This is a genomic window from Stenotrophomonas sp. PI_27 (assembly GCF_027854495.1).
GTDB classification, from domain to species: Bacteria; Pseudomonadota; Gammaproteobacteria; order Xanthomonadales; family Xanthomonadaceae; genus Stenotrophomonas; species Stenotrophomonas pavanii.
The window spans coordinates 56,307-149,662 of sequence record NZ_JAJNOF010000012.1; the positions used below are offsets into that span (position 1 = coordinate 56,307).

Here is a 93,356-nt window from a genome sequence, read left to right on the forward strand (position 1 = left end):
CTGGCCACCGGCCGCAGCGATGCCGCACCGGTGGCACGGCTGATCCGCGCCCATCACGAAGCCTTCGATGGCAGCGGCTACCCCGACGGATTGCGCGGCGAGTCCATCCCGCTGGGCGCGCGCATCGTCACCATCGTCGATGCCTACGATGCGCTGACCAGCGTACGCCCCTATCGCGACGCGATGGAGCACGAAACCGCGTTGCGGATCATCGAAGCGCAGTCCGGCGGGCTGGTGGACCCCTACGTGCTGCAGCGCTTCCATCGCATGCTGGCGCGCGCGCCGGCGCTGGCCTGAGATCTTCCCGACGGTGAAACAACCCGCCGGTAGAGTCGACTGTTAGTCGACTGCTCTTCGTCCAGATCGCGAAAATCCCGCGCTGCGCGCGATAGTCGACTAACAGTCGACTCTACCAGTCGGCGCTGTGCTGCCGGCCTGGAAGACAAAAGGCCCGGCATTCGCCGGGCCTTTCGCATCACGCGTTCACGGGTGATCGATTACCAGATCACCACGCGCTTGTCGTCGGCACGCACCATTGCATCGCCGGCCTTGCACTGGAAGGCGGCCGCGAACGAAGGCATGTTCGACGGTGCACCGTTGGCACGGAAGTTGGCCGGCGCATGCGGATCGGTGTTGAGGCGGACGCGCAGCTCACCATCGGTGAAATTGCGGCGCCACACCGTGGCCCAGTTCATGAAGAAGCGCTGGTCCTGGCTGTGGCCATCGACCTCGACATTCGCCTTGGGGTCTTCCTTCAGCGCCATCTGCAGCGCGTCATAGGCCACGGTCAGCCCGCCCAGGTCGCCGATGTTCTCGCCCAGGGTCAGCTTGCCCTTCACGTTCACCCCCGGCACCGCTTCATAGCCGTCGAACTGCGCGACCAGCTGGTCGGTACGCTCGGTGAAGGCCTTGCGGTCGGCGTCGGTCCACCAGTTGTCGAAGTTGCCGTTGGCGGCGAACTGGCTGCCCGAGTCGTCGTAGCCATGCATCATCTCGTGGCCGATGACCGCACCGATGCCGCCGTAGTTCAGCGCCGGATCGGCCTTGGCGTCGAAGAACGGCGCCTGCAGGATCGCCGCCGGGAACACGATCTCGTTCTTGGTGGCGTTGTAGTACGCGTTGACGGTCTGCGGGGTCATGCCCCACTCGGTCTTGTCCACCGGCTTGCCGATCTTGTCCAGCATGTAGCGGTAGTTGAACGCACGCGCCGCCTGCATGTTGCCCAGGTAGCTGTCGCCGTTGGTCTGCAGGCCCGCCCAGTCACGCCACTTGTCCGGGTAACCGATCTTCGGGGTGAAGCTGGCCCACTTTTCCAGCGCCTTCTTCTTGGTTTCTTCGCCCATCCACGGCAGCTGCTCCAGGCGCGCCTTCAGCGCCTGCGACAGGTTCTCCACCAGGTGCTGCATGGCGACCTTCGACTCGGCCGGGAACACGGCGTCCACGTACAGCTGGCCCAGCGCTTCACCCATGCCACCGTTGACCGACTCCAGCACGCGCTTCCAGCGCGGCTGCATTTCCTTCTGGCCGCGCAGGGTGGTGCCGTAGAAATCGAAGTTGGCCTTCTCGAACTGGCTGCTCAGGTACGGCGAGGCGTCGTCGATGGTGTGGAAGCGCAGATAGGCCTGCCAGGTGCTGGCCGGCACGTCGGCGAGCATCTTGTCCATTTCACTGAAGAAGCCGGGCTGGGCCAGCGAGAACTTCTGCGCGGCCGGCACCTTCAGGGTGTCGAACAGCGCGGTCCAGCTGAAGTTCGGGGTCAGCCTGTCGGCGTCGGCGGCGCTGAGCGGGTTGTAGCGCTTGGCCGGATCACGCATTTCGATGCGCGACATCGAGGCCTTCGCCAGGCGGGTTTCGAAGGCCATCACGGCCTTGGCCTGCTCGGCGGCCTGCGCCGCGTCCACGCCGGACAGGGTCAGCACCTGTGCGATGTAGGTCACGTAGGCATCGCGGATCTTGGCCTGCGCATCGTCGAAGTAGTAGCCCTTCTCCGGCAGGCCCAGGCCACCCTGGCCGACGTAGGCGATGACGTTGGCCGAATCCTTGTAGTCGGCATTGGCGAACAGCGAGAACAGCACGCCCTTGCCCTCGGCCTGGCTGTCGCGCAGGTACCGGGTGATGGCGGCGGTGTCGTTCAGCGCGGCGATCTTGTCCAGCTGCGGCTGCAGCGGCGCCAGGCCGGCAGCTTCGATCTTCGCTTCGTCGTTGCCGGTCTTCCAGATGTCACCGATCTTGGCTTCCACCGAGCCGGCCTTGGCCTGGCTGGCGGCGGCCTGCTGCACCAGCGCGTGCTGCACTTCCAGCGAGCGCTCGCGCAGGATCTCGAAGCTGCCCCAGGTGGTCTGGTCGCCCGGCACCGGGTTGGCCTTCAGCCACTTGCTGTTGACGAAGCCATTGAGGTCGGTACAGGCCGAAATGGCCGGATTGAGGTCGGCGCTGTTGAGCGAGATCAGCGGCGTCTTGATCTGCGACAGGTCGAAGGCCGGCTTGGCGTCGGCACTGGCCGCCGGGGCGGTTTCGTTCTTGCCACACGCCGCCAGTGAGGCAGCGATGGCGATGGTCAGGCCCAGCGGGACCAGGTTGCGGACGTTCATGAGGCTCTCCTGCGGGTAATTTCACAGGGTAGCCGGGGGAGCGGCGCTGGGGACCGGCCAAAGGTCACAGCACGCGGCTTCTGTAGAGTCGAGCCATGCTCGACTGCTCTCCGTTCCGGGTTCATGCTTCCTGCGGCAAAAGCCCAAAGCGGCCGAGCGTGGGCTCGGCTCTACAAAAAGAAAGGCCGGCTTGCGCCGGCCTTCTGCTTCTTACTTCGCCTTGCCCTGGTTGGCCACGGCTTCGGCAGCCTTGCGTGCTGCTTCCGGGTCGCCCAGGTAGCGGAACGACTGCACGGTCAGGTCGTCGTTCAGTTCGAACAGCAGCGGGATGCCGGTCGGGATGTTCAGCTCGAGGATCTCCTCGCGCGAGACATTGTTGAGGTACTTGTACAGCGCGCGCAGCGAGTTGCCGTGCGCGGTGACCAGTACGGTCTTGCCGTCCTTCAGCTGCGGTGCGATGGCGTCGTGCCAGTACGGCAGCACGCGGTCCAGGGTGGTGGCCAGCGACTCGGTGCCCGGCAGCGCGTTGCGGTCCAGGCCGGCGTAGCGGCGGTCATGGATCGGGTGGCCCGGATCTTCCAGGTCCATCGGCGGCGGCGGGATGTCGTACGAACGACGCCAGACCTTGACCTGCTCTTCGCCGTGCTTGGCCGCGGTCTCGGCCTTGTCCAGCCCCTGCAGGCCGCCGTAGTGCCGCTCGTTGAGGCGCCAGGACTTGTTCACCGGCAGCCAGTCCTGCTCCAGCTCGGCCAGCGCACCCTGCAGGGTATGGATGGCGCGCTTGAGCACGGAGGTGTGGGCAACGTCGAACTGCAGGCCTTCCTCGCGCATCAGGCGGCCGGCGGCGGCCGCTTCGCGACGCCCCTGCTCGGTCAGGTCGACATCGACCCAGCCGGTGAAGCGGTTGTCCAGGTTCCACTGGCTCTGGCCATGGCGCAACAGTACGAGTCTACGGGTCACTGCAGGGTCTCCAACGCGAGGAAAGGCAGGCCGCCATTGTAGCCCGGCCGCCGCTCACCGGGCCGTGGCGCCGCCCGTGCGATGCTGTGACCCATGAATACGGTGATCGACCCTGGACGCTGGGAAGGCAGCGTCGCTGCCGCCCGTGCGCAGCAGCTGCAACTGGCAGGCCGCGTGGAGCGCCAGGACCGCCTGCCACGCAACGTGCGCTGGCTGGCCGGGATGGATGTCGGCTTCGAGGACAACGGCGCCATCACCCGCGCCGCGGCGGTACTGCTGGACGCGGAGACGCTGAAGCCCGTGGCACAGGAGATCGCGCGCATCCCCACGGTGATGCCCTACATCCCCGGCCTGCTCAGCTTCCGCGAGCTGCCGGCACTGCTGGCCGCACTGGCGCTGCTGCCACGCGTGCCGGACCTGGTGTTCGTCGATGGCCACGGCATCAGCCATCCGCGCAGGCTGGGCGTGGCTGCGCATCTGGGCGTGGTCACCGACCTGCCGAGCATCGGGGTAGCGAAGTCGAAGCTGGTGGGGCGATTCGTCGAACCGGGCGCCGAGGCCGGTGCACATGCGCCGCTGCAGGATGGCGACGAACAACTGGGCTGGGTGCTGCGCAGCAAGGTGCACTGCAAGCCGCTGTTCGTGGCCGGCGGCCATCGGGTCAGTGCGGATACCGCGCTGGACTGGGTGCAGCGCACGCTGCGCGGCTACCGGCTGCCGGAGCCGACCCGGCTGGCGGATCGGCTGGCCTCGCGACGCGACGCATGACCGCACCGGGCATTCCCCGGTGCGGCCTTCATTTTCATTCAACGATGCACGTGGCCGCGATGGCCCTGCGCATCCTCGCCGTGGTCGTGGCCTTCATGGCCCTGCTGCGCGCCGCCCTTGGCCGACGCCGGTCCAGCGCAGGCTTCACCACAGTGGTCCGCTTCGATCTGCAGCGTCACGTGTTCGATGCCGAAGTCATCGTGCAGGCGCCCGCCCAGCTCGCGGCGCAGCACATCGGCATCGGTGCCGTCGCGCATCACGATGTGCGCGGTCAGCGCCGGCGTGCTCGAGGCCAGCGCCCACACATGCAGGTCATGCACGTCCATCACCGCGGCATGACCGGACAGGCTGTCGCGCACCTTGGCCACGTCCATGCCCTTGGGCACGCCTTCCAGCAGCACGTTGATCGCCTCGCGCATCAGCACGTAGGTGCGCGGCAGTACCCATAGCCCGATCAGTACCGCCAGGATCGGATCGATCGGCTTCCAGCCCGTCCACTTGATCAACAATGCGCCGGCAATCACCGCCACCGAACCGAGCATGTCCGCCCACACTTCCAGGTAGGCGCCCTTCACGTTGAGGCTCTCGCCACTGCCGGCCTGCAGCAGGCGCATCGAGATCAGGTTGATGACCAGACCGACGGCCGCGATCACCAGCATGCCGGAGGACGCGATCTCCTGCGGCTGGCGGAAACGGCCGACCGCCTCCCACAGGATGTAGGCGGCGACCACGAACAGCATGGCACCGTTGATCATCGCGCCCAGCGCCTCCAGCCGTGCATAGCCGTAGGTGCGGCGCGCATCGGGTGGGCGCCGGCTCAGCCGCACCGCAACCAGCGCGATCATCAGCGCCAGGGCGTCGGTGGCCATGTGTGCCGCGTCGGACAGCAGCGCCAGGCTGTTGGTCCAGAACGCGCCCACCACCTCGACGACGAGGAAGGTGGAGGTCAGGCCGAGCGCCCACCACAAGGGCTTCTCGTGGCGGATCTGGGACGGCAGGTGATCGTGGTCGTGGCCCATGGCAACAGCTCCTTTGCGGTGCGGTGCAGGCTACGCCGTGCTGGCGGGGGAGACTATTACGGTGTTTATAACATTGCAGGCGTGCAGCACCGGTGCCGCCGGGCAGGACCCGGCGGCCACGGCGGATCTGCACTTGCGTATGCTCAGAACCCGAAGCGCAGGCTGGCCCAGTACGCGCGGCCGGGCTCGTTGTAGGTCGCCGCGCCAGCATCGCTGCTGTTGGCCTCGCGGAACAGGCGCTTGTCGGCCAGGTTGTTGACGCCGAAGCCGAAGCTGACGGTCTCGGTCACCCTGTAGCGGGCGCTCACGCCCCAGATGTTGTAGGCACCCCGGTCCTGCAGCGCGATCGAGGGATCGCAGCTGCCGGTGCAGCGCGGATCATTGTTGATGTTGGCGGTGGCCGGTTCCTGCTTGCCGTAGAACGTGCCGGTCAGCAGCAGCGACAGCCTGTCGGTGGCCTGCCAGTCCAGCATGGTGTTGATCGTGTACTTCGGAATCACCGACAGCGGCTGGCGCGTGGTCTTGTTCTCGTTCTCCACCATGTAGGTGAAGTTGTTGCTCCACTTCAGGCGGCTGCCCTGCTCGCCCAGCAACGGGATCACCAGGTTGCCTTCCAGGCCCTGCACGATCGCCTTCGGCGCATTCTCCCAGCGGAAGATGCGGCCCTTGGTGTCGGCGGTCAGCCCGATCTGGGTGTAACCGGCCTGGATCTTGTCCTTGTAGTCGTTGTGGAAGTAGGTCAACGACGCCTGCCAGCCGCTCTGCGGTGCCCACTCGACGCCCAGTTCCTTGTTCAGGCTGGTTTCCGCCTTCAGGTCCGCATTGCCGCGCATGTAGCAGCCGGCGCCCAGGCTCGGCAGTGCATTCGGGCAGCCATTGCCACGGGTGTAGTACAGATAGTCCGGATTGGACTGGTACAGGTTCGGCGCCTTGAATGCCCGGGCGATACCGCCCTTCACCACCCAGTCGCCGCTGATGCGGAACTGCGCATTGAGGCTGGGGCTGGTGTTGTTGCCGAACTGGCTGTGGTGGTCGAAGCGCAGGCCCGGGGTGACGATCCAGCGCTCGCCCAGGTAGATGTTGTCTTCCACGAATACCGCAGTGGTCTGCGCGTCGGCCTTGCCACGCGCACGATCGGCCGACAGCCCCGGGATGCCGCCGCCGCTGCTGCTGGACTGGCTCATCGAATAGGGATCGGTCAAGCGGCTGTCCAGGTACTCGAAGCCGAGCGTCCAGACGTTCTCGGCGCCGCCCAGCGTGGTCGGGAAACTCACTTCGCCATCCAGCTGGTAGTTGCGCAGGCGCGAGGTCGACCAGTCGGTGCCGTTGAAGCTGCCCTCCGGGCCACCGGCCAGGCCTTCGTTGATGCGCGAGTTGTTGACCGCCTCCACCGCAGCCGTCACTCGCGAGGTCACGTCGCCCCAGCGCCCACGATGGGTGATCGCGCCGGTGGTGCGGTACATGCGGTTGGTCTCCGCTTCGCCTTCGGCCAGCGCCGCCAGGTCAACGCCGGTCGAGGTACCGGTGGTGCTGACCGCGCGGTCACCGGCATAGATGTTGCCCTGGCGGCTGGTGCCGGCTTCGAACTCCACCACCTGGTCGGCGGTCACGTCCCAGCGCAGCAACGCGTTGACGTCGCGGTTCTTGACGCCCTCGCGGCCAGCCGGCGGCACCGCGTTCGGGTTGGTCGCGTACTGGCGGTTGAGGTCCAGTGAGTCGGCGTCGGTCCTGTTGAGGTTGCCGTACAGGCGGAACGACAGGGTGTCGGTCATCGGCCCGCTCAGCTGCAGGCCGACGCGCTCGCTGCCGCCTTCGGTGCTGTGCTCGGGCACCAGGCCATACAGGTCGACCGCGCCGGTCAGGTCGCCGGTCGGGCGCTTGGTGATGATGTTGACCACGCCGCCGGACGCGCCGGAACCATAGCGTGCCGCCGCCGGGCCGCGCAGCACTTCGATGCGCTCGATCATTTCCGCCGGCACCCAGTTGGTATCGCCGCGCGTATTGCGTTCGCCACTGCGGCCCATGCGCACAGCATCGCGCGCGCCGATGCGCTTGCCATCGACTAGGATCAGGGTGTTTTCCGGACCCATGCCGCGCAGGTCGATCTGGCGGTTGTTGCCGTACTGGCCCGAGGCGCTGTTGCCGGTGAGGTTGACGCCCGGCATGGTCCGCAGCAGTTCGGCGATGTCGTTGGCCGGCGGGCGCCGGGCGATGTCCTCGGCGGTAATGGTCGAGGTGCCCAACGCCTGGCGGGCAATCTGCGAAGCGGTGACATGCACGGTATCGATATCGGTAGCGTCGGTTTCAGCCTGGGCGGTCAGGGCGCTGCCCGCCAGCAGGGCGGCAACGGCAAGCGCCAGCGGGCGCGGCGAAAGGGCAACGGCAGGGGACATGATCTGGACCTTCTGGCAGGGCAACGGGGCCTCTGGCAAAGGGCTTGAGGCAACGACGAGGAGGGAGGCGGAGCGTCGCTGCAGTCGCCTGCGGCCCGATCCGTGCGCGCATTCTCCCACCAATGCGAGTGATTCTCAAATGCGTTCACTCATTGCAGCGGTGATGCCGATGTGCTGCGCGCACGGCACGCGCCTGCATCACGCTTAAACTGGCGGGCCAACCCGCCATCAACCGCACGCCAGCCCGGCCGATATCGGTGGTTTGCCGTACGCAGTCAGAGAACGACGTGGAAACACCCCAACTGGACGACGCCAGCCAGCCGCTGGCCGACGCCTGGCAGCAGTGCCTGCTGCAGGCCGGCCCCACCGCCACCGCGCTGCTGCACGCCGCCGCTGCCGATGCGCCACCTGCGCTGGCCCAGCGCTTCTATGACGTCCTGTTGCAGGACCCGCGCGCGCGCCGCTTCCTGTCCCACGACCAGGTCAAGCAGCGCCTGCAGCCGGCCATGCAGCGCTGGCTGGTGCAGCTGCTGACCACGGGTGCCGACGGCATTGCCAGCGCGGTTGCCTCGCAACGGGTGATCGGCGATGTGCATGCCCGGGTCGGCATTCCGGTCGACCTGGTCACCCGCGGCGCGCGCGTGCTCAAGCACGACCTGTTCGTGCGCCTGCGCGACGACGCGCCCGACAGTGCCACCGCGTTCGCCGCCATCGACTGCCTCAGCGCGATCATGGACATCGCCATGGAAGGCATGACCCTGGCCTACACCCATGCACGCGAGCGCTCGACCCGTGCCGATGCGGCATACCGCCTGTTCTCTCTGGTGCAGAACGTCGGCGCCGAACGCGAGCGCCAGCGTGCATTGCTGCTGGACTGGGAGAACGCCCTGCTCTACGCGCTGGCCGGCCATGTGCAGGCCAGTGACAGCGCCCGCCTCGCCACCTCGGAATTCGGCCTGTGGTTCACCCACAAGGGGATTCCCAGTTTCGGTGAGAGCAGCGAGACCCAGCAGGTCGGCCAGTTGATGTCCCGCATCGACAGCCATCTCCAGCGCGCACGCAGCGATGAGCCGGCGCAGCGCCTGGCGGTGCTGCCTGCCATCCGCGAGGACCTGGCGGCCATCCGCACCCTGATGACGCTGCTGTTCGAGCGCATCGGCGAACTGGACGCCGGCAGCGACGCACTGACCAACCTGCTCAACCGCCGCTTCCTGCCCACGGTCCTGCGCAGGGAGATCGAGCTGGCCACGCGCAATCGCACGCCGTTCTCGCTGCTGCTGCTCGACCTGGATCATTTCAAGGCGATCAACGATGGCCACGGCCACGATGCCGGCGACCGCGCATTGCAGCACGTGGCTGGTCTGCTCGGCCAGCTGACACGCGGCAGCGACTACCTGTTCCGCTATGGCGGCGAGGAGTTCGTGGTGGTGCTGGTGGCGGCGAGCGAATCGCAGGCGACCGTGATCGCCGAGAGCCTGCGCCGGCAGATCGCACAATCGCCCGTTGCGCTGGCCAATGGCCAGGTGCTGGCACTGACCGCCAGTATCGGCGTGGCTGGCCATGACGGCCATCCGGACTACGAGCGGCTGATGGCACGGGCCGATGCAGCGATGTACGAGGCCAAGCGCAGCGGCCGCAACCGCGTGGTGGTGGCCAGCGAGGCACTGCAGGAAGAACCGGGACGGCGGGCATTGCAGCGGTAGCCCGACGCGGACGGCAACCCAGGTGTAGAGTCGACTGCCAGTCGACTATCGCGCGCAGCGCGGAGCTTTTCGCCGTCGGAACGAAGAGCAGTCGACTAACAGTCGACTCTACCGGTTCGCGCGCCAGCCGCTGCTTTCACCGCCCCCACCCGCCACGCTGCCCACCACAGCAGGGCGAGCGCCGCGATGCCGGCACCCAGCAGGCACACCGCAGGCCAGCCATGCCGGGCCTGCATCCAGGGCCCGGCCGCCGCACCGGCGCCGCTGCCCACTGCGTAGAACAGCATGTACAGCGCCACCAGGCGTCCATGCTGCTCACCCGGTGCACGCAGCAGCAGCGCCTGGTTCGATACATGCAACGCCTGGCCGCCGAGGTCGAGCACGATCACGCCCAGCAGCAGCCACGGCAGCGACTGCGGCAACCCCAGCAGCGGCCACCAGGCGACCAGCATCAACAGCAACGCGCCAACGCTGACCCGATGCACGAAGCCGCGGTCCATCCAGTGCCCGACCCGCGCCGCCATCAACGCACCGGCCACCCCGGCCAAACCGAGCGCACCGATGGCCGCCGTCGACCAGTGCAGCGGCGGTGCCGACAGCGGCAAGGGCGCCGCCGCCCAGAACACATTGAGCCCGGCAAACAGCAGCAGGGCCAGCGGACCGCGCTCGCGCAAGGTTGGGTCCCGGCGCAGCATGCCCAGCATCGAGCCCAGCAGCTCGCCCCAACGCGGCGGCACCGCCGGTACCGGCACGGCCGGCAGGCGCCGCCACAGCAGCACGGCCAGCGCCGCCATCACCGTTGCCGACAGCAGATAGACCGCTTGCCAGCCGGCAATGGCCGCCACGCTGCCGGACAGCACCCGCGCAAGCAGCAGCCCGATGAACACGCCACCCTGCACCGTGCCCACCACGCGCCCGCGCTGCGCGGGCGCTGCCATCGCCGCCGTGCAGGCGATCAAGCCCTGGGTCAGCGCGGTCCCCAACAACCCGACCAGCAGCATGCCCGACAACAGCCAACTGGCCGTGCGTGCCGCCGCCAGCCACAGCAGCGCGGCCACCAGTGCCGCCAGCTGCACGCGCAACAGGCGCCGCCGGTCCCCTCGATCAGCCAGCGGCAACACGCCCAGCAGTGCCAGCACACTGCCGGCCTGGGTAGCCGCCAGCACGGCACCGGCTGCCGCCCGCTCCAGCGCGAACGCCTGTGCCAGCCGATCCAGCAAGGGCTGCGCGTAATAGACATTGGCGACGCTGGCCCCGGCGGCCACCGCGAGCAGGACCAGCAGGGAGCGTGGAATCGGCATGGCATTCATGGACTGGTTGCATATTGAAACCAGATGCAGGCTAGCCCCATTGGTTTTAAACTGCAACCACATAGAACGGAGACCGCCATGCACGCCGACAGCCCCTGCCCCGTCGCCCGCAGTGCCGACCTGCTTGGTGACCGCTGGGCATTGCTGGTGATCCGCGACGCGTTCGACGGCATCACCCGCTTCGGCGATTTCCAGCGGAGCGTCGGCGCGGCACGCAACATCCTCAGTGATCGCCTGCGCAAACTGGTCGAGGCCGGCATCCTGCAACTGCAACCGGCCTCCGATGGCTCGGCCTACCAGGAATACGTGCTCACCCACGCCGGCCAGGAACTGTTCCCGCTGCTGGTGGCGCTGCGCCAATGGGGCGAGCGCCATCGCTTCGGGGCGGGCGAAGCCCACTCGCAGCTGATCGAATCGGCGACGCGGCGGCCGCTGCCGTACATGCAGCCGCGCGGGCGCGACGGTCAGGCCCTGCAGGCCGCCGCCACGCGTGTGCGCAAACTCAAGGGCGACGGGCGCGGCGCCTGACCCGCCCATTCGCGCACACCGCGATGCGGCGGCGCCGGTTAGCATCGGGTCTTTCCGCCGCTGGATGCCGCCGATGCCGCGCTTTCGCCCTTCCCTGCTGACCGCCCTGCTGCTGCCGCTGCTGGCCTGCGCGACAGCCACGCAGGCGCGCGAGGTCGCCGCGCCCGCCGACCACGTGCGGGCCGATGGCCCGTATGTGTTCCGCCAGGGCGACCAGCTGCAGGCCCAATGGATCTGCGCCGACAAGGTCGAATCGCGCACGCTGGCCACGCAGACCGCAGGCACCGACATCGCCCCACGCTGCGGCTACGAGCACACCGTGCATGTGGCCGCGCCGAATGCGCCTTCGATTTCCGTACTGCCGGCCGCGCCGCGCATCGTCGCGCTGTCCGACATCCATGGCCAGTACGGGCTGCTGGTGCGCCTGCTGCGCGCCCACCAGGTCATCGACGCCCAGGACCGCTGGGCACTGGGCAAGGACACGCTGGTCGTCGCCGGCGATGTGTTCGACCGCGGCCCGCAGGTCACCGAAGCCTTCTGGCTGCTGTATGGCCTGCAGCAGCAGGCCGTTGCCGCCGGCGGTGCGGTGCACTTCGTGCTCGGCAACCACGAGACCATGGTGCTGTACGACGACCTGCGCTACGTCAACCCGAAGTACCTGCGCAGCGCCCAGCTGCTGGGCCGCAGCTACCCGCAGCTGTACGGCAAGGACTCGGTGATCGGCCAGTGGCTGCGCACCCGCCCGGTGCTGCTGAAGATCGGCGACACCCTGTTCCTGCACGGCGGCATCTCGCCCGAGGCGGTGCAGCTGGCGCTGGACCCGGCGCGCACCAACGCGGCCTACCAGGCCTCGCTGGGGCTGCCCAAGGCCGAAGTGAAGGCCGACCCGGCCACCGCACCGCTGTACGACGGCAAGACCAGCCCGATCTGGTACCGCGGTTACTTCGACGGCCGCCTCGACACCGCGGGGGTGCAGGCCGTGCTCGACCGGCTGCAGCTCAAGCGGATCGTGGTCGGCCATACCTCGATGCCACACGTCAGCAGCTTCCACGGTGACCGCGTGATCGCCATCGACAGCAGCATCAAGAACGGCGAGAACGGCGAGCTGCTGTTCATCGACAACGGTGTGCTCAGTCGTGGGCTGCTGGATGGCTCGCGGGTGCCGCTGGCGCTCGGTGAACCGGGCCTGCAGGACTGAATGGCAGGACAGCGTGACGGCGCCGGCAGGTGCCGGCCCGCTCCACCTTCCCCCGGTTTGCGGCTACCCTCGGCAGCCGAGAGGCCTGCCCCGTCCAGCCGGTGGGCCTGACCGTTACAGGAGCCTCCGCGCATGCGCGTACTGATTGCTGAAGACGACCCGGACATCGCCTCCGGCCTGTGCGCCTCGCTGCGCCGGCAGGGGCACGTGGTCGACCACGTCGACAATGGCGCGCACGCCGACGCCGCGCTGGGCTCGACCCAGTACGCACTGCTGGTGCTGGACCTGGGCCTGCCGCAACTGGATGGCCGCGACGTGCTGCAACGCCTGCGCCAGCGCGGCGATGGCGTGGCAGTGCTGGTGGTGACCGCCCGCGACGGCCTGGCCGAGCGCGTGCGCGTGCTCGACCTCGGCGCCGACGACTACCTGGTCAAGCCGTTTGCACTGGACGAATTCGAAGCACGCGTGCGCGCACAGCTGCGCCGGGTCACCAGCAACGGCACCCCGGACCTGCGCATCGGCCGCCTGCGCCTGGACCTGGCCGGGCACCGGGTGTGGATCGACGACCAGTCACTGGAACTGACCGCACGCGAGTTCGGGCTGCTGTCGGCGCTGGCGGTACGCGCCGAGCGCATTGTGTCGCGCGCGCAGCTGGTGGAAGCCCTGTGCGACTGGGGACAGGACCTGACCGACAACGGCCTGGACATCGCCCTGCACCGCCTGCGCCGCAAGCTGCAGCCCGGCGGCATGGGCATCCGCACCGTGCGTGGGCTGGGCTACATGCTGGAAGACGCACAGGACGACAGCGCCCCGTGATCAGCGGCCCCCCGAGCCTGCGCCGGCGCCTGCTCGCCTTCCTGGCGTTGCCGATGCTGGGCCTGCTCATCTTCAACACGATCCTGGCCTATTACGTTGCGCTGGACTATTCCAACCGCATCCACGACCGCAACCTGATCGACGACACGCACTCGTTCGCGCAGATGCTGAGCACCATGCCGGTGACCAGCGATCTGTCACCGCAGGCGCGCTTCCTGATCGAGTACGACCCCGACGGCCACCGCTATTTCAACGTCGACAGCAGCCGCAAGGGCACGCTCAGCGGCAATGCGGACTTCAGCCCGTATGCGCCTTCGCAGGACTGCACCGGCGTGCATCCGGCGCTGTACGACGGCACGCTCAACGGCCAGCAGGTACGCATGGCCACTGTCTGCACGCGGGCGATGAACGACCCGCAGGACGAGCTGGCGGTGACGGTGGCCGAAAGCATGGCCGACCGCCGCCAGCGTGCGCGCGAGATCCTGATGATCATCATCCCGCTGATGACCATGCTGGCGCTGGGCACCGCCGCGCTGGTCTGGTTCGGCGTGACCTACGGCCTGCGCATCCTGACCCCGTTGAGGACCCGCCTGGCGCAGCGCCGGGGCGAACTGGCACCGATCTCCGACGCCGATGTACCCGAGGAGATCCAGCCGCTGATCAGCACCATCGACGACCTGTTTGCCCGCCAGGCGGAAATGATCACGCTCCAGAACCGCTTCATCGCCGACGCCGCGCACCAGCTGCGCTCGCCGCTGGCCGGCATGGCCCTGCACGTGGACCAAGCGCTGGCCCATGGTGACCCGGACACGGTACGCGAGGCCCTGCAGCATATCCGCCGCCTCAACCAGCGTACCGCGCGGGTCAGCACCCAGCTGCTGGCGCTGAGCCGGGCGCAGACCGTTCCGGAAACCGTGGAAGCGCTGGACCTGAGCGAACGGGTGCCGCACTGGGTCGGGATGCGCGTGCCCGAAGCCATCCGCGATGGCATTGATCTGGGGTACCGCGGCAGTCCCCAGCCGCTGCGCATCCTGGGCAACGGTGCCCAGCTGCAGGAGGCACTGGACAACCTGATCGACAACGCACTGCGCTATGCCGGCCGCGATGCGACCGTCACCGTCGGCGTGCACGCGCTGGACGACAATGACGTCGAACTGTACGTGGAGGACAATGGGCCAGGGGTGCCCGAGGATGTGATGCCGCGGCTGGGTGAGCGCTTCTTCCGCGCCCCCGGCACCACCGCCAGCGGCACCGGCCTGGGCCTGGCCATCGCCCATGAAGCGGTGGAGCACCTCGGCGGCCGCCTGACCTTCCTCAACCGTGCCGGTGGTGGCCTGAAAGTTGCCATCACGCTGCCGCTGCTGAAGGCCCCCTGACCCGGACCTGGGGCTGAAAGGCTGGTGAAAATCGCGCTTGCGATCCTGACCTTCCCCACTGCCGCCCCCGGAGCCGCCAGGTGACCCAATCGCATGACTTCTTCCTCCCTGGCGGCCCGCAGGGCGTGCTGCTGGTCCACGGCCTGACCGGCACCCCGGCGGAAATGCGCATGCTGGGCAAGGGCCTGAACAACGCGGGCTTCACCGTACACGGCGTGCAGCTGCCCGGTCATTGCGGCAGCGTGGACGACCTGCTGGCGACCACCTGGGAACAGTGGTACCAGGGCGTGGAAGACGCGGCGGCAAGCCTGCGTGGCAAGGTCGACCAGTTGTTCGTCGGGGGCCTGTCGATGGGTGCGGTGCTGTCGCTGGCGCTGGCCGCGCGCCGCCCCGAGTGGGTGTCCGGGGTCGGGGTGTATGGCGCCACGTTCCGCTACGACGGCTGGAACATTCCCGCCGTGGCCCGCCTGTCGTTCCTGCTGCCGTGGTTCAAGCGCTTCAACATCGGCCGCGACCGCATGTTCATGGAAGAACCACCCTACGGCCTGCGTGACGAGCGCCTGCGCGCGCAGGTCAGCGCCGCCATGCTGTCCGGCGACAGCGCGGCCGCCGGCCTCCCGGGCAACCCCTGGCATGCACTGGCCGAGATGCGCGCCCTGAGCATCTGGACCCGCCGCCACCTGCACCAGGTCACCGCCCCCTGCCTGGTGATGCACGCCCGCGAAGACGACGTGGCCAGCATGGGCAATGCCGAACTGGTGATGTCGCGGGTCAGTGGCCCGGCGGAACTGGTAGTACTGGAAGACAGTTACCACATGATCACGATCGACCGCGAGCGCCGGGAGGTGATCCGCCGCAGCGCGCGCTTCTTCACCGGGATCGGTGAACGCAGCGGCGTGCTCAAGGCGGTGGCCTGAGATGGGGGCACTCGCCACGCTGCTGTGGCTGGCCAATGTCGTGCTCGATACCGGTGGCCAGCTCGCCTTCAAGGCCGCCGCCAGCGACCCGCAGGACGGCGAAGGACTGCAACGCTGGAAACACATGCTCAGCCGACCCTGGCTGTGGATCGGCATCGCCTGCTACGTGCTGGAGTTCGTCGCCTGGATCGCGTTCCTGTCGCTGGTGCCGCTGTCCAAGGGCGTGCTGCTGGGCTCGATCAACATCGTTGCGCTGATGATCGCTGGCCGCATCCTGTTCCGCGAGAAGCTCACGCCATTGCGGGTGACCGGCATGCTGCTGGTCACGGCAGGCGTGGCGGTGGTGGGGGCCGGCTCATGAGGCGCCTGTATGTGATCGGCTTCCCGCTGCTGATGGCCTTCGACACGCTGGCCCAGCTGTGCTTCAAGTACGCCGGTGAGGCGGCCCTGCCGGTCGAGGCCAACACCGCCTGGCTGCTGCGCGTGCTGTCGCAGCCCTGGGTGTACGGCGCCATCCTCGGCTACGTCGGCGCGTTCTTCACCTGGATGAGCCTGCTGCGGCATGCGCCGATCGGCCCCGCATTCGCTGCCTCGCACCTGGAAGTGATCAGCGTGCTGCTGCTGTCGGCGTGGCTGTTGAACGAGCCACTGACCCTGCACCACCTGGTCGGTGCGGTCCTGATCGTGGCCGGCATCGTCTGCCTCGGTCGCGCCGAAGCGGACGACCCGCACAGCCCCGCCGCAAGCACGCCATGAGCGCGCGGCGATGAGCCTGTTCGCGCGCGAACTGCCGCCGACGGCCGGCCTGCCGATGCAGGCCAGCGACTTCCTGCCCGGTGGCGGCGACCTGCGCGAGATCCTGGCCAACCAGCTCGGCACGCCTCCCCTGCAGCTGACCTGTTCCGGTACCCACGCGCTGCTGATCGCGCTGCGCACCCTGCGCAAGCGTGCGCCCAAGCGCGATACCGTGATCCTGCCGGCCTACACCTGCCCGCTGGTGCCGATCGCGGTGCACAGCCTCGGCCTGCGCGTGCAGCTGTGCGATACCCGCCGCGGCCATTTCGACTTTGATCCGGCACAGCTCTCGCGCCTGGCCGATGCGCGCACCTTGGCCATCCTGCCGACCCACCTCGGCGGTCGCATCGCCGATGTCGAACGGGCCTGCGACATCGCCCGCCGCGCCGGGGCCTGGGTCATCGAAGATGCCGCGCAGGCGCTGGGCGCCCGGATCGGCAACAGCAGCGTCGGCCTGCGGGGCGACATCGGATTCTTCAGTCTGGCCGCTGGCAAGGGGCTGAGCCTGCACGAAGGCGGCCTGCTGGTCAGCCGCGATGACGAGCTGCGGGCCGCGCTGGCCGAGCATGCCGCCGAACAGGTGCGTTCCAGCCTGCGCTGGGAGCTGCTTCGCAGCGTGCAGCTGCTCGGCCTTGCCGCCTGCTACCGGCCCTCGCTGCTGTCGCTGGTGTACGGCAATCCCCTGCGCAACGCGTTGCAGCGCGGCGACCTGGAAGAAGCGGTCGGTGACATTTTCCCGCTGGACATACCGCAGCACCGGGTCAGCCACTGGCGGCAGAACATCGGTGCCAACGCGGCGCGGCGGCTGCCTGCGTTCCTGCAGGCTGGGCGACTGCGCGCATTGCAGCTGCGCGTGCAGTTGGCACAGCTGCCGGCGGTGGAGGTGGTCGACGGCCTGGCCGGTACCGGCGGCACCTGGCCGATGCTGATGCTGTTGATGCCCAGCCAACGCGCGCGTGATGCCGCACTGGACGCATTGTGGCCGCGCGGCCTTGGCGCCAGCCGCATGTTCATCCATGCCCTGCCCGACTACGCCTACCTGCGCGGCATCGTGCCGCAGGACGACATGCCCAACGCACGTGACTTCGCCGCACGCATGCTGACCCTCGGCAACAGCGCCTGGCAGACCCGTGAGGAAACCGCGGAGATCCTGCGGGCGCTGGCCGCTGCGCAGCTCTGAAACCGCGGTTTTGAGGGCATTACACCCATTCAGCAAGCGCGATTCCTGAACACTTTCCCCAGCCTGCGGTGCAGGCTTTCAACAGGAAAGGAACACGAAAGGCGGCCTGCCTACATTGAGCCTGCCCCGGCATCGTGCCGGACGTTTCTCTCATCGACGGACCTGCCCATGCGCTGGAGCATCCTGTGTGACTTCGACGGCACCATCAGCCTGGAAGATGTCATCGACTCGCTGCTGGAAAAGTACGGTCAGCCCGGCTGGCAGGCGCTGGAAGAGCAGTGGAAATCGGGCGTGATCGGCTCGCGTGAATGCATGCAGGGCCAGGTGCGGCTGCTGAAGCTGGACCCGGCCACGCTCGACGCACACCTGGACCAGGTGCAGATCGATCCGGGCTTCGCCGACTTTGTCAGCCGCGCCGAACAACTGGGCCTGCCGCTGCGCATCGTCAGTGATGGTCTGGACTATGCGATCCACCGCATCCTCGCCAACCACGGCCTGTCGCGACTGCCGGTGGTGGCCAACCACCTGCGCTGGTGCGAAGACCATTGGGAACTGGAGTCGCCCTACCAGGCCGAAGGGTGCCGCAGCGGGACCTGCAAGTGCACCTGCGCTGCGCAGGCGCGCGCCAACGAAGCCCCCCGCGTGCTGATGATCGGCGACGGCAGCTCGGACTTCTGCGTCTCTGAAGACGCCGACTTCGTGTTCGCCAAGCGCCGCCTGATCACCCATTGCACGAATGCCGGCATCGCGCATGCCGCCATCGATACCTTCCACGATGCAATCGCGCTGTTGCCGCGCCTGCTCGATGGCAGCCTGCTGCAGCCACGTCGCCTCGACGCCAGCCCGCAGCCCGCCGCACTGCCCCTGCTGCTGGCCACCGCCTGAGCCCTCTCCTCCACGCACGCTCCCCTGTTGCGCCCTTCCGAACGTCCTCCACGGAACCGAACTGCATGAACATTTTTGACAAGAACGCCGACGCGGCTGCCTCCGATGCGCAGCTGCTGGCCGACGAAGCCCGCTACAGCTCCTTCGGCGATACCGTCCACTACGTCGACCCGCCGAAGATCTTCCAGCGCGGCGAAGGCAGCTACATGTTCGACGGTGCGGGCGTGCCCTACCTCGACCTGCAGATGTGGTACTCGGCCTGCAACTTCGGCTACAGCAACAAGCGCCTGAACGACGCCCTGAAGGACCAGATCGACACCCTGCCGCAGGTCGCCAGCCAGTACCTGCACCCGACCCGCGTGCAGCTGGCCAAGACCATTGCCGTGGACATGCACGAGAAGTTCGGCCTCGACGGCCGCGTGCACTTCAACGTCGGCGGCGCGCAGGCCATTGAGGACTCGCTGAAGATCGTGCGCAACGCGCGCGGCGGCAAGAGCCTGATGTTCGCCTTCGAGGGCGGCTACCACGGGCGCACCCTGGGTGCATCGTCGATCACCTCCAGCTACCGCTACCGCCGCCGCTACGGCCACTTCGGCGAGCGTGCGATGTTCATCCCGTTCCCGTACCCGTTCCGTCGCCCGAAGGGCATGACTCCGGACGAGTACTCCGACCACTGCGTGTGGCAGTTCGAGCGCCTGTTCGAAAGCGAGTACAACGGCGTGTGGGATCCCAAGGTCGGCCAGGCCGAGTACGCCGCGTTCTACGTCGAGCCGATCCAGGGCACCGGCGGCTACGTCATCCCGCCGCGCAACTTCTTCACCGGCCTCAAGCGCGTGCTGGACAAGTACGGCATCCTGATGGTGGTCGATGAGATCCAGATGGGCTTCTGGCGCACCGGCAAGCTGTGGTCGATCGAGCATTTCGGCGTGACCCCGGACGTGCTGGTGTTCGGCAAGGCGCTGACCAACGGCCTGAACCCGCTGTCGGGCCTGTGGGCGCGCGAGGAGCTGATCAACCCGACCGTGTTCCCGCCGGGCTCCACCCACTCCACCTTCAACTCCAACCCGCTGGGCACCCGCCTGGGCCTGGAAGTGCTGAAGCTGGGCAAGGAAATGGATTACGAGCGCACCGTGCCGGAAAAGGGCGCCTACTTCCTCGACGGCCTGCGTGGCCTGCAGAAGCGCCACCCGGAAATCGGCGACGTCGACGGCCTGGGCCTGGCCCTGCGCGCCGAGATCTGCCAGGCCGACGGCTACACCCCGAACAAGGAACTGCTGGACCGCATGGTCGACATCGGCCTGGCCGGTGACCTGCTGCACGACGGCAAGCGCATGGGCCTCGTGCTCGACGTGGGTGGCTGGTACAAGAACGTGATCACCTTCGCGCCGTCGCTGGACATCAGCTACGAAGAGATCGACCTGGCCATCACCCTGCTCGACCAGGCGCTGACCAAGGCCAAGGGCTGAGGCCGGTGCGCCGCCGGTTCCCGTGCCGATGGAGATGACGTCACGCGCATCCAGCACCGCGCTGGAACCGGCCGCGCTGCTGGAGGGCTTCCTGGCCCATCCGCCGCTCGGATTCGAGGCAGGCCGCCTTCCCAGCGGCCTGCCGACCTTTTGTGCGCCGCTGGACCTGACCACCACGATGGACGACGGGCTGCGCGGCAGGCTGCTCGGCCTGCCGCTGTCGCGCCTGTGGCGGCCATGGATCACCTGGAAGACCCGTTTCGTCGGTGCCACCAGCACCGAGTACACCCCGTTGCCGGCGCACGTGGCGCCGGAGGCATTGGCCGAAGACGTGACGCGTCACGCGATCGGCGATGCGCGCCTGCTGGTGGTCAAGGACCTGGCGGTCGATTCGCCGCTGCTGGACGACGCCGCCAACGCCCACAGCAGCGCCTTCCTGCAGGCGCTGCTGGCACGCGGCTTCGTCGAGCTGGAAGGCATGCCACTGGCCTGGGTGGCGATCGATTTCGATTCGCTCGATGGCTATCTTGGCCGCCTGTCGTCCTCGCGCCGCAAGAACATCCGCCGCAAGCTGCGTTCGCGTGACGACCTGCAGGTCGACTGCATCGCCACCGGTGATCCGGCGCTGGCCGACCCGCGGCTGCAGGTTGAGCTGTACGCGCTGTACCTGGGCGTATACGCGCAGAGCGCGGTGCATTTCGACCAGCTCGACCTGCCCTATTTCCAGTACCTGCTGGCCGACAGCCAGGGCCAGGGACGGATGTTCCTGTACCGCCACCAGGGCCAGCTGATCGGCTGGAACCTGTGCTACGTGCATGCCGGCAAACTGGTGGACAAGTACATCGGCCTGGCCTATCCGCAGTCGCGCGAGCACAACCTGTACGCAGTCAGCTGGATGCACAACCTGGAGTACGCGCTGCAGCACGGCCTGAGCCACTACGTGGCCGGCTGGACCGACTCGCGGATCAAGGCCGAGCTGGGCGCCCGCTTCACCTCTACCCGGCACGCGATCCACGCACGCTCCCCGCTGCTGCGCGTCGCGCTGCGCAGGCTGGCGCCCTATCTGCAGGGCGAACCCGATGGAGGCGGCTGAACGATGCCGTTGCGTTCCCCGCTGATCCTGGACCTGGACGGTGGCGTGCTGCCGCTGCCCCAAGCGCAGACCCTGGCGCTGCCGCAATGGCACGATCCACTGCGCTTCGCGTGCAGCAACGCCACCCTCGATCGTTTCGCCGCTGAAGTGCTGGCACCGCTGCCGGCCCAGCTCGGCACGGTGATGCTCGGCAGTGGTGATTTCCATCATCTCAGCCTGCCGCTGCTGCGCCGCAGGCGCGCGCAGGCGCCGTTCCAGCTGGTGGTGCTGGACAACCATCCGGACAACATGCGTTTCCCGTTCGGCATGCACTGCGGTTCCTGGGTGAATGCCGCCAGCAAGCTGCCGCAGATCTCGCACGTCCATGTGCTGGGCATCACCTCCAGTGACATCGGCCTCGGCCACGCCTGGGAGAACCACTGGCGCCCGCTGATGGGCGGGCGCCTGACCTACTGGTGCATGGATGTGGACGTGGGCTGGGGCCATCGCCTCGGCATGGGCCACGCCTTCCGTCGTTTCGAGCATCCCGAGGCCCTGGTCGCCGCGTTCGCCGCCGAGCAGGCCAAGTCACCGCAGCCGACCTACCTGTCGATCGACAAGGATGTGTTTGCCGAGGACGTTGCCCGCAGCAACTGGGACCAGGGCCGCTTCCAGCTGGAACACGCGCTGGTGGTGATCGAAGCACTGCGCGCCGGTGGCCTGGTCGGCAGTGACATCACCGGCGAAGTGTCGCTTGCCCACTACCGCAGCCGCTTCAAGCGCTGGCTGTCCTCGCTGGATGGCCAGCCCGACATCCGTGCCGATGACCTGCCCGCGTGGCAGGCGCGGCACCAGCAGGTAAACCGCGAGCTGCTGGCGGCGATGGCTTCGGTGCCAACCGCCTGCTGACCGCGTCCGGTCGTGCCGGCCGCTGGCCGGCGTAGCTCCGGTAGTGCCGGCCACTGGCCGTCAACCTCGTTGTTCCCGGGCGCATGCGGGTGCCGGCCAGCGGCCGGCACTACACTGGACTCCCGCCCCGGAGCCGCCGCGATGCCCCAGACCGTCATCCCGCAACTGCGCATGCGCCACGCCGATACCACCCTGCCTTTCTACGTGCAGGGACTGGGTTTCGTGGTCGACTGGGAACACCGCTTCGAACCAGGCTTCCCACTGTTCGCCCAGCTCACCCGCGACGGCCAGACGATCTTCCTCACCGAGCACAGCGGCGATTGTGAAGTCGGCGGCGCGGTGTACTTCATCGTCGAGGACGTAGACGCCCTGCACCGCGCCTTCAGCGCTGCCAACGTGCCGATCGAACAGCCACCGCATGACACCGAATGGGGCAGCCGCGAGATGCGGCTGCGCGACCCCGACGGCAACCGCCTGCGCTTTGCCACCGACGTGGACTGAACGATGCGGCCTTGAGCTGGATATACGAAACATATACGCTTCGTATATCCACCCCTCCAGGACCGCCCATGGGCATCGTCAACATCGATGACACCCTGCACGACCAGCTGCGGCGTGCCTGCACCGTTTCCAGCCGCTCGATCAACGCCCAGGCCAACTTCTGGATCCGGGTCGGCATGCTGTGCGAAATGAACCCGACGCTGAGTTTCCAGGACATCGTCGCCAGTGAACTGCGCGCGGCCGGGGTGCAGCCGCCGCTGCTGGCGCCAGGTCAGGCCTGAGTCCATGGGCATCATCAAACGGCCGGAAGAAGTTGAGCTGATGGCCGAATCCGGGCGCCTGCTGGCGCAGGTGTTCGCCGCGCTCGACCGGTTGCCGCTGCAAGGACGCAGCACGATGGAGATCAACGACTTCGTCGAGCGCATGATCGTTGACGAGCTGCAGGCGCGGCCGGCCAGCAAGGGCCAGTACGGCTTCCCGTATGTGCTCAACACCTCGATCGACAACGTGATCTGCCACGGCGTGCCCAGCACCACCGACGTGCTGCGCAACGGCCAGATCGTCAACCTCGACATCACCCTGGAGAAGAACGGCTACATCGCCGACTCCAGCACCACCTACCTGGTGGGCGAGGTCGACTACGCCGCGCGCAGGCTGGTGCAGGCTACCTACCAGGCGATGTGGAAAGGCATCGCCGCAGTGCGCCCCGGCGCGCGCCTGGGCGACATCGGCCACGCCATTGCCCGCCACGCGCGCAGCCACGGCTACAGCGTGGTGAAAGAGTACTGCGGCCATGGCATTGGCCAGGAGATGCACGAGGAACCGCAGGTCCTGCACTACGGCCATCCCAACACCGGCCTGGTGCTGGAAGAAGGCATGGTGTTCACCATCGAGCCGATGCTCAACCAGGGCAAGCCGGCCATCCGCCAGCAGCCGGACCAATGGCCGGTCTACACCCGCGACGGCAAGCTGTCGGCGCAGTTCGAGCACACGGTGGCGGTAACCCGCAACGGCGTGCGCGTGCTGACCCTGCGCCCCGGCGAAGCGCCACTGTGCGCGGTGGACGCGGCCTAGAGCGGGCGCACCAGCAACAGTGTCGCCAGGCAGAACATGAAGACCGCGACGGCGGCATCCAGCACCAGCCAGGCACCTGGCCTGCGGAACACCGGCTGCAACAGTCGCGCGCCATAGCCCAGCGCGCAGAACCAGGCCACGCTGGCCAGGCACGCCCCGGCGCCGAAGGCCCAGCGCAGGTCACCCGGATAGCGCGTGGACAGGCTGCCCAGCAGCACCACGGTATCCAGGTAGACGTGCGGATTGAGCAGGGTGAAGGCCAGGCAGGTCAGCAGCACCTGGCGCGCACTGCCGGCCTGCGCCTCGGCGGCGGCCAGTACGCTGCCACCGCGCCACGCGCGCAGCCCGGCCTGCACGCCATACCAGAGCAGGAACGCCGCGCCACCGAAGCGCAGCACCTGCAGCAGCAGCGGCCACTGCAGCACCAGTGCGCCCATGCCGCCCACGCCGGCCAGGATCAACGCGATATCCGCGCCGGCGCAGGCCAGCACCACCCTGCCCACATGCCGCTGCTGCAGGCCCTGGCGCAGCACGAAGGCATTCTGCGCACCGATGGCGATGATGAGGCCGGCGCCTGCGAACAGGCCGGCAGCGAAAGCGGTGATCCACATCAGGAACGGGCCAGGCAGCAGGAGGACGCGCAGGGTGCGGCCGATGGCCACCTTCAGGCAATCTTGTTTTTCTTTATCCTGTACAGAAAAACTGAAGAGGCGCCGGCGTGGACCTGGTACATCCGCAACTGTCCGCATTCGCTGCCGTGCTGGAAGAAGGCAGCTTCGAGGCTGCGGCACGCCGCCTGTCGATCAGCCCCTCGGCACTGTCGCAACGGATCAGGGCACTGGAAGACCGGCTCGGCCAAGTGCTGCTGGTGCGCCAGGCCCCGTGCCGGCCTACCGCCGCCGGTGAAGCGCTGCTGCGCCGCGTGCGACCGATGCAGGCACTGGAAGCCGAGGCCCTGGCCGAGCTGCTGCCCGAACGCGGCAGCGACGCCGGACGCAGGCCAATCCCTCTGGCGGTCAACGATGACTCGCTCGATACATGGTTCGTGCCGGCCGTCGCCGACCTCCACCAGCGCCATGGCTACCTGTTCGACCTGCGCATGGACGACCAGGACCACACCCTGCAACTGCTGCGCGATGGCAGCGTGCTGGGTGCGGTCACTGCCGAAGGCCGGCCGGTGAAGGGCTGCAACGTGCACCCGCTGGGCGCCATGCGCTACCAGGCAATTGCTTCGCCCGCCTTCGCCCGCCGGTACTTCAGCGATGGCATGCAGGCCGCAACCCTGGCGCACGCACCGATGCTGGTGTTCAACCGCAAAGATGAACTGCAATGGCGCTTCGTGCGACGGCTGACCCGCGCCCGCCTGCAGCCGCCGCTACACTACCTGCCCTCCTCCACCGGCTTCGTCGAAGCCGCTGCGTGCGGACTCGGCTGGGGCATGGCCCCGGAAACCCTGGTCGCGCCCGCCGTGCGCGCCGGCCGCGTGGTGGTACTGGAACCCCGCCGCTGGCTCGATGTGCCACTGTACTGGCAGCATGCCGCCGTGCGCTCAAGCACGCTGCAGCACATCACCCAGGCGCTGCGCACTGCGGCCAGCGGCACCCTTCGTTGAGGACGAAACGATGACCGCAGACCCCGGCTTCACACCAGGCGCACTACCTTTTGCGCACTTCTTTACCACTGGGACGGCATGGGCGTGATCGGCCGACGTACAGGGACGCACCGCGCGAAGGCCGTGCTGGCGCTGGCAGCCTGCCTGCCATTCGCCGCACCCGCGCAGACCACCAGCGACGCACCGGCATTGGACTGGGAACAGGCACGGCAACGCCTGGAGCAGGTCTCCGATGCGTTGGCCGCTGCCGATGCCGCCGTGCGCAACAAGCAGGACCTGCAGGACGCCACCCGGCTGCTGCGCCTGCCGGAGATCACCGGCGAAGTGCGCCGCCTGCAGTTCCAGAAGACGCTCACCCTGCCGCTGGGCTCACTGGCGCCGGTGGCTGAAGCCTTCGGCATCGATTCGCCGCTGTCGTTCACCGAGCGCGACTGGCGCACCCGTCCAGTGGTCACCGCAGTGTTGCCGCTGTACACCGGCGGCGTGATCCCGGCCGCGCAGCGTGCGGCCAGTGCCGCCCACGAGCAGGCCAGCGCCGAGCGCGAAGCACAACGCCAATCGCTGACCGTGCAGCTGGCCCAGGCCTACTTCGGGCAGCGCCTGGCCGAGCAGGCGGTGGACGTGCGCCGCGATGTGCGCGATGGCCTCAACCGCCACCTGTCCGACGCAGAGAAGCTGGAACGCGAGGGTTTCGCCACCCGCGCCCAGCGCCTGCAGGCCACCGTGGCCCGCGACAAGGCCGAGCGTGAGTACCAGAAGACAGTGAACGACCTGGCCACGCTCAAGGCCGCACTGGCCACGCTGCTGCGCAGTGGCGGCGAGGTGCAGCCGGTATCGCCGCTGTTCGTGCAGCGTGCGCCGCTGGAACCGGTTGCCAGCTTCGAGCGCACCGCGCAGGCACGGCAGCCACAGATCGCGCGCCTGCGGGCGATGGTGGCGCAGGCCGAACAGGGCGTGCGCGTGCAGCAGGCCAAGCTGAAGCCACAGATCTTCGCCTTCGGCCAGTACGACTTCCGCCGCCGCGACGAGATGCTGACCGATCCGGACTGGGCATTCGGCATCGGCCTGAAGTACACCTTCCTGTCGCCGAACTCGCGGCCGGCGCAGATCAGCGCCGCGCGTGCGCAGCAGGACCAAGCCGAAGCAGGCCTGCGCGAGGCCGAGAACCAGGTCGCGCTGGGCGTGCGCAAGGCCTGGAACGAGCTGGAAACCGCGCGCCAGCAGTTCGTGCTGCTCGACAGCAGCATCGCCCAGGCGCAGGAAAACCTGCGCCTGCAGGAGCTGGCGTTCCGCGAAGGCCAGGCCACCTCGCTGGATGTGATCGACGCGCGGCTCGGCCTGGGCGGCGCCCGTGTCGAGCGCGCACAGGCCGCCTACCAATACGATATTGCGCTGGCACAGTTGCTGGAGGTCAGTGGACAGATGGACCGTTTCGAAGAGTTCCGGCGGCGTGCGGACGAGGTGATCGACCATGAGTGATGTGCTGCACGACGATGCGACGACGCCCCCGGGCAAGCGCCGGTTGGGACCGATCCTGGTGGTGGTGCTGCTGGTCGTGGTGGTGCTCGGCCTGTGGCTGGCCTGGCGCAGCCCTGGCGACCAGATCCAGGGCATGGCCGATGCGGACACGATCAACGTGGCCGCCAAGATCACCGCGCGCGTGGCCGAACTGAAGGTGCGCGAGGGCGACCGCGTGCAGGCCGGGCAGGTGCTGTTCCTGCTCGACAGCCCCGAAGTGGCCGCCAAGGAACAGCAGGCGCATGGCGCATTGGCCGCTGCGCAGGCAGTGGCCGACAAGGCCGACGAAGGCGCGCGCAGCGAAGACGTCCGCGCCGCCGAAGCGAACTGGAGGCGCGCCGAAGCAGGCGCGACGCTGGCCGAAGCGACCTACCAGCGCGTGCAGAACCTGTTCAACGAAGGGGTGATGACCCGGCAGAAGCGTGATGAAGCGCAGGCCCAGGCCACCAGTTCGCGTGAGCTGGCCCGTGCCGCACGCGCGCAGTACGACATGGCCCTGGCCGGCGCGCGTGAGCAGGACAAGCGCGCCGCGCAGGGCCAGGTGCAGCAGGCCCAGGGCGCGGTGGCCGAAGTCAACGCCGCGCGTGTCGAAGTGGAAGGACGCGCGCCGGTGGCGGGCGAGATCAACAAGCGCATGGCCGACCCGGGCGAACTGGTGCCGGCCGGCTACCCGGTGTTCACCCTGGTGGACATCGACCGCATGTGGGTGGCGATGAACCTGCGCGAATCGCAGATGCAGGGCCTGAAGGTCGGCAGCAAGCTGAAAGGCAGCGTGCCGGCGCTCGGCCAGGACGGCGAGTTCGAGGTCTATTTCATCAACCCGGCTGGCGACTATGCGACCTGGCGTACCACCCGCCAGTCGTCCGGCTACGATGTCCGCAGCTTCGAGGTGCGGGTGCGCCCGGTACGCCGCATCGAGGGCTTACGCCCTGGCATGAGCGTGCTGTTCGCATGGCCCCAGCACTGAGCCCCGGCCAGGCTGGCTTCTCCGCTTCCTGGCGGCGCGAGCTGCGGTCGCTGCGCAGCAACCGCGCCGACCTGATGCTGGTCACCCTGCTGCCGCTGCTGATGCTGGCGGTGATGGCATGGATGTTCACGCCCTCGGTGATGCGCGATATCCCGATCGCCGTGGTCGACCTCGACCACAGCAGTGACAGCCGCCTGCTGCTGCGCATGCTCGACGCCAGTCCCGGCGTGCGCGTCGCCAGCCAGCCGATCGATCTGGAAGAAGCACGTTCGCAGCTGCGCAGGCTGGACGTGTTCGCGATCGTGCTGGTGCCGCGCGATGTCACCCGGCAGGCGCTGCGTGGGCGCCAGGGCACGGTGTTTGCCTATTACAACGCCACCTACATGACCACCGGCCAGTCGGCGTCGCGCGACATCGGCGACGCGGTTTCCGCATGGAACGCACGCCTGCTGCGCGAGCGCATCGGCCTGCAGGTCGGCCCGGGCAAGCTACGCGCGGCACCCATCGCGGTGCAGTCGGACATTCTGTACAACCCGGCACGCAGCTACGAGCTGTTCCTGCTGCCGTTGATCTTCCCGGCGGTATTGTCGCTGGTACTGGCACTTGCGGTGGCCGGCAGCCTTGGACGCGAGATCCGCGACGGCACCCTACCCGCCTGGCTGGGCCGCGCGCCGTGGGCGGCGATTGCCGGCAAGGTCGCGCCGTACATCCTGCTGTTCTCGGTGTATGGCGCGCTCGGCCTCGGCTACCTGGCCTGGCTGCGTGGCGATGGCGTGGCGGGCAGCGTACTCCTGCTGCTGCTCGCACAGCCGCTGTTCTACCTGGCCACGGCCGCCTACGCATTGTTCTTCGTCGGCGTCACCCGCGACATGGGTACCGCGCTGTCGGCGGTCGGCCTCAGCATCGGCACCGCGCTGGCATTCTCCAGCGCCACTTTCCCGGTGCTCGACGGTCCCTTGTTCACCCGCATCTGGCATCAGCTGCTGCCCCTCAGCGCCTACATCAAGCTGCAGACCCAGCAGCAGTTCATCGGTTCGCCGCTGCAGGTTTCGCTGGGGCCGTTGGCCATATTGCTGCTGATGGCGGGGGTCGCAGGTGGCATTGGCGGCCTGCGCCTGATCGCCTTTGCGCGCACACCCGCCGCCGCACGACCCGCAGGAGCCGACGCATGAGCGCACTCTGGCGCAGCCTGCGGCAGACCCTGATAGCGGTGCTCTGCGACCGCTACGCGATCGTGGTGATGGTCGGTGCGGTGATCCTGTACTCGTTCTTCTATCCAGCCGCCTACCGGCACCAGGTGGCCGGCAACCTGCCGGTGCTGGTGGTGGACGAAGACCACAGCGCGACCAGCCGCGAGCTGCTGCGCAAGCTCGACGCACTGCGCGTCGCGCGCGTGGTCGGGCAACCGGCGGACGTCGACAGCGCACGCCGGCAGCTCGAAGCCGGCCATGCCGAAGGCATCGTCGTGATCCCGGCCAACCTGGAACGCGACATCCTGCGCGGCCATCCGGCCAAGCTGGTATTGCTTGGCAACGGTGCCTACCTGGGCCGCGCCAGCTGGGTGCTGGGCAGCGTGGCTGATGCGCTGGGTGCGTTCGGGCGTGATGCCGTGGTCGGCCAGGCCGCCTTCATGGGTGCACCGCAGGCACCGCCGGTCACGCTTGTGCAGCGCCCGCTGTACAACACGCAGGAAGGCTATGGCAGCGCCATCGTACCCGGCGTGGCCGAACTGATCGTGCACCAGACGCTGCTGATGGGCATCGGCGTCCTGCTCGGCGGCCGCCGCCTTGCACTCGGCCGGCGCCTGCGCTTCGACCTGCCGACGCTGGCCGGCATGGCACTGGGCTTCGGCCTGATCGGCCTGTTTGGCCTGTTCTGGTATGCCGGTTTCACTGCCTGGGTGCAGGACTATCCACGCGGTGGCAACCCGCCGGGCCAGCTGCTGGGGGGCACGCTGTTCATCGCTGCCACCGTGGCCTTCGGCCTGTTCGTGGGCAGCTTCTTCCGCACCCGCGAGCGCGCCTTCCAGTACATCATCGCCACCTCGATCCCGCTGTTCTTCTTGGCCAACCTGTCGTGGCCGGCGGTGATGACGCCGCAACCACTGGTCTGGCTGGCACAGCTGCTGCCGACCACCTCGGGCATCAACCTGATGGTGCGCCTGAACCAGATGGACGCCCGCCTGGCCGACGTCAGCCACGAACTGATCACCCTCACCGTCCTGCTGCTGCTCTACGGCAGCCTCGCCACCTGGCGCCTCCTCGCAAAAAAAGGGACGGAGGGGATTAAGTCGTAAGCGGCCTGTTCAAGCGGCGCGGCATGGCCGCTTCGAGCCAACGTTCAGGGGTCCGGGGCGTACCAGAACGGGATGCGGAACGTGCGACGCCGTCCGCCCCCGCGCTCGCCGCCTGTGGCATTCCACACCAGTTCCAGGTCATGGCGCCCGGGCGCGAGCCCCCGGGTAGGCAGATAGCCCACCAGGCCGCGCATATCCAGGTCACGCCGCTCCATGGGCACGAAGCCCTGCACGTCGACCGGGGTGCCGTCCAGCTTGACCTGCCAGAGCCGGGAAAGGCACTCCACTGCGGCATTGGCGGCCTGTTGCCCCGCCGCCTCATTGCGCGCGTCCGGAAGTGCGGTGCAATGCTGGCGCGCCAGCGGATTGTCGCGTTGCGGGCGATGCGGAATGAATACGCGAAGCTGCGCGCCGCTGATCGTGTCCGACGGGATCATCGGATACGGCAGCAGCTGGTCATGTGCCGAACGCATCGATTCGTAATGCGCACTCAGCATGCCGTGCTCAACCGCCGCTTCCGTGACGATCTGATAGCGGTTGAACAGCGAGAACTTCAACGACGCCATCACCTGCACGGCCGCCAGCAGCATCGCTACCAGCACCGCAAACAGGTAGGCCGCCATGAACGAACGCGAGCGCAGGTTGCTCTGCATGGTCAGCTGCATGGCCTGCATCAGGCGCAACAGCGGAACCCGTTGCAGTGCCGCCAGCATGCCCTCCAGCAGTCGTTGCGGTCGTTCATGGGGCTGCCCGCGCGCGCGCCGCCGCGCCACGATCTTTTCCAGGATACCGGGGGCCACGGCCAGTGCCAGCATTGCGGCCAGCACGCTGCACAGGGCAAGCATGGCGACATGATCGGCGCCACCGGACAGCGCGCCGATCACCATCGACACACCGAGCGTCAGAACGGCCAACACCAGCGTGCCCGCCAATGTCTGCACCGCAAGCAGGGTGGTCGAGAACAGCATCGTCGCCAGCCGATCGGCACGTTCGATGCTGCCATCGAGGCCTCCGTCCCGGGCCTGCAGGAAGGCGCGCGTGACCGCCCCCATTCTTGGCAGGCGCGCCCAGTCAATGCCATCGGGGAAGTGCGACCTGAGGCCGATCAGCCCGATCCAGTAGCCGCGCACCGTCAGGTGGATGATCAACGCCACTGCCAGCACATAGCACATGCCAACACTGATGCTGAAACCGAACCAGAGCATCTGGAAGTACATGCCTTCGGTGTGCAGGCTGCTGCGCGCCCAGGCGTCGAACAGATAACCGGGCACGGCCAGCAGCGCGAACGCCAGCAGGCCCGAAATGAAGAGCTCCAGTTCATCGGTGCGATCACGCACGCGATGGGGATGGGCAGTCGCTTCCGGTATCGGGTCATGCCCGTCTAGCGGTGCCGGTTGGGGAGCTGGAGCCGATTCGTTCACTGGACGTTCATCCGTTGAGTCGGCGCAGTATAGGCACGACACTGGAGCCAGCGATACCGGTCCGAAACGACGAACGCCGGCACAGGGCCGGCGTTCGAGTACTGCAATGTGGAAGGGCTGAATGGAGTGACGGCAACCGATCAGCGATAGACGCGTTCGCAGCGGCGTTCGACCACGCGATCGCCGTTCTTCTGCTGCTGGTTGCCCTGGATCTGCCGGCCCGCCGCACCACCGGCCACGGCGCCTGCCACGGTGGCGAGCTTCTTGCCATTGCCGCCGCCCACCTGGTTGCCCAGCAGGCCGCCGATCACCGCGCCGGTGGCCGTACCGGCGATACGGTTGGGATCGCGTGAGTTGCGCTGCACTTCCACGTTCTTGCAGACCACGCGGCTGCCGTCGTTGAAGCGGCGTCCTTCGTCGCGCGGCCCATAGGTCTGTGCGCCGGCCACCGACGATGCCGCCAGCAGGGTGCCCAGCACAAGCAATCGGGTCGAGGTCTTCATCGCCATCTCCTGAGTTCCGGTATGGCGCAAGTGTCCTCCCCGGCCTGGCAACCGGAGGTGAAATGCGCGTGCCGGGCAGCTCACCGGCCATCGCGCGTTCAGGAAAAAATCCGCGCCCATCACGATCAGCCATCGTGATGGGCGCCGTCTCCCTGATGGCAGGCTCCCCTGCTAGAACTCTTCCCAACCCCCTGCGTTGGCCGCCAGCGTCGGCTCGATGCGTGGCGCCAGCACCGCCGGCCTACGTACCGGCGTCACCTTCGCGGTGACCGCGGCCAGAACCGGGCGCGCCGCAGCGGCCGCCGTCGCCGCACCGGTGCGGAACACCGAAACCGCCTCGGCCAGCAGGTTGGCCTGCTCCTCCATGGAACGTGCCGCCGCGCTGGCTTCTTCCACCAGCGCCGCGTTCTGCTGCGTGGTCTCGTCCATCTGCACCACCGCCTGGTTGACCTGTTCGATGCCCGAGCTCTGCTCCTGCGATGCGGCAGAGATCTCGGCCATGATGTCGGTCACGCGCTGCACCGAGGCCACGATCTCGCCCATGGTGGTGCCGGCCTGGCGGACCAGCGCCGATCCATCGGCGACCTTGCCGACCGACTCCTCGATCAAGCCCTTGATCTCCTTGGCCGCGCCGGCCGAGCGCTGTGCCAGCGTGCGCACCTCACTGGCCACCACCGCAAAGCCCCTGCCCTGCTCGCCAGCACGCGCAGCCTCCACCGCCGCATTCAAGGCCAGGATGTTGGTCTGGAATGCAATGCCATCGATGACCGAGATGATCTCAGCGATCTTCTTCGACGAAGCTTCGATGGCCGACATCGTGGTGACCACCTGCCCGACCACCTCGCCGCCCTGCGAGGCGACACCGTGCGCGCCGATCGCGAGCTGGTTGGCCTGGCGTGCGTGCTCGGCGTTCTGCTTCACGGTGGAGGTCAGTTCTTCCATCGACGCGGCCGTCTCTTCCAGGTTCGCCGCCTGCTGCTCGGTGCGCCGCGACAGATCGGTGTTGCCCGAGGCAATCTCGCCTGCTGCCAGGTTGATGCTGGATGCGCTGGCCTGGATGCGGCCTACAATCTGCGTGAGCTGATCGACGGTGGCGTTGCAGTCATCGCGCATGCGGGCAAACACACCGTGGAAGTCGCCCTGCATGCGCACGGTCAGGTCACCGCGCGAGATCGCCTGCAGCAGGGTCGACACCTGCAGCAGGTTCTCGTCGGTGGTCTGCATCAGTCGATTGAGCCCGGCCACCATGTCGCGGAAATCATGGGCGAAGCGATCTTCATCGCCGCGCAGGCTGAAGTCACCCGCCGCCGCTGCCGTCGCCAGCCGGCGGATCTCACCGTTGATCGCCGACAGGCTGGTCTTGGTCTCGTCCATGGCCTGTGTGATCGCCGCCTTCTCGCCCGGCAGCGCATCCATGTCCACCGACAGGTCGCCACGGGCGTAGTGCTTCATCACCTCGATCAGCCGGTTCTGCACCTGCACGTGCGAACCGACCAGCGCATTGGTCTCATGCACCATGCGCCCGTAGTCGCCGGGGAAGGCACTCTCGTCCATGCGATAGCTGACGCTGCCCGCATCGTGCTGGCGGGCCAGCTCGCCCTGCGCCGCCATCACCGACTGCAACTGCGCCTGCATGCGCTGCATGGACCTGAGCAGCTGCGTCACCTCATCGTTGCCGGACGCGTCGATGCTGTTGTCGAGCCGCCCATTGGCGATGCCGTCGGCCAGCTTCACCGCACCCTCCAGCGGGCGGGTCAGGCTGCGGGTGATGGCCCATGCGGCCAGCGAACCCAGTATCAGGCTCAGCACACCGAACACGATCGACAACGTGCCGGTCCAGGATTCGGTTGAACGGTATTCCTCGCGGCTGCGCTCGGTGAGTGCCTCCTGATGCCGCAGCAGGGCCGAGATGGCCTCGTTCCACCCGGTTGCCAGCCCTTGCTCGGCCAGCAGTTCCTTGGCCGCACCGTCGAAATCACCGGCCTTCATGCGCTCATGCAGATGCTGGGTGGAGGCGTCTGTGGCCTTGCGTGCCGCGTCGATTTTCGCCACCAGGGTATCGCCGGTGGCATCGCGCGGGATCTTGATGTACCGGGCCCAGATACCGTCGTAGGTCTGCGACAGCTCCTGCGCCTTCTGATAATCCCTGTCGAAATCCTCGCCGCGCTTGATCACCATCAGCCGGCGGTGCATCAACACCGCGTTGTTGGTATCCAGCATGTCGTTCAACAGCCGCATCTTCACCATGTTGACGTCCACTACTTTCTCGAACTGGGCGGACTTCAGGTGATTTCCGTACAGCGTCAGGCCAACGATGGCCACGATGAACAGCAGCAGCAAACCAAACCCGGCACCCAGCCGGGATCCTACTCGGAGGTTGCGTAAGGCGAGCATCTCAATTCCCTTGATCATGGCCGTACGATCGATGGCGGCGCAGGCAGGGGAAACTTTACGGGCCGATATTTTTATTTCGATCCAATAATATGAAACTGTGCAGACCGTTGTGAAGGTAGCGCACAAATAGACCCTACAGCCCGTCCTTTATGAGGCCCCTTTTCCAGCAGAGGGTCACGCCAGCCTGAGATTTACTTTTGCGGGCCGGAGACGGCGCACGGCAACCGGGTATCCAGCAGGAACTTCCGCAACGAAGAAGCCACCAGAGGCACGCGCCGCCCCATCCTACGCCTCATGTATGAAAATGGATTCTTCGCCACTTCGGAAGGTAGCCCCTTGCACTGCAATTCCGAATCGGTGTTACTCGGGAGTGTTCCTCTGATATCCATAGGGCTGATGCAGATGATTTACGGCGAAGCCGGGCATCCACGGACGTGTATCGCGATGGCGGTGTGACGTCCGGCCGCCGATATCGCCCACCGCCACACGGCGCTGGGCATGGAGACCACCCGCCAATGGCTGCAGGCAAAGCTGGACACACCGGGCAGCTTCAATACCCAGGCCATTGCCCACCAGCTGCAGGCCCTGCAACAGGGGCGAAGGCCCCACCTGTTTCGAGATCGTCATGCAGATCATCGCCAGCCACCGGCAGATCACCCTGGTTCCCGCCTGACTGCGTGCCTCCTCACGGGCAATGGCCGCCAATCGCAGCGGCGCCCGCCGGCCCCAGCAGTTACCATGGACAGCCCTGTACCCGCTCCGCTGCCGCTGCCGCCCGGCGCGGCCGGATGCCCTGATCCACGAGTCCCATGTCCAAAGACAAGTCCGCCGAACATACCCCGCTGATGAAGCAGTTCTTCGCAGCCAAGTCCGAGTATCCGGACCTGCTGCTGTTCTTCCGCATGGGCGACTTCTACGAGCTGTTCTACGACGACGCGCGCAAGGCCGCGCGGCTGCTCGACATCACCCTGACCCAGCGTGGCAGCTCCGGCGGCGCGCCGATCCCGATGGCCGGCGTCCCGGTGCATGCCTACGAAGGCTACCTGGCACGGCTGGTGGCGCTGGGCGAGTCGGTGGCGATCTGCGAGCAGATCGGCGACCCGGCGCTGGCCAAGGGTCTGGTCGAACGCAAGGTGGTGCGCATCGTCACCCCCGGCACCGTGACCGACGAGGCGCTGCTGGACGAGCGCCGTGACACCCTGCTGATGGCGCTGTCACGCACCAAGCAGGGCTACGGCCTGGCCTGGGCCGACCTCGCTGGTGGCCGCTTCCTGGTCAACGAAGTGGAGACCGACGACGCCCTGGAAGCCGAACTGGCCCGACTGGAGCCGGCCGAGCTGCTGGTGCCGGACGAGGAGAACTGGCCGGAGTTCCTGCGCCAGCGCACCGGCGTGCGTCGCCGTGCGCCCTGGCTGTTCGACGCCGACAGTGGCCGCCGCCAGCTGCTGGCCTTCTTCAAGCTGCATGACCTGAGCGGCTTCGGCATCGACGACAAGCCGCGCGCGACCGCCGCCGCAGGCGCCCTGCTCGGCTATGTCGAGGAAACCCAGAAGCAGCGCCTGCCGCACCTGACCTCGATCGCGATGGAAACCGCCGGCGAGGCGATTGCGATGAACGCCGCCACCCGCCGCCACCTGGAACTGGATACGCGCGTCGACGGCGATACCCGCAATACCCTGCTGGGCGTGCTCGACAGCACGGTGACACCGATGGGCGGGCGCCTGCTGCGCCGGTGGCTGCACCGCCCGCTGCGCCTGCGCGAGGTGCTGGTGCAGCGCCACCATGCGGTGGATACCCTGATTGATCGCGGTGCGGACGCCGACATCCGCGAACAGTTCCGTCGCCTCGGCGACCTGGAACGCATCCTCACCCGCGTCGCACTGCGTTCGGCGCGCCCGCGCGATTTTTCCACCCTGCGCGATGGCCTGGGCCTGCTGCCGGCGGTGCGCGAAGTGCTGGCGCCGCTGGATTCACCGCGCCTGCAGGCCCTGCATGCCGCGCTGGGTGAACATGACGGATGCGCACAGCTGCTGGCCAGTGCCATCGCCGAGATGCCACCGCTGAAACTGAGCGACGGCGGCGTGCTGGCCGATGGCTTCGATGAAGAGCTGGACGAGCTGCGCCGCCTGTCCACCCATGCCGACCAGTTCCTGGTCGATCTGGAACTGCGCGAGCGCGAGAGCAGCGGCATTCCCACCCTGAAGGTGGGCTACAACCGCGTGCACGGCTACTACATCGAAATCAGCAAGGGCCAGTCCGATCGTGCGCCGGTGCACTACACCCGCCGGCAGACGCTGACCAATGCCGAGCGCTACATCACCGAAGAACTGAAGGCGTTCGAAGACAAGGTGCTGTCGGCGCGCGACCGTTCGCTGTCGCGCGAGAAGTACCTGTACGAGCAGCTGCTGGATACCCTCGGCGAACAGCTGGAACCGTTGAAGCAGTGCGCCGCTGCGCTGAGCGAACTGGACGTGCTGGCCGCCTTCGCCGAGCGCGCGCAGGCACTGGACTGGTCGCGGCCGGAACTGGAAACGGCACCGTGCCTGAAGATCGAGCGTGGCCGCCATCCGGTGGTCGAAGCGGTGCGTGAGCAGCCGTTCGAACCGAACGACCTGGACCTGCATCCCGACCGTCGCATGCTGGTCATCACCGGCCCGAACATGGGCGGTAAATCGACCTACATGCGGCAGAACGCGCTGATCGTGCTGCTGGCCCACATCGGCAGCTTCGTGCCGGCCAGCCGTGCGGTGATCGGTCCGATCGACCGCATCCTGACCCGCATCGGCGCGGGTGATGACCTGGCCCGCGGGCAGTCGACCTTCATGGTCGAGATGGCCGAGACCAGCTACATCCTGCACCACGCCACCGCCCATTCGCTGGTGCTGATGGACGAGATCGGCCGCGGCACCTCCACCTACGATGGCCTGGCGCTGGCCGACGCGGTGGCTCGCCACCTCGCCTACCAGAACCGCTGCTACACACTGTTCGCCACCCACTACTTCGAACTGACCGCGCTGGCCGACGAGCAGCACGAAGGCGGCCGCAGCGGCATCGCCAACGTGCACCTGGATGCCGTCGAGCACGGCGAGGCGCTGGTGTTCATGCACGCGGTGAAAGATGGCCCGGCCAACCGCAGCTTCGGCCTGCAGGTGGCCGCACTGGCCGGCCTGCCGCGCGCCACCGTGGCACAGGCACGGCGTCGCCTGGCCGAGCTGGAGCAGCGCGGTGGTGAAAGCCATGCCGCCGAACTGGCGCCACAGGCACTGGATGCGCCGCAGCAGTTCGGCCTGTTCGCCGCGCCGTCGAACAAGGCCCAGGAAGCGCTGGCCGCCATCGACCCGGACGAGCTGACCCCGAAGCAGGCACTGGAAGCGCTTTACCGGCTGAAGGCACTGCTCTAGCCCTGCCGCGCATGGCCTCGGCCCCCCGCCACGGCGCGGGCGGCCGTCCGAAAGGCTCTGCAAATCCGATTCTTCGTTTCAATTGACAGAAACTATCAGACTGAACGGATCATTCGATTATTCATTTCATCTGGCGCTAGCTAAAGTCGAGTGAAGATGTTTCCCCTACGTCTTCACCCGCAGGAGCCAGCCATGAGCCAGTCCGATAACAACAGTCCCAAGTGCCCGTATCACACCGCGCCGTCGCCTGCAGACGCCGCCCAGCAGCAGCGTGAGCTCAGCACCACGCCGAAACAGAAGCAGGGCGACGATCCCGTCACGCCGATGACTACGGCCTTCGGCGCGCCGGTGGTGGACAACCAGAACAGCAGGACCGCCGGCCCGCGCGGGCCGCTGCTGATGGAAGACGTCTGGCTGCTGGAAAAGCTGGCCAACCTCAACCGCGAGATCATTCCCGAGCGCCGCATGCACGCCAAGGGCTCGGGCGCGTTCGGCACCTTCACCGTCACCCACGACATCACCCGGTACACGCGCGCCAAGCTGTTCGAGAAGGTCGGCAAGCAGACCGAGATGTTCGCCCGCTTCACCACGGTGGCCGGCGAGCGTGGCGCCGCCGACGCCGAGCGTGACATCCGTGGCTTCGCACTGAAGTTCTACACCGAGGAAGGCAACTGGGACCTGGTCGGCAACAACACACCGGTGTTCTTCCTGCGCGACCCGCGCAAGTTCGCCGACCTCAACAAGGCGGTCAAGCGCGACCCGCACACCAACCTGCGCAGCGCGCGCAACAACTGGGATTTCTGGACGCTGCTGCCCGAAGCCCTGCTGCAGGTGACCGTGGTAATGAGCGACCGCGGCATTCCGCGCAGCTTCCGCCACATGCACGGTTTCGGCTCGCACACCTACAGCTTCACCAACGCCGACAGCGAACGCTTCTGGGTGAAGTTCCACTTCGTCAGCCAACAGGGCATCGAATCGCTGACCGACGCGCAGGCGCAGATCCTGGTCGGCCATGACCGCGAAAGCCACGGCCGCGACCTGTTCGCCGCGATCGAGAAGGGCGACTTCCCGAAGTGGAAGCTGTTCATCCAGGTCATGCCGGAGCTGGAGGCGGAAACCTACCGCATCCATCCGTTCGACCTGACCAAGGTGTGGCCGAAGAGCGACTACCCGCTGATCGAAGTCGGCCAGTTCGAACTGAACCGCAACCCGGTCAACTGGTACCAGGACGTGGAGCAGTCGGCGTTCGCCCCGAGCAACCTGGTGCCGGGCATCGGCCCGTCGCCGGACAAGATGCTGCAGGCACGCCTGTTCGCCTATTCCGATGCGCAGCGCTACCGGCTGGGCGTCAACCACCACCAGATTCCGGTGAACGCCGCGCGCTGCCCGGTGCACAGCAACCACCGCGACGGTGCGATGCGCGTGGATGGCAACTACGGCGGCCTGCCGCATTACGAACCGAACAGCTACGGCCAGTGGCAGGAACAGCCGCAGTACCGCGAACCGCCGATGAAGATCCGCGGCGACGCCGACTTCTGGAACTTCCGTGAGGACGACGCCGACTACTTCAGCCAGCCCGGCGCCCTGTTCCGCAGCTACAACCAGGCACAGAAGGACCGCCTGTTCGCCAACACCGCCCGCGCCCTGGGCGATGCGCCGGACTTCATCAAGCAGCGCCACATCGACAACTGCAGCAAGGCCGACCCGGCCTACGGTGCCGGCGTCGCTGCGGCCCTGAAGGCACTGGCCAGCCAGCCGTCGGATCCGTTCAAGCCGGCGCAGCCGGAAGCGGAGTTCCCCGCCGCCACCCCGGGCGCGGAAGACATCGAGCTCTGATCGCCCACCCCGCGTACGGCACGCCGCCTCCCCGTGGGGCGGCGTCGCCGTTTTAACGGTCCGCATCGTACCTTCGGCACGCCCCACCCCAACCAAGGATTCCGCAGATGAGCCTGACCGATGAACTTCTCGCCAAACTGCAGGGCGCCCCGCTGCAGCAGGTGTCGCAGCAGCTTGGCATCAGCGATACCCAGGCCTCCGGCGCGATCAGTGCCGCACTGCCGGTGCTGATGGGCGCGCTGGGGAACAACGCCTCGCAGCCGCAGGGCGCGCAGGCGCTGCTCGGCGCCCTGCAGAACAACCACAGTGGGCTGGACCTGGGCAGCGTGCTCGGTTCGGTGCTGGGCGGCGGTGGCGGTGGTGCCGCCAGCGACGGCGCCGGCATCCTCGGCCACATCTTCGGTGGCAGCCAGCAGAAGGTGGAAACCGGCCTGGCCCAGGCCACCCAGCTCGACAGCGGCCGCACCAGCCAGCTGCTGCAGATCCTCGCCCCGATCGTGATGGCCTTCCTTGCCCAGCGCCTCGGTGGCGGCCAGGCCGATGCCGGCTCGCTCAGCCAGGCGCTCGGCCAGGAAAAGCAGCAGGTGCAGCAGCAGGGCGGCATCGCCGGCGGCCTGCTTGGCAGCGTGCTGGACCAGGACGGTGACGGCCAGTTCGGGGTGGGCGATCTGCTGAAGATCGGCGGCAGCCTGCTGGGCGGCAAGCGCTGAGGGCTGCGCGCGCCGGGCACCGGCCCGGCGCCGGCCTACAGCGCGTCGATATCGCCAAGTGCGCGTATCAACCGCCGCGCGCGCTTGTCCGGCTTGTGCTCCGGCGGCTGGAAACCATCGCGCGCAGCGATGCGCAGCGCGCGCTGTTCGGCACGGCGTGCCTTGGAGGCCTCACTCTCGGCATACAGCTGCTGCGCCGCGGGGGCGGGACCGCGCTGGTCGCTCAGCCCGAGCACCTGGATCTCGAAATGCTCCTCACCGCGGTCGACCTGCAGCTGCTCGCCCACGCGCACCGCGCGTGAGGATTTCGGGCGCTGCCCGGCGACGCTGACCTTGCCGGTCTCGATCGCCTGCTTGGCCAGGCTGCGGGTCTTGAAGAAACGGGCCGCCCACAGCCAGATGTCCAGGCGGACGCTGGGCGACAACGGGGAAAGCTCGGTCATCGGCAGGGACTACTCCGTTCGCTTGTTCAGGGGACGCGGGTTGTCAGGGTCGGTGCGGCAGCCGCTGCCCCCGATCAACGTGGGTACGCCAGCAGACAGATCCTGGCGCTGGCTGCCGACCAGGCACTCGGGACGGTCGGTCGGCCGCACCTGGGCATCGCCCAGCCGGTCGCCTGTCGAACATGCGGCCAGCGCGGCGCCGATCAAGGCCAGCGCCAGCCTCCGCTTCACCTGCAGTCGTTGATGCATTGCCACATCCCGCAAACCGGCTTGGTGCTAGTGTGCGCCTCCCGGGATTCGATCACCACTCCATGGCCAAAGCGCCGCTTGACCTGACCTCCGGCCCGATCGGCCGCAATCTCCTGTTGTTTTCCCTGCCGATCCTGGCGGGCAACATCGCGCAGTCGCTGAACGGTTCGGTGAACGCGGTCTCGGTCGGGCGCTTCCTCGGTGAGGCGGCACTGACCGCCACCGCGAACGCCAACAACATCATGTTCTTCCTGATCGGCTCGGTGTTCGGCTTCGGCATGGCCTCGACCATCCTGATCGGCCAGGCGATCGGCGCGCGCGACATCGCGCAGGCACGCCGCGTGGTCGGCACCAGCGCCACGTTCTTCATCGGCCTTTCGGTGATCATCGCCATCGCTGGCTGGTTCATGGCCCACCCGCTGCTGGCGGCGATGGGCACGCCCGCCCCCTCGCTGCCGCTGGCCGAGGCCTACCTGCAGATCATCTTCCTGGCGATGCCGACGCTGTACGCGTTCGCCTTCCTCACCGCTGCGCTGCGCGGTGCCGGTGATTCGCGCACGCCGTTCCGTTTCCTGCTGGTGTCGGTGGCGCTGGACATCGTGCTGAACCCGGTGCTGATCTTCGGCATGGGGCCGCTCCCCGCGCTGGGCATCGCCGGCTCGGCCTGGGCCACGCTGGTCGCGCAGACGCTGTCGCTGGCCGGCCTGCTGCTGTACATGCGGCACAAGCGCCACACCCTGTGGCTGGGCCGCGCCGACATGCGCCTGTTCAAGCTCGACATGGCCATCCTCAAGGCGCTGGTGGTCAAGGGCGTGCCGATGGGCCTGCAGATGGTGCTGATCTCGCTGTCGGTGATCCTGCTGATGACCATGGTCAACCAGTACGGCACCGACACCGCCGCCGGCTACGGCGCTTCCCTGCAACTGTGGAACTACCTGCAGATGCCGGCGATGGCGATCGGTGCGGCGTGCTCTTCGATGGCCGCACAGAACGTCGGTGCACAGCGCTGGGACCGCGTGCGCGGCACTGCACGCCAGGGCGTGCTGTTCAATTTCCTGTTGACCGGCGCGCTGATCCTGCCGCTGGTGCTGTTCGATCGCCAGCTGCTGGCCCTGTTCCTGCCGCCGGCCAGCCAGGCGCTGGACATCGCCCGTCACCTCAACCATGTGGTGATCGGCTCGTTCCTGTTCTTCGGCGTCAGCTTCGTGATCTCCGGCGTGGTGCGCTCCACCGGCGCGGTGATTCCGCCGCTGCTGATCCTGGCCGGCTCGCTGTGGGGCGTGCGCGTGCCGTTCGCCGAGCTGCTGCAGCCGTACTGGGGCGCCGATGCGATCTGGTGGAGCTTCCCGGTCAGCTCGCTGGTCTCGATGCTGCTGTCGCTGGCGTATTACCGCTGGGGCGGCTGGCGCAAGGCAAGGATGCTGGGCAAGCCGTCACACGCCGAAGCGCTGGCCACGCCGTCGGAAATTCCGGCCTGCCCGCCATCGCCGGTGGCGGACCCGGATGCCGCGCCGCCACGGTAGTGCCGGCCGCTGGCCGGCAACCTCACGGACCGGCCAATGACACGGTAGTGCCGGCCGCTGGCCGGCAACTTCACACCTCTCCAGCGGCATCGCGCAACAGCCGGCCAGCGGCCGGCTCTACCGCTTCTTCTTCGCCGCGTTGAACGCCGCCGCCGCACGCATCTGCTGAATGCCACGGTAGTGCCGGCCGCTGGTCGGCAACCTCACACCTCTCCAGCGGCATCGCGCAACAGCCGGCCAGCGGCCGGCTCTACCGCTTCTTCTTCGCCGCGTTGAACGCCGCCGCCGCACGCATCTGCTGAATGACACGGTAGTGCCGGCCGCTGGCCGGCAACCTCACACCTCTCCAGCAGCATCGCGCAACAGCCGGCCAGCGGCCGGCTCTACCGCTTCTTCTTCGCCGCGTTGAACGCCGCCGCCGCGCGCAGCAGCGCCTTGAACGCCGCGGCATCCGGCATCACGCCTTCATGAATGTCGATCGCACGCCGCGTGTTGCCTTCCAGGCTGGCGTTGAACAGACCTTTCGGGTCGGCCAGCGCTGCACCGTGGGCGAAGGTCAGCTTCACCGCCTTCCTGTAGGCCTCACCGGTGCACAGGATGCCGTTGTGCTCCCACACCGGTGTACCGCGCCATTTCCAGGTTTCCTGCACGTCCGGCAGCGCTTCATGGATCAATGCACGCACGCGTGCCAGCGTTTCGCCGCGCCAGTCACCCAGGTCGGCGATGCGTGCATCAATCAGTTCGGCCGCCGGGGTTCCAGCATCGGCAGGGTTCGGAGCATGCGTGGCCATCAGGGACTCTCGTCGGGAAGGGAATCGGAATGCCGGGCTTACATGCGCTCGCCGGGCAACGCGGCGGCCTGGCGCACCCAGTCCAGGAACTGCGCTTCATCCAACAGGCCGGATTCGTGGATGTGCAGGTAGCGCGTGTCGGCGCTCCTGGACGGCTCCGGTGGCGGCGGCGTCAGTGCAGCGCCGCGGAAAAAGGCCACCTTGATGTAGCGGGTGAAGCAATGGAAGCTGAGAAACCAGCCCGCGCCGGCGGCCACCGCATACATCGGCGAGTTCCACTTCACCGCCTTGTGCACGCCGGGTACGGCCCGTTCGATCAGGGCATCCAGTCGCGCGCCAATCGGGCGTTTCCAGTCCGGCATGGCGGCGATGTACGCCTGCACCGGGGCATCGCCCTCGCCCTTGGCGATCTGCGGATTGCCACCGGACAGCAGGGTGGGCGCAGCGGTGGGTGCGGTTCGCTTGGCAGGCATCGCACGGTACGGGCATCGGGATGATGCGGCAGCCTAGCGCGGCCCGTAGCCGTCGGTCACGGCGCAGTGCGCCATCGGCTCAGTCGGCCTGCCGCGCCCGGAACTGGCGCCAGTCCGGCAGCTTACGGTGGCGGCGCAGCGAGCGCATCAGCGCCGCCATCATCATGCCGAACAGCGCTCCGGCCACCAGGCCGGCCACCAGCAACAGCACCAGCGGACGTTCGCTGCCCTGCCACAGCATCAGCCACATCAGCGCGGTCCAGAACAGCCCGAACAGCAGGCCCTGCACCAGCGCGTTGGTACCGAAGCCAGCCAGGATCGGCGGCGGCAGTGCGATGCCGGCGCGCCACAGCAGCCGATGCAACAGCGGCGCCGATTGCCCGCGTGCCAGCCCCTTGCCGTCCAGGAAGCGCAGCGCCGACTGGATCACGGCGGGGTAATGCCGGTTGATGTCATTCATCAATTCATCGTGGCCGATGCGATGCCGGAAACGCAAACGGCCACCCGAAGGTGGCCGTCGCGGCAACAACCGAAGTTGTTTATCAGGCCTTGTCGGCCAGACGGGCAGCCTTGGCGGCAGCAGCGGCAGCCAGGTCTTCCTTGATGCGGGCAGCCTTGCCTTCCAGGCCACGCAGGTAGTACAGCTTGCCGGCGCGGACCTTACCACGACGCTTCACTTCGACCGAGTCGATGATGGCGCTGTGGGTCTGGAAAACGCGCTCGACGCCGTAGCCGTGCGAGATCTTGCGGACGGTGAACGAGGAGTTCAGGCCGGCGTTCTTGGTGGCGATGACGACGCCTTCGTAGGCCTGCACGCGCTCGCGGCTGCCTTCCTTCACCTTCACGTTGACGACAACGGTGTCGCCCTGGCTGAACTTCGGCAGTTCACGGGTGATCTGGGCGGATTCGAATTCCGCGACGATGGACTTGTTCAGCTTGCTCATGGGTTACACCGATTCTTGTTCGGGTGGGCGTGTCGTATCGACAACGTAGGCTCATGCAGTCACCGGACTGTGCTGCACGTTTGTTTTGGGTACTGCGCGCGCCAACCGGGGCTGGCGGGAATTGGCCATGATAGCCGATAAAGCCAGCCCTGCGCTAGGGGCTGGCCTTCTGGTTCCGGGCCTGGCGGCCCTGCTCCAGCAGTTTGCGGTCGGCCTTGCCCAGTGCCTGTTCATCCAGCAGGTCCGGGCGCCGCTGGGCGGTCCGGAGCAGCGACTGCTGGCGGCGCCAGGCGGCGATGGCCGCGTGGTTGCCCGAGCGCAGCACCTCCGGCACGTCCCCCAGCGGGTGCTGGGCCGGCTGGCTGTAATGCGGGCAGTCGAGCAGGCCGAGGTCGCCCTCGAAGCTGTCCTGCGCCGCCGATTCCGCATCGTTCAGGGCACCGTCCTGCAGGCGGGCCACGGCGTCGATGATCACCGCCGCGCCCAGCTCGCCCCCGGACAGCACGTAGTCGCCGAGGGAGATCTCCTGGTCGACATTGGCCTCCAGGAAACGCTCGTCGATGCCCTCGTAACGGCCGCAGAGCAGGACCATGCGCGGCAGCGCCGCCAGTTCCCGCACCTTGGCCTGGGTCAACGGCGCACCCTGCGGGCTGAGGTAAATCACCGGAGCCGGGGTCGGATCAGCCTCACGGATCGCCTGCAGGCAGGCCTGCAACGGCTCGATCAGCATCACCATGCCCGGACCGCCGCCGAACGGACGGTCGTCCACGCGGCGGTAGTTGCCTTCGGCGTAATCACGGGGATTCCAGCCATGCAGGCTGAACAGCCCCTTCTCCTGCGCACGCCCGACCACGCCCAGCCCAGCGGACTGGGCGACGAACTCGGGGAACAGGGTGATGACGTCGAAACGCATGCTCAGGCTCAGAACTCGGGATCCCAGTCGACCACGACCAGGTTGGCCTCGAAATCGACCGATTTGACGAAATCCGGCTGCACGAACGGAATCATCCGCTCGCGGTCGCCACGGACCACCACCACGTCGTTGGCGCCGGTGCTGAACAGGTGCGAGACCTGGCCCAGGGCAACGCCCTCGGTGGTCTTCACGTCCAGGCCTTCCAGGTCCACCCAGTAATACTCATCGGGCTTCGGCGGCGGCAACGCGCTGCGGGCCACGTAGATCTCGGTGCCGCGCATCGCTTCGACGGTATCGCGGTCCTCGACGCCGGGGAAACGGGCGACCAGGTGCTTGCCGCTGTCACGGCCACGCACGCCTTCAAGCGTGGTTTCCACGCCGGACGGGCTGCGCACGATCCACGGCTGGTAACGGAAAATGGCGGAACGTGGCTCGGTCCAGGACTCGAGCTTGATCTCGCCGCGCACACCAAAAGCGCCGACTACCCTGCCCAGCAGGATGCGGCGCTCGATATCTTTCATCTGCTTCAACCAAGAGGGCCACGCCGAAGCGTGGCCCGTCAGGATCAGGCCGCAGCGGCCTGGGACTTGGTCGCTTCCTTGATCAGGTTGCGGACCTTGTCGGTCGGCTGGGCGCCGTTCTTGACCCAATGGTCAACGCGGGCCAGGTCCAGCTCGATGCGCTTCTCGGCGCCCTGGGCGACCGGGTTGTAGAAGCCAACGCGCTCGATGTTGCGGCCGTCGCGCGCGCTGCGCACGTCGGTGACGATGATGTGGTAGAACGGACGCTTCTTGGCGCCGCCGCGGGTCAGTCGAATCTTGACCATGGTGTTTTTCCTATTGCCCAGTCGCCAGGATGGCGAGGTAAGCGGGCGATTATAGCGGCAGAGCCCGGCCGAGCCAACCCCCGGCTTTATCCATCTTCACGGTAGCGCAGGGCTATGCCTCTCCACTTTCGTTCAGCAAAGTGATCGACCCCCGACCACCCCTCCAAGATTCCCGGGACGATAGCGTCAGAGCGCTCCAGTTACCGGCGCCCGATGCATGTCCAGCACATCTACCTCGTGCCGCTGCAGCAGGTCGTCAAATGCGTCGCCGCCAATCCGCTCGACAAGTTGCCGCTCGGATTCGTGGATGGCGATGCACTGCAGCCAGTTGATGGCCACCGGCGGGAACTGCAGCCCCGGGAACCTGCCGTCATTCCAGAAGAAGGGCGGCACCAGATAGACGTGCGGCATCCGGGTCGACCGGAAGTAGTCCTGCAGGATGTCGGGAATCACGCTACCAGGCTGCACCGCCGCACGATCGCGCATGATCGCGAAAGCCGTCGAGGCGACGACGTTGTCCCAATGCAGCGCGTCCTCTTCTGCACACGCACACAGCTCGACGCGCGTTCCCAGTTCTTGCCCCTCCGCATGACGTAACACAGAATCCGATAGGCCGATGGACGAGATGGACTTCAGCCCTGCTTCCGGAGAGCTGAACGTCGTGAGGATATCGACCGAACGCAGGCGATGATCATCGTGAAAGGCCTGGACCTTGGGCCGCCCCTCAGCGCCCATGACCTTGATTGCGTGCATCGCTACCGCGCGATGCTGCTCGGTGACCGTACCCATATCTGATTGGAACTCCTGAGTGTTGTTCGCTGCGGACGCATTCGCCGGGCATGGCCCGGCGCTACCGGCTGCAACGCTTCAAGGTAGCGTCCGGCTATGCCCAGCGATCGGCAACCACGCGCCTCGTTCAGGAAAGCGGCTGCCACGCCACCGCCGCCAGCACCGCCCTGCCCTGTTCAGCCAGCGCCTGCGAGCCGGGCAGGACATGCCCGTCGATGGCGTCCAGCGCCCACAGGCCGCTGGCGTTGCAGGCAAAAGCGCCCTTCACACCGGCCAGGGCCGCCAGCCGCAACGGCTGCGTCGCCTGTGCCCCCGGCCAATGCCGCTTCAGCAGCGCTTCGGCCGTACCGCGCAGGGCCGGCGCCTGCGGCCAGAGCAGCCGTTCACCATCGTGCACGGCCAGGTTCCAGGTACTGCCTTCACTCACTTCGCCATCGGCGGTCACGAACAGCACGTCGTCGAATCCGTCCGCCATCGCCGCGCGACGCTCAGCGAACAGGCCAAACGTGCCCACATGCTTGATCTGCGGCATTTCGCGCTGCCAGGCCACGCTGCGCACGCGCTTGGGCGCGGCCAGGGCCACCGGTGCGGACACCGCCACCAGCACGTCCACCGGCACCGCCGCCAGCGGGCTGCGGAAATCGAACCGGCGCGAGTACACCGTCACCCGCAGCGAGGCATCGGCCAGGCCGGCCTGCTGCAGCGCCTGTGCCATCCAGCCCCGTACCTGCCCCGTATCCAGCTCGCTGCCGAACAGTACACGCGTGGCCTGTGACAGCCGCGCCAGATGCAGGTCCAGTCCCTGCACCGCATCGCCCCGCGCCTGCAGCGAGGTGAAGTGGCCGTAGTTCACCAGCGCCGGCAGCAGGTCCTCCACCTGCGCCGGCTGGCCATTGCAGGTGACCCTCATCGCAGCAGTGCCTGCGCCTGTTCCCACATGCCGCGCAGCACGCCGGCGGCCGGCTGTGCCGGCGCCATCCATGCTGACTGCCCGGCCCAGGCCTGCATCGCCGCCAGGCGATTTTCCTGCACGGCCTGCCTGCGCATCGGCGCGGTCAGGCCACGCTGCACCGGGTACGGGCACGGCGCGGGGGCGCCTTCGGCAGCAGCAGCGCGCACATACGGGGTCGCCAGGCCGCGGCCGAGGCGGCCACTGAACGCACGCGTCGGCCAGGTATCTTCCGGTTCGCTGGCGGCCAGCCCATCGGCCCACGCCGACGCAATCGCTGCTTCCGGCGTGCGCAGGAAGGCGGTGCCGATCTGCACGGCGCTGGCGCCCAGGGTGAGTGCGGCAGCGATGCCACGGCCGTCGGCAATACCGCCCGCGGCAATGACCGGGATCTGCAGGTGATCGGCCAGGCGTGGCAGCAGTGCGAACAACCCGACCAGCTGGCGCTCGGCCAGCGCCGGATCGAACGCGCCGCGGTGGCCACCGGCCTCGGCGCCCTGTGCCACCACCGCATCGGCACCGGCGTCCTGTGCCGCACGCGCTTCGGACAAGGTGGTCGTGCAGGCGATCCAGGCAATGCCGGCATCCTTCAGCTGCTGCACGTGGCGCGGCAGCAGCACGCCCATGATGGTCGAGGCCACCGCTGGACGCGCCGCCAGCAGCGCGGCGAACTGTTCTTCGAAATCGGCAGGCGTGGCGTCGGCGGCGCTGGCTGGGACGTCCGGGCCCCACTGCGCGAGGAAAGCGCGGCTGGCGGCCTCGGCGGCCACATCACGGGTCGGTGCGGGATCGGGCACCCACAGGTTCACCTGGGCCGGGCCGGTCGAAGCGGCGCGGAATTCGTCCATCCAGCGACCGATATCGGCCGAAGAGGACAACACCGCGCCCATCGCGCCCATGCTGCCGGCGTTGGCCAGCGCGGCCGACAACGGCACCGGACAGGCACCGGCCATCGGTGCCAGCAGGATCGGAACGGATACGCCAAAGCGCCGGCAGAACGCCTCGACGCGGGAAGTTACAGCGGAACTCTGCATGACGGCCCATCGTTTCGGACAGGCCACCATGGTGCGCGCGGGACAGGGGTGGCGTCGAGCCCGTTGCCCGACCGCCTGCTGCGGCGCTTGCGCCGCCGCCCGAGCGTGGGCTCGGGCGCTACATCACACTGCGACCGGGGCCCTCATCAACGGAACGGCATGCCACGGCCGCCCATGGCACCCATCATGCCCTTCATGCTGCGCAGCATGCCCTTCATGCCGCCGCCGGCCATCTTGCTCATCATCTTTTCCATCTGCATGTACTGCTTCATCAGCTTGTTGACGTCGGCCGGGGTCACGCCCGAGCCCTTGGCGATGCGCGCGCGGCGCGAGCCGTTGAGCAGGTTCGGGTTGCGCCGTTCCTTCTTGGTCATCGAGCTGATGATGGCGATCATGCGCGGCACTTCCTTGCCCTGGCTGACCTGCTGCTTCAGATGGTCGGGGATGTTGCCCAGGCCTGGCAGCTTGTCCATCAGGCCGCCGATGCCGCCCATGTTCTGCATCTGCTCAAGCTGGTCGCGCATGTCGTTCAGGTCGAACTTCTTGCCCTTGGCGACCTTCTCGGCCAGCTTGGCCGCCTTGTCCTTGTCGACCTGCTGCTCCACCTGCTCGACCAGCGACAGCACGTCGCCCATGTCGAGGATGCGGCTGGCGATACGGTCCGGATGGAACACGTCCAGGCCTTCCGGCTTTTCGCTGACACCGACGAACTTGATCGGCTTGCCGGTGATGTAGCGCACGCTCAGTGCGGCGCCGCCACGGGCGTCACCGTCGGTCTTGGTCAGCACCACGCCGGTCAGCGGCAGCGCGTCGCCGAAGGCCTTGGCGGTGTTGGCCGCGTCCTGGCCGGTCATGGCGTCGACCACGAACAGGGTTTCGGCCGGATTCACCGCCGCGTGCAGGGCCTTGATCTCGGCCATCATCGCTTCGTCGATGGCCAAGCGGCCGGCGGTATCGACCAGCAGTACGTCGACGAACGACTTGCGGGCATCGTCGATGGCGGCGCGGACGATGGCTTCCGGCTTCTGGTCGGCGCTGGACGGGAAGAACAGCACGCCCACCTGCTCGGCCAGGGTCTTCAGCTGCTCGATCGCGGCCGGACGGTAGACGTCGGCCGAGACCACCATCACCTTCTTCTTGCGCTTTTCCTTCAGGTGCTTGGCCAGCTTGCCGACCGTGGTGGTCTTGCCGGCGCCCTGCAGGCCCGCCATCAGGATGATGGCCGGGGCGGGCACGTTGAGGTTCAGGTCGCTGGCTTCGGCGCCCATGACCGCGGTCAGTTCGTCGCGCACCACCTTGATCAGGGCCTGGCCCGGGGTCAGCGACTTCAGCACTTCCTGGCCGACCGCACGCACCTTGATGCGCTCGATCAGGGCCTGCACCACCGGCAACGCAACGTCGGCCTCGAGCAGCGCGATGCGTACTTCGCGGGTCGCCTCGCGGATGTTCTCCTCGGTCAGGCGGCCGCGGCCACGCAGGCGCTCGATGGTGCCGGAAAGGCGCTGGGTCAGGGACTCGAACATGCGGCGCAACCTGTCTGAAAGCGGGGGACAATAAGGCCGACAGTATAACGGGTCCGGCTGTCTGCCCGGGCTGCGACGACGGGGCCGTCGCCACCACCGCAGGGGTATGCGAAACTGCAACGATGACAATCGTTCTCATCGCCGTCCTGCTCTACCTGGCTGCCAGTGCCCTGCTGGTGCGCGCGCTCGGCCGCGATGAAACCTCCGGCTCGCCCACCTGGCTGTGGCCGGCCCTGCCGGCGATGCTGCTGCATGGCGGTTACCACGTGATGGTGGCGATGCGTACCACGGGCGGGCCGGACATGCACTTCTTCGCCGCGCTGTCGCTGGTCGGCCTGGGCATGGCCTGGCTGACCTCGCTGGTGGGCGCGCGCGGCCGCATGTCGGCGCTGGGCGTGGTGGTGTTCCCACTGGCCGCGGTACTGCTGCTGGCCTATCACGGCTACGGCCACGAGCCGAGCAAGGTGCTGGGCTGGCGCCTGGCCAGCCACGCATGGCTGGCGCTGCTGGCCTACGCCACGCTGAGCATCGCCGCTCTGCTGGCGATCATGCTGTGGCTGCAGGAACGCGCGCTGCGCCGCCGTGAGTTCCGGCCGTGGCTGCGCGCGCTGCCACCGCTGGCCGACCTGGAATCGCTGCTGTTCCGGGTGATCACGGTCGGCTTCGCGCTGCTGACCCTGACCCTGGTCACCGGCGTGCTGTTCGTCGATGACCTGCTGGCGCAGAAGCTGGTGCACAAGACCGTGCTGAGCGTGCTGTCGTGGATCGTGTTCGGCGTGCTGCTGGTCGGACGCCGTCGTTACGGCTGGCGCGGCATGAAGGCCGTGCACTGGACGCTGGCGGCGATGCTGTTGCTGCTGCTGGCGTTCTTCGGCAGCCAGTTCGTGATCGAACTGGTGTTCGGGCATACGCGTTAAGGCGTAATGGCCCGGTAATACCGGCCGCGGGCCGGGCCGGCAACTGAACCACGCCCTGCGTGGATGCCGCAGACGATCAAGGCAGCGGCTGCGCCAGGATCTTCCGTACCGAGCGTCCACTGTTGGTGAGAATGTCATCGACCTGCCAGCAGCCCTGGCCCTGGCGCACCATCGGCAGGCGGGTCAGGTAGGCCTTCTTCCATACCGCATAGCGCATCTCGACCTGGCCCGCGGTGGCCGACGCCTCTTTCCAGCGGTAACGCACCGGGGTTTCAACGTCGCCGTCCTGCGCATCCAGCCACGGATCGGAATCGATCGTGCAGATGCCTTCTTCGCGCTGCTGGCAGGCGCGCTCGCCGCGCAGTGCGTTGCCGAACGCCGGGCTGACCAGCGCCGGTGGCGGTTCCAGCAGGTCGCCATCGACGGTCGTCGCCTCGAAGAAGGCACGGGCAACGGCCACGGGTTCCTGGCAGGCCGGTGCGGCCTGCACGGTGGGGGCCAGCAACAGCCCGGCAAGCACGAACATCCCTGTCTTCCGCATGTATTCCTCCTTGAGGTAGTGCCGGCCGCGGGCCGGCTACACAGGATATCCCGGTGCTGCCGGCCAGCGGCCGGCACTACCCGATACCCGGCTTACAGGCCGTAACGCTCGATCACGTCCAGATGCGGCTGGCGATCCTGGTCACAGGCTTCAGCCAGGCGCAGCCAGCAATGCGGATGCGGCCACGTCGCGGTGTGCTGCTGCAGGAAGCGGTGCAGCGCCAGCGGCGCATGGTCCTGCGGCTGGGCGACGGTGAACAGCAGGCCGGGCAGCGTGCCCTCTTCCACATCGGGGTCGGTGACGGTGTAGTCCGGGCGGTTGTGCGACCACACCTTCCAGCCCTGTGCTTCGGCCGCCTCGACGAAGGCATTCCAGGCCTCTTCGCCCGGGTGCGCGCCATCGATCATCCAGCTGCGGGCAAAGCCGCCGCGCTCCAGTACATGCACCTGCGCATAGGTCGGGATGAACTGCTCGCGCGCTTCCTCCTCCTCGGGAGCCGGATGCACCAGCGCGGCATCGAACACCACCCAGTCGCCCACCTGCTGGGCGCGGTTGGACGGCGCATTCTCGACGATGCGCGCGGTCACCGGTCCGCTGCGGCGGGCGTAGTACTCCATCGGTTCGCCGTTCTCTTCGCTGCGGATGATCACCCAGCCCCACGGTTCCTCGACCACGCCCTCGTGGCTGGACAGCTCCATGCCAAGCGCCGCAGCCGAGCGGCGCACCGCATCCCAGTCGCGTGCCGCGCTTGCCGCACTCATGTGGTCCCAGTGCGCGGCATTGGGCTCGTCCAGCAGTTCGACCAGCTGTGCATAGCACGCCTGCGCTTCGCTGAAGCGACCGGTTTCCATGTACATGCGCGCCAGCGTGCCGCGCGCGCCGTGCGAGCCCGGAGACAGTTCCAGCAGCGATCGGGCCGCCTGCTCCAGCGCCGGCCAGTCGGACACGCGGCGTGCGCGCTGCACCTCGCACCAGTGCGCGAACACGGGCACGCTGCTGCGGTAGACCTCGGCCAGCTGGCGCAGGCCGTCGTCGTCCCCCTGCTCGGCCAGCCAGCGCATCAGCGTGTAGGCCGCGGGGCCATCGTTCTGCGCATGGCTGCGTACGAACCGCCACAGCAGCGCTCGCGCCTCGGCCTGCGCGCCGCAGGCGTTCAGCGCCGAGGCCGCCATCTCGGCAAGCGCCTCGTCATCGGGCAGCTCGGCATGCGCCTGCAGCAACCACTGCGCCTCGCGCTCGGGGTCGCGCGCCTGGTTCTGTTCGCCCTGCGCGTCCAGCCATGCCAGCAGCTCGCCGGCCGGCACCGGCAGCGGCGCGACGTCCGGCAATGCCTCGATGCGCGCGGCCAGGCCGGCCACCAGGGCCGCTGCACCACGGTCCTGGCGCAGCTGCGCCAGATGGGTGCGGGCCAGTTCCAGCTGGCGCAGCGCGACCCAGCGCGCACCGCGCTGCAGCGCCAGCTCCAGGCTCAACGCTGCCACTTCGATCAGCAGGCGATGCGATCCGACGCGCGCGAAGTGCTCGATGATCGTATTGAAGCGCGTACCCAGATCCCAGGTATTGCGTGCCGGGGCACGCTGGCACAGCGCGGCGGCGGTGTTCGCCCACAACCGCCAGTAGTTCGGGGTCAGCTCGCTCCACGGCACCAGCTGCTGCAGCGCCTCTTCGTCGCGGCCCAGCTGGGCCAGCGCCCAGGCCTTGGACAGGCGACGCGGCACCGTGCAGTTGGCCGGCTCGTACTCCCCGGAGGCTGCCACTTCGGCCTCGCGCTTCTCGATCAGCGCCAGTGCCTCGTCGGCGCGGCCGACAGCGAGCAGGATCTTGATCTGCATCTCCGGGAAGCTGTCGAACACTTCCTTGCCACAGGCTTCCACGGCATCGGCCTGCACCTGCAGGTAATCCAGCGCCTCCTGGCCACGGCCATCATCGAGCAGTGCATCGGCCTTCTCGCAGCTCAGGCACTGGAAACAGGCCCAGCTCGGATCGATGCGGCCCAGCGTTTCGTCGCACACCTCGATGCGCTCGGGCACCCAGCCCGGGCCATCGATGTTGCCGTAGCAGGCCGCCAGGTCCTGGGTCACGCAGATCGACTGCGGGCACTCCAGCGTGTCCTCGCGATGTGCCCGTTCAAACAGCGCTACGGCTTCGCCGAGTGCGCTCTCGCCTTCCACGCGGTTGCCGACGCGGTTGCGCAGGGCCCAGTGGCCGACATAGACGTCGACCCACGGGTTGTCCAGCGCCTTGCCCAGCGCACGCGCCTCGGGCAGCAGCGCATCGACGCGGTCGATCTGCAGTTCACTGACCTCGTCGGCGAGACGGTTCAGCAGGTGCGCGTTCTGCGCCTGGCCGGCCTGGCGCAGGTCACCCTGCAGTTTTTCGACCCAGTTCCAGATGTCCATGGGGATGAATGCTCCTGTCTAGCGAAGGCTGGATGAGAAGGTGCGGTGCTCAGCGCAGCATCTGCTGCAGGGCACCGGCGATATCGGTAAAGGCGCCATTGAGGTCAGGGCCTGCGGTGGTCGCCGCGCGCGCCAGTGGGCGCCCCTGCGCGGCGACGATGATCTTCAGCGAGCGCAGCAGGCGTGCGGCGGCGTCGGCCTGGGGATGGCCCTCGCGCTGGGCACGCAACAGCGCCTGCACGGCCGGGTTGTCGAGATTGAGGTACAGCCGCGACGGCGCGCGTGATTCGATGCGCGCGGTGAACTGGCGCGCCAGGCGCAGCGCGGCCATCGAGACGCGCTTGTCGTTCTCGTCGTCCTCCAGGCGCTGCTTCAGTTCGGCCTCGCGGTCGGGCACCACCACCACCGGCAGTGCCTCCGGGCTGAAGCGCGCCGGCAGCAGCTGCTCGCCATCGCCCAGCTGTTCGCGCAGCCAGGCCAGCTGCGCCTCGTCGAGGCTGTCATCGCTGCGGAACAGTGCGCGGTTGCCCTGCTCGGTGCCGAGTTCAACCAGGCGCAGGCCCTTGGCCTGGGCCCAGCGCCGCAGGAACGGCACCACTGCGTAGCGGTGGCCATGCGCGACCGGCACCCCCATCGCGCGGAACAGCATCTCTTCGAAGCCACCGCCGTTGTCGAGGATGACATGCACGGCACCGCGCGCCGGCAGGGCACTGGCCGGCAGGTCGCCCTGCGAGGTCGGCACGCGCACATGCTCCATCAGCAGTTCGAACAGGCGGTCATCGCACAGCGCTGCGCCCAGCAGGGCCTCGTTGTGGCGGGCCAGGACCCGCCGCCAGGCTTCCGGTTGCTGCCGCGCGACGTCGGCCAGGCCGTCGACCAGCGCCTCCAGCAAGGCATGCTGCACGGCTCGGTAGTGGTCATCGCGCTGCAGGTCTTCGCGGCTGGCGGTCGGCGTCAGCCGCGAGGATTCGATCACCCCGCCGATGAAGCCGGCCCACGGCGGCAGCAGGTCGCGGGCATCGTCATCCAGCAGCATGCCGCGCACGAACACCGACAGGTTGCGGTTGTCACTGGTGCCATAGGTCGCGCCGTCCTGCACCCACAGCAGGCCGGTGGCATCGCTGCTGCCGTCGGCACGCAGCGGCACGGTGACGATCGGCTCGAAATCGTGCTCGAAGCGCGCAGCGAACTGCAGTGCCTGGCGGCGTGCCTGCACCGGGTGCACGGCCACGTCGCCCTGCCCCCGCCACGGCGGCGGCTCGGGGTTGAGCGCTTCGGTCGCAGCACCGATGAAGATCGGTTCGGACAGCAGCGCGCAGTAACGGCCCAGCACCTCGTGCAGGCGCGCCTCGTTGGCCAGCGGCAGGAAGTCCGGATGCAGTTCCAGTTCCACTTCGGTGCCGACCGCGCGTGCCGGCACTTCGCTGACGGTGTACTGCTCGGCATTGCTGGACACGTACAGGTGCCCCAGATCCGGCGTCTGGTACGAGGTGGTACGCACGCTGACCCGGCGCGCCAGCACGAAGGCCGACAGGAAACCCAGGCCGAACATGCCGATCAGGCCTTCGTCATCCTCACCGCCCTGGCGCAGGCCACGGGTATAGCCGACGCCGACGGTGGCCAGGTAATCGTGGATCTCCTGGCGGGTCAGGCCAGCACCGGTATCGATGATACGCAGCACGCCGGCACCGGCATCGACCTGCACCGAGATGCGCGACGGCACTTCGATGCCAGGCTGTTCGATGCGGCGGCGGATGATCGAGTCGTGCGCGTTCTGCACCAGTTCGCGCAGCGCCACCACCGGGGTGGAATACAGGTGCTTGCCCAGCACCGTCATCAGTCCATTGAGATCGACCCCGGCACGACGGATCTCGGCGTTGGGGGCGGTGAGCGCGGTGTCCTGCATGTAATCGTTTACTCCTGGGCACGGAAAGGCGCCAGAGGGCGCCTTCGTCGAGCGGGAAAAACTAGCACAGCCAGCCTGACCGTTGCCGTATATGACGTTTGTAGAGGCAGGCCCCGCAGGCAGGCCCCCCGCGCATCACGCCGCGTCGATGGCCTCGGACAGGCGCTCCACCGCGATCACTTCCATCCCCTTCACCGAACCGCCCTTGGGCGCATTGGCCTTGGGCACGATGGCGCGCTTGAAGCCATGGGTGGCGGCCTCGCGCAGCCGGTCTTCACCATTGGGCACCGGGCGGATCTCGCCGGACAGCCCCACCTCGCCGAACGCAATCGTCTTTTCCGCCAGCGGCCGGTCCTGCAGCGAGGACAGCACGGCCAGCAGCACCGGCAGGTCGGCGGCGGTCTCCTGCACGCGGATGCCACCGACCACGTTGACGAACACGTCCTGGTCGCCGACCAGCACGCCGCCGTGGCGATGCAGTACCGCCAGCAGCATGGCCAGGCGGTTCTGCTCCAGGCCGACCGCGACACGGCGCGGATTCGACAGCGGCGACGCATCGACCAGCGCCTGCACCTCCACCAGCAGTGGCCGGGTGCCCTCGCGGGTGACCATCACGCAGCTGCCCGGCTGATGGGTGCTGCCGCCGGAGAGGAAGATCGCCGATGGGTTGGAGACCTCCTTCAGGCCCTTGTCGCCCATCGCGAACACGCCCAGTTCGTTGACTGCACCGAAGCGGTTCTTGAACGCGCGCAACAGGCGGAAGCGGCTGCCGCTCTCGCCCTCGAAATACAGCACTGCATCGACCATGTGCTCGAGCACGCGCGGGCCGGCGATGCCACCTTCCTTGGTCACATGGCCGACCAGGAACACGGCCGTGCCGCTTTCCTTGGCAAACCGGACCAGCCGCGCCGCGCTCTCGCGCACCTGGCTGACCGAACCGGGCGCGGCGGTCAGGCTCTCGGTCCACAGGGTCTGCACGGAGTCGGCCACGATCAGTCGCGGGCCGGCCCGGGAGGCATGCTGCAGGATCGATTCGACCCCGGTCTCGGCCAGTGCGTTGACCCCGTCCAGCGGCAGCTCCAGTCGATGCGCACGGCCGGCCACCTGGGCCAGCGATTCCTCGCCGGTCACGTACAGCACCGGCAGTTCGGCCGCCATCTTCGCCACCGCCTGCAGCAGCAGGGTCGACTTGCCGATGCCCGGGTCACCGCCCACCAGCACCACCGCGCCTTCGACCAGGCCGCCGCCCAGCACGCGGTCGAACTCGCCGATGCCGGTCGTGACCCGGCGATGCTCGGTCTGCTCCACGTCCTTCAGGGCGGTGATCTTCGGCGGATCGACCTTGCCGGCCCAGCCCGCCCGGCGCGACGCCGGCGCCTTGGTCGCCGCCGCACTTTCCAGCACGATTTCCGACAGCGAGTTCCAGGCATTGCACTCGGTGCACTGGCCCTGCCACTTGCTGAATTCGGCGCCGCATTCATTGCAGACGTAGGCGGTACGGGCTTTTGCCATCGGGGTGATTTCCTGCAACGGGAACGGGCGTGGCAGGATAGCCGAGCCGGGTCGCAGCTGCTGCGACCGCTCAAGTCCTGCCCACCCGCGCCGATAGGGGTCGCGGGCGTGCGCCTTGCGGGCGCCCCCTCCCTCCCCCACTGGATTCGACATGACTGGCAGTTACAGTCAGAGCCTGGTCACCATCTCCCTGCTGGTGGCCATTCTTGCTTCGTACACGGCGCTGGACATGGCCGGGCGCCTGGCCACGGCCGAGGGGCGCGTGGCGCGCTGGTGGCTGGCCGGCGGCGCCGCGGCCATGGGGCTGGGCATCTGGTCGATGCACTTCATCGGCATGCTGGCCTTCGACCTGCCGATCCCGGTGGGCTATGACCTCGGCATCACCCTGTACTCGCTGGCGGTCTCGATCGGCGCTTCGGCCTATGCCCTGTGGCTGGTGTCGCGGCCCAGCCTGCCCTGGCGCCGGCTGCTGGCCGGTGCCGTGCTGATGGGCCTGGGCATCGCCACCATGCATTACCTGGGCATGGCGGCGATGCGCATGCAGCCCGGCATCGACTACCACCCGGGCTGGTTTGCCGCCTCCATCGCGGTGGCCATCGGTGCCGCCGGCGCCGCACTGTGGATCGCCTTCCGCCTGCGCGCCGAGCGGCGCAACACCCTGCTGCTGCGCGCGCTTGCTTCGCTGGTGATGGGCTTGGCCATCGTCGGCATGCATTACACCGGCATGGCGGCGGCGCGCTTCCCCGAAGGCAGCATCTGTGGCGCGGTCGGCAGCGGTGGCATCGATACACGCTGGCTGGCCGTGCTGGTGATCGTCACCACGGTGGCAACGCTGGGCATCGCCCTGGTCGCCTCGCTGTTCGACCGGCAGATGCGCGTGCGCACCGGGCTGCTGGCCGATTCGCTCGCGCACGCCAACGACAAGCTGATCCAGGCCGCGCTGCACGATCCCTTGACCCAGCTGCCCAACCGCATGCTGCTGCAGGACCGCATCGAGCAGGCCATCGAGAAGGCGCGGCGGCGCAACCATGCAGTGGCGGTGATGTTCTGCGACCTGGACGGCTTCAAGGCGGTCAACGATGCCTACGGCCACCAGCTCGGCGACCGCCTGCTGGTGGCGGTGGCACAGCGCATCGGGGGACAGCTGCGGCCGCAGGATACCTTCGCCCGCCTCGGCGGCGACGAGTTCGTGATCGTGCTGGCCATCGATACTCCCGACGATGCGGTGGTGGTGGCCGAGCGCATCATCGCCGCCGCCGGCGAACCGTTCACGCTGGATGCGGCTGAACTGCAGGTCAGTGCCAGCCTGGGCATCGCCCTGTATCCGGATGACGCCAGCAACGAACGCGAGCTGATGGCCCACGCCGATGCGGCGATGTACCACACCAAGGAAACCGGGCGGAACGGCTACACCTTCTTCACCCCGTCGATGCAGCTCAGCGCCAACCGCCAGCTGCGCCTGCTGCAGGACCTGCGCAAAGCCATCGCACGCGACGAACTGATCCTGCATTACCAGCCCAAGTTCCCTGCCGCCGGCGCACCGGCCACCGGCGCCGAGGCGCTGCTGCGCTGGCAGCATCCGGAGCTGGGCCTGCTGGCACCGGATGTGTTCATTCCCATTGCCGAGCGCAGCGGCCTGATCCTGCCGATCGGTGACTGGGTGCTGGACCGCGCCTGCGCGCAGCTGCGGGCATGGCACGAGTCGGGGCATGCGGAATGGACCATGGCAGTGAATCTCTCGCCGTTGCAGTTCGCCTCGCCGGCACTGCTGGACAGCGTGCGCGAGGTGCTGCAGCGGCACCGGATCGAACCGGCGCGGCTGACCCTGGAGATCACCGAGACCACGGCGATGAAGGACGTTGATGCCAGCCTGGCGATCCTCAACGACCTGACCGCGATGGGCGTGCATATCGCCATCGACGACTTCGGCACCGGCTATTCCAGCCTGCTTTACCTCAAGCGCATGCCCGCCACCGAACTGAAGATCGACCGCGCCTTTGTGCACGACCTGGAATGCAATGCCGAAGATGCCGCCATCGTCTCGTCGATCATCGCGCTCGGTCGCACCCTGCAGCTGCAGGTGGTGGCCGAGGGCGTGGAGACGCAGGCGCAGCGCGAGTACCTGAGCGAGCTGGGTTGCGACCAGCTGCAGGGCTACCACCTGGGCCGGCCGATGGACGCCGACGAGTTCCTGCGCCGGGTGGGGTGAGACCCACGCACGTGTGCTGTGGATCTTCTGGTAGCGCCGGCCGCTGGCCGGCGTCCTGCGATTGCCGGCCAGCGGCCGGCACTACCCCCCTGTGCCGGCACTGCCGGGTCGGATCCCTTGCCGCGGGCAAGGGCTCTGACCCCATGCCCGTATGGTGGATCTCCCGGTAGAGCCGGCCGCTGGCCGGCTTCCCGCAATTGCCGGCCAGCGGCCGGCACTACCCCCCTCTGCCGGCACTGCCGGGTCGGATCCCTTGCCGCGGGCAAGGACCCTGACCCCATGCCCGTAAGGGGTGGATCCCTTGGTAGAGCCGGCCGCTGGCCGGCTTCGCGTAATTGCCGGCCAGCGGCCGGCACTACCACCCTGTGCCGGCCATGCCGGGTCGGATCCCTTGCCGCGGGCAAGGGCTCTGACCCCATGCCCGTATGGGGTGGATCCCCTGGTAGAGCCGGCCGCTGGCCGGCTTCGCGTAATTGCCGGCCAGCGGCCGGCACTACCCCCCTGTGCCGGCACTGCCGGATCGGATCCCTTGCCGCGGGCAAGGGCCCTGACCCCATGCCCGTATGGGGTGGATCTCCGGGCCGGCATTACCCCCTGGCATGCGTTGCACGTGCTGCCCTCCACCCGCCAACAGAAAGGCCGCCCGAGGGCGGCCTTTCTGCGTGGCAACGTCGCCAGGACGTCAGTGCATCATGTGCACGTTCATGTTGTGCATGACCCACAGGGTGCCGACCACGATGATGCCGATCACCACGATGGTGAAGGCCGCAGCGTTGACGTTCCAGCGGCTTTCCGACGAGCGGTCCAGGTGCAGGAAGAACACCAGGTGGACCAGCATCTGCAGCACCGCGGTAACCGCGATCACCACACCGTTGACAGTGCGGGAGAAGTCGCCCGACATCACCATCCAGAACGGGATGACGGTCAGCACCACCGCCAGCACGAAGCCGATCAGGTACGACTTCACGCTGCCGTGGCTTTCGCCGCCGGTGCCGTGGTCGTGTGCGTGGTTGTCATGTGCCATTACAGCGCTCCATTGAGGTAGACGACGGAGAACACGCCGATCCAGATCAGGTCCAGGAAGTGCCAGAACAGGCTCAGGCACGCCATGCGGGTCTTGTTGGTCGGGGTCAGGCCGTACTTCTTCAGCTGCACGAACATCACCAGCAGCCACAGCAGGCCGGCGCTGACGTGCAGGCCGTGGGTACCGACCAGGGCGAAGAACGCCGACAGGAAGGCACTGCGGTCCGGACCGTAGCCCTGATGGATCAGGTGCTGGAACTCATAGACTTCCATGCACATGAAGCCGAAGCCCAGCAGCCAGGTAACCGCCAGCCACAGGAACATCTGGCCGACCTGCTTGCGGTGCATGGCGATCATGCCCAGGCCGAAGGTCAGCGACGAGGTCAGCAGCAGCGCGGTTTCCCACGCCACGAACGGCAGCTCGAACAGGTCCTTCGCGCCGGGGCCGCCGTCGGTACCGCCGGACAGCACCACGTAGGTGGCAAACAGCGAGGCGAAGATGAGGCAGTCGCTCATCAGGTACACCCAGAAACCGAAGACGGTGTTGCCGCCGGTGTCGTGGTGCTCGTGGTCGTCATGGCCATGGGCCGCCGCTTGCGCGGCGTGCCCGTGGCTCAGGGTCGAGGTATTGGTGCTCATGCCTTCAGCTCCGACTTCACCAGGCCCTGGGCTTCCAGGTGCTTGCGGTGTGCGTTCTCGATGCGTTCCACCTCGGCGGCCGGGACCCAGTAGTCCACGTCCTGGTCGAAGGTGCGGTAGATGAACGTGGCGATCATGCCGACGAAGCCGACGATGGCCAGCCACCAGATGTGCCAGATCATCGCGAAGCCGAACACCAGGCTGAAGGCACCGATGACAACGCCCGTGCCGGTGTTGCGCGGCATGTGGATGTCGGTGTACTTGGCCGGCTTCGGCCAGGCTTCACCACGCTGCTTGCGCTCCCAGAAATCGTCCAGCTCGGTGACGTCCGGCAGGGTCGCGAAGTTGTAGAAGGCCGGCGGCGAAGAGGTTTCCCACTCCAGCGTACGGGCATCCCACGGGTCGCCGGTCAGGTCGACGGTCTTCTTGCGGTCGCGGATCGACACGGCCACCTGGATGATCTGGCACAGGATGCCGGCGCCGACGATGAACGCACCGCAGGCGGCAACCAGCAGCAGCGGCTCGTAGGCCGGGTTGACGGTGCTCTGCAGGCGACGGGTCATGCCCATGAAGCCCAGCACGTACATCGGCATGAAGGTGACGTAGAAGCCGATGAACCAGCACCAGAACGCGCACTTGCCCCAGAACTCGTTGAGGCGGAAGCCGAACATCTTCGGCCACCAGTAGGTGATGCCGGCGAACATGCCGAACACCACGCCGCCGATGATGACGTTGTGGAAGTGGGCGATCAGGAACAGGCTGTTGTGCAGCACGAAGTCGATGGCCGGGATCGCCAGCATCACGCCGGTCATGCCGCCGATGACGAAGGTGACCATGAAGCCGATCGTCCACAGCACCGGGGTGGTGAAGTGCACGCGACCGCGGAACATGGTGAACAGCCAGTTGAAGATCTTCACGCCGGTCGGGATCGAGATGATCATCGTCGTGATGCCGAAGAAGGCATTGACGTTGGCACCCGAGCCCATGGTGAAGAAGTGGTGCAGCCACACGATGAACGACAGCACGCCGATGCAGGCGGTGGCGTAGACCATGCCCTTGTAACCGAACAGCGCCTTGCGCGAGAAGGTCGCGATGACTTCGGAGAACACACCGAACGCCGGCAGGACCAGGATGTACACCTCCGGGTGACCCCAGATCCAGATCAGGTTGATGTACAGCATGGCGTTGCCGCCGCCGTCATTGGTGAAGAAGTGCGTACCCAGGTAACGGTCCAGGGTCAGCAGCACCAGGGTGATGGTCAGCACCGGGAACGCGGCGACGATCAGCACGTTGGTCACCAGGGCAGTCCAGGTGAACACCGGCATCTGCATCAGCTTCATGCTGGGGGTACGCATCTTCAGGATGGTGATGAAGAAGTTGATACCGCTCAGCGTGGTACCCAGGCCAGCGACCTGTAGACCCCAGATGTAGTAGTCCATGCCGACGCTTGGACTGTATTCGATGCCCGACAACGGCGGGAACGCCAGCCAGCCGGTGGCAGCGAACTCACCGATCCACAGCGACAGCATGATCAGCACCGCACCGGACACGAACAGCCAGAAGCTGAGCGAGTTGACGAACGGGAACGCGACGTCGCGCGCACCGATCTGCAGCGGCACGGCCAGGTTCATCAGGCCGGTGATCAGCGGCATCGCCACGAAGAAGATCATGATCACGCCGTGGGCGGTGAAGATCTGGTCGTAGTGGTGCGGCGGCAGGTAACCCTCCGAGCCACCGACGGCGATGGCCTGCTGGGTACGCATCATGATGGCGTCGGAGAAACCGCGCAGCAGCATGACGAAGGCGACGATGAGGTACATCACGCCGATCTTCTTGTGATCCACCGAAGTGAACCACTCCTTCCACAGATAGCCCCACAGCTTGAACTTGGTGATCAGGGCGACGACGCCCAGGCCACCAAGAATCGCGCCGACCAGGGTGGTCAGCACGATCGGATCGTGGGGGATCGACTCAAGAGAGAGTTTTCCCAACATGTTCATTCTCCCGAACCCGCGTGGCCGGCATGGCCTGCGTGTTCGTGTTCGTTGGCATCCAGGTTTTCACCCGATTCCTTGGAATCATGCGCGTCACTGGGCGCATGGCCCTCGTGCGCTTCATGGGTGGCGGCATCGGCAGCGGCGGCACCGGCATGCGAGTGCTTCATGCCGTAATGCTTGTTGTCGCCCATGTGCTTGGCGATGACCCAGTCGAACAGGCCTTCTTCGGTCTTGCCGAAGTAGGTGACCGGATACCACTCGGCGTTGCGTGCTTCACCCAGCGCCTTGAACGAGGCCTTGTCCAGGGTCTGCTCGCCGGCGCGGACCTGGTCCAGCCACTGGCGGTATTCGGCATCGGTGACCGAGTAGGCGGTGAAGTGCATCTTGGCGAAGCCCGCGCCGCTGTAGTGCGAGGACATGCCCGGGAATTCACCGGTCTCGTTGGCGATCAGGTGGAGCTTGGTCTCCATCGCAGCCATCGAGTAGATCATGCTGCCCAGGTGCGGGATGAAGAACGCATTCATCACCGAATCGGACGTGATCTTGAAGTTCAGCGGCGTGTTGACCGGGAACTTGATTTCGTTGACGACCGCCACCTTCTCTTCCGGATAGATGAACAGCCACTTCCAGTCCAGCGAGATCGCCTCGATGGTGACCGGCTTGACGTCCGAATCCAGCGGACGGTACGGGTCCAGTGCGTGCGACGAGCGCCAGGTCAGGACCGCCAGGACCAGCACGATCATGCACGGGATCGACCACACCACCACCTCGATCGCCGTCGAGTGGGACCACTTCGGCTCGTAGCGGGCCTTGGTGTTGGAGGCGCGATACTTCCACGCGAACGTCAGGGTCATGATGATGACCGGGATGACGACCAGCAGCATGAGCACGGTGGCCGTGATCAGCAGGGTCTTCTCATCCTGGCCGATCTGGCCCTTCGGACTGAGGATGGCCACGGCATCGCAGCCGGTGAGCATCACCAGCAACGAAAGCAGCAGGCCCGGGCGCAACCAGCGCCCAAGGGTTTTCAACGGAATCATCGGTCGATCCAATTGCGAGGGAATGCCGTTCCCCGTCCCTGCCTGTTCCGGCCAAAGCCGGTCCCACCGGTCCGGAAGACAGGCAGGGAGGTGGGGTCGAGTCAGCCTTTCAATTTTAGGCCGTCACCCACCATTTAAGAAAGGCATTGACATTGATCGAGCGCAGGAAAGGCCCGATTCTGGCTGCGACACGTTGTCGCACCGCGCAGGTGTGACGGGCGCATGACCCAGGGCGGCATCCCGGCCCCGGGCGTTCGCGGGGCCGTTCGCCCTCGTTCGGCAAAGTCACCTGAACCGGTTCAGCGTGCTGCCGGGTGACCGGCATGGGATGCTCGGCACAGGAGGAAGCCCCCGATGGACAAGATCGACTTCAGGAAGCGCGACCGGTCGCTCTATCAACCGCCCGCCGGCAGGTTCGTACCGGTCGATGTACCCCCCCTGCCCTACGTGATGATCGATGGTCGCGGCGACCCGAACATCGCTCCCGCCTACGCACAGGCCGTGCAGTGGCTGTATTCGGTGAGCTATGCATTGAAGTTCGCGCTGAAGGCCGAAGGGCGCGACTACGTGGTGCCACCGCTGGAGGCGCTGTGGAGCGCCGACGACCCGGCCAGCTTCGTCGCGCGGCGCAAGGATGAGTGGGCCTGGACCGTAATGATCCGCACGCCTGAGGATATCCGGCCTGCGCAGTGGCAAGCGGCGATCAGCAAGGCGCGCGCGAAGCTGGGAGATGCCCCGCCCAGCCTCCGCCATGAACGCCTTGCCGAAGGCCCCAGCCTGCAGACGTTGCACGTGGGCGCCTACGACGACGAAGGGGCCGTCCTGGCGCACCTGCATGACGAAGTAATGCCCGCACTGGGTTACACCTTTGCCGGCCCCCATCACGAGATCTACCTGAGCGACCCGCGCAGGACCGAGGCGGCACGATTGAAAACCGTGCTGCGGCAGCCGGTGCGGCCGATCGGGCCTGATGAGGGCTCGCACACGTGATACATGGAATGCCATGCGCCTGATTGACCAGCTGCTGCGCTGGACCACCCTGCCCGCCGTGCGCTGCCTGATGGCCGTGCTGGGTGCCGCGCTGGTCATCGTGCTCGCCTGCAATCCGGATCTGCTGCCGTTGCTGTCGGTGGTGGACGCGCTGGGGCTGGACGTGCTGGTGCTGTTGCTGGGTGCGCAGGTAGTGGCGGTCCTGCCTTGGGTGCGGGAGCGGGCCACGCGCGGGACCACGGTGCTTGCACGCCTGCTGATCGGCGCATTGGCAGGAGCTGCAGGTGGTTATCTCCGGCAGCTGGCGTGGTAGCTGGCGAAGGATGCGGGGATGGCGCGGCGTTGATGGCGTCGCGCCGCTAATCGGCCAAACAAAAAGCCCCGACCAAAGGCCGGGGCTTTTCTACAACTGGTGCCGGAAACAGGAGTCGAACCTGCGACCTACGCATTACGAATGCGCCGCTCTACCAACTGAGCTATTCCGGCGTAGCCCGCGATTTTACGGGCTGGGCGCCCCGGCGGTCAATCCACCCCGCTCAGCTCGCCCCCACCCGGTTCGCACACGCCCGCCCCTCGGCAAAATCGCGCAGGTTCCCCAGCGTGATCGCCGAGATTTCCTGCAGCGCCTCCACGGTGAAGAAGCCCTGGTGGCCGGTCACCAGCACGTTGGGGAAGGTCATCAGGCGCTGGAAGGCCTCGTCGTCGATGATCTCGCCGGACAGGTCCTGGAAGAACAGCGCGCTTTCCTGCTCGTAGACGTCGATGGCCAGGTGGCCCAGCCGCCGTGACTTCAGCGCGCGGATCACCGCATGGGTATCCACCAGCCCGCCGCGCGAGGTGTTGACCAGCATCGCGCCGGTCTTCATCCGCGCCAGCGAGGCGTCGTTGATCAGATGCTGGGTATCGGGTGTCAGCGGGCAATGCAGCGACACGATATCGGCGCGCGCCAGCAGCTCCTCCAGTCCAACCCCTTCGCCCACGGCAGCAAAGGCCGGCGATGGATACGGGTCGTACCCCAGCACGGTGCAGCCCATGCCGTGGAAGATGCGCGCGGTAGCCAGGCCGATCTTGCCGGTGCCGACGATGCCGACCGTGCGCCCGTGCAGGGTGCGCCCGAGCAGGCCATCCAGCATGAAGTTGCCCTCGCGCACGCGGTTGTAGGCGCGATGGGTCTGCCGGTTGAGCGTCATCACCAGCGCCAGCGCGTGCTCGGCCACGGCTTCGGGGGAATAGGCCGGTACCCGCGCGACGAACAGGTCCAGCGCTTTCGCGGCGGCCAGGTCCACATTGTTGAAGCCGGCGCAGCGCAGCAGCACGGCGCGCACGCCCAAGGCATGCAGCGCGTGCAGAACCGGCGCGTCCAGGCGGTCGTTGACGAACACGCAGACAGCAACGCAATCCTGCGCCAGCGCTGCGGTATGCACGTCCAGCGCGGCATCGAAGTACACGAACGCAAAGCCCTGCCCGGCCGCATCGCGCTGGTTGGCCTCGTCAAGGAAACGACGATCGTAGGGGCGGGCACTGAAAACGGCGATCTGCATGGAGGGGCCTGGCGGGAGTTCCCTGCCGACCATACCGCAGCACCTGCCCTGGTGGGATGGCCCCGGCGATACCGATGTCGCCGGGGCCGAGTCCCCCTTAGAACCTGTAGCCCAGGCCCAGCATTACGCCGTTCTGGATCTGCCCGTCGCGGCGCTCACCCACGTAGTCGGCCATGATCGACAGGCGCTCGCTGGCACGACTGGTCACGCCCAGGTTCCAGGCCAGCACCTGCTCGCCCACGGCCTGGCTGCTGGCACCAAACACCAGGTCCGGGGCCGCAGAAAAGCCGGTGCTGTAGCGCGCCTGCGAATCGCCCAGCTCCTTCTGCCAGACCACGCGGGCACGCGGGGTGATGCGCTCGCCGTTGTTGCCCTCGAAGGTCCTGAACACCTGCAGGCCGGCGCCTACGCGGATGCTCTCCAGGCTGCCGCTGCGCCCCACCAGCGCACCGGTGCCCTGCCCTTCGTTGAAGCGGGTGGCCGAGGTCCGCGCGTAGTCCACTACCGGCAGCAGCGGCTGGATCACCAACCCCTTGCCGCGGGTGAAAGAGAACGCGTGTTCGACCCGCGCCGAGACCGCATCGCTGCTGTATCGGGCGCGCAACGGCTGCTGCAGGCCCTCGATGGCCGACAGGCTGCGGCGGGTATCGTGGCGCAGGTCGGTGTAGCGCACGGCCGCCGACAGGTAGCCACGCGAATAGGTCGCATCCAGGTAGCCGCCCACATCCAGCGCGCGCACGTCGCCACTGAAACCGGAGCCATCGCTGGCCTTGGTTGACATGTCGGCCGCGGCCACGCTGACACCCAGGGTCACGCGGTCATCGGCCACGCGGGTGTCGGCACCGACCACGATGCCGCCGACGGTATGGCTCAGGCCTGCCACGCCCCCCTCGGCGTCGATGCGGCCATGGCTGGCGAAACCGCGCGCCCACAGGCCACGGCTGCGACCCGCTACGCCGCTGTCGCCAGCAGCCTCGCCCGCTGGCTCGACCAGATGCATGGCCAACTGGTTGAACAGGCTGCCATGGCGCATGCCCGGCTGCGCCGAGACCGACTGCGCCGCCTGCGAGGCCAGGCCATCGGCATCGCCGCCACTGCGCATCGCCGCCTGGTGCTGCTGCACCACGTTGCCGATGCTGCCCAGCAGTGCGTTGTCGGCCAGGCGCAGGCTGGCATGTGCATCACCGCGCAGGGCGCCAGCCTGCTGTGCGATCACATCGCGGTCGGTGAACTGAAGCGCGCCGAGCAGCGACTTCAGGCCGCTGTCCTGGCGGTCCGATGCGGCTGCCAGCGCGTGCCCCAGGCCGTCGCCGGAAGTGCCATTGGCGAACAGGCCCAGCTGATCGAAGCCCGGGTTGGCGGTCAGCCACAGGCCGTCGGCCGTCTGGTTGACGTTGAAGCTGAGCAGCGAATTGTGGCGCGGGCGGAACACGTCGCCCGCAGTGATGCTGGCGCTGTAGCCGGCATCGCCGAGCCGCACGACATCCTGGAAACCACCCTGGTAGATCGGCCCCTCCACCAGGTCGCGGCGGTAGGCACCGGGATAGAAGCCCTGGGCGACGTTCAAGGCCAGGTGTGCGCCCTGTGCGATCACCAGCGCCCCCGCTTCGGCACCGCCATCATGGAAGCTGCCGACGCGCAGCCGGCCGCTGCCGGCGCCACCGGCGTCGGTGACGTCGAACAGCACCTGGCCGCCGGGCATGATGTTGACGTAGCCGTGGGTCACCAGATCGCCACCGCGCGGCATCAGCGTGCCGAACACGCGCAGGCGGTTGAAGCCGTCTTCGCGGTAGGACGGGCCGGTGCCGTCCAGCAGCGCGTCGGTGTCCACGCCCACCGATGCGATGTCACCATGGCCGACCACGATGCTGCCCGGCATCACCCGCAGCTCGGGAGTGCGCAGTGCGCCGCCCTCCAGTGCGAGGGTGCCGTTGTCGACCAGCATGAAATCAGCGCCGGTGGTTTCCGCAGTGCGCCAGGTGGCGCCATTGCTGACACGGATCACGCCGGCGGAACCGGCCAGGGTCGAGGCATCCAGATCAGCCAGCCGCAGCTGTCCGCGCAACGCGTTCTGGAGGTCGGGATCGGCAAGCAGCTGCTGCAGCGACTGTGCACCGATGCCGTTCGGACCGCGCGTGGAGACGTTGTACAGGCTCACCGCATAGTTGATGTAGGTACTGGCCCAATCGGTGTTCCAGCGCGCGAAATCGTCGTCGACGAAGGCCTGCAGCTGGCGCGCGGTGCGCAGGTAGCCCGGGTTGATGTCACCACTGACGTTGCTGGTGACACGCAGGGTGTCGCCCGGATCGCGGTAGCCCACCGTGTTGATGATGGTGTTGCTGCGGATGTCCTGGCCCGGGAACGACTGCAGCTTGCTGCCGCTGCCATCCGGATCGAAGGTGACCGAGGTACCCGTGGTACGCGCCGGGTCGCGGAACACCAGCAGGCCATTGGGCTGCACCACCTCATACATGGCCTTGTGCAGCAGGCCCGCATCCATGCCGCCACCGTAGTTGCCGGTGTAGATCTGGGTCATGCGCGCAGACGGTGCATAGGTGATCCTGCCACCGCTGCTGGCGGCATGGATCTGCACCGAATCGACCAGCGGCAGATCGCCGCCGAGGTAACGGTTGACGCCGCCGGACTGCATGATCGAGCAGGACGAAATGCAGTGGCCGGACACGATGGTGTCCAGCCCCTGGGTGCGGATCACCGCCTGCAGCCACTCGCCGGCGATCAGCGCGCCGCCATTGGATGTGCGCAGCACGACCTCGCGGATCGGGCGCCCTTCGGCCTGCGCCTTGGCCAGCAGCGCGGGCAGCGCCACCACGTCGGCGACGGTGACCCCGCCGCTGAGGAAGACGCGGTCGTCCTGCACGTGATAATTCATTGCCATGACGTCATCAACCGCCGTGATGGCGGTGATGCCGATCAGGCCCGCAAGGGCCAGGCTCAACTTCGAGTGCTTCATGTGGTCTCTCTCCACCCGCAACACACGGGTCAGGAGTTCAACGTCCGGACCGTGCGATCTCCCCCAGCGGCGCGGACGTCGAAACATGAATGCATTCACAATGGAATCAGGGGCCACGCACACTCTTCCCCATCCGGTCATCGTCGCGTAAAACTCGAAGACGCACCCGCCACCGACGTCCGAGGCCAGCCCTGTCCGCCCCCTCTCCTCTGATCCATCGCGCGCCGGACCTGTCCGTGCCTGCGGACGCGTTCATTGCGTTCGTACGGGAAGAGCGCGCGCCGTTGTGCGCGTTCCTGCGCACGCGCGGTGTCGGGCCGGAGGATGCCGAGGACATCGCGCAGGACTGCATGGAGCGGCTGATCCGCTATCGCGCGCACAGCGCCGACGAGCTGCGGTTGCTGCTGTATCGTATCGCCCGCAACCGCCTGGCAGATCGCGGCCGTTCGTCGCAGTCGCGGCCGCATCTGTCCCTCGCCGAGCACGATGGCGGCAACGAGCCTTCCAGCACGTCGCCTGATCCACTGCGCCAGGCCGAGTCCGGGCAGATGTTGTCCCTGCTGCGGCAGGCCCTGTTCAAGCTGCCCGAGCGCGCACGCGAGGTGTACCTGCTCAACCGGATCACCGGCATGAGCTACACGCAGATCGCGCGGCACTGTGGAATTACTGCCAAGACCGTGGAAAAGCATATCGCCCGTGCCCTGCAGGGGCTGCGCCAGGAACTCGGATCGGATCCGCTGCACAACGACAGGGACAACGGATGAGCCACGCCAGGCCAAGGGAAGACACCCTGTTGTTTGAACGCGCCAGCGCCTGGGTGGCGCGGCTGGAAGCGCCGGACTGTACGCCGGGCGAGCGCGAGTCGTTCGAGGACTGGTTGGCCGAAGACCCGGCCCATGTCAGCGCCTGGATCCAGGCCGAGACCCTGTTCCAGCAGGGCGAAGGACTGGCCGCCGATCCGTGGCTGCGCACCGCCGCAGCACGAGCGGCGCGGCCGGCGCGACGTCGCTGGCTGCCAGCGCTGGCCGCTGCCGCAGGCATCTGCCTGGCCATCGGGATCGGTTGGATGGTCGCCGTCGACGGCAACCCCACGCCGCTGCGCTACGCCAATGATTCGCACCAGCCCCGGCAGCAGACGCTGGCCGATGGCAGCACCGTCACCCTCGATGCCGGCACTACCCTGCACGCGCGATTCGGTTGGCGCCATCGCAAGCTGGTGCTGGAACAGGGCCGGATGCAGCTGCAGGTCGCGCCGTCGCGCAAGGCGCTGCAGCTGCGCGTCGGCGACAGCACCATCCGCGACATCGGCACCACCTTCCAGGTGGAACGCCTGCGCAGCGGCCTGGTCGAAGTCGCGCTGCTGGAAGGCGCGGTGGAAGTCAGCACGGGAAGCGCCCAGCACACCCTGTCACCCGGCCAGCAGCTGCAGGTGCTGCCATCGGGCCGCATCCAGCCCGGCCCGGCATTGTCGTCCAATGCGGCTGCCGAAGCCTGGCTGCAGGGACAGCTGGTGTTCGATGCCACGCCCCTGTCGATCGTGGTCGAGCGCATGAACCGCTACGGCCACGCGCCGCTGGTGATCGCCGATCCCGAGATCGCCAACCTGGCGGTGAGTGGCACCTTCCGTGCCGGCGACGCGCAGGAACTGCTGTCGGCACTGCAACTGGGCTGGTCGGTGGCTGGCCAGACGCGACCGGATGGCGCGCTGGAACTGCGCCGCACGTACTGAGGAGACTTGCAGTGATGGCAGTACCGGGCGCGCTGCAGGCGGGGCTGCTCCGCAGCCTGTTCTGCATCTCGCTGAGCCTGGCCGCCCTGCCGCCTGCCGATGCGGCCGAACAGGCCGGCACGCTGGAGCTGCACGTGGGTGCCGGGCCCCTGGCGCCGGCGTTGCAGCAATGGGCACGGCAGAGCGGCATCGCGCTGCTGTTCGACGCCCGCGAGCTGGACGGCCTGCGCACCTCCGGCACCCGCGGCCACAGCGATGCGGCCGCAGCCCTGAAGCAACTGGTCGCGGGCATGCCGGTGAACATCCTGCGCACACCCTCAGGCGGGTTCGTCATACGCCGCATCCACTCCGCGCCACCGTCGCCACCGCCGGTCGCAGTGCGCGCCGCGCCCGCCGTCCCTGCACCGCGCAAAGCGGCCGAGGCGCCACCACAGGTGGAACTGGCGCCGATCCATGTCACCGGCAGCCGACTGCCACGCACCTCCGTGCAGACCACGCTGCCGGTGACCATCATCGACCGCGATGACATCCTGCGCAGCGGTTACGGCAGCCTGTTCGACCTGCTGCGGCACTTGCCGGGCATGAACGGGCACCCGGCGATGAGCACCTCGCGGGGTGGCGATTCGCAATACCTGCCGGTCGGTGCGGCCACCACCACCAGCCTGGACGGCATGGGCCCGCGTGCGACCCTGTTCCTGGTCAATGGCCGTCGCCTGCCACGCTATCCCATGGTGTCGCTGGAACAGGGCGGCCTCACCGACCTGGGCGGCATCCCGCTCAGCTTCGTCGAACGCATCGAACTGGTGCGCGGCGGCGCCTCGGCCATCTATGGCGCCGACGCGATGTCCGGCGTGGTCAACATCATCCTGCGCGACCAGGCCGACGGCCCTGAGGCCATGCTGCAGACCGGCCTGAGCGGACGCGGCGACGCCGGCCAGTATCGCGTGCAGGCGGCGACCGGTGGCGTGCGCGAAGGGGGGGACCGCTGGTTCGCCGGCATTGACCTGCACCGCATCGAGCACGTGGCCGGTGATCGCCGCGAGTGGCATGCGGAAACCTCGCAGTACCTGATCGGCGCGTTCCGCGATGGACGCTACTGGCCGGCAAAGCGCTGCGAAGGACCGTTGAAGCGACGCGACGGTGCCTGCTGGTTCGACAGCGCGCGCCCGCGCTCGCTGCAACCGGCTTCGGATACCGCCGCGGCCTACCTGCGCTATCGCCATGAGCGTGGTGAAGGTCGCTATGCCTACGCCGAGGCGCGGGCCAGCCACAACCGGCAACGCTTCGACCTGGGCCCGACCGCCGTTGCCATCGGCCTGTATGGCTTCACCTTCAACAGCGTGCTGCGCGAAGCCGGCAACGTGCGCCCGCATGTACGCGCCACCGACGCCGACGTCACCGTCGGCATCGGCCGCGACCAGGGCCGGCGCAGCTGGGAGGCCGGGATCAGCGCACAGCGCAGCGATGTCACCCTTACCACGTCGGGTACGGTGCGTGCCGAACCGCTGCTGCGCGCGGCGGAGACGCTGGATTTCCTGCCCGGCTTCACCTCGCTGCCGGCGGAGACCGCCGCGCAGTTGTTCCCCTCGATCCGAAATCGCGGGCGTACCGGGCAGTGGCAGGGCTGGTGGGGCATGCAGCGCGAGTTGATGCCGTTGGCCGGCGGTGCTGCACAACTGGCCACCGGCATCGACCTGCGCCAGGAGCGCTGGACCTCGCATCCCGACGCCCTGCTGAGCCAGGGCGACCTGGCGCTGGGCCTGCCGCAGGAACAGCGCCACCTGTCGCGCCGCAGCGGCGGTGCCTATACCGAGCTCGGCCTGCCCCTGGCGCGCACGCTGCGCATGGACCTGGCCGCACGCTGGGACCGCGACGGCGACTACCAGGCCTTCTCCCCCCGCGTCGGCGTGCGCTGGAGCCCCACGCCCCGGTGGTCCTTCCTGCTTGCCAGCGGGCGCGGCTACCGGGCCCCCAGCCTGTTCGAACAACGGCGGCCCCCGGGTTACTTCGGTGCGATCGAGCTGCCGGCCTCCAGCGCACTGCCCGACTGCGCGCAGAGCAGCGGCAACGGGCGCTGCAGCGTCACCGTGGACGTGGTGGAGAACGATGCGTTGAAGGCCGAGCGGTCGCGCAGCCATTCGCTCGGCGCGACCTGGACGCCGACCGACACGTTCTCGCTGTCGCTGACCCACAACATCGTCGAGCTGCGCAATGAAATCCTGGCCCTGCAACCGGCCGATGCGGTGTGGAACCGCAGCACCTGGGAGCTGGACGAGGAGGGACGCCTGTACAACCTGCGCCTGTCCTTCGACAACATCGGCCGTACCACGTCGCGCAACTTTGTACTGCGTGGGGAATACCACATCGACACCGGCAGCACCGGCCAGTGGCTGTTCTCGCTCGATGCACTGAAGCAGCAGGCGCTGCGCCGAGAGCGTGGCCAGGACGCTACCGTGGACCTGCGCGGCCATGTCACGCCGACGATGGCCGCGGTGCTCAATGTGCAGTGGCAGAACAGCAGCTGGGACATTGCCCTGCGCGGCAACCAGGTCGGGCGCACGCGCGCCTGGCTGCCCGGTGCGGAATGCCCGGAGGAACAGCGCGAGCAGAACCACTGCATGAACCCCCGGCAGCTGCGCTGGAACCTGCATCTCGCACGACGGCTGGGGCCGCGCGTGGTCGCCGCGCTGGACGTGCACAACGTGCTCGACACGCAACCGGTGAACTATCTGGTCGGCAATGGTGGCCAGATGCCGGGGCTGGATGATCCACTCGGCCGCTATTTCCTGCTGACGCTGCAGATCCGCTGAGCGTAGTACCCTACGCGACCTGTTCCATCGGTCCCACCACCCCATGAAGGCCTATCTCTGGTTCTGGGGCGCGTTCCTGCTGTTCTTCGCGTTGCCCTTCCCCTGCATCCTCTACGTCGGCACGTCGTGGCCGGTGCAACTGGCCGACCGCAGCGCGCCCTGGCTGGCCCTGCTGCTACTCGCGCTGTCGGTGATCCTGTGGCTGGCCCTGCTGCTCGCCTTCCTGCACTACCTGCTGCTGGGCCCGCCGCGTGCCCTGCACCGCGTGCGCTCGATCCTGGCCGACGGTGAAGCGCGCGACGCATTGATCGAACAGGCCGAGCAGACCGGCGTGCATGTGCGTGGCCTGGCGCAATGGAAACTGCAGCTGGCCTTCGAGAACCTGTCCGGCACCCCGATCAGCGAACAACTCCTGGTGGTGGACAGCAAGCCGCAGTTGCAGCGTTTCGTGGCCGGCAAGCGCATCGAGGCCCGCCTGAGCCGCGCGCCGGGCGCGTTTCCCAATGTGGTGCTGGAGGGGGCGCAACCGGAGCTGGATGTCGGCAGCCTCTGGCGCCGTGGTGTCGGTGCGGTGATCGGCATCGTGGCGGTGGCCAGTGCCTACGTGGTCGCCTATCGGCTGCAGAGCGAGGGCCTGGGCTGGACCTTCCTGTCTTTCGGCCATCCCCTGCTGGTGTGCCCACTGGTGTTGTGCAGCTACGCGCTGGGCCTGCGCCTGCTCGGCCGGCTGCTGCAGGCCGATGCCCGCGGTGACGCGCTGAAGTATCGCGGCATCGGCGTAGAGGCCCGGGTGTTGAAGGTGCGCCAGACCGGCACCTATCTCAACGAGCAACCGCAGGTGGAGTTCCAGCTGGAATACATCGACCGCGAAGGCAGCGTGCAACAGGCCCGCGTGCGCCGCTTCATCCCGCTGATCGAGCTGGCCAGCCTCCCGCGCGAGCGGGTCACGCTGCTGTACGACCCGGATGACCGCAGCAACGTGCGCCTGGAGGGTGTATGAAGCAGCCGCCTTCCACGTCCGTGGTGTTTTCCGCCGTTCTGCTGGTGCTGGCCGGCGCCGCCGTTGCCGGTGGTGCGCTGCAGACGATCGGCGAAACACTGGGCCATTCGGTGCAGGCCGACAGCGCAAGCGCGCCGATCGCCATGCCGCCCGCGCGTGAGAGGCCCGCGTCGCTCGCGCCGATGACCGAGCCGCGGCCGCCGCTGGTGCCCGAACGCAACAACCGGTTGTTCGATGCGGACTACCTGCTGGCCGCCCGCCAGGCACTGGAACAGATGCCTGCGCTGGCTGGGCACCGGCTGACGGTGTTCCACAGCATCCACTTCTACGACGACGGCCGCATCAACCTGGACCTGGTCGATCCGCAGCAGCCGACCCGCGTCGACAGCTACCACTTCGAGCGTGGTCAATGGCGCAAGGGCGACCCGGTCGATCCGCAACGCTTCGCGCCCACCATCACCCTGCGCCGCAGCAGCACGGCGCTGGCCAACATCGATTTCGAGGCCGTACCCCGCGTGGCGCAGGCGCTGCAAGCACAGCGCAACGCATTGATGGGCACACCGGGTGACGTCGGCCACGTCTATGTGATCGTGCGCAAGGGCGGCACCCTGGCCTGGCTGCCGGACGAGGTCGCCGGTGATCGCCAGTCCGCACGACTGTCGTTCGATGCGCAGGGCCGGCCCGGCAACGTAAGCCACCGATAGCCAACGCCCAAAAAAGGGGACGGAGGGGATTAAGTCGTTTACGCCACGGTGCTGTAAACGACTTAATCCCCTCCGTCCCCTTTTTCTATTTCACCGAGCGGGCGATGGCGTACTGCGCGCCGTAGTAGGTGGAGAGCACCAGCAGGCTGGCCAGTGGCAGGCCGCCGGCGAAGCGGTCCCAGGCCAGTAGTGAATCGCTGGCGACGAACAGCAGCGCACCGGCGGCCGCCCAGCGCGCGCCGCTGGCTTCCACGGCAGCGGGCTTCGGGCTGCGCCACTGCCGTGCGAGCGCCAGGACCGCCATCGAGGCCAGCACCACCACGTATGCCAGCACCGGAATGCGCATCGGTGCGGGCAGGTGCGGCCACAGACCAAGTACATTGAGTACCGCGAACGCACTGAGCAGGACGCTGGCGGCGAGCAGGCCACGCCCGGCACGCAGGCCATCGCGGAAGGCGACGATGTAGCAGAGGTGCGCCAGCAGGAATGCCACCAGCCCCGGCACGAACGCATCCACCGGCAACATCAACGCGATGTCACCCACGCACGACAGCAGCATGCCAGCCAGGACCGCGCGCCGGTAGAACGGCTGCGCGGCATCACATACCCGCCAGGTGATGGCCGCGATCAGCAGCGTGGTCGCGGGCTTGGCCAGCCAGTGCAGCCAGCGCCCGTCACCGTCCAGGAACGCGCCGAGGATGGCGAGGATCGCCATCAGCAGGATCACGCCATCGCGGGCGCGCTGCTTCATCGCGCCTTCCACAGCTCCGCAAGGCGGTCAGGCTTGCCGGCGATGCGCTCCAGCACCGGGTACTGCAGGCCACCGTGGTAGTCGATGTTCATCGCGTCGATCCGGTCGAACTGCTTCACCAGCAACACGATCGGCGCCTTGTCCTTCGCCGCCACAGCTACCGCATCCTTCAAGCGCTGGCTGCTGTACTCGCGTCCGCCAACGGCAATCACCTTCATGCCAGGCGCGAGGCCGGCGTTGAAGGCCGGGCTGTCCCAGATCACGTCGCCGACCGTACCGTTGTCGAGCACCGTCGCACCCAGCGAATACGCCAGCAATGCGGCCTTGGCGCGCTTCTCCTGCGCCTTGTAGGCATCGTTCGGCGTATCGCGGTAGGCCAGCTTCCAGCCCGCCAGCTCCAGGCCACCGGTCAACGCGCCGTGGCCGTCCAGGCGCCCGCGCAGGAACGTGGCCCAGTCGTACGGCGCGATGCCGTTCAAGGTCGCGACCACGTCGTCGAAGGTGTACGGGTTGACGTCCCAGTCGCCATTGCCGACGCCGAAAAAGGCGCGCGCGAAGTCATCCAGGCTGCGGCGGTTGCCACTCAGTTCGCGCAGCTTGCCTTCCACTTCCAGCCACAGCATCTGGCCGCCGGAGTAGTAGTCTTCGCTCATCTGGTAGTTGCGATACGGCAGCGTGCGGCGCTGGGCGATGGTCGGGTCGTTGGTGGTGTCCTGCAGCGGACGCCAGGCCAGGCCCGGGCGGCCACGGTCATAGGTCGCGGCCACATTGGCCAGCATGTCGCGCGCCTGCGCAGCCGACCACAACCCCGAGCGTGCCGCCAGCACCTGCCCCCAGAACTGGGTCTGCCCTTCGTACACCCACAGCAGGCTGTCGCCCATGGGCACGTTGAAGTTGGCAGTGGCCAGGTCGGCGCCGCGACGGTACTTGCCGTTCCAGGAATGGGTGTACTCGTGCGGCAGCAGGTCACGCATCCAGGCGTTGCTGTCCCACTCGGTGAAGTAACCCGGGTCGGCGCTGTTCTCGCTGGAACGGTGATGCTCCAGGCCGATGCCACCGAGGCGGTCGGTCAATGCCAGCAGGAACTCATAGTGGTTGTAGTGGCGCGCGCCATAGAGCTTGTCGGCCTGCTGCACCAGCGCACGGTGCATCGTGATCTGCGCCTCGCTCGGCTTCAGCGACTTGGCGTCGTCGGCGAACACGTTGAGGTGCACTGGTACCTTCGCGCCCGGATCGAGATCAATGCGCTGGTAGTGCTCGCCGGCAAACAGCGGCGAATCGACCAGGTGGTCATAGGAGATCGGCTTGAACACCACGGTGTCGCCGTCGCGGCGTGCGGTCTCCAGAGCGGTGGCGAACGACCAGCCCTTGGGCAGGGTCACGCTGGCCTGCGCCTGCAGCTGGCGCGCATCGAGGCCGGCCGGATACAGCGAGTTGGCGCTCCACTGCAGGTTGAGCATTTCCGGGGTCATCACCACCCGGCCCTGGCTGCCGCCCTGCGAGGACAGGAAATCGAAGTGGGCGACGATCTCGCTGACGCCCTCCGGTACGTTCACCTTGAAGGCATAGACGTTGTACTGGTCGCGCTGCCAGGCCAGCGGCTTGCCGTTGGCGGTCACGCGCAGGCCGGCCAGCTTGTCGATCGGGCCGGTGGGCGAATGGTTGCCGGGAATCCACTGCGGGTACAGCAGGGTCATCGGCCCGGGCTTGGCCGGTACGGTGGCGGTCACCTTGAAGATGCGCCGGGCCAGGTCACGCGCGTCGACATCGATGCGCAGCAGGCCGGCGGCTGCGGCATCCCCCGGTGGCGAGGCCTGCGCCAGCGCGGGCGTGGCCGCCAGCGCGAACAGCAACGACAGTGCCAGGGCTCGGGTCTTCATCAGGCAGCTTCCAACAGCGGGGAATCCTCCGATGCTAGGCCTGTAGCGTGCCCTGCCCCATGGCCAAAGGTCATGGGCGGGCCGCCCATCCTTGCCTGCAAAAAAGCGTGCGAACCCAGGTTCGCACCCACCAGAGCAGTTTCAGTAGATCCACGCCATGCGTGGATGAGGCGCTTCCGCGGTCAGTCGACCAACCGCAGCCGCAGTTCCTTCGGCAGCGCGAACACCATCGATTCCGGTTCGCCATCCAGCTCGGACACGCCACTGGCCCCCAGCTCGGCCAGGCGCGCCAGCACGCCGTCGACCAGCACCTGCGGCGCCGAGGCGCCGGCAGTGACGCCGATGTGCTGCTTGCCTTCCACCCAGCGCGGGTCGATCTCGTGCGCGCCGTCGATCAGGTACGACTCCACGCCCTCACGGCGGGCCAGCTCGCTCAGGCGGTTGGAGTTGGAGCTGTTCGGCGAACCGACCACCAGCACCAGGTCGCAGCGCTTGGCCAGGTCGCGCACAGCATCCTGGCGGTTCTGCGTGGCGTAGCAGATGTCGTCGTTCTTCGGGCCCTGCATCGCCGGGAAGCGCTCGCGCAGCGCGTCGATGATGCCGCGCGTGTCATCCACCGACAGCGTGGTCTGGGTGGTGTAGGCGAAGTTGTCCGGCTGGTTGATCTGCAGCGTGGCGACCTGCTCGACATCCTCGACCAGGTAGATCTGGCCGGTCCCGGCTTCGCGGTTCCATTGGCCCATGGTGCCCTCCACTTCCGGATGACCGGCGTGGCCGATCAGCACCACGTCACGGCCGGCACGGCAGTGGCGGGCAACCTCGAAGTGGACCTTGGTCACCAGCGGGCAGGTGGCGTCGAACACCTTCAGGCCACGGCGTTCGGCTTCCTGGCGCACGGCCTGGGACACGCCATGCGCGCTGAAGATCACCGTGTTGTTGTCCGGAACCTCGTCGAGCTCTTCGACGAAGATCGCGCCGCGCTGCTTCAGGTCGTCGACCACGAAGCGGTTGTGCACCACTTCATGGCGGACGTAGATGGGCGCGCCCAGCGTTTCGATCGCGCGCTTGACGATCTCGATCGCACGATCGACACCGGCACAGAAACCACGCGGGTTGGCGAGCAGCACATCCATCAGTTCAGTCTCCCGGCGGCAGCCGGCTTACGGTTTCGGGTTGGCATTATCCGCCTTTTTGGCGGACTTGCCGTCGAACAGGCCAAACAGGGCGATGCCGATGGCACCCACCACGATGGCCGAGTCGGCGATGTTGAACGAGGGCCAGGTGTAGCTGCCCACGTACCACTGGATGAAGTCGACCACGTGGCCGTGCACCTGGCGGTCGATCACGTTGCCGATGGCGCCGCCGATGATCAGCGCATACGGCACCGCGGCCTTCCAGTTGCCGCGGGCGGTGCCGCGCAGCCACCAGGCCATCAGCCCGCTGATGGCGATGGCCAGCGCGGTGAAGAAGTACTTCTGCCAACCACCGGCGTCGCTCAGGAAGCTGAATGCCGCGCCGGTGTTGTAGGTGCGGTACCAGTTCCAGAAGCCGTCGATGACTACCACCGGCTGGAACTCCGGCAGGCTGGACAGCACCCAGGCCTTGGACCACTGGTCCAGGCCGATGATGGCCACCGACAGCAGCAGCCAGACCAGGGCGTTCGGATGCGGACGGGGCGCGGCCATTAGAACCAGCTCCGCACTTCGCCGGCGCCGGTCACGTTGCTCACGCAACGGCCGCACAGCTCGGGATGGTCGGCGTTGCTGCCGACGTCGGCGCGGTGGTGCCAGCAGCGCACGCACTTGGCCTTGGTGGTCGGCTGGGCGCTGACGAACACCTCGTCGGTGGTCGCCGGGCGCACCTGCACGTCGCCACTGATGAACAGGAAACGCAGTTCATCGGCCAGCGGCCGCCAGCGCGCGGCCTGCTCTTCGCTGGCGGCGATGGTGATCTCCGCTTCCAGCGCCGCACCGATCGCGCCGTTGGCGCGCATCGGCTCGAGCACCTTGGCCACCTGCTCGCGCACGGCCAGCAGCTGGTCAAAGTCGGCGGCATTGAGCTGGGCATCGGCCGGCAGCGGCGCCAGGCCGTCGTACCAGGTAGTGAACAGCACGTGGCCGGCGCGTTCACCCGGCAGGTAGCCCCACAGCTCGTCGGCGGTGAAGGTCAGGATCGGCGCCACCCAGCGGGTGAACGCTTCGGCGATGTGGTACATCGCGCTCTGGGCCGAACGGCGACCGTGCGAATCGGTCGGCATCGTGTACAGCCGGTCCTTGGTCACGTCCAGGTACAGCGAGCCCAGGTCCACGCTGCAGAAGTTCAGCAGCAGCTGCACGATCTCGGCCATGTTGTAGCCGTCGTAGGCCGCCTTGATCTTCTCCTGCAGCTCCCACGCGCGATGCACGATCCAGCGGTCCAGCGCGACCATCTGCTCGAGCGGTTGCAGGTGCTGGGCCGGATCGAAACCGTCCAGGTTGCCGAGCAGGAAGCGTGCGGTATTGCGCAGGCGACGGTAGGCGTCGGCGTTGCGCTTGAGGATCTCCTGCGACAGCGACATCTCGTTGCTGTAGTCGGCCGAGGCGATCCACAGGCGCAGGATGTCCGCGCCCAGCTTGTTCATGATGTCCTGCGGCTCGATGCCATTGCCCAGCGACTTGGACATCTTGCGGCCGTGCTCGTCCACGGTGAAGCCATGGGTGAGGCACTGCTTGTACGGGGCGCGCTTGTCGATCGCCACGCCGGTCAGCAGCGAGGACTGGAACCAGCCGCGGTGCTGGTCGGACCCTTCCAGGTACAGGTCGGCCGGCTTGCCGAAGCCACGCGCGGCGAGCACGCCTTCATGGGTCACGCCCGAATCGAACCAGACGTCGAGGATGTCGGTGACCTTCTCGTAGTCGGCCGCGTCGGCGCCGAGCAGTTCGGCAGCGTCCAGCGAATACCACACGTCGATGCCCTCGGCTTCGACGCGGTCGGCAACCTGCTGCATCAGCTCCACCGAGCGCGGGTGGATCTCGCCGGTCTGGCGATGGGTGAACAGTGCGATCGGCACGCCCCAGGTACGCTGGCGCGAGATGGTCCAGTCCGGGCGACCGTCGACCATGCTCTGGATGCGCGCCTTGCCCCAGGTCGGGAACCAGCCGACGGTGTCGATCGCGGCCAGCGCATCGCTGCGCAGGTTGGCCTTGTCCATCGAGATGAACCACTGCGGGGTGGCGCGGAACACCACCGGCGTCTTATGGCGCCAGCAATGCGGATAGCTGTGGCGGATCGGGTGGAAGGCCAGCAGCGAACCGTTGTCGCGCAGCACGCCGACGATGGCTTCCTGCGCCTTCCACAGGTGCTGCCCAGCCAGCGCCAGGTCACCGGCCGGCGGGGTCGATTCCAGGTACACGCCACGGCCGTCGATCGGGGTCACCTGGCCGGCGTTGTACTTGTCCAGCAGGCCGTACTTCTGGCTGACCACGAAGTCCTCCTGGCCATGGCCGGGGGCGGTGTGCACCGCACCGGTACCGTCCTCGTCGGAGACGTGGTCGCCATTGAGCAGCGGGATGTCGCGCTCCGGATAGAACGGGTGCGCCAGCAGCTGGTTCTCCAGCGCCGCACCGGTGGTTTCACCGTGCAGCACCACACTCTCGACGCCGTAGCGCTGCAGCGCGCGCTCGGCCAGCGCGGCGGCCAGCACCAGCCAACGGCGCTTGCCGTTGTGCGCCGGGCCTTCGGCCAGCACATAGTCGATCTCCGCGCCCAGCGACACCGCCAGCGAGGCCGGCAGCGTCCACGGGGTGGTGGTCCAGATCGGCACGGCCACTTCGACGTCGGCCGGCACGCTCACGCCGAACGCCTGGCCGATGGCCTGCGCATCGCGCGCGGCGTAGGCCACGTCGATCGCCGGCGATTCCTTTTCCTGGTACTCGATTTCCGCCTCGGCCAGCGCCGAACCGCAGTCGAAGCACCAGTACACCGGCTTGGCGCCGCGCACCAGGTGACCGTTGGCGACGACCTTGGCCAGCGCACGGATCTCATTGGCTTCGAAGTCGAAGCTCAGGGTCTTGTACGGGTTGTCCCAATCGCCGGTCACGCCCAGGCGCTTGAAGTCCACGCGCTGGATGTTGATCTGCTCTTCGGCGAACTCGCGGCACTTCTGCCGGAATTCAACCGCGTCGAGCTTGGTGCCGACCTTGCCCCACTTCTTTTCGACCGCGATCTCGATCGGCAGGCCATGGCAGTCCCAGCCCGGCACATAGGGCGCATCGAAGCCGGCCAGGTAGCGCGACTTGACGATGATGTCCTTCAGGATCTTGTTGACCGCATGGCCCAGGTGGATGCGGCCGTTGGCGTACGGCGGGCCGTCGTGCAGCACGAACAGCGGGCGGCCGGCGGCGTTGTCACGCAGCTGCTGGTAGAGCCCCTGCGCTTCCCACCGCGCCAGAATGCCCGGCTCGCGCTTGGGCAGGTCGCCGCGCATCGGGAATTCGGTGGCTGGCAGGTTCAGGGTGGTCTTGTAGTCCTGGCTCACGCAGTGGCTCGCAATCTATGTTCGGAAAGGAGGGCGCGCGCCTGTTCGGCGTCGCGGTGCATCTGGTCGGTCAGTGCCGCCAGATCATTGAATTTCTCTTCGTCGCGCAGCTTGGCGACAAACTCCACGTCGATGTGGCGCCCGTACAGGTCGCCCTGGAAATCGAACAGGTGGGCTTCCAGCAGCGGCTCCACGCCGTCCACGGTCGGCCGGGTGCCGAAGCTGGACACCGAGGGCCACGGCTGGTCGAACACCCCGTGCACCCAGGTCGCGTAGATGCCCGACAGCGCCGGGGTCTTCGGGAAGCGCAGGTTGGCGGTGGGGAAACCCAGCGTACGGCCGAGCTGGCGCCCGCGCACCACCCGCCCACTGATCGTGTACGGACGGCCGAGCAGGTCGTTGGCGCGGGCGAAATCGCCGTCCTTCAGCAGCTGGCGGATGCGCGTACTGGAAATGCGCTCGCCGTGCAGGTCGACCGCTTCGATCTCGCCGGCACTGAAACCCAGCTCTGCGCCGAGCCGCTGCAGCAGGGCGAGATCGCCGCGCCGACGGTTGCCGAAGCAGAACTCCGGCCCGATCCACACTTCGCGGGCCCCCAGCCGGTGCACCAGCAGCTGGCGCACGAAGGCCTCGGCCGGCATCGCCGCCATCGCCGCGTCGAAACGCAGCAGGCCGACCGCATCGACGCCAAGCTCGTGCAGGATCTCGACCTTGCTGCGGGCCAGGGTCAGCCGCGGCGGTGGCGTGCCCTGCGCAAAGAACTCACGCGGCAGCGGCTCGAATGCCACGGCCACTGCGGCCACGCCCAAGGCGCGCGCGCGGGCAACGGCGTGGCGGACCAGTGCGCGATGGCCCAGGTGGAGGCCGTCGAATGCACCGATACAGACCACGCTTCCGTTGGGGAACAGCTCCCCGCCCTCGACGCTTCTGAACAGCCTGCTCATCAACTCTCGTTCCGGCCCGGTCGGGGCCGCCGCTTCAATGGTGTAACCCTGAAGTATAGCCGCCACACGCCGCGATCAATGACCGCGCAGGTCGCGCGGGCGGAAGCCCATCGCCAGCATGGCCAGCAGGTAGGTCAGGCCGCCGCCGCCGACCAGCAGCATCAGGCCGCCGATACGGTGCCATTTGTCCATGCCGGTGAAGTCGGGGACCCAGTGCAGCAGGGCCAGCAGCACGCCGACCATGGCCAGGCAGGCCACCAGCAGCCGCACCAGATAGCTGCCCCAGCCCGGCCGGCGCTGGTAGACATCGGTCTTGCCCAGCCAGTACCAGAGCAGGCCCAGGTTCAGGTAACTGGACAGCGCACTGGCAATGCCCAGCGCCAGGTGCAGGCCCGGCTGCTTGCCGATCGCCGTCATCACGCCCTGCGCCTTCAGCGCGTCGGGCACCATCACCTGGTACAGCACCGCCAGCAGCGCGAAGTTGAACACCATGTTGGCCACCAGCGCGGCCACGCCGGCACGCACCGGGGTCTTGGTGTCCTGCCGCGCATAGAACGCCGGCAGCACCACTTTCAGCAGCGCGAACGCCGGCAGGCCGAAGCTCAGGCCGTATACCGACAGGGCGGTCATGCGGGTATCGAAGGCGGTGAACTGGCGGTACTGGAACAGCGTGGCGATCAGGGGCTCGGCCAGCAGCACCAGGCCCAGCATGGCCGGCACGGAAATCAGCAGGGTCATGCGCAGGCCCCAGTCCAGCGAGCGCGAGAAGCCCTCGCGGTCGGTGCTGACGTGGTGGCGGGCCAGCGCCGGCAGGATCACCGTGCCCAGGGCCACGCCGAACACGCCCAGCGGCAGCTCCAGGAAGCGGTCAGCCAGCGACAGCCAGGACTGCGAGCCGTCGGTCAGCTTGGCGGCGATGAGGGTATCCAGCAGCAGATTGATCTGCGCCACCGACGAACCGAACAGCGTCGGCACCATCAGCGTCAGCACCTTGCGCACCCCCGGATGGTTCCAGCCCCAGCGCGGCAGGGTCAGCAGGTTGATGCCCTTCAGCGAGGGCAGCTGGAACAGCAGCTGCAGGATGCCGGCGGCCAGTACCGCCCAGCCCAGCGCCAGGATCTGCTTTTCCGGCGTGCCGCCCAGGCGTGGCGCCAGCCACAGCGCGCCGGCGATCATGCACAGGTTGAGGATGACCGGGGTCAGCGCCGGCATCGCAAAGCGCTGGAAACTGTTCAGCGCACCACCGGCCAGCGCAGTCAGCGACACGAACAGCAGGAACGGGAAGGTCAGCCGGAACAGGTCGACCAGCAGGGTCTGCTTGACCGGGTCCGTATCAGCGCCACTTGAGAATGCCACCGCCAGCTGGGGTGCGAAGATCAGCGCCAGGGCGGTCACCAGCATCAGCACCCCACCCAAGGTGCCGGCGGTACGGGCCATCAGTTCGCGCAGTTCAGCGTGGCTGCGGGTTTCCTTCACTTCGGTGAACACCGGCACGAAGGCGGTGGAGAAGGACCCCTCGGCGAACAGCCGGCGCAGGAAATTGGGTATCCTGAAGGCAACCCAGAACGCATCGGTAACCGCATTGGTGCCGAACGTGGTGGTGATCACCTGGTCACGGACAAGTCCGAGTACCCGCGAGACCATGGTCATGCTGCTGAACGACAGCAGGCCCCGCAACATCTTCGGTGAACTCACTCAGCGTCCCTCTTGACAATCGACTTGACGTGCATTTCTCGGGCCATCATACTAGCCAGCTTGCTGTTCCCATAACACCGATTTTTTCAGGAAACCACCACCGTGGCCAATATCAAGTCCGCCAAGAAGCGCGCCAAGCAGACCGTCGTGCGCAACGCGCGCAACGTGGCTCAGCGCTCGATGCTGCGCACCGCTGTCAAGAAAGTGATCAAGGCGCTGGACGCCAACGATGCCGCCGGCGCTGAAGCCGCCTTCGCCGTTGCCCAGCCGATCCTGGATCGCTTCAGCGCGCGTGGCCTGATCCACAAGAACAAGGCTGCTCGCCACAAGAGCCGCCTGAACGACCGCATCAAGGCCCTCAAGGCCGCCTGATCCGGCGTTGCCGCCCTGCCCTTCGGGGCGCGGCAGCAGACAAGAACCCGGCCTCGGCCGGGTTTTTTGTTGCCTGCGATCCGGGCGATCTTACGGGGCCCGCGCGACCGGGATTGCCGGCCAGCGGCCGGCACTACCCAACAAAAAACCCGGCCGGAGCCGGGTTTCTGCCAATGCCAGTCGACCAGCCGTCGACGCTACTGCGCGTCGCGGGCTTCCTGTTCTTCTTCCTTCTGGCGATCGAAGAAGGCCATGATCCGGCTCATGATCGGGAAGGTGCCTTCGCGCCCCAGCGCGGAAACCAGGAACCACGGCTCCTTCCAGCCCAGCTGGGCGACGATCTGCTCGGCCGCGGCCTGCGCCTCGTCTTCGAACATCAGGTCGGCCTTGTTCAGCACCAGCCAGCGCGGCTTGTTGAGCAGCTCCGGGTCGTGCTTTTCCAGCTCGCGCTCGATCGCACGCACCTGCTCCACCGGCGAAATGCCTTCCACGCCGCCTTCCATCGGCGAGATGTCGACCAGGTGCAGCAGCAGGCGGGTGCGCTGCAGGTGGCGCAGGAACTGCGCACCCAGGCCGGCGCCATCGGCCGCGCCTTCGATCAGGCCGGGAATGTCGGCAATCACGAAGCTGCGATGGTTCTCCACCTTCACCACGCCCAGGTTCGGATACAGCGTGGTGAACGGGTAATCGGCCACCTTCGGCGTTGCCGCCGAAACGGCACGGATCAGGGTACTCTTGCCGGCGTTGGGGAAACCCAGCAGGCCGACATCGGCCAGCAGTTTCAGCTCCAGCTTCAGCGTACGCTCTTCGCCCGGCTCGCCCGGCAGCGCCTGGCGCGGCGAGCGGTTGGTCGAGCTCTTGAAGTGCATGTTGCCCAGGCCACCACGCCCGCCCTTGGCCACCAGCAGGCGGTCGCCGTGCCGGGTCAGGTCGCCGATGACCTCATCGGTGGCAACGTTGATGATCACGGTGCCGACCGGCACGGTGATGGTCAGGTCTTCGCCCCCCTTGCCATAGGCCTGGCGGCCCATGCCGTTCTCGCCGCGCTGCGCCTTGAAGATACGGTCATGGCGGAAGTCGACCAGGGTGTTCAGGTTTTCGTCGGCGCGGATGTACACGCTGCCGCCCGCACCGCCGTCGCCGCCGTCCGGGCCGCCGAGCGGAATGAACTTCTCGCGACGGAAGCCAATGCAGCCGTTGCCGCCGTTGCCGGCGAACACTTCGATTTCTGCTTCGTCTACCAGTTTCATTGTTTCGATGCCTGCGATGGGCGCGGCCTGCTGGCCGCCGCCTTGAATGTCATGCCGGCCGCGGGCCGGCAACCCGGCCCAGCCGGTCTTGCTTCAACTCTAACGAAAAGCCCCGCCGAAGCGGGGCTCTTCATGCAGCACTCCCATGCCGGGGCACGGGTGCCGGCGATGCCTGGATCAGGCGTCGGCCGAGACGATGCTGACGGTGCGACGCTTCTTGGCGCCCTTGACCGAGAACTCCACCTTGCCGTCCACGAGGGCGAACAGGGTGTGGTCACGGCCCAGGCCAACGCCGGTGCCCGGGTGGAACTGGGTGCCGCGCTGACGCACGATGATGTTGCCGGCTTCGATGGCCTGGCCGCCGAAGATCTTGACGCCCAGGTACTTCGGGTTGGAGTCGCGACCGTTGCGCGAGGAGCCTACGCCCTTTTTATGTGCCATGACTGCTTCTCCTGATGCTTAGCCGGCGATGCCGGTGATCTCGATTTCGGTGTAGTACTGACGGTGACCCTGACGCTTCATGTGGTGCTTGCGGCGACGGAACTTGATGATCCGGACCTTGTCAGCACGACCCTGGGACAGGACCTTGGCGGTGACGGCAGCGCCCTTCAGCGCATCGCCCAGCTTCACGCCGTCGCTGTCACCCAGCATCAGGATGTTGTCAAACTTGATCTCGCTGCCGACTTCGACTTCGAGCTTTTCAATGCGGAGCTTTTCGCCCTGCGCCACGCGGTATTGCTTACCGCCGGTGACCAGTACTGCGTACATGACCAGGCCTTCCTCTGTAGTTATTGTGGTCTGAGCTGCCGCCATCGAGGGCGGACAGGAGCGGGATTGTACGCAGATCAGCGGGCGCGGGTCAAGTCAACCCCTGAACGCCGAAGGAGACGGCACCGGAACGGCGCCAGAACCCCTGTCACGCCGTGAAAAGGGATCTGACCCCTGCCTGACGGCCTGTCTCACCCGATGAGACACCGGGCTGGCATTGTGGCCCATTGCCCCCATCTGGTCACCTCGGTAGGCTGACCGATTGCCGTTCCCTGCTGGCCCGGCACCCAGCCAACGCCCCCACAACCGGATCCCCCATGGCGATGGATTTCATCCGCATCCGCGGCGCGCGGACGCACAACCTGAAGAACCTCGACCTCGACCTGCCCCGCGACAAGCTGATCGTGATCACCGGCCTGTCCGGCTCGGGCAAGTCCTCGCTGGCGTTCGACACCATCTATGCAGAAGGCCAGCGCCGCTACGTCGAGTCGCTGTCGGCCTATGCGCGCCAGTTCCTGAGCGTGATGGAAAAACCGGACCTGGACCACATCGAGGGCCTGTCCCCGGCGATCTCGATCGAGCAGAAGTCGACCTCGCACAACCCGCGTTCGACGGTCGGCACGATCACCGAGATCTACGACTACCTGCGCCTGCTGTACGCCCGCGTCGGCACCCCGCGCTGCCCGGACCACGGCTATCCGCTGGAGGCGCAGACGGTCAGCCAGATGGTCGACCAGGTGCTGACCCTGGACCCGGAACAGCGCTACATGCTGCTGGCGCCGGTCATCCGCGACCGCAAGGGCGAGCATGCCCAGGTGTTCGACCAGCTGCGCGCGCAGGGTTTCGTGCGTGTACGCGTGGATGGCGAACTGCATGAAATCGACGCGGTGCCGCCGCTGGCGCTGCGCCAGAAGCACACCATCGAGGCGGTGATCGACCGCTTCCGCCCGCGCGAGGACATCAAGCAGCGCCTGGCCGAGAGCTTCGAGACCGCGCTGAAGCTGGGCGATGGCATGGCTTCGGTGCAGAGCCTGGACAGTGCCGACGCTTCGCCGACGCTGTTCTCCTCCAAGTACTCCTGCCCGGTCTGCGATTACTCGCTGCCGGAGCTGGAACCGCGCCTGTTCTCGTTCAACGCACCGATGGGCGCCTGCCCCGGCTGCGACGGCCTGGGCATGGCCGAGTTCTTCGATCCTTCGCGCGTGGTGGTGCACCCCGAATTGTCGCTGGCCGCCGGTGCGGTGCGCGGCTGGGATCGTCGCAACGCCTATTACTTCCAGCTGATCGCCTCGCTGGCCAAGCACTACCGGTTCGACGTCGACGCGGCATGGAACTCGCTGCCGCAGAACGTGCAGCAGGCCGTGCTGTACGGCAGCGGCGATGAGGCGATCACTTTCACCTACTTCACCGAAGCCGGTGGCCGCACCCAGCGCAAGCACCGCTTCGAGGGCATCATTCCCAACCTCGAGCGCCGCTACAAGGAAACCGAATCGCCGGCGGTGCGCGAAGAGCTGTCCAAGTACATCAGCGAACAGCCGTGCCCGGAATGCCATGGCGCGCGCCTGAACAAGGCGGCACGCAACGTGTTCGTGGCCGACCGCCCGCTGCCGGAGCTGGTGGTGCTGCCGATCGACGAGGCGCTGAAATTCTTCAGCGAACTGAGCCTGCCCGGCTGGCGTGGCGAGATCGCCGCGAAGATCGTCAAGGAAATCGGCGAACGCCTCGGCTTCCTGGTCGACGTCGGCCTGGATTACCTGACCCTGGAGCGCAAGGCCGACACCCTGTCCGGTGGCGAGGCGCAGCGCATCCGCCTGGCCAGCCAGATCGGCGCCGGCCTGGTCGGCGTGATGTACGTGCTCGACGAACCATCGATCGGCCTGCACCAGCGCGACAACGAACGCCTGCTCGGCACCCTCACCCGCCTGCGCGACCTGGGCAACACGGTGATCGTGGTCGAGCATGACGAGGACGCGATCCGCCTGGCCGACTACGTGCTGGACATCGGCCCGGGCGCGGGCGTGCATGGCGGCGAGATCGTCGGCCAGGGCACGCTGCAGGACATCCTGGAGGCACCGCGCTCGCTGACCGGCCAGTACCTGTCGGGCAAGCGCGCGATCGAGATCCCGGCGCGCCGGCACAAGCCGAACCCGAAGATGACCCTGCACCTGCGCGGGGCCAGCGGCAACAACCTCAAGGGCGTGGACCTGGCGATTCCGTCGGGCCTGCTGACCTGCGTGACCGGCGTGTCCGGCTCCGGCAAGTCGACCCTGATCAACGACACCCTGTTCTCGCTGGCCGCCAACGAGATCAATGGCTCCTCGCACCCGGTCGCCCCGTACAAGGAGATCGATGGCCTGGACCTGTTCGACAAGGTGGTGGACATCGACCAGTCGCCGATCGGACGCACCCCGCGTTCGAACCCGGCGACCTACACCGGCCTGTTCACGCCCCTGCGCGAACTGTTCGCACAGGTGCCCGAAGCCCGTGCACGTGGCTACTCGCCGGGCCGCTTCAGCTTCAACGTGCGCGGTGGCCGCTGCGAGGCCTGCCAGGGCGACGGCCTGATCAAGGTGGAGATGCACTTCCTGCCGGACGTGTACGTGCCCTGCGACGTCTGCCATGGCAAGCGCTACAACCGCGAGACACTGGAGATCCTGTACAAGGGCTTCAACATCAACGACGTGCTGGAAATGACCGTCGAGGATGCGCTGAAGCTGTTCGAACCGGTGCCGTCGATCGCACGCAAGCTGGAAACGCTGGTCGACGTCGGCCTGAGCTACATCAAGCTGGGCCAGAGCGCGACCACGCTGTCCGGTGGTGAAGCACAGCGCGTGAAGCTGTCCAAGGAGCTGTCGCGCCGCGATACCGGCCGCACCCTGTACATCCTCGACGAGCCGACCACCGGCCTGCACTTCCACGACATCGAAGCGCTGCTGGGCGTGCTGCACAAGCTGCGCGACGAGGGCAACACGGTGGTGGTGATCGAGCACAACCTGGACGTGATCAAGACCGCCGACTGGATCATCGACCTGGGCCCGGAAGGCGGCCATCGCGGTGGCACCATCCTGGTCACCGGCACGCCGGAAGACGTGGCGGCCTGCCCGCAGTCGTACACCGGCCAGTTCCTGGCCCGCATGCTGCCCTCCACCAGCGCGCGCCCGGAGCAGCCGGCCGCCGTGGCCAACAAGCCCGACGCCCGCCCGCCGCGCAAGGTGAAGCCTGAAAAGCCCGCCAAGGTGGCGAAGAAGGCGGTGGCCGCCAAGAGCACCGGCAAGACCAGCAAGACCGCAACTGCCAGCAAGAAGAAGGACGCCTGATGAGCAGCGAACACAAGATCCTGGCCCGCATCCCGATCAGCGTGCGCTGGCGCGACATGGACAGCATGGGCCACGTCAACAACGCCAAGTACATTTCCTACCTGGAGGAGGCGCGCGTGCGCTGGATGCTCGGCGTGGACGGCGTGTCGATGACCGACCGCATCGCACCGGTGGTGGCCGCGACCAACGTCAATTACCGGCTGCCGATCGTGTGGCCCAACGACATCCTGGTCGAGCTGTTCGTCGAGCGCCTGGGCAACAGCAGCGTGACCATCGGCCACCGCATCGTCGACCAGCAGGACGCGTCGAAGCTGTATTCCGACGGCAACGTGGTGGTGGTCTGGATGGATACCCAGACCGGCAAGAGCGCGCCGCTGCCCGAGGCGATCCGCAGCGCCTCTACCTGACACACCCTGGTAGGTGCCGACCTTGGTCGGCACGCTTCGGCGGCAATGAGGTTGCCGGCCAGCGGCCGGCACTACCGACACTGATCAAAGGACTGACATGATCCACCAGACCGAACTGCGCGACCTGCTGCCCGGCATGGTCCCCTTTCCCACCGACGTGTTCCCCGCCGACCAGGCCTGGCTCGGCCAGCATCTGCTGCCGTTGCTGAAGATCGACCTGGGCCTGCTGCGGCCGGAACTGGCCGGCCAGGTGGCAACGATGCTGTGCCCGATCGAGCCGTATGACGGCTGCATCGGCGAGACCACCGAAGAACACCACAACGAGTTCACCGGCACCAACTGGATCGCCTTCGAACTGACCGCCGGCAACGAGATGCGCTTCCTTGGCAACGAGGGCTATTTCATCGGCGACCAGGTGCAGGACAGGCACGCGCAGGAACACATCGCGCAGATGCGCGAGAGCTATGCCAAGGCGCGTGACTACCATGCCGCCCATGGTCGCCTCGCCTGCTACTCGCGCTTCGGCAAGGGCGAGCCCAGCGAGCGCGATTACCTGGATACGCTGGGGGGACCGATCGGTTTCGGCAACTGGACCGAGACCGCAGAGATTCCCGCGGCATTCGAGCTGGGCTTTACCGACGCGGCCGATGACCCCAACGCTGCGGATGATGCCGAAACGGTGGTCATCACCCGCAACGGCAACGCGTTCTTCGCCGTGGCCGGCGTGGCCGGATACAACTGGTGCGCCACCGGCGCCGATGCGATCGTGATGTTGTACGAGCCGCAAAGCCGCACCGTGCTGTTCTCGTACGACTGGTCGTAAGCCTCTTTGGCATTGCCCGTGCTGCCGGCCAGCGGCCGGCACTACCACCCCGCTACGGCGCGACCTTCGCCGATGCGATCGTGATGTTGTACGAGCCGGAAAGCCGCATCGTGCTGTTCTCGTACGACC

82 protein-coding genes, 1 tRNA gene and 1 pseudogene (1 of these 84 only partly in view) are annotated in these 93,356 nt (G+C 67.5%); 41 read left to right on the top strand and 43 right to left on the bottom strand.

Annotation, left to right across the window (positions count from 1 at the left end; genetic code table 11):
- Window positions 1–297, top strand: the 3' end of a protein-coding gene (locus LRM18_RS15295) for an HD domain-containing phosphohydrolase (RefSeq protein ID WP_053505391.1). Its footprint begins 321 nt before the window's first position; only the last 297 of its 618 coding nucleotides appear in the window; the start codon falls outside the window, past its left edge; the stop codon is at window positions 295–297.
- Between the two features lie 200 nt (window positions 298–497).
- On the opposite strand, the gene LRM18_RS15300 is transcribed toward LRM18_RS15295, so the two are convergent.
- Window positions 498–2,591 carry a M13 family metallopeptidase gene (locus LRM18_RS15300; RefSeq protein WP_270954944.1) on the bottom strand — a complete coding sequence of 698 codons (2,094 nt, stop codon included), beginning with the start codon at window positions 2,589–2,591 and terminating at the stop codon, window positions 498–500.
- A 210-nt stretch (window positions 2,592–2,801) separates the two neighbouring features.
- Window positions 2,802–3,551 carry a 2,3-diphosphoglycerate-dependent phosphoglycerate mutase gene (gpmA, locus tag LRM18_RS15305; protein WP_005415787.1) on the bottom strand — a complete coding sequence of 250 codons (750 nt, stop codon included), beginning with the start codon at window positions 3,549–3,551 and terminating at the stop codon, window positions 2,802–2,804.
- Window positions 3,552–3,644: 93 nt separating this feature from the next.
- Here gpmA and nfi point away from each other — a divergent pair, with 93 nt between their 5' ends.
- Window positions 3,645–4,319 (top strand): deoxyribonuclease V, encoded by a 675-nt coding sequence (gene nfi, locus LRM18_RS15310; RefSeq protein ID WP_270954945.1) that lies wholly within the window; start codon window positions 3,645–3,647, stop codon window positions 4,317–4,319.
- Window positions 4,320–4,357: 38 nt separating this feature from the next.
- On the opposite strand, the gene LRM18_RS15315 is transcribed toward nfi, so the two are convergent.
- Both LRM18_RS15315 and LRM18_RS15320 read right to left on the bottom strand, forming a co-directional pair.
- Window positions 4,358–5,338: a cation diffusion facilitator family transporter gene (locus LRM18_RS15315; RefSeq protein ID WP_049464861.1), complete on the bottom strand. Its 981-nt coding sequence runs from the start codon at window positions 5,336–5,338 to the stop codon at window positions 4,358–4,360.
- A gap of 143 nt (window positions 5,339–5,481) precedes the next feature.
- Window positions 5,482–7,731 carry a TonB-dependent siderophore receptor gene (locus LRM18_RS15320; RefSeq protein ID WP_064239633.1) on the bottom strand — a complete coding sequence of 750 codons (2,250 nt, stop codon included), beginning with the start codon at window positions 7,729–7,731 and terminating at the stop codon, window positions 5,482–5,484.
- Window positions 7,732–8,018: 287 nt separating this feature from the next.
- Between LRM18_RS15320 and LRM18_RS15325 the strand changes: the two genes are divergently transcribed.
- Complete coding sequence (locus tag LRM18_RS15325) at window positions 8,019–9,434, top strand: GGDEF domain-containing protein (RefSeq protein WP_270954946.1); 1,416 nt, start codon at window positions 8,019–8,021, stop codon at window positions 9,432–9,434.
- A 95-nt stretch (window positions 9,435–9,529) separates the two neighbouring features.
- Here the strand turns inward: LRM18_RS15325 and LRM18_RS15330 are convergent, their stop codons facing one another.
- Window positions 9,530–10,744: an MFS transporter gene (locus LRM18_RS15330; protein ID WP_270954947.1), complete on the bottom strand. Its 1,215-nt coding sequence runs from the start codon at window positions 10,742–10,744 to the stop codon at window positions 9,530–9,532.
- Window positions 10,745–10,822: 78 nt separating this feature from the next.
- Here LRM18_RS15330 and LRM18_RS15335 point away from each other — a divergent pair, with 78 nt between their 5' ends.
- The 15 genes from LRM18_RS15335 to map all read left to right on the top strand — a co-directional run bounded on the left by LRM18_RS15335 (window position 10,823) and on the right by map (window position 23,461).
- Window positions 10,823–11,272 carry a helix-turn-helix domain-containing protein gene (locus tag LRM18_RS15335; protein WP_164688206.1) on the top strand — a complete coding sequence of 150 codons (450 nt, stop codon included), beginning with the start codon at window positions 10,823–10,825 and terminating at the stop codon, window positions 11,270–11,272.
- A 73-nt stretch (window positions 11,273–11,345) separates the two neighbouring features.
- Entirely contained in the window at window positions 11,346–12,470 is a 1,125-nt protein-coding gene (locus tag LRM18_RS15340) for a metallophosphoesterase (protein WP_270954948.1), read from the top strand.
- A gap of 132 nt (window positions 12,471–12,602) precedes the next feature.
- A complete protein-coding gene (locus tag LRM18_RS15345; RefSeq protein WP_270954949.1) occupies window positions 12,603–13,286 on the top strand; it encodes a response regulator in 684 nt (227 codons plus the stop codon).
- The gene (locus LRM18_RS15350; RefSeq protein WP_049464872.1) at window positions 13,283–14,662 is read left to right on the top strand and encodes a sensor histidine kinase; all 1,380 of its coding nucleotides are present in this window, start codon (window positions 13,283–13,285) and stop codon (window positions 14,660–14,662) included. Before LRM18_RS15345 ends, LRM18_RS15350 begins: the two co-directional genes overlap by 4 nt.
- 80 nt (window positions 14,663–14,742) lie before the next feature.
- A complete protein-coding gene (locus tag LRM18_RS15355) occupies window positions 14,743–15,579 on the top strand; it encodes an alpha/beta fold hydrolase (protein WP_130768595.1) in 837 nt (278 codons plus the stop codon).
- A 1-nt stretch (window position 15,580) separates the two neighbouring features.
- Window positions 15,581–15,940 (top strand): EamA family transporter, encoded by a 360-nt coding sequence (locus tag LRM18_RS15360; protein ID WP_014646430.1) that lies wholly within the window; start codon window positions 15,581–15,583, stop codon window positions 15,938–15,940.
- On the top strand, window positions 15,937–16,335 hold the full coding sequence (locus tag LRM18_RS15365; RefSeq protein WP_064237949.1) for a DMT family transporter: 399 nt from the start codon (window positions 15,937–15,939) through the stop codon (window positions 16,333–16,335). Before LRM18_RS15360 ends, LRM18_RS15365 begins: the two co-directional genes overlap by 4 nt.
- Before the next feature lie 10 nt (window positions 16,336–16,345).
- Entirely contained in the window at window positions 16,346–17,554 is a 1,209-nt protein-coding gene (locus tag LRM18_RS15370; protein WP_270954950.1) for a DegT/DnrJ/EryC1/StrS family aminotransferase, read from the top strand.
- A 168-nt stretch (window positions 17,555–17,722) separates the two neighbouring features.
- Window positions 17,723–18,439 (top strand): MtnX-like HAD-IB family phosphatase, encoded by a 717-nt coding sequence (locus LRM18_RS15375; protein ID WP_270954951.1) that lies wholly within the window; start codon window positions 17,723–17,725, stop codon window positions 18,437–18,439.
- A gap of 65 nt (window positions 18,440–18,504) precedes the next feature.
- Window positions 18,505–19,905 (top strand): aminotransferase class III-fold pyridoxal phosphate-dependent enzyme, encoded by a 1,401-nt coding sequence (locus LRM18_RS15380; protein ID WP_005408663.1) that lies wholly within the window; start codon window positions 18,505–18,507, stop codon window positions 19,903–19,905.
- A 28-nt stretch (window positions 19,906–19,933) separates the two neighbouring features.
- A complete protein-coding gene (locus LRM18_RS15385) occupies window positions 19,934–20,998 on the top strand; it encodes a GNAT family N-acetyltransferase (protein ID WP_270954952.1) in 1,065 nt (354 codons plus the stop codon).
- Between the two features lie 3 nt (window positions 20,999–21,001).
- Complete coding sequence (locus LRM18_RS15390) at window positions 21,002–21,886, top strand: hypothetical protein (protein ID WP_103282666.1); 885 nt, start codon at window positions 21,002–21,004, stop codon at window positions 21,884–21,886.
- A gap of 141 nt (window positions 21,887–22,027) precedes the next feature.
- A complete protein-coding gene (locus tag LRM18_RS15395) occupies window positions 22,028–22,387 on the top strand; it encodes a VOC family protein (protein ID WP_049464885.1) in 360 nt (119 codons plus the stop codon).
- 68 nt (window positions 22,388–22,455) lie between these two features.
- On the top strand, window positions 22,456–22,668 hold the full coding sequence (locus tag LRM18_RS15400) for a ParD-like family protein (protein ID WP_019659200.1): 213 nt from the start codon (window positions 22,456–22,458) through the stop codon (window positions 22,666–22,668).
- Between the two features lie 10 nt (window positions 22,669–22,678).
- The gene (gene map / locus LRM18_RS15405) at window positions 22,679–23,461 is read left to right on the top strand and encodes a type I methionyl aminopeptidase (RefSeq protein WP_186008994.1); all 783 of its coding nucleotides are present in this window, start codon (window positions 22,679–22,681) and stop codon (window positions 23,459–23,461) included.
- Here the strand turns inward: map and LRM18_RS15410 are convergent.
- Window positions 23,458–24,072 carry a LysE/ArgO family amino acid transporter gene (locus LRM18_RS15410; protein ID WP_270954979.1) on the bottom strand — a complete coding sequence of 205 codons (615 nt, stop codon included), beginning with the start codon at window positions 24,070–24,072 and terminating at the stop codon, window positions 23,458–23,460. The genes map and LRM18_RS15410 overlap by 4 nt on opposite strands.
- Before the next feature lie 107 nt (window positions 24,073–24,179).
- On the opposite strand from LRM18_RS15410, the gene LRM18_RS15415 reads away from it, so the two are divergent.
- The 5 genes from LRM18_RS15415 (at window position 24,180) to LRM18_RS15435 (ending at window position 29,854) form a co-directional block, all read left to right on the top strand.
- Window positions 24,180–25,073 (top strand): LysR family transcriptional regulator ArgP, encoded by an 894-nt coding sequence (locus LRM18_RS15415; RefSeq protein WP_103282663.1) that lies wholly within the window; start codon window positions 24,180–24,182, stop codon window positions 25,071–25,073.
- A gap of 78 nt (window positions 25,074–25,151) precedes the next feature.
- Window positions 25,152–26,552, top strand: coding sequence for a TolC family protein (locus LRM18_RS15420; protein ID WP_053505641.1), 1,401 nt, complete (start codon window positions 25,152–25,154; stop codon window positions 26,550–26,552).
- Window positions 26,545–27,558: an efflux RND transporter periplasmic adaptor subunit gene (locus tag LRM18_RS15425; RefSeq protein ID WP_270954953.1), complete on the top strand. Its 1,014-nt coding sequence runs from the start codon at window positions 26,545–26,547 to the stop codon at window positions 27,556–27,558. The genes LRM18_RS15420 and LRM18_RS15425 overlap by 8 nt, the downstream gene beginning before the upstream one ends.
- Complete coding sequence (locus LRM18_RS15430; protein WP_270954954.1) at window positions 27,543–28,730, top strand: ABC transporter permease; 1,188 nt, start codon at window positions 27,543–27,545, stop codon at window positions 28,728–28,730. Before LRM18_RS15425 ends, LRM18_RS15430 begins: the two co-directional genes overlap by 16 nt.
- The gene (locus LRM18_RS15435; protein ID WP_270954955.1) at window positions 28,727–29,854 is read left to right on the top strand and encodes an ABC transporter permease; all 1,128 of its coding nucleotides are present in this window, start codon (window positions 28,727–28,729) and stop codon (window positions 29,852–29,854) included. The genes LRM18_RS15430 and LRM18_RS15435 overlap by 4 nt, the downstream gene beginning before the upstream one ends.
- A gap of 44 nt (window positions 29,855–29,898) precedes the next feature.
- Here the strand turns inward: LRM18_RS15435 and LRM18_RS15440 are convergent, their stop codons facing one another.
- The 3 genes from LRM18_RS15440 to LRM18_RS15450 all read right to left on the bottom strand — a co-directional run bounded on the left by LRM18_RS15440 (window position 29,899) and on the right by LRM18_RS15450 (window position 34,172).
- Window positions 29,899–31,191 (bottom strand): hypothetical protein, encoded by a 1,293-nt coding sequence (locus LRM18_RS15440; RefSeq protein WP_195762747.1) that lies wholly within the window; start codon window positions 31,189–31,191, stop codon window positions 29,899–29,901.
- A 224-nt stretch (window positions 31,192–31,415) separates the two neighbouring features.
- Entirely contained in the window at window positions 31,416–31,784 is a 369-nt protein-coding gene (locus LRM18_RS15445) for a glycine zipper 2TM domain-containing protein (RefSeq protein ID WP_049464899.1), read from the bottom strand.
- A 165-nt stretch (window positions 31,785–31,949) separates the two neighbouring features.
- Window positions 31,950–34,172, bottom strand: a complete 2,223-nt coding sequence (locus LRM18_RS15450) for a methyl-accepting chemotaxis protein (protein WP_336297087.1) — start codon at window positions 34,170–34,172, stop codon at window positions 31,950–31,952.
- Between the two features lie 468 nt (window positions 34,173–34,640).
- On the opposite strand from LRM18_RS15450, the pseudogene LRM18_RS15455 reads away from it, so the two are divergent.
- From LRM18_RS15455 to LRM18_RS15470, 4 genes and pseudogenes are all read left to right on the top strand, one after another.
- Window positions 34,641–34,845: pseudogene (locus LRM18_RS15455) on the top strand (ribonuclease inhibitor); the annotation flags it as partial.
- A 136-nt stretch (window positions 34,846–34,981) separates the two neighbouring features.
- Window positions 34,982–37,573: a DNA mismatch repair protein MutS gene (mutS, locus tag LRM18_RS15460; protein ID WP_206631616.1), complete on the top strand. Its 2,592-nt coding sequence runs from the start codon at window positions 34,982–34,984 to the stop codon at window positions 37,571–37,573.
- Window positions 37,574–37,897: 324 nt separating this feature from the next.
- The gene (locus LRM18_RS15465) at window positions 37,898–39,409 is read left to right on the top strand and encodes a catalase (protein ID WP_164688231.1); all 1,512 of its coding nucleotides are present in this window, start codon (window positions 37,898–37,900) and stop codon (window positions 39,407–39,409) included.
- 107 nt (window positions 39,410–39,516) lie between these two features.
- Window positions 39,517–40,119, top strand: a complete 603-nt coding sequence (locus LRM18_RS15470; protein WP_049464905.1) for a DUF937 domain-containing protein — start codon at window positions 39,517–39,519, stop codon at window positions 40,117–40,119.
- Between the two features lie 35 nt (window positions 40,120–40,154).
- Here the strand turns inward: LRM18_RS15470 and LRM18_RS15475 are convergent, their stop codons facing one another.
- Together LRM18_RS15475 and LRM18_RS15480 are read right to left on the bottom strand one after the other, a co-directional pair.
- Entirely contained in the window at window positions 40,155–40,562 is a 408-nt protein-coding gene (locus tag LRM18_RS15475) for an RNA-binding S4 domain-containing protein (protein ID WP_053462488.1), read from the bottom strand.
- A 9-nt stretch (window positions 40,563–40,571) separates the two neighbouring features.
- Entirely contained in the window at window positions 40,572–40,811 is a 240-nt protein-coding gene (locus LRM18_RS15480; protein WP_053462487.1) for a hypothetical protein, read from the bottom strand.
- 62 nt (window positions 40,812–40,873) lie between these two features.
- Between LRM18_RS15480 and LRM18_RS15485 the strand changes: the two genes are divergently transcribed.
- Window positions 40,874–42,334: an MATE family efflux transporter gene (locus LRM18_RS15485; RefSeq protein ID WP_270954957.1), complete on the top strand. Its 1,461-nt coding sequence runs from the start codon at window positions 40,874–40,876 to the stop codon at window positions 42,332–42,334.
- Between the two features lie 383 nt (window positions 42,335–42,717).
- On the opposite strand, the gene LRM18_RS15490 is transcribed toward LRM18_RS15485, so the two are convergent.
- The 11 genes from LRM18_RS15490 to ffh all read right to left on the bottom strand — a co-directional run bounded on the left by LRM18_RS15490 (window position 42,718) and on the right by ffh (window position 50,576).
- Window positions 42,718–43,125, bottom strand: a complete 408-nt coding sequence (locus LRM18_RS15490; RefSeq protein ID WP_270954958.1) for a DUF1801 domain-containing protein — start codon at window positions 43,123–43,125, stop codon at window positions 42,718–42,720.
- A gap of 38 nt (window positions 43,126–43,163) precedes the next feature.
- The gene (locus LRM18_RS15495; RefSeq protein WP_270954959.1) at window positions 43,164–43,598 is read right to left on the bottom strand and encodes a DUF1801 domain-containing protein; all 435 of its coding nucleotides are present in this window, start codon (window positions 43,596–43,598) and stop codon (window positions 43,164–43,166) included.
- A 79-nt stretch (window positions 43,599–43,677) separates the two neighbouring features.
- Window positions 43,678–44,058, bottom strand: coding sequence for a DUF6404 family protein (locus LRM18_RS15500; protein WP_270954960.1), 381 nt, complete (start codon window positions 44,056–44,058; stop codon window positions 43,678–43,680).
- A gap of 82 nt (window positions 44,059–44,140) precedes the next feature.
- Entirely contained in the window at window positions 44,141–44,542 is a 402-nt protein-coding gene (gene rplS / locus LRM18_RS15505) for a 50S ribosomal protein L19 (protein ID WP_005415736.1), read from the bottom strand.
- Between the two features lie 154 nt (window positions 44,543–44,696).
- Window positions 44,697–45,455, bottom strand: a complete 759-nt coding sequence (gene trmD, locus LRM18_RS15510) for a tRNA (guanosine(37)-N1)-methyltransferase TrmD (protein ID WP_270954961.1) — start codon at window positions 45,453–45,455, stop codon at window positions 44,697–44,699.
- Window positions 45,456–45,463: 8 nt separating this feature from the next.
- Window positions 45,464–45,976, bottom strand: coding sequence for a ribosome maturation factor RimM (gene rimM, locus LRM18_RS15515; protein ID WP_053462482.1), 513 nt, complete (start codon window positions 45,974–45,976; stop codon window positions 45,464–45,466).
- Window positions 45,977–46,020: 44 nt separating this feature from the next.
- Window positions 46,021–46,281 carry a 30S ribosomal protein S16 gene (gene rpsP / locus LRM18_RS15520; RefSeq protein ID WP_005415733.1) on the bottom strand — a complete coding sequence of 87 codons (261 nt, stop codon included), beginning with the start codon at window positions 46,279–46,281 and terminating at the stop codon, window positions 46,021–46,023.
- A 186-nt stretch (window positions 46,282–46,467) separates the two neighbouring features.
- The gene (locus LRM18_RS15525; protein ID WP_270954962.1) at window positions 46,468–47,070 is read right to left on the bottom strand and encodes a suppressor of fused domain protein; all 603 of its coding nucleotides are present in this window, start codon (window positions 47,068–47,070) and stop codon (window positions 46,468–46,470) included.
- A 127-nt stretch (window positions 47,071–47,197) separates the two neighbouring features.
- Window positions 47,198–47,980: an aminotransferase class IV family protein gene (locus tag LRM18_RS15530; protein WP_270954963.1), complete on the bottom strand. Its 783-nt coding sequence runs from the start codon at window positions 47,978–47,980 to the stop codon at window positions 47,198–47,200.
- Window positions 47,977–49,053, bottom strand: a complete 1,077-nt coding sequence (locus tag LRM18_RS15535) for a nitronate monooxygenase (protein WP_270954964.1) — start codon at window positions 49,051–49,053, stop codon at window positions 47,977–47,979. Before LRM18_RS15535 ends, LRM18_RS15530 begins: the two co-directional genes overlap by 4 nt.
- Window positions 49,054–49,199: 146 nt before the next feature.
- Window positions 49,200–50,576: a signal recognition particle protein gene (gene ffh, locus LRM18_RS15540; RefSeq protein ID WP_005408591.1), complete on the bottom strand. Its 1,377-nt coding sequence runs from the start codon at window positions 50,574–50,576 to the stop codon at window positions 49,200–49,202.
- 122 nt (window positions 50,577–50,698) lie between these two features.
- Here ffh and ccsA point away from each other — a divergent pair, with 122 nt between their 5' ends.
- Window positions 50,699–51,493, top strand: coding sequence for a cytochrome c biogenesis protein CcsA (gene ccsA, locus LRM18_RS15545; RefSeq protein WP_049465473.1), 795 nt, complete (start codon window positions 50,699–50,701; stop codon window positions 51,491–51,493).
- A 76-nt stretch (window positions 51,494–51,569) separates the two neighbouring features.
- On the opposite strand, the gene LRM18_RS15550 is transcribed toward ccsA, so the two are convergent.
- The 4 genes from LRM18_RS15550 to radA form a co-directional block, all read right to left on the bottom strand.
- Window positions 51,570–52,034 (bottom strand): hypothetical protein, encoded by a 465-nt coding sequence (locus LRM18_RS15550; protein WP_270954965.1) that lies wholly within the window; start codon window positions 52,032–52,034, stop codon window positions 51,570–51,572.
- A gap of 92 nt (window positions 52,035–52,126) precedes the next feature.
- Window positions 52,127–54,433 (bottom strand): tetratricopeptide repeat protein, encoded by a 2,307-nt coding sequence (locus tag LRM18_RS15555; RefSeq protein ID WP_270954966.1) that lies wholly within the window; start codon window positions 54,431–54,433, stop codon window positions 52,127–52,129.
- Window positions 54,434–54,482: 49 nt separating this feature from the next.
- Window positions 54,483–56,339: an ATP-binding protein gene (locus tag LRM18_RS15560; protein ID WP_270954967.1), complete on the bottom strand. Its 1,857-nt coding sequence runs from the start codon at window positions 56,337–56,339 to the stop codon at window positions 54,483–54,485.
- A 135-nt stretch (window positions 56,340–56,474) separates the two neighbouring features.
- Window positions 56,475–57,851, bottom strand: coding sequence for a DNA repair protein RadA (gene radA / locus LRM18_RS15565; RefSeq protein ID WP_206631625.1), 1,377 nt, complete (start codon window positions 57,849–57,851; stop codon window positions 56,475–56,477).
- 151 nt (window positions 57,852–58,002) lie between these two features.
- On the opposite strand from radA, the gene LRM18_RS15570 reads away from it, so the two are divergent.
- The gene (locus LRM18_RS15570; RefSeq protein WP_270954968.1) at window positions 58,003–60,060 is read left to right on the top strand and encodes a bifunctional diguanylate cyclase/phosphodiesterase; all 2,058 of its coding nucleotides are present in this window, start codon (window positions 58,003–58,005) and stop codon (window positions 60,058–60,060) included.
- 682 nt (window positions 60,061–60,742) lie between these two features.
- Here the strand turns inward: LRM18_RS15570 and cyoD are convergent.
- From cyoD to cyoA, 4 genes are read right to left on the bottom strand one after another with little or no spacing between them, the layout of a single operon-like run.
- Window positions 60,743–61,084, bottom strand: coding sequence for a cytochrome o ubiquinol oxidase subunit IV (gene cyoD, locus LRM18_RS15575; protein ID WP_049465797.1), 342 nt, complete (start codon window positions 61,082–61,084; stop codon window positions 60,743–60,745).
- Window positions 61,084–61,722: a cytochrome o ubiquinol oxidase subunit III gene (cyoC, locus tag LRM18_RS15580; protein ID WP_049465799.1), complete on the bottom strand. Its 639-nt coding sequence runs from the start codon at window positions 61,720–61,722 to the stop codon at window positions 61,084–61,086. Before cyoC ends, cyoD begins: the two co-directional genes overlap by 1 nt.
- Complete coding sequence (cyoB, locus tag LRM18_RS15585; protein WP_053462474.1) at window positions 61,719–63,716, bottom strand: cytochrome o ubiquinol oxidase subunit I; 1,998 nt, start codon at window positions 63,714–63,716, stop codon at window positions 61,719–61,721. The genes cyoC and cyoB overlap by 4 nt, the downstream gene beginning before the upstream one ends.
- Before the next feature lie 2 nt (window positions 63,717–63,718).
- Window positions 63,719–64,759 carry a ubiquinol oxidase subunit II gene (gene cyoA, locus LRM18_RS15590; protein WP_014646391.1) on the bottom strand — a complete coding sequence of 347 codons (1,041 nt, stop codon included), beginning with the start codon at window positions 64,757–64,759 and terminating at the stop codon, window positions 63,719–63,721.
- 354 nt (window positions 64,760–65,113) lie between these two features.
- Between cyoA and LRM18_RS15595 the strand changes: the two genes are divergently transcribed.
- Both LRM18_RS15595 and LRM18_RS15600 read left to right on the top strand, forming a co-directional pair.
- Window positions 65,114–65,749, top strand: a complete 636-nt coding sequence (locus LRM18_RS15595; protein WP_270954969.1) for a GyrI-like domain-containing protein — start codon at window positions 65,114–65,116, stop codon at window positions 65,747–65,749.
- Between the two features lie 13 nt (window positions 65,750–65,762).
- Window positions 65,763–66,062 (top strand): hypothetical protein, encoded by a 300-nt coding sequence (locus LRM18_RS15600; protein WP_270954970.1) that lies wholly within the window; start codon window positions 65,763–65,765, stop codon window positions 66,060–66,062.
- 97 nt (window positions 66,063–66,159) lie between these two features.
- Here the strand turns inward: LRM18_RS15600 and LRM18_RS15605 are convergent.
- From LRM18_RS15605 to LRM18_RS15615, 3 genes are all read right to left on the bottom strand, one after another.
- Window positions 66,160–66,235 (bottom strand) — tRNA-Thr (locus tag LRM18_RS15605).
- Between the two features lie 50 nt (window positions 66,236–66,285).
- Entirely contained in the window at window positions 66,286–67,290 is a 1,005-nt protein-coding gene (locus LRM18_RS15610; RefSeq protein WP_270954971.1) for a 2-hydroxyacid dehydrogenase, read from the bottom strand.
- A gap of 97 nt (window positions 67,291–67,387) precedes the next feature.
- Window positions 67,388–70,261, bottom strand: coding sequence for an autotransporter domain-containing protein (locus LRM18_RS15615; protein ID WP_270954972.1), 2,874 nt, complete (start codon window positions 70,259–70,261; stop codon window positions 67,388–67,390).
- Between the two features lie 236 nt (window positions 70,262–70,497).
- Here LRM18_RS15615 and LRM18_RS15620 point away from each other — a divergent pair, with 236 nt between their 5' ends.
- Genes LRM18_RS15620 through LRM18_RS15640 form a run of 5 tightly spaced genes read left to right on the top strand, consistent with a single transcriptional unit; the run spans window position 70,498 to window position 76,504 of the window.
- Window positions 70,498–71,025 (top strand): sigma-70 family RNA polymerase sigma factor, encoded by a 528-nt coding sequence (locus LRM18_RS15620; protein ID WP_074726204.1) that lies wholly within the window; start codon window positions 70,498–70,500, stop codon window positions 71,023–71,025.
- Window positions 71,022–71,990, top strand: a complete 969-nt coding sequence (locus LRM18_RS15625) for a FecR domain-containing protein (protein ID WP_053462468.1) — start codon at window positions 71,022–71,024, stop codon at window positions 71,988–71,990. The genes LRM18_RS15620 and LRM18_RS15625 overlap by 4 nt, the downstream gene beginning before the upstream one ends.
- A gap of 14 nt (window positions 71,991–72,004) precedes the next feature.
- Entirely contained in the window at window positions 72,005–74,800 is a 2,796-nt protein-coding gene (locus tag LRM18_RS15630) for a TonB-dependent receptor (RefSeq protein WP_270954980.1), read from the top strand.
- Between the two features lie 43 nt (window positions 74,801–74,843).
- Window positions 74,844–75,800, top strand: coding sequence for a hypothetical protein (locus tag LRM18_RS15635; protein ID WP_206631631.1), 957 nt, complete (start codon window positions 74,844–74,846; stop codon window positions 75,798–75,800).
- Window positions 75,797–76,504: a hypothetical protein gene (locus LRM18_RS15640; protein WP_049466128.1), complete on the top strand. Its 708-nt coding sequence runs from the start codon at window positions 75,797–75,799 to the stop codon at window positions 76,502–76,504. Before LRM18_RS15635 ends, LRM18_RS15640 begins: the two co-directional genes overlap by 4 nt.
- Before the next feature lie 85 nt (window positions 76,505–76,589).
- Here the strand turns inward: LRM18_RS15640 and LRM18_RS15645 are convergent, their stop codons facing one another.
- The 7 genes from LRM18_RS15645 to murJ form a co-directional block, all read right to left on the bottom strand.
- Window positions 76,590–77,255, bottom strand: coding sequence for a lysoplasmalogenase (locus LRM18_RS15645; RefSeq protein ID WP_270954973.1), 666 nt, complete (start codon window positions 77,253–77,255; stop codon window positions 76,590–76,592).
- Window positions 77,252–79,135 (bottom strand): peptidase M61, encoded by a 1,884-nt coding sequence (locus LRM18_RS15650; protein WP_270954974.1) that lies wholly within the window; start codon window positions 79,133–79,135, stop codon window positions 77,252–77,254. Before LRM18_RS15650 ends, LRM18_RS15645 begins: the two co-directional genes overlap by 4 nt.
- A gap of 182 nt (window positions 79,136–79,317) precedes the next feature.
- On the bottom strand, window positions 79,318–80,268 hold the full coding sequence (gene ispH, locus LRM18_RS15655) for a 4-hydroxy-3-methylbut-2-enyl diphosphate reductase (protein ID WP_049466122.1): 951 nt from the start codon (window positions 80,266–80,268) through the stop codon (window positions 79,318–79,320).
- 27 nt (window positions 80,269–80,295) lie between these two features.
- On the bottom strand, window positions 80,296–80,820 hold the full coding sequence (gene lspA / locus LRM18_RS15660; RefSeq protein ID WP_014646377.1) for a signal peptidase II: 525 nt from the start codon (window positions 80,818–80,820) through the stop codon (window positions 80,296–80,298).
- On the bottom strand, window positions 80,820–83,651 hold the full coding sequence (ileS, locus tag LRM18_RS15665; RefSeq protein WP_270954975.1) for an isoleucine--tRNA ligase: 2,832 nt from the start codon (window positions 83,649–83,651) through the stop codon (window positions 80,820–80,822). The genes lspA and ileS overlap by 1 nt, the downstream gene beginning before the upstream one ends.
- Window positions 83,648–84,595: a bifunctional riboflavin kinase/FAD synthetase gene (locus LRM18_RS15670; RefSeq protein ID WP_049469065.1), complete on the bottom strand. Its 948-nt coding sequence runs from the start codon at window positions 84,593–84,595 to the stop codon at window positions 83,648–83,650. Before LRM18_RS15670 ends, ileS begins: the two co-directional genes overlap by 4 nt.
- Window positions 84,596–84,670: 75 nt before the next feature.
- Window positions 84,671–86,275 carry a murein biosynthesis integral membrane protein MurJ gene (gene murJ, locus LRM18_RS15675; RefSeq protein ID WP_053462461.1) on the bottom strand — a complete coding sequence of 535 codons (1,605 nt, stop codon included), beginning with the start codon at window positions 86,273–86,275 and terminating at the stop codon, window positions 84,671–84,673.
- A 117-nt stretch (window positions 86,276–86,392) separates the two neighbouring features.
- Here murJ and rpsT point away from each other — a divergent pair, with 117 nt between their 5' ends.
- Complete coding sequence (gene rpsT, locus LRM18_RS15680) at window positions 86,393–86,662, top strand: 30S ribosomal protein S20 (RefSeq protein ID WP_005408560.1); 270 nt, start codon at window positions 86,393–86,395, stop codon at window positions 86,660–86,662.
- Window positions 86,663–86,859: 197 nt separating this feature from the next.
- On the opposite strand, the gene cgtA is transcribed toward rpsT, so the two are convergent.
- From cgtA to rplU, 3 genes are all read right to left on the bottom strand, one after another.
- Window positions 86,860–87,912 carry an Obg family GTPase CgtA gene (gene cgtA, locus LRM18_RS15685; protein WP_270954976.1) on the bottom strand — a complete coding sequence of 351 codons (1,053 nt, stop codon included), beginning with the start codon at window positions 87,910–87,912 and terminating at the stop codon, window positions 86,860–86,862.
- 177 nt (window positions 87,913–88,089) lie between these two features.
- On the bottom strand, window positions 88,090–88,353 hold the full coding sequence (gene rpmA / locus LRM18_RS15690; protein ID WP_005408558.1) for a 50S ribosomal protein L27: 264 nt from the start codon (window positions 88,351–88,353) through the stop codon (window positions 88,090–88,092).
- 18 nt (window positions 88,354–88,371) lie between these two features.
- Window positions 88,372–88,680 (bottom strand): 50S ribosomal protein L21, encoded by a 309-nt coding sequence (gene rplU / locus LRM18_RS15695; protein WP_005408557.1) that lies wholly within the window; start codon window positions 88,678–88,680, stop codon window positions 88,372–88,374.
- 317 nt (window positions 88,681–88,997) lie between these two features.
- Between rplU and uvrA the strand changes: the two genes are divergently transcribed.
- From uvrA to LRM18_RS15710, 3 genes are all read left to right on the top strand, one after another.
- Entirely contained in the window at window positions 88,998–91,997 is a 3,000-nt protein-coding gene (gene uvrA, locus LRM18_RS15700; RefSeq protein ID WP_154330230.1) for an excinuclease ABC subunit UvrA, read from the top strand.
- Window positions 91,997–92,404 (top strand): thioesterase family protein, encoded by a 408-nt coding sequence (locus LRM18_RS15705; protein ID WP_032956469.1) that lies wholly within the window; start codon window positions 91,997–91,999, stop codon window positions 92,402–92,404. The genes uvrA and LRM18_RS15705 overlap by 1 nt, the downstream gene beginning before the upstream one ends.
- Window positions 92,405–92,501: 97 nt before the next feature.
- Complete coding sequence (locus LRM18_RS15710) at window positions 92,502–93,227, top strand: enolase (protein ID WP_270954977.1); 726 nt, start codon at window positions 92,502–92,504, stop codon at window positions 93,225–93,227.
- The last annotated feature ends 129 nt before the right edge of the window (window positions 93,228–93,356 follow it).

Excerpts from the sequence above, each read along its gene's own strand:
- LRM18_RS15650 (WP_270954974.1), bottom strand. The coding sequence starts at position 79,135 with ATGAAGACCCGAGCCCTGGCACTGTCGTTGCTGTTCGCGCTGGCGGCC.
- LRM18_RS15705 (WP_032956469.1), top strand. The coding sequence starts at position 91,997 with ATGAGCAGCGAACACAAGATCCTGGCCCGCATCCCGATCAGCGTGCGC.
- LRM18_RS15495 (WP_270954959.1), bottom strand. The coding sequence starts at position 43,598 with ATGCCTGCCAAGCGAACCGCACCCACCGCTGCGCCCACCCTGCTGTCC.
- rimM (WP_053462482.1), bottom strand. The coding sequence starts at position 45,976 with ATGAAAGATATCGAGCGCCGCATCCTGCTGGGCAGGGTAGTCGGCGCT.
- LRM18_RS15320 (WP_064239633.1), bottom strand. The coding sequence starts at position 7,731 with ATGTCCCCTGCCGTTGCCCTTTCGCCGCGCCCGCTGGCGCTTGCCGTT.
- LRM18_RS15645 (WP_270954973.1), bottom strand. The coding sequence starts at position 77,255 with ATGAAGCAGCGCGCCCGCGATGGCGTGATCCTGCTGATGGCGATCCTC.
- LRM18_RS15425 (WP_270954953.1), top strand. The coding sequence starts at position 26,545 with ATGAGTGATGTGCTGCACGACGATGCGACGACGCCCCCGGGCAAGCGC.
- cyoB (WP_053462474.1), bottom strand. The coding sequence starts at position 63,716 with ATGTTGGGAAAACTCTCTCTTGAGTCGATCCCCCACGATCCGATCGTG.
- LRM18_RS15555 (WP_270954966.1), bottom strand. The coding sequence starts at position 54,433 with ATGGACATCTGGAACTGGGTCGAAAAACTGCAGGGTGACCTGCGCCAG.
- ccsA (WP_049465473.1), top strand. The coding sequence starts at position 50,699 with ATGACAATCGTTCTCATCGCCGTCCTGCTCTACCTGGCTGCCAGTGCC.
- LRM18_RS15345 (WP_270954949.1), top strand. The coding sequence starts at position 12,603 with ATGCGCGTACTGATTGCTGAAGACGACCCGGACATCGCCTCCGGCCTG.
- ispH (WP_049466122.1), bottom strand. The coding sequence starts at position 80,268 with ATGGATGTGCTGCTCGCCAACCCGCGTGGTTTCTGTGCCGGTGTCGAT.
- LRM18_RS15525 (WP_270954962.1), bottom strand. The coding sequence starts at position 47,070 with ATGGGTACGGTCACCGAGCAGCATCGCGCGGTAGCGATGCACGCAATC.
- LRM18_RS15465 (WP_164688231.1), top strand. The coding sequence starts at position 37,898 with ATGACTACGGCCTTCGGCGCGCCGGTGGTGGACAACCAGAACAGCAGG.
- LRM18_RS15570 (WP_270954968.1), top strand. The coding sequence starts at position 58,003 with ATGACTGGCAGTTACAGTCAGAGCCTGGTCACCATCTCCCTGCTGGTG.
- rpmA (WP_005408558.1), bottom strand. The coding sequence starts at position 88,353 with ATGGCACATAAAAAGGGCGTAGGCTCCTCGCGCAACGGTCGCGACTCC.
- LRM18_RS15435 (WP_270954955.1), top strand. The coding sequence starts at position 28,727 with ATGAGCGCACTCTGGCGCAGCCTGCGGCAGACCCTGATAGCGGTGCTC.
- LRM18_RS15615 (WP_270954972.1), bottom strand. The coding sequence starts at position 70,261 with ATGAAGCACTCGAAGTTGAGCCTGGCCCTTGCGGGCCTGATCGGCATC.
- LRM18_RS15490 (WP_270954958.1), bottom strand. The coding sequence starts at position 43,125 with ATGGCCACGCATGCTCCGAACCCTGCCGATGCTGGAACCCCGGCGGCC.
- LRM18_RS15450 (WP_336297087.1), bottom strand. The coding sequence starts at position 34,172 with ATGCTCGCCTTACGCAACCTCCGAGTAGGATCCCGGCTGGGTGCCGGG.
- mutS (WP_206631616.1), top strand. The coding sequence starts at position 34,982 with ATGTCCAAAGACAAGTCCGCCGAACATACCCCGCTGATGAAGCAGTTC.
- LRM18_RS15475 (WP_053462488.1), bottom strand. The coding sequence starts at position 40,562 with ATGACCGAGCTTTCCCCGTTGTCGCCCAGCGTCCGCCTGGACATCTGG.
- LRM18_RS15640 (WP_049466128.1), top strand. The coding sequence starts at position 75,797 with ATGAAGCAGCCGCCTTCCACGTCCGTGGTGTTTTCCGCCGTTCTGCTG.
- LRM18_RS15340 (WP_270954948.1), top strand. The coding sequence starts at position 11,346 with ATGCCGCGCTTTCGCCCTTCCCTGCTGACCGCCCTGCTGCTGCCGCTG.
- lspA (WP_014646377.1), bottom strand. The coding sequence starts at position 80,820 with ATGGCCGCGCCCCGTCCGCATCCGAACGCCCTGGTCTGGCTGCTGCTG.
- LRM18_RS15625 (WP_053462468.1), top strand. The coding sequence starts at position 71,022 with ATGAGCCACGCCAGGCCAAGGGAAGACACCCTGTTGTTTGAACGCGCC.
- ffh (WP_005408591.1), bottom strand. The coding sequence starts at position 50,576 with ATGTTCGAGTCCCTGACCCAGCGCCTTTCCGGCACCATCGAGCGCCTG.
- LRM18_RS15335 (WP_164688206.1), top strand. The coding sequence starts at position 10,823 with ATGCACGCCGACAGCCCCTGCCCCGTCGCCCGCAGTGCCGACCTGCTT.
- cyoC (WP_049465799.1), bottom strand. The coding sequence starts at position 61,722 with ATGAGCACCAATACCTCGACCCTGAGCCACGGGCACGCCGCGCAAGCG.
- rplS (WP_005415736.1), bottom strand. The coding sequence starts at position 44,542 with ATGAGCAAGCTGAACAAGTCCATCGTCGCGGAATTCGAATCCGCCCAG.
- LRM18_RS15330 (WP_270954947.1), bottom strand. The coding sequence starts at position 10,744 with ATGAATGCCATGCCGATTCCACGCTCCCTGCTGGTCCTGCTCGCGGTG.
- LRM18_RS15550 (WP_270954965.1), bottom strand. The coding sequence starts at position 52,034 with ATGCGGAAGACAGGGATGTTCGTGCTTGCCGGGCTGTTGCTGGCCCCC.
- LRM18_RS15420 (WP_053505641.1), top strand. The coding sequence starts at position 25,152 with ATGGGCGTGATCGGCCGACGTACAGGGACGCACCGCGCGAAGGCCGTG.
- LRM18_RS15535 (WP_270954964.1), bottom strand. The coding sequence starts at position 49,053 with ATGCAGAGTTCCGCTGTAACTTCCCGCGTCGAGGCGTTCTGCCGGCGC.
- LRM18_RS15470 (WP_049464905.1), top strand. The coding sequence starts at position 39,517 with ATGAGCCTGACCGATGAACTTCTCGCCAAACTGCAGGGCGCCCCGCTG.
- rpsP (WP_005415733.1), bottom strand. The coding sequence starts at position 46,281 with ATGGTCAAGATTCGACTGACCCGCGGCGGCGCCAAGAAGCGTCCGTTC.
- LRM18_RS15390 (WP_103282666.1), top strand. The coding sequence starts at position 21,002 with ATGCCGTTGCGTTCCCCGCTGATCCTGGACCTGGACGGTGGCGTGCTG.
- LRM18_RS15530 (WP_270954963.1), bottom strand. The coding sequence starts at position 47,980 with ATGAGGGTCACCTGCAATGGCCAGCCGGCGCAGGTGGAGGACCTGCTG.
- nfi (WP_270954945.1), top strand. The coding sequence starts at position 3,645 with ATGAATACGGTGATCGACCCTGGACGCTGGGAAGGCAGCGTCGCTGCC.
- LRM18_RS15500 (WP_270954960.1), bottom strand. The coding sequence starts at position 44,058 with ATGAATGACATCAACCGGCATTACCCCGCCGTGATCCAGTCGGCGCTG.
- trmD (WP_270954961.1), bottom strand. The coding sequence starts at position 45,455 with ATGCGTTTCGACGTCATCACCCTGTTCCCCGAGTTCGTCGCCCAGTCC.
- LRM18_RS15375 (WP_270954951.1), top strand. The coding sequence starts at position 17,723 with ATGCGCTGGAGCATCCTGTGTGACTTCGACGGCACCATCAGCCTGGAA.
- LRM18_RS15485 (WP_270954957.1), top strand. The coding sequence starts at position 40,874 with ATGGCCAAAGCGCCGCTTGACCTGACCTCCGGCCCGATCGGCCGCAAT.
- LRM18_RS15430 (WP_270954954.1), top strand. The coding sequence starts at position 27,543 with ATGGCCCCAGCACTGAGCCCCGGCCAGGCTGGCTTCTCCGCTTCCTGG.
- radA (WP_206631625.1), bottom strand. The coding sequence starts at position 57,851 with ATGGCAAAAGCCCGTACCGCCTACGTCTGCAATGAATGCGGCGCCGAA.
- LRM18_RS15600 (WP_270954970.1), top strand. The coding sequence starts at position 65,763 with ATGCGCCTGATTGACCAGCTGCTGCGCTGGACCACCCTGCCCGCCGTG.
- cyoD (WP_049465797.1), bottom strand. The coding sequence starts at position 61,084 with ATGGCACATGACAACCACGCACACGACCACGGCACCGGCGGCGAAAGC.
- LRM18_RS15635 (WP_206631631.1), top strand. The coding sequence starts at position 74,844 with ATGAAGGCCTATCTCTGGTTCTGGGGCGCGTTCCTGCTGTTCTTCGCG.
- LRM18_RS15400 (WP_019659200.1), top strand. The coding sequence starts at position 22,456 with ATGGGCATCGTCAACATCGATGACACCCTGCACGACCAGCTGCGGCGT.
- LRM18_RS15560 (WP_270954967.1), bottom strand. The coding sequence starts at position 56,339 with ATGCAGGACACCGCGCTCACCGCCCCCAACGCCGAGATCCGTCGTGCC.
- LRM18_RS15315 (WP_049464861.1), bottom strand. The coding sequence starts at position 5,338 with ATGGGCCACGACCACGATCACCTGCCGTCCCAGATCCGCCACGAGAAG.
- LRM18_RS15365 (WP_064237949.1), top strand. The coding sequence starts at position 15,937 with ATGAGGCGCCTGTATGTGATCGGCTTCCCGCTGCTGATGGCCTTCGAC.
- LRM18_RS15380 (WP_005408663.1), top strand. The coding sequence starts at position 18,505 with ATGAACATTTTTGACAAGAACGCCGACGCGGCTGCCTCCGATGCGCAG.
- LRM18_RS15385 (WP_270954952.1), top strand. The coding sequence starts at position 19,934 with ATGGAGATGACGTCACGCGCATCCAGCACCGCGCTGGAACCGGCCGCG.
- murJ (WP_053462461.1), bottom strand. The coding sequence starts at position 86,275 with ATGTTGCGGGGCCTGCTGTCGTTCAGCAGCATGACCATGGTCTCGCGG.
- LRM18_RS15610 (WP_270954971.1), bottom strand. The coding sequence starts at position 67,290 with ATGCAGATCGCCGTTTTCAGTGCCCGCCCCTACGATCGTCGTTTCCTT.
- LRM18_RS15395 (WP_049464885.1), top strand. The coding sequence starts at position 22,028 with ATGCCCCAGACCGTCATCCCGCAACTGCGCATGCGCCACGCCGATACC.
- LRM18_RS15410 (WP_270954979.1), bottom strand. The coding sequence starts at position 24,072 with ATGTGGATCACCGCTTTCGCTGCCGGCCTGTTCGCAGGCGCCGGCCTC.
- LRM18_RS15300 (WP_270954944.1), bottom strand. The coding sequence starts at position 2,591 with ATGAACGTCCGCAACCTGGTCCCGCTGGGCCTGACCATCGCCATCGCT.
- LRM18_RS15445 (WP_049464899.1), bottom strand. The coding sequence starts at position 31,784 with ATGGCGATGAAGACCTCGACCCGATTGCTTGTGCTGGGCACCCTGCTG.
- LRM18_RS15630 (WP_270954980.1), top strand. The coding sequence starts at position 72,005 with ATGGCAGTACCGGGCGCGCTGCAGGCGGGGCTGCTCCGCAGCCTGTTC.
- LRM18_RS15710 (WP_270954977.1), top strand. The coding sequence starts at position 92,502 with ATGATCCACCAGACCGAACTGCGCGACCTGCTGCCCGGCATGGTCCCC.
- cgtA (WP_270954976.1), bottom strand. The coding sequence starts at position 87,912 with ATGAAACTGGTAGACGAAGCAGAAATCGAAGTGTTCGCCGGCAACGGC.
- LRM18_RS15360 (WP_014646430.1), top strand. The coding sequence starts at position 15,581 with ATGGGGGCACTCGCCACGCTGCTGTGGCTGGCCAATGTCGTGCTCGAT.
- uvrA (WP_154330230.1), top strand. The coding sequence starts at position 88,998 with ATGGCGATGGATTTCATCCGCATCCGCGGCGCGCGGACGCACAACCTG.
- cyoA (WP_014646391.1), bottom strand. The coding sequence starts at position 64,759 with ATGATTCCGTTGAAAACCCTTGGGCGCTGGTTGCGCCCGGGCCTGCTG.
- LRM18_RS15480 (WP_053462487.1), bottom strand. The coding sequence starts at position 40,811 with ATGCATCAACGACTGCAGGTGAAGCGGAGGCTGGCGCTGGCCTTGATC.
- LRM18_RS15595 (WP_270954969.1), top strand. The coding sequence starts at position 65,114 with ATGGACAAGATCGACTTCAGGAAGCGCGACCGGTCGCTCTATCAACCG.
- LRM18_RS15370 (WP_270954950.1), top strand. The coding sequence starts at position 16,346 with ATGAGCCTGTTCGCGCGCGAACTGCCGCCGACGGCCGGCCTGCCGATG.
- LRM18_RS15670 (WP_049469065.1), bottom strand. The coding sequence starts at position 84,595 with ATGAGCAGGCTGTTCAGAAGCGTCGAGGGCGGGGAGCTGTTCCCCAAC.
- rplU (WP_005408557.1), bottom strand. The coding sequence starts at position 88,680 with ATGTACGCAGTACTGGTCACCGGCGGTAAGCAATACCGCGTGGCGCAG.